The following is a 111,577-nucleotide window of genomic DNA, read 5'->3' as shown; positions in this document are numbered from 1 at the left end:
AGGCCGCTTTCAGGGCGGCGTCCACCGTCTCCTGCGCATGATGTCCGGAGAGCCGTTCGTGGCACCTGCCCAGAACCCCGGAGGGTTCCCGCTCCACCGTGATGCCCTCCGCCGCCAGGATCGAGGTCATCTCCGACACCACCGTTTCGCGAGGCAGCGGCGGACCCGAGAATCGCGGGGGGATCGGGCCGAGGTCCCGCAGCGGGAACGCGCAGGCGGTCGCCGTCGCCGCCGTCAATGCGGTCAGGGCCAGGGTCGCCAGGGCTGTGCGCGCCCGTATCCGTCGCACGATGATGTCCGTCCTCTCGGTTCGCGGTACGGCCCGTCAGTCTGCCATCCCGCCGATCTTGATGAACCACCGCCCGACGCGCCCCGCCCCGCCCCGCCGCATCGCGTCGTCAGGCGCCCGCCGCCAGGAACCGCTCCACGCGGGCCGCGAACCAGGCCGCGTCGTCCAGCCACGGGAAGTGGCCGGCCCGGGGCTGGACGTCGACCGAGCCCCGCGGGAACAGCGTGGCGAGCCGGGCCGCCAGGGCGGGGCGGGGGTTGCCGTCCAGTTCCGCGGCCAGCACCAGGACCTCGCCCGTGACCCGGCGGAGCGCCGCGCGCGTGGCGGGCGGGTCGAAGGCGCCGGGGCCCGCGTAGGCCCCGGCGGCCTTCTCGTTCTGCTGCCGCGCGTTCGCCGCCCAGTGCGCCCGGGCCGTCGCGTCCCAGTTCCCGTAGAACACCGGAGCGGCCAGCTCCCAGTCCTCCTCACCGTGGGCGGGGTCCGCGAGGATCCGCTCGTAGGCCGCGATGGCCGTGTCGTACGGCTCGCCGCCCGCCCGCAGCCGGGCCCCCTCCAGCCGGTCCTCCGCGGCGACCGGGAGATCCACCGCCCACGCGGTCGGGGTGACCAGGACGGTCCGGCGCAGCCGCTCGGGGTGCGCGGCCGCGTAGAGCTGGGCGAGGTTGCCGCCGGCGGAGTGGGCGAGGAGGTCCATGCGCTCCAGGCCCAGGTGCGCCCGCAGCGCCTCGACGTCGCCGACCTGGTGGTCGACGCGGTACGTCGACTCGTCCGCCGGTAGCGCGGAGTCGCCCGTGCCGCGCAGGTCGAGGAGGATCAGAAGGCGCCCGTCCGCCAGTCCGCCGAGGTCTCCCAGGTACGCGGAGGCCCGCATGGCGCCGCCCGGGATGCAGACCAGCGGCTCACCGTCGCCCTGGAGGTGGTAGGCGAGTTCGGTTCCGTCGTAGGTGGTGAAGGTTGGCATGCCGGCCAACATAAAAGACGATCACTCGTTCGAGTCATTGATTTAACCTGCGGATTCCTGGCAATCTACCGAATGATCGGTCGGTTTCTCATGGTGAGGTGACGGCATGGCGGTGTACACGGATCTCCACGACACGGGCGAGCGGCTGGGCCGCGACGAGCTGGCCGCCCTCCAGCTCACCCGGCTGCGCGCGACCCTGCACCGCGCCTACGAGAAGGTGCCGTTCTACCGGCAGGCCTTCGACAAGGCGGAGGTGCATCCCGACGACTGCCGCTCCCTCGCCGACCTCTCTCTGTTCCCCCTGACGACCAAGGCCGATCTGCGCGACCAGTACCCCTTCGGGATGTTCGCCGTGCCGCGCTCGCAGGTGCGCCGCATCCACGCCTCAAGCGGCACCACCGGGCGGCCGACCGTCGTCGGGTACACCGACGGGGACCTCTCCACCTGGGCGGACGTCGTCGCCCGGTCCATACGGGCGGCGGGCGGACGGCCCGGCCAGATCATCCACATCGCCTACGGGTACGGGCTGTTCACCGGCGGCCTGGGCGCGCACTACGGCGCCGAGCGCCTCGGCTGTACGGTCGTGCCCGCGTCGGGCGGGATGACGGACCGGCAGGTCCGGCTCATCGAGGACTTCCGGCCCGAGGTCATCATGGTGACCCCGTCCTACATGCTGACCCTGCTGGACGAGATGGAGCGCCAGGGAATCGACCCTCGCGCCACCTCGCTGCGGACGGGGATCTTCGGCGCCGAGCCGTGGACCGAGGAGATGCGCCGGGAGATCGAGGAACGGCTCGACATCGACGCGGTGGACATATACGGCCTGTCCGAGGTCATCGGACCGGGCGTGGCGCAGGAGTTCGCGGAAACCAAGGACGGCCTCCACATCTGGGAGGACCACTTCTATCCCGAGGTGGTCGATCCGCTGACCGGCGCGGTGCTGCCGGAGGGCGAGCCCGGCGAGCTGGTGTTCACCTCCCTCACCAAGGAGGCCATGCCCGTCATCCGCTACCGCACCCGGGACCTGACACGGCTGCTGCCCGGAACGGCCCGGCCGGCCTTCCGCCGGATGGAGAAGATCACGGGGCGCAGCGACGACATGATCATCCTGCGCGGGGTGAACGTGTACCCGACCCAGATCGAGGAGGTCCTGCTGCGGACTCCTGGCCTGGCTCCCCACTTCCAGCTGCGGCTGACCCGGGAGGGCCGGATGGACGCCCTGACGGTACGGGTGGAGGCGCGTCGGGAGACGGACGCCGAGCGGCGGCAGGACGCGGCCGCCGCCGTGGTCCGGGCCGTCAAGGAGGGGGTCGGGGTCTCCGTCCGGGTCGAGGTGGTCGACCCGGAGACGCTGGAGCGTTCGGTGGGGAAGATCAAGAGACTGGTCGACCTCCGCGGCGCCGGGGAGACAAGGGACACGCGTCCGGGCGGCTGAAACCACCCCTTCGGGCCCATTTGGGGGTGGCTGCCGGGAGCGGGCCGGCGCTCGGGGGTAGTGCATGAGGTGTGATCTCCACCCTCCGGCAGCTCTACGACCGGCTCCAGGGCTCCCAGATCGGGCTGGCCTGGAGCCGCGGCCGGGAGATGGAGCTGATGCACCGGGCGATGGGCTTCGCGGCTCTCGGCTTCCTCACCCTGGTGCCGCTGCTGGTGGTCGTGGCGGCCGCCGCACCCGGGAGCGGCTCGGGCTTCGGCCGCTGGCTCGGCCAGGCCCTCGGGGTGACGGAGGCCTCGCGGGTGCGGGTGGAGATGCTGTTCGGCGCCGCGGACCTGGCGCTGGAGCGGACCACCGCGTTCGGTCTGGCCGCGCTCGCGGTGTTCGGCCTGACCTTCGGTTCGGCCGTGCAGACCGGCTACGAGAAGGTCTGGGACCTGCCGACCGCGCGCTGGCACACCATGTGGCTGCACGTCGTCTGGCTCGCCCTGCTCGTCTGCTACCTCGGCCTGCTCGTGGGGATCCCCTCGCCGTCGAACGACGCCATCGGCACGGTCCTCGGCGCTCTGGGCGACCTCGTGGGCACCTGTCTGTTCTTCATCGCCTCGCAGCGCCTGCTGCTCGGCGGCCGGGTCCGCTGGCGCGCCCTGGTGCCGGGGGCGGTCGCGACCAGCCTCGGGCTGCTGGGGCTGCGGGTGTTCTCGCAGCTGGTGTTCTCCCCGCTCATCGCCTCCAACGCGGTGATCTACGGCCCCTTCGGCACCCTGCTCGTCGTCCAGTCCTGGCTGGTCGGCGTCGGCTTCGTGGTCTACGGCGGCGCGCTCGTCGGCCGGCTCGTGCACGAGCACCTGACCCTGCGGCGGCTGCGGCGCAGCGGGCGCTTACCTCCCGAGGATCCCGTCGCACCCCCTCCACACCCCGGCTGACCGGGCTCCCCGGCGGGCTCCCCCGTCCGGCCGTCAGCGTCCAGGCATCAGCGGACCGGCGTCAGCGGCCGGGCGTCAGCGGCCCGGCTCCGCGAAGCGGTCGCGCAGTTCCCGCTTGAGGATCTTGCCGCTGGCGTTGCGCGGGAGGGCGTCCACGAAGAGCACCCGCTTCGGAGCCTTGAAGTGGGCGAGCCTCTCCCTCGCGTAGGCCATCAGCTCCGCCTCCGTCACCTCCCCCGCCTCTTCGCGCGCTACCACCACCGCGGTGACCGCCTCGATCCATCGCTCGTCGGGCAGCCCCACCACCGCCGCCTCGGCCACGCCCGGGTGCGTGTAGAGCACGTCCTCCACCTGCCGTGAGGCGACCAGCACCCCGCCCGAGTTGATGACGTCCTTCACCCGGTCCACGACCGTGAAGTACCCCTGCGCGTCGCGCACCGCGAGGTCACCCGAGCGGAACCAGCCGTCCCGGAAGGCCTTCTCCGTGGCCACCGGGTCGTTCCAGTACCCCAGGCAGAGCTGGGGCGAGCGGTAGACCACCTCGCCCGCCGTTCCGTCCGGCACGTCCTTGCCGTCCTCGTCGACGACCTTCGCCTCCACGTGGCGCACCGGCCGCCCGCAGGAGTCCATCCGCCCCTCGTGCTCCAGCGGTCCGAGCACCGTGGCCAGCGGGCCGATCTCGCTCTGGCCGAAGCAGTTGTAGAAGCCGAGCCCCGGCAGCCGCTCGCGCAGGCGTTCCAGGACCGGGACCGGCATGATCGAGGCCCCGTAGTACGCCTTCCGCAGCCCGCCCAGCTCACGCACCGCGAAATCCGGGTGATGGGACAGGCCGATCCACACCGTCGGCGGGGCGAAGAGGCTGTCCGCCTCCCCGGCCTCGACCAGGTCGAAGATCCGCTCCGCGACCGGCGCGTCCACGATCGTGTTCCGCGCCCCCACCGCCAGGTACGGCAGCAGGAAGACGTGCATCTGCGCCGAGTGGTAGAGCGGCAGTGAGTGCACGGGCCGATCCTCCCCGTCCAGGTCCAGCGCCTCGATCGCGCTCTCGTACTCGTGGGCGAGGGCCCGGTGGGTCATCATCGCGCCCTTGGGCAGGGCGGTGGTCCCCGAGGTGTAGAGGAGCTGCGCCAGCGTGCCCGGATCCCGGTCGGCGTCGAAGGGCAGCGGCTCGGCCAGCTCTGCCAGGAAGGAGCCGGGGGCGTCGCGCAGCGCCCGTACCGGGTACGCCTCGGGGATCCGCCCGGCCAGGTCGGGATCGGCGAGGACCAGGGCGCTCGCGGAGTTGTCCAGGATGTACGCGAGGTCCTCGCCGGTGAGGTTCTGGTTGACCGGGACGTGGGTGAGCCCGGCGCGGGCGCAGGCGAGGAAGGCCAGGAGGTAGGCGTCGGAGTTGTGGGCGAAGGTGGCGACCCGGTCCCCGGCGGCCAGCCCGTACCGCTCCCGCAGCACGGCGGCGCCGGTGGTGACGGCCGCGTCGAGTTCCGCGTACGTCCAGCTGCGCTCGCGGTAGCGCACGGCCGGGCGGTCGGGGACCCGCAGCGCGCTGTCGTGCACCAGTCCGTCGACCGTGTTGTCCCGCACCGCTCGCATTGCCCGCACCGCCCGGTCTGCCGTCATGGCGCGATCCTCGTCCTCCCGTACGCCCAAGGTCAATAACCGGATACCAAACGGGATGTTGACAGATCGCCGGACGGGCTGAATGAGTGAGGGGGCACGGACGTACCGCCTGTCCAACGGGTAACCACGCCCATCCACGGGCTACTTGGGAGGACTGTTGCATCTCAGCACTCGTCCGATACTCCGCCGCGTCGCCCTCACCGGCGCCGCCCTGCTCGCCGCGACGGCCGCCGTACCCCCGGCGTCTGCCGCTGCGGCGCCCGAGGACCGGAGCGCCGGCGGCGGTCTGTCCGCCGTCATCCGGTACACCGAGAACGGCATCCCGCACATCCTCGCCCCCGATTACCCGCGGCTCGGCTTCGGCACCGGCTGGGCCCAGGCCGCCGACCAGGTCTGTGTCCTCGCGGACGGGTTCGTGACCGTCGCCGGTGAGCGTTCGCGCTGGTTCGGCCCGGACGCGGCGCCCGACTTCTCGCTCTCCTCGGCCACGAGGAACCTCTCCAGCGACCTGTACTTCAAGGGGGTGCGGGAGTCCGGCACGGTGGAGAAGCTGCTGGCGACCCCCGCCCCGGCCGGTCCCACCGAGGACCTCAAGGACCTGATGCGCGGCTGGGCCGCCGGGTACAACGCCTGGCTGGCCCAGAACAAGGTCACCGACCCGGCGTGCAAGGGCGCCGGCTGGGTCCGCCCGGTCACCACGGCCGATGTGGCCGCCCGCGCCTTCGCGGTCTCGGTCCTCGGCGGCCAGGGCCGCGGCATCGACGGCATCACGGCCGCGCAGCCCCCGGACGCCGCGGGCTCCCCGACCGGTCCCACGGCGCGCCCGCAGGCCGCCGACCCGGCGGCCGATCCGGCGGCCGATCCGGCGGCCGCCGCCGAGGCCGCGCGGAAGTTCTTCGACACCGGCCGCTACGACATGGGCTCCAACGCGGTGGCCTTCGCCGGCTCCACCACGGCGAGCGGCCGCGGCCTGCTCCTCGGGAACCCGCACTACCCGTGGCACGGCGGACGCCGCTTCTGGCAGTTCCAGCAGACCATCCCGGGCGAGCTGAACGTCTCGGGCGCCTCCCTGCTCGGCACCGCCGTGGTCAACATCGGCTTCAACGAGAAGGTGGCCTGGAGCCACACGGTCGCCACCGGCACCCCCGTGAACCTCCACCAGCTCGCCCTGGACCCGGCCGATCCGACCGCCTACCTCGTCGACGGCACGCCGGAGCGGATGACCCGACGGACCGTCACCGTCCCCGTGGCGGGCGGCACCCCGGTCACCCGCACCCAGTGGTGGACCCGCTACGGACCGGTGGTCTCGGACCTCGGCCCGGGCCTCCCCCTGCCGTGGACCGCACAGACGGCGTACGCGCTGAACGACCCGAACGCCGTGAACCTGCGCGGCTCCGACACCGCCCTCGCGATGGGCAGGGCCCGCTCGGTGGCCGGGATCCAGGACGCCCTCAAGCGCACCCAGGGCCTGCCCTGGGTCAACACCGTGGCCGCCGACTCCGCGGGCGGCACCCTCTTCACCCAGACCCAGGTGCTCCCCCGGATCACCGACGAGCTGGCGGCCCGCTGCTCCACCCCGCTGGGCCGGGCCACGTACCCGGCCTCGGGGCTGGCGGTGCTGGACGGTTCGCGCGGTGACTGCGCGATCGGCTCGGATCCGGACGCGGTGCAGCCGGGCGTCTTCGGCCCGGGGAAGGCACCGACGCTGCAGGGCGCCCCGTACGCCGAGAACTCCAACGACAGCGCCTGGCTGGCCAACGCCGACCGGCCGCTGACGGGCTACGAGCGGGTCTGGGGCAGCGTCGCCACCCCGCGCTCGCTGCGCACGCGCGGCGCGGTCGAGGACGTGGCCGCGATGGCCGCGAGGGGCCGGCTGACCGTGGCCGACCTGCAGAAGCAGCAGTTCGCGAACCGGGTGCCCGCCGGTGATCTGGCGGCTGCGGACGCGGCGAAGGCGTGCGCCGCCCTGCCGGGCGGGACGGCGACGGCGAGCGACGGCGGTGCGGTGGACGTCTCGGCGGCCTGCGAGGTGCTGGCGGGCTGGGACCGTACGGCCGACAGCACCAGCCGCGGCGCGCTGCTCTTCGACCGGTTCTGGCGCAGGCTGACGGCCTCGACCCCGGCGAAGGACCTGTGGCTGGTGCCGTTCTCGGCGGCCGACCCCGTACGCACGCCCCGGACGCTCAACCAGACGGCGCCCGGCATCGGGCGGGCGCTCGCGGACGCGGTGGCGGAGCTGAAGGCGGCCGGGATCGCGCTGGACGCCCCGCTGGGTGAGCACCAGTTCGTGGTCCGTGGCAGCCGCAAGCTGCCGGTGGGCGGCGGTACGGAGGCGCTCGGCGTCTGGAACAAGACCGAGGCGCCGTGGAACGCGGCGGCCGGCGGCTACCCGGAGATCACGCACGGGTCCAGCCACATCCAGGCGGTCGGCTGGGACGGCGGCCGCTGTCCCGTGGCGCGCACCCTGCTGACGTACAGCCAGTCCTCGAACCCGCTCTCGCCGTACTACGCCGACCAGACCCGGATGTACGCCGAGGAGCGGTGGGTCACGGCACGTTTCTGCGAGCGGGACATCCTCACGTCGCCGAAGCTGAAGGTGGTCCTGGTGCGCGAACGGCGGTGATCACTTCCTGCGTGCCCCAGCGTGCCCCTTCCCGGCCCCGGTCCCTCACGGGCTGACGGCCAGGAAGAGGTACGCGGCCAGCAGCACGATGTGCACCCCTCCCTGGAGCAGCGTGGCCCGCCCCGGGACGATGGTGAGGGCGCTGACCACGATGGTGAGGGCGAGCAGCACCATGTGGATCGGGCCGAGGCCGAGCAGGAGCGGGCCGGAGAGCCAGATCGAGGCGAGGGCGATCGCCGGGATGGTCAGGCCGATGCTGGCGATGGCGGATCCGTAGGCGAGGTTGAGACTGGTCTGCACGCGGTCGCGGCGGGCGGCCCGGACGGCGGCGAGGGTCTCGGGGAGCAGGACGAGCAGGGCGATGATCACACCGACGACCGCCTGGGGCAGGCCGGCGGCCGCGACGGCCCGCTCGATGGTCGGGGAGACGGCCTTGGCGTCGCCGACCACGGCGACGAGCGCGACCAGCAGCAGGGCGAGGCTGATGAGGGCGGCACGGGCGGTGGGCGGCTTCGCGTGGTCCTCGCCGGCGCCGGGGCCCTGTCCGGTGTCCACGGGCAGGAAGTAGCTGCGGTGACGGACCGTCTGGACGGCCACGAAGAGCCCGTACAGGGCGAGCGAGGCGACGGCGGCGAAGGTGAGCTGCGCGGTGGAGAACTCGGGGCCCGGCTTGCTGGTGGTGAAGGTCGGCAGGACCAGGCTGAGGGTGGCCAGGGTCGCGACGGTGGCGAGCGCCGCGCCGGATCCCTCGGGGTTGAACACGGCGACGCGGTTGCGCAGGGCGCCGACCAGCAGCGAGATGCCGACGATGCCGTTGCAGGTGATCATGACGGCGGCGAAGACGGTGTCCCGGGCCAGGGAGGCGGTCTTGTCGCCGCCGTCGGCCATCAGGGTGACGATGAGCGCCACTTCGATCACGGTGACCGCCACGGCGAGGACGAGGGAGCCGAAGGGCTCCCCGACCCGGTGGGCGACGACCTCGGCGTGGTGGACGGCCGCCAGCACCGCGCCCGCGAGGCAGAGCGCGACGAGCGCCACCGCGAAGCCGGGTAGGTCCCGCCCCCAGCTGAAGACGAGCGCGACCAGCGCCACCACGGGGACCACCACGGTCCAGTCGGTCAGGGGAGATCTGCGCGCAGTCGTACTCATATCAGCCAAGTTGCCAGAAGTGTCCCGCCAGTGCGGCGCAAGGCGCGCCTCCAGGGCCTTGACGTGGCTCTTCTCACGGCATCGCGCGGCGTGGCGGGCGCGGGGTGCGAGGCCGGAGCGGCGCGGCGCCGGACCATGTGACATGGAGCCATGGAGCCATGGCATCGGCGGACTCGGCGTCACCCTGGAACGAGGAAGAGCCGACCGGCCTGCACCGTGTGGTGCTGCGGGGGCTGCTGCGCCCGGTCTCGCCGCCTCCGGGCGCCGAGGACGGCGGCGCCGGACGGCCCGTGCGGGGTGTGGGACGGCCGCGACCCGGACACCTCGGTCGGGTACGGCCTGCCCCTGTTCGGCCGGCACGACGGCAACGCCCCGTGGAACGATCTCCTCGGGGCACTGCGACGACCGGCGTCCACCGGGCCGGACCGGACCGGACCGCCGCGAACTGCGAGGACGGGCCGGGCATCCCCGTCGCCGAAGTCCGCGCCGAGACCTTGCGCCGCGGGAGGACGACGGGCGCGGCCGAGGGGGGTCACCGACGCCGGCGGCCCTGCCCTCCCTCGTACGCCACGGGCTCGCCCGGCACCTCTCCGGGACCGAGGACCCGTACTGCGCGGCGGTGTACGACTTCACCCGGTGGTGAGGCCCGGCGGCCGGCGTCACAGCGGCCGGGCGTGCCCCTCCCAGTACGGGTCGCGCAGCCGCCGCTTGTAGAGCTTGCCGTTCGGGTCGCGGGGCATCGTCTCGATGAAGTCGACCGTCTTGGGGCGCTTGTAGCCGGCGAGCTGCCGCTCGCAGTGGTGCAGGATCTCCGCGGCCAGGGCGTCGCCCGCGACGAAGCCCTCGGCCGGTTCGACGACCGCCTTGACCTGCTCGCCCCAGTCGGCATGCGGGATGCCGAAGGCGGCGGCGTCCGCGACGGCCGGGTGGGTGAGCAGGGCGGATTCGATCTCGGCCGGGTAGATGTTGACCCCGCCCGAGATGATCATGTCGATCTTGCGGTCGCGGAGGAAGAGGTAGCCCTCCTCGTCCATCAGCCCCAGATCTCCGACGGTGAAGAAGTCGCCGATCCGGTTCTTCCTCGTCTTGCCCTCGTCCTTGTGGTAGCTGAAGCCGCCGGTGTTCATCTTGAGGTAGACGGTGCCCAGTTCCCCGGCGGGCAGCCGGTTGCCGTCGTCGTCGAAGATGGCGAGTTCGCTGATCGGCCAGGCCTTGCCGACGGTTCCCGGCTTCTTCAGCCAGTCCTCGGCGGTCGCGAAGGCGCCGCCGCCCTCGCTGGCCGCGTAGTACTCCTCCACGCAGCGGCCCCACCAGTCGATCATCGCCCGTTTGACGTGGTCGGGGCAGGGCGCGGCGCCGTGGATGGCGTGCCGCATCGAGGAGACGTCGTACGCGTCCTTCGTCTCCTGCGGGAGGGCGAGGAGCCGGTGGAACTGGGTCGGCACCATGTGGGTGTGCGTGCAGGCGTGGACGTCGATCAGGCGGAGCATCTCCTGTGGCGTCCACTTGTCCATCAGGACCAGCGGGTGCCCGATGTGCAGGGCGGCGCCCGCGAATTGGAGGACGGCGGTGTGGTAGAGCGGCGAGCAGACCAGGTGGACGTTGCCGTCGAAGGGCCGGATGCCGAAGATGCCGAGGAAGCCGCCCAGATACGTCTCCTCCGGGAGCTTGCCGGGCAGCGGGCGGCGGATGCCGCGCGGGCGGCCGGTGGTCCCGGAGGTGTAGTTCATGACCCAGCCCAGCGTGCGGCCCTCGGGGGCGGTCGCGGGCTGCCCGTCGAGGAGCTGCGCGTACGGCCGGAAGCCCGCGACCGCTCCGACGACGTAGCGGTGGCTCGCGGGCAGGCCGGCCTCGTCGGCGGCGGCGGTGGCGGCCTCGGCGAAGCGCTCGTGGGTGATGAGGACCTTGGCTCCGGAGTCGGAGACGATCCAGGCGATCTCGGGGCCGACGAGGTGGTGGTTGACGGGGACGAGGTAGAAGCCCGCCTGGGAGGCGGCCAGGTAGGCGGTGAGGAACTCGACGCCGTTGGGGAGGACGACGGCGAAGACGTCGCCCTTCTCCAGGCCGGCGGCGCGCAGGCCGTGGACGAGGCGGTTGACGTCGGCGTGCAGCCGGCCGGCGCTCCATTCCTCGCCCTCGGGGGTCACCAGGACGGCGCGCCCGGGGTCGGCGGCGGCCTGGGCCCAGAAGCCGTTGGGCGGCTGCCGGTCGGCGGTGGGGGTGGTGGACGTCGTCGCGGTCATGGCACTCACGCCTCTCGGACTCGGCCGGCGATGCGGTTGATGCGGTCGATCGCCCGCTCGAACCCGCTGGTGAGGTCGTCGAAGACGGCCTGGACGCTGCGTTCCTCGGTCATCCGGCCGACGATCTGGCCGACGGGGGTGCCGAGCAGTGGCTGGATCTCGTACTTCTGGATCCGGGAGACGGCTTCGGCGACGAGCAGGCCCTGGAGCGGCATGGGGAGCGCACCGGGGCCCGCCGGGTCGTCCCAGGCGTCGGTCCACTCGGTGCGCAGTTGGCGGGCGGGCTTGCCGGTGAGGGCGCGGGAGCGGACGGTGTCGCCGGAGCCGGCGGCGAGCAGTTTCCCGGTGAGGGCGCGCGAGTGGAGGTCGGCCTCGGTGGTGGTGAGCCAGAGCGAGCCGAGCCAGGCGCCCTGGGCGCCGAGGGCGAGGCCGGCGGCGATCTGCTCGCCGCTGCCGATGCCGCCGGCGGCGAGGACCGGGAGGGGGGCGACGGCCTCGACGACCTCGGGGACCAGGACCATGGTGGCGATGTCGCCGGTGTGGCCGCCGGCCTCGTAGCCCTGGGCGACGACGATGTCGATGCCGGCTTCGGCGTGGCGGCGGGCGTGCTTGGCGCTGCCGGCGAGGGCGGCGACGAGGACGCCGTGGTCGTGGGCGCGCGCGATGACGTCGGCGGGCGGGGAACCGAGGGCGTTCGCCAGGAGTTTGATGGGGTAGTCGAAGGCGACGTCGAGCTGGCTCCGGGCGACCTGCTCCATCCAGCCGGTGATCCGCCAGCCGGAGGCCTCGCCTTCGGCGAGCTCGGGCACGTGGTGCTTGGCGAGGGTGTCGCGGACGAAGGCGCGGTGCGCGGCCGGGATCATCGCCTCGATGTCGGCCTCGCCTATGCCGTCGACTGCCTTCTTGGCGGGCATGACGACGTCGAGGCCGTAGGGCTTGCCGTCAGTATGCGTCTGCATCCAGTCGAGGTCGCGTTTCAGGTCGTCGGGGGCCGTGTAGCGGACCGCGCCGAGTACCCCGAAACCACCCGCGCGGGTGATGGCCGCGGCGACCGCCGGGAAGGGCGTGAAGCCGAAGATGGCGTGCTCGACTCCCAGTTTCTTGCTCAGCTCCGTCTCCATGGGCGGCAGGATGCCGCAGCCCGGCGGTCGAGGGAAGAGGTTTTCTGATGCAGTGTCAGATTCTTTACGGGCCGGTCGGTGCGGAGGGTGCCCGGTGCGTGGGCAGATACCCACTACCGTGCGGATCGCCTGCGGCGCGCTCGGCGGATACGGGCTCCGGCCCGGGGTCCGCCTCCGGCGCGCTCGGCGGTTCCGGACCCCGGGCGGTGCCCGGGGCGGAGCGCCGGGAGACGGCACCGCAGGCCGGGGCCAACCCAGCCCGCCAGGGGCACCTCCCAGCGGTAGCCGGGGGAGTTTGAGTCGCGGGGTCCGGGGCGGAGCCCTGGGAGACGACGCCGCAGGTGGACGGCGGACAGGAGGGCGGACATGACAGTACGCACGGGGGCTTTCGGCGCGGCGGCGGAAGAAGCGCGGCCCGCACAGGCCGCAACGGGCGGGCCCGGGAAGACCGGCGGCGGGCCCGGGAAGACAAGCGGCCGGCCCGGCGCAGCCGGTGGAGGGCTGAACCGGCGGCGGCTGGGGGCGCGGCTGCTCGCGCTCGGCGGGGTGCTCGTCCTGCACGCCGCACTCCCGGGCTCCGCAGGCGCCGCGGGCGGCCCGGGCGGTCCGGGCGGCCCGGCCGAACGGCGCGCGCTCCAGGGCCTGCGGCTGCGGTACGGATCCGCCCGCCAGGCCGGGTTGCTGGAGAAGCACCTGGAGGGGGTGGCGGACGAGGCCCGGCGCTTCCTGGGCCCCTCCCCCGAACACCCCTACTACGCGGGGGCTGTGGTCCTCGCCGGCCGGGGCCGCACCATCGCCCTGCACCGCGCCATGGGGTACGCGGTGCGGTACGCGGACTACGACGGACGGACGGACCGGGTCCGGGAGTTCCCGGCGGCCGAACGGATCGCGATGGCCGAGGACACCGTCTTCGACCTGGCCTCGCTGACCAAGCTGTTCACCTCCGTCCTGGCGGTGCAGCAGATGGAGCGCGGGCGACTGGAGCTGGAGGCTCCGGTGTGCCGGTACCTGCCGGAGTTCACCGGCGGCGGCAAGGAGGTCGTCACGGTCCGTCAGCTGCTCACGCACACCTCGGGGTTGCGCTCCTGGGCGCCCTTCTACCAGGAGTCCACGCGGGAGGGGAGGCTGAGGCTGCTGTGGTCGGTGCGGCCGCAGGAGACCCCCGGGACCGTCTACCGGTATTCCGACCTCAACCTCATCGCGCTGCAACTGCTCCTGGAACGGATCACCGGTCGCACTCTGGATGTCCTGCTCCGCGACGAGATCACCGCTCCGCTCGGGATGCACCGCACTCGTTACAACCCACCGCTCTCCTGGCGCCGGGTCACCGCCGCCACCGAGGTGCAGCGCCCGCCCTGGTCCGGCCTGGACCGCGGGCTGGTGTGGGGCGAGGTCCACGACGAGAACGCCTACGCGCTCGGCGGCGTCGCGGGCCACGCAGGGGTCTTCGGCACCGCCTGGGATCTGGCCCTCCTCGCCCGTGCCCTCCTCGACGGCGGGGTCTACGCGGGCAGGCGTATCCTGCGCCCCGCCTCCGTCGAGCTGCTCTTCACCGACTACAACACGGCCTTCCCCGGCGACGACCACGGTCTCGGCTTCGAGCTCTACCAGCACTGGTACATGGGCGCCATGGCCACCCCGCACTCCGCCGGGCACACCGGCTTCACCGGCACCTCCCTGGTCCTCGACCCCTCCACCGACTCGTTCCTGATCCTGCTCGGCAACTCCGTCCACCCCGTGCGGACCTGGCGGGCCGGCAGCGCACCACGGGTCGCGGTCGGCAACCGCTTCGCCCGCGCCGTCCCGGTCCGCACCCGGCACGGCGGCGCGGCCTGGTTCTCCGGCATCCAGGCGGGCGCCTCGGGCACCCTCACGCTGCCGCCGCTCGGCCCGGCCACGGCCGCCGCCCGACTGCGCTGCGCCGTGTGGTGGGACACCGTGCCCGGCGAGGGTGCCCTGTATCTGGAGGCCTCCGCCGACGGGGAGCACTGGGAGGCGCTGCCCTTCAGCACGCTGCGGTCCACCGGCGGCGCCCCCGAGCAGTGGCCGCGGGGTTCCGTGAGCGGCTGGTCGGGCCGCGTCTGGCACCGCCTCGAAGCCCCTCTCACGGCCGCCTGGGCGGGACGCGAGGTACGACTGCGCTTCCGCCACACCGCGACCGGCCGCTACGCAGGACGCGGGGCCTACGTGGACGTGGTCCGCGTGGCGGAACCGGGCCGCCTGCTCTTCGCGGAGGACCGCCCCGCCGACGCCGACCGCATCGAGGCCATCGGCTGGACCCGGTCGGCCGACTGACCTCGGCCAGACACCCCCAAGGGGGTGTCTGGCCGATCAGGCCGGATCAGGGAGCGGCGGCCGGTGCCATGGGGTCTCCCAGGCCCGCCAGGGCCGAGGGGAAGCATCGCAAGGCGGACGAGGGAGGCGACGCGGAGCGTCGCCGACCGAGGACAACGCGGCGAGGCACCGGCCACCGCGAGCCCGGCCTGACCGGCCAGACACCCCCCTAGTGCCGGACGAGACAGAAGGGATGTCCCGCAGGGTCCGCGTAGACGCGCCAGCCGCGCCCGTCCGAGCCGTCGAGCAGCGTGCCGCCGGCCGCCAGCACTTCCTCCTGCGCCCGGTCCAGGTCCGGGACGCCGAGGTCCAGGTGGAACTGCTGCGGCCGGGTGGGGTCGGGCCAGCGCGGCGGCACGTGGTCCAGGGCCTGCTGGAAGGCGAGGACCGGACCGGACGGGGTGTGGAGCGTCGCCCAGCTCTCGTCGAGTGACCAGCGCCGGTCCGGCTGGTTGACGTTCCCGCCCAGCAGGGACCGGTAGAACTCGGCGAGCGACCGCGGGTCGGGACAGTCCAGGACCACGCATTGCAGTTCAGCGATCACGATCGAATCCTAAGGGCCGTCCCGCAGCCGGGCGCCCCTTCGACTCCGGCCTGATCAGGGGCTGCCGGGCGGCGCCGGCCGGCCAGACGACCTCCACCGGCATCCCTTGCGCGCGGGCCGTCGCCACGGCGTCGGCCGTCCCGCCCTGCCTGCCGCCCGGCCCTCCGTCCCAGACCGCGACCAGGAGCTCGGCCCGGCCGAGCAGCAGTCGGTTGGCGGCGGCGTAGGCGGGCGCACCCGCCCTCCGGTACGGCATGACCTTCACCTCGGCGGCTGCCCGCAGGAGGCGGTCGAACGCGACGGCGTGCGGCCCCTCCGGCATGCGCGCACGGTAGTCGGCCGAGGGGAGAACGGCCACCAGCCGCCCGCCCAGCGCGACAACGGCATCCGCGAAGACCGTGTCCGCACCGGCGGCCAGGCAGGACATTCCGGTGAGCTCCGCGGCCGGGAAGCGGGCGAGCAGCGGGACCAGCGCGCCGGCGACCAGGGGAAGGCTCGCCCCGGTGAGGTTCGCATGGCCCGTCACCGCGATGGTCGCCATGGCACCGCTGCTCCGCATCGAGGGATCGGCATCGAGGCCGCCGGGCGGCGACGTCCCCATCATGCAGAGCCGGGACGGCCCCGGCCACGGATTTCCGGCCCGCCCGGACCGCGGTGCGCGATCCACGACGGCCGCTCCCGCTCTCCGCGGGTGGAGTACCGGTCCGACGCGAGAGACGAGACCGACCCGACCGGCCGACGCGACCGACGCGACCGACAGGAGCAGACCGGTGCCCCGACAGCCCTTCTTCGACGCCCATTTCCACGTCGTCGATCCGCGCTTCCCGCTGTTCGAGAACGACGCAACGCCGTCGCGGTCTCCCGTGGGTGAGACCGCGGGGCCCTCCGTCAGCGGTCCAGGAGCGTCTTCTGGAGCCAGTCGAAGACGACCTCGCAGTGCAGTTGCGGGGCCATGGGGGAACAGTGCAGCTGTGCGCCCTGGGCCGCCGTCAGTTTCAGGTAGTCCTTGGGCGAGGTGAGCGCGTCGTACATGCGGCGTGGCTGGCCGGGGTAGAACTGCTCGCCCTCGTAGTCCAGCACCAGGGTGGGTGCCTTGATCCGGCCGACGACATCGGTGATGGTCAACGCCTGGATCCGGGTGGCGGGGGTGTAGAAGTCGGTGAACAGCTTTCCCTGACGGGCTTCGAGCATGGCGGGGATGGAGAACGGCTCGAAGCGCTTCTTCATCACGTCGGCGGCGTCCTGAGGCAGTTCGGGGACGACCTCCTTGTTCCAGATGTCGTTCGTCTCCTGCTTGTCGGGGGTGAGGATCTTCCGGATCTCGGGCGGGAACCCCAGCCACGGCTCCACGCAGCCCGGCATGGCCACCAGCGCGGCGATGCGGGTCTCGAACGCCGCCGCCCTCGGGGCGAGGTCCCCAGCCATGCTCAGACCCGTCAGGGCGATCTTGTCCGGATCGACGTCCGCGCGGGCCGACAGCCAGTCGACGAGGGGCGTGACGACCTTCTCCCAGGTGGGCGTGAAGACCACCTGGTCCACGAAGAGCAGCTGCCCCTGGCCCGGCCCGTCGTAGACGAGCGCGTTCCAGCCCCGGTCCAGCGCGGCGGGGACCCCGTAGGTCCACATGTCCACGTTCTGGCCGTCGCTGCCGTTGGTCAGGATCACCGTCGGGCGCGGGGTTCCGGAGGTGTCGGGGCGGAAGAACCACACCGGCAGCGGCGTGGCCCCGTAGGGCACGTTCGCTTTCACCGGGACGGGCTCGCACAGGCCGCAGAAGGTGTCCCAGGCCCCGCGCCCCGCCTTGTACAGCTGTTCCTCGCTCCCGGGGTCGTCCGAGCCGAGGACGAAGAACAGCGCCTGACCGTAGTACTGAGCGGCGCGCAGAGCGCGGAACCGCTTGGTCTGCGCGTCGGCCGGGGCACCCGGGGGTGCCTCCAGGAGCTGGTCGCCGAGTGCGCGGAAGGTCTGTACGTACGTCTGGGCGGTCAGACCGGCGCCGTTGATCGCGTTCACCGCCGTGAGGACCTCGCCGACCTCGGCGGCGCCGGCGCCCGAGGCACCGAGTGCGAGGAGTCCGTTGAAGTTGTACGCCGGGTCCTTGAACAGGGTCATCGCGCCCGGGGTGAGGCCGCCCGCTGCCGCGGTGGGTGGGGCGGAGCCGCTGCTGGTCGCTGCCGCCGGAGCGCCGGGGGCGCCGCCGCGGGTGCAGCCCGCCACGAGGGCGGCACCCGCCCCGGCGGTGAGCAGGGCACGACGGGTGGGGCCGGAGTGCTGATCACCGGATATGCGGTTCATGCCATCGGAACGTAGCCCCGCCGCGGCGCGGCGACCTCCCGTCCCGTCCGGCGCGGAGAGCGCCGGACGCCCGGCGCCGTCCCCCGACCGGTCCGCGAACCCGCAGGTCGCGGGCTTGCGTCCCGGCCTGTCGGCGCGGACGTCCGGACGCCGCCCGCCTTGCGCCGGCCGGGGGACGTGGGCCCCGACCGGCCGGGGGGAAGGCCGATCGGGGCGGGCCCCGGCAGGCCGGGGGGAGGCCGGCCGGGGCGTATCGGGAGGGGCGGGGACATCAGCCCCTTCACCGCACCCACGTAAAGATGAACGGTCAACCACCCCGGGAGGTTCCCGGACCCGGACCCGGACCCGGGTCCGGACCCGGCCCGGCCTGACCCCGGCACCGGGCTCGCCATCCCCTGTCTGCCCGGAACGTCCTACGCTGAAAAGCGGCGGCCGAACCGGCGAGCGGCCCGCGGCCGCCCCCGTGGGCACCTGCCCCTCCCCCACTGCGCAGGTGCCCACCACGGCTTCGTACGGCGGCGCGACGGCCCGAAGGATCCCCGGCGCCCTTCGGGTCAGGCCGGGTGGGCGAGGACCGCGTCGAGCATCCGCCGGGTGACAGAGGTCAGTTCGGCGAGGTCCGGGGCCGGGCGGGAGCGGGCGAGGGCGCCGGCCAGCCGGTCGTAGAGGAGCCCGTCCGTCCAGGCGACCAGCAGTTCGGCGGCCTCCTCGGGCCGCTGCGCGCCGAGGGCGGCGAGGATGCCCGAGGCGCGGGCCCGGGCCCCTTGACCCGCCCGGTGAAAGTCCGCCTCCAGTTCGGGATTGCGGGCCGCTTCGAGGCTGAGCTCGAAGCGGGCCAGCTGGCGCGCGCGGCCCACCGTCAGCCAGCGGTGCAGCAGCCCGGCCAGCGCGGCCGCGGCCGTCTCCCGGTCCGCCGTCGAGGGCGCGGGCGGCCCCTCGGACACGAGAGCGCCCCCGGCGCCGCCGAGGTCACCGAGGGCACCGAGGTCACCGACATCGCCCAGGTCCAGCTCGGCCAGCCGCTGGTAGCAGGCCCCGATCAGCGCCGTCCTCGTACGGAAGTAGTACGAGGTGCTCCCGGCCGGCAGCTCCGCCGCACCGTCGACCGCGCGGTGGGTCAGGCCCCGGAGCCCGGCGGCGGCGACGAGGTCGATCGCGGTGTCGGCGATCAGCGTTCTGCGGTCCGCCGCGGGCGGGCTCTTGCGAGGGGCGGGCATCGCCCCACTCTACAACTGTAGAGTGACCGCATCGGACTCTACATATGTAGAGGATCCGGCCGGAGGAGTACGAGGAAGAGGAAGCGGGGGACTCGTCATGTCGGCAGTTCAGCGTCACGCGGTCGTGGCAGGCGCGGGGATCGGCGGGCTCGCCGCGGCCGTGGCCCTGCACCGCCACGGCTGGCGGGTCACCGTGTGCGAGCGGGCGGCCGGGCCGACCGCGGTCGGCGCCGGGATCGTGCTCGCCCCCAACGCCCTGCGCGCCTTCGACACCATCGGCTTCGACGTCACCCGCGCTGCGGGCCGCGCCGCCCCCGCCGCGATGGGCCTGCGCCGCCCGGACGGCCGCTGGCTCAGCCGCGCCGACACCGCCGCGCTGGCCGCCCGCTTCGGCGGCCCGCCGCTCGCCCTGCACCGCTCGGCGCTGGCCGACGCCCTTGCCGACGCCCTCCCCGCCACGGCGATCCGCTACGGCGTCGCCGTCACCTCGGTGGACGACGCCGACGGCTCCCCTGTGGTCCGTACCGACGCCGGCGATCTCGACGGCGCCGACCTCGTCATCGCGGCCGACGGCATCCACAGCCCGCTGCGCCGCCAGTACTTCCCGGACCACCCCGGCCTCCACCACAGCGGGGAGACCGCCTGGCGCACGGTCCTGCCCACCGCCGCGAGCCCCGCCGGGACGGTGACCGCCGAGACCTGGGGCCGCGGCGAGCGCTTCGGTGTGGTCCCGCTCGCCGACGGCCGGATCTACCTCTACGCCACCGCCGTCGTCCCCGCCGGCCACCGTCCCGCCGACGTCCGCGCCGAACTCCTGCGCCGCTACGGCACCTGGCACGACCCGATCCCGGCCCTGCTGCGGCGGATCGACCCTGCGGCCGTGCTCCAGCACGACCTCTACGACCTGGCCGCCCCGCTCCCCCGCTTCCACCAGGGGCGCCTGGCCTGGCTCGGCGACGCCGCCCACGCCATGACGCCCAACCTGGGCCAGGGCGGCTGCCAGGCCGTCGAGGACGCCGCGGTCCTCGGCCATCTGCTGGCGGGCACCGGCACCGAGGGCGTCCCGGCCGCCCTCGCCGCCTACAGCGCGGCCCGCTGCGCGCGCACCGACGCCATCCGCGTCCGCGCCCGCCGGGCGGGCCGGGTCGCCGCCCTCACCCACCCCCTCGCCGTGGCCGTCCGCGACCTCGCCGTCCGCGCCACCCCCGCCCGGGCCACGAACCGGGCGATGACTGCGCTGTTCGACGGATTCGCGCTCCCGGACGGAATGGACACCGTGCCCGCGGGCGTTGCCGCTCGTTGGTGAGGTTCGCTGACTGTTTCGATAGCGAAGGCAGGCGGAGTCACATGACGACCGACATCGACTGGGACAACCCGACCGACCCCAGGGAGGGGACCTGGCAGCTGGACCACGTCAAGCAGTACGTGGGCTCGGGCGGCTCCGAGGGCCAGTACTGGAACGGCACCCAGACCCTGCTGCTGACCACCCTGGGCCGGGTGTCCGGCAAGCCCGTGCGGACCCCGCTCATCTACGGCGAGGTCGAAGGCGCCTACCTGGTCGTCGCGTCCAAGGGCGGCGAGCCCGCGCACCCGCTCTGGTACCGGAACCTCTCCGAACACCCCACGGTCCGCATCCAGGTCGGCCCGAAGATCATGCAGGGCACGGCCCGTACCGCCACCCCCGAGGAACGGGCCGCGTACTGGCCGGTGATGGTCGGGCACTGGCCCGCGTACGACGAGTACCAGACCAAGACGGACCGCGAGATCCCGATCGTCGTCATCGAACCCGCCGGATGACCACAGCGGACGACCACGGCGGCGGCCCGGGACGTGGCCGGACCGCGGCCGGGCCGCACGCCGTCGGGCCGGTGCGCACACCGCCGGACGGGCCGACGGGGTCCTCCTCCCGCCGGCCCGTCCGGAGTACGTCAGATCGAGCCGACGACCTTGCGCGGGGTGACGCGGACGACCACACGCTCGGCGTCGTCCTTCGAGGCCGGGTTGAAGTCCGCGTACTCCTTGCCCGTGTACTTGCGCGACAGCGCGTTGATCAGCTCTTGGCCGCCCTCCGTGGTCAGTGCGGCGGAGCCGCGGACCTCGGCGTAGGTGTAGGGCGCGTCCGCCGGGTTGATCATGACCGTGATCCGGGGGTCCGCGCGCAGGTTCTTCTCCTTGCGGCGGCCGACCGTCGTGGAGACGAGCAGGTCGTCTCCGTCCCGGGTGAGCCAGGTGATCGACAGCTGCGGGCTGCCGTCCGGCTGGATCGTGGCCACGGTCGCGAAGACCGGGTTGTCGTCGATGAGTTTCTTCAGGTCGTCGGAGAGCGCGGCGGACACGGGGCGGTTCCTTCCCTCGGCTGACTGCCGTCCCCGGGCCGACTGGCCTCGGAGGGGACCGGCAACGGACAGCCTGCAAAACCGCTGCCGTCCCGGGCAAGTTCTCCCGCCCCCGCGCCGCACCGCGCGCCGCGGCGCCGGACACCCCCGATTCCGGTTCGTGGCCGGGCCGGCGCGCCCGGCCCGGCGGGCGGACGGGGTCTGCACGATCCACCCGTCCGGCCGAGTCCGGATGTCCTCTACTGCCCGAGTACCGCCATCTAGTGCCCGAGTACCGCCATCGCCGCGTTGTGCCCGGGGACCCCGCTGACGCCGCCGCCGCGGACCGCTCCCGCCCCGCACAGCAGGACGTTGCGGTGGGCGGTCTCCACACCCCACCGGCCGCCCGGGTCGGCGTAGGGCCAGGACAGGTCCCGGTGGAAGATGTGACCGCCGGGGAGCCGCAGTTCGCGCTCCAGGTCCAGCGGGGTCTTCGCCTCGATGCACGGGCGGCCGTCCGCGTCGAAGGCGAGGCAGTCGGTCAGCGGTTCGGCCAGGTGTGCGTCGAGCTGCGCGAGGGTGGCCGTCAGCAGGACCTCGCGGGCCTGCTGGTTGTCGTGTACGAAAAGCCGGGCCGGGGCGTGCAGGCCGAAGAGGGTGAGGGTCTGGTAGCCCTGCTCCACCAGCTCCGGGCCGAGGATCGTCGGGTCGGTCAACGAGTGGCAGTAGATCTCCGAGGGCGGTACGGAGGGCAGTTCGCCGGAGGCGGCCTCCGCGTAGGCCCGGGCGAGCTCGGCATAGCCCTCGGCGATGTGGAAGGTGCCGCCGAAGGCCTCGTTCGGGTCCACCGAGGTGTCCCGGAGCCGGGGCAGTCGGCGCAGCAGCATGTTGACCTTGAGCTGGGCGCCCTCGGGTGCCGCGGCCGCGGCCGCGCCCTCTGGCGGGGTCTCGCCGAGGAGTTCGGCCAGGGCCCGCGGCGAGGCGTTCACCAGGACCGTGCGGCCGACGACGCGGCCCTCCCCGGTCGCCGTGCGGAACACCACCTCGGCCGGGGCGACCCCGTCCGTGTCGATCCGCAGCACCTCGTGGCCGGTCGCGATCTCGGCACCGGCCGCCCGGGCCGCCGCCGCGAGGGCGTCCGTCAGCGCGCCCATGCCGCCTACGGGCACGTCCCAGTCGCCGGTCCCGCCGCCGATGACGTGGTAGAGGAAGCAGCGGTTCTGCGCGAGGGAGGGGTCGTGCGCGTCCGCGAAGGTGCCGATCAGCCCGTCCGTGAGGACCACCCCGCGAACCAGGTCGTCGGCGAAGTTCCGCTCCACGGCCTGCCCGAGGGGCTCCTCGAAGAGCATCCGCCAGGCGTCCTCGTCGTCGATCCGGGCCCGCAGCTCCGCCCGTGTGGGCAGGGGCTCGGTCAGGGTCGGGAACACCTTCTCGGCGACCCGCCCGGTGGTCCCGTAGAAGGCGCGCCAGCTCTCGTACTCCCGCTCCGAGCCGGTCAGCCGCGCGAAGGACTCCCGGGTGCGCTGCTCTCCGCCGCCGACGAGCAGTCCGCCGGGCCGCCCGCCCCGCTCCGTGGGCGTGTACGAGGAGATCGTGCGGCGGCGTACCGCGAACCGCAGGTCCAGGTCGCGCACGATCTTCGACGGGAGCAGGGAGACGAGGTACGAGTAGCGCGAGAGTCTGGCGTCGACGCCCACGAAGGGACGGCTGGAGATCGCCGCCCCGCCCGTGTTCCCCAGCCGCTCCAGGACCAGCACCGAGCGGCCGGCCCGGGCCAGGTACGCGGCGGCCACCAGGCCGTTGTGCCCACCGCCCACGATCACGTCGTCGTACACGTCCCGCCCGAAGGTCGTCATGGCTCTTGGTAGCACACCTGGCCGAGCCGCTCCAGACAGTGTGCCTCGTCGGCGTGGGCCAGGACCGTGTCGGGATGGTCGTCGCCGAGGGCCCGTTCGCGGATGCCGGAGAGGTCCCGGTAGATGGGCAGCGCCTCGTCCCAGCGGCCCAGCCGGCCCAGTCCTCCGGCCAGTTCCCGGCGGCTGACCAGGGTGTCCGGGTGCTCGGGCCCCAGCACCTCGGCGCGCAGGGCGCCCACCTGGCGCGCCTCCGCCACCGCTTCCGCCCAGCGCTCCAGGCGGCCCAGGTTGACCCCGAGGACGTGCCGGGCGCGCAGCGTCTCCGGGTCGGTGACCCCGTAGGCGCGGGTGCGGTCGCGGACCAGGCCCCGGAACAGGTCGAGGGCCTGTTGGCTGTCGCCGGTGCGGCCGAGCGCGATGCCGACCTCGTAGCGGGCGGCCAGGGTGTCGGGGTGGTCGCGGCCGAGCACCCGCTCCCGTACGACGGCGACCTCGTGGAAGGCGACCAGGGCCTCCGTCCAACGCTCCAGGCGGCCGAGCGCGTACGCCGCCTCGTAGCGGGTCAGCAAGGTGTCCGCGTGCTCGGCGCCCAGGACGGCCGCCCGGTCGGCGGCGACCTCGGCGGCGGTGGCGTGGGCGTCGGCGTACCGGCCCAGCGCACCCAGCGCGCAGGCCAGGTTGTGCCGGCAGCGCAAGGTGTCGGGGTGGAGCGGGCCCGTGGTCCGCTCGCGGGCGACGAGCACCGCGTGGTAGACGTCGTGCGCCTCCTGGTGCCGCCCGAGCCGGCCCAGCTCGTAGGCGGTCTCCTGGCGCGCCGCGAGGGTGTCGGCGTGGTCCGCGCCGAGTACCCGCGTGCGCCCCTCGGCCACGGCCGCGTACCCGGCGAGCGCCTCGTCGGGCCGGCCCGCACGGCTGAGGGCGTACGCGCGCGCGTGACCGGCGGCGAGCGCGTCGGGACCGCTGCCCCGCGGGCCGGCGGGGCGCGGGAATCCGTACGCGGCGGTGAGCCGCGGGTCCTCGGCGGGCGCGGGGCGGACGATGGTGGTGGTGCCGGGGTGGACCGGGGGGTATGCGCCGCGCGGGCGCGGCACCGGCGGCCCGCCCGCGGGGCGGGCGGCCGTCCAGGCTCCGGTGAGCACGGCCCATTCGCCGCTCGCCGGCCGGGCGTCGATCCCGGCCTTGCGGCCGGCGGTCATGTCGCGCGCCCAGGGCGGGAGCGGGGCCTGGGCACCGGGCAGCCCGCCCGGTCCCAGCCGTGCCTCGACGAGCCGGCGGTGCACGTGGCGGGCGTCTCCCGGCCGGTCCTCGGGGCGCTTGGCGAGCAGGTCCAGGACCACCTCGTCGAAGTATCCGGGCAGCTCGGGGCGGTGCTCGCGCAGCGGTACGGGCGCGTTGTCGCGGTGGCCGACCAGCACCGACCAGGAGTCGCCGAGGTCGAAGGGCGGTGCGCCGGTGGCGATCTCGTACAGGACGCAGCCGAAGGAGTAGAGGTCGCTGCGGTGGTCGACCTCGCCGCCCGCGATCTGCTCGGGCGACATGTAGTGCGGGGTGCCCATGGCCATGCCGCCGCCGGTGAGCTTGGCGGTGAAGCCGATGTCGTGGGCGAGGCGGGCGATACCGAAGTCGCAGATCTTCACGGTGCCGTCGGTGAGCCGCATGATGTTGGCGGGCTTCAGGTCGCGGTGGACGACGCCCTGGTCATGCGTGTAGCCGAGGGCGGCGGCCATCTGCTCGGCGATGTCGACGACCACGTCGACGGGCAGCGGGCGCGCGTCGTTGTCCTCCAGGAGCTGGCTGAGGTTGCGGCCTTCGAGGAGTTCCATGACGAGGTAGAGCGGGCCGCCCGCGGCGCTGTCGTCGCCGAAGTCGTGGACGACGGTGACCCCGCGGTGCTGGAGGGACGCGGCCACGCGCGCCTCGCGCCGGAACCGCTCGCGGAGCACCTGGGTGAAGTGGGCGTCCTGCTCGGCGCCGATCGGCTTGAGGCACTTCACCGCGACCTGCCGGCCCAGCGATTCGTCCCGGGCGCGCCACACCTCGCCCATGCCGCCGCGCCCGATCAGATCGAGCGACCGGTAACGGCCCTGGATCAGTCTGGACTCCGCCATGTCTTAAAGCCGCCCCCGTTTTCGTGCTACGCCCTCCCCGGCCGGTCCAGTATGGCCGCTGATGTACGCAGTGTGTACGGCGAGGGGCGACTCCCGGGGCCCATGCGACGCATCGCTTTCAAGATGTGACCTGGAGGCAGCTGCCAGCGTAGACCTGCGGGAATGCTGCGCAGTGCGTGTCCGGTGAGGCGCATGCGCCGGGTGACGCTGCGCGGGGCCGGTGCAGGTCGCCCGTACAGCTGGTGCGCCCAGCCCGGGAGGGAACCGTACGCCAGGCCGGCGAGGGGCGGCCACAGCAGGTTTCGGCCACGTACGAGGAGGGCAGGGACGGGCGGGCCGCGCAGGAAGTCGTCCACGGCGAGGGCGTCGGGGCCGGCGGCGAGGGCGGGGCGGATCCGGTCGAAGTACGCGGCGAGCCCGGCGGTATCGGCGGGGACCCCGGCCGGGTCGAGCCCGACGAGCCGGGCGCCCACGCGGTTCTCGTCGACGTAGCGGTCGGCCTGGGCGGCGGTGAGGGGGACGCCGGAGCGGCGCAGTACGTGCAGGAAGCTGTCGATCTGCGCGCAGTGGATCCACAGCAGCAGCTCGGGGTCGTCGACGGGGAAGCGTTCGCCGGTGTCCGGATCGGTGGCGGAGAGTTTGCGGTGGATCGTGCGCACGCGGAGGCCGGCGCGCTCGGCGGCCTCGGTGGTGCCGTAGGTGACGGTGCCGACGAAGTCGGCGGTGCGCAGCAGCCGTCCCCAGGCATCCGACCGGAAGTCGGAGTTCTCCATGACCCCGCGGACGGCGCGCGGGTGGAGGGCCTGGAGGTAGAGGGCGCGGAGCCCGGCGATCCACATCATCGGGTCGCCGTGGCACTGCCAGGTGACGGACGACGGGCCGTACAGCCCCGGGTCGGCGCCGGGGCGCGGTCCGGTCGCGGTGGTCCCCATCCCGTACCTCCCCGTCGCAGACGCCCGGCGGCTCCAGCCTACCGATCCGGGGCGGCCGTCGGCGGCCGCCAGGAGGACGAACCCGTGCGACAACCCGCGGCCGGCGCCGTACGGGGTCCGCTGCGCGCCCCGGCTCATCGGCCGCCGGTGCCCCGAACGGGCTGCTCGACGGGCATCCGCCTCCGGACGGCCGGAGGATCGGGGCGGGAACAACATGACGGGAGCCGACCAAGGATGCCGAACACCGCCGGTTGCTCGAAGAGGGCGCGCGTCGTCCTGTCAGGCGTGCTGGTCCTCGCCGGGGTCGTCGTGACCGGGTGCGGCGGCACGGCCCGCGACGCCGGGCAGGGCCCCGGAGCAGGGCCTCGGCCCCAGGCGGTGCGCTCCGGCAGGGTCACCGTCGTCTACGAGGACCGAAGGGTCGCACCGGCGGACCGGGAGGCCGTGGCACTGATCCGGAAATCCCGTGTGCTGGAGCGGACGGCCGACTGGGTGAACAGAGCGCTCACCCTCCCGCACGACATGGTCGTGAAGGTCACCGCGGACGTGCCGCCCGGCGTCACCGACGCCGTCACCCAGCCCGACGGCAGGACGATCTTCATCCCGCCGTCGTTCCTGACCGAGATCGAGAAGGCCCTCGCCGAGGTCGTGAAGAGCGTCGAACGGCCCGCCCCGTTCCCCGCGTCCGAGTACAACACCGACGACCTGACCGTGCTGTCCACCGAGTTCGTCTTCGGCCACGAGATGGGCCACGCCCTGCAACGCCAGTTCCTCCTGGCCAACCTCGGCCTTGAGGAGGACGCGGCCGACGGCTTCGCGTCCTTCTACACCGTCAACGAGGTCGGGCCGGGCCCGTCGCTGGCCGCCGCGATCCTCTTCGACGAGATCGCCCGCAAGGAAGGCACGCCGACCCTGGAGGGCATGTCGAGCGACCATCCCGTCACGCAGCAGCGGGCCTTCAATTTCCTGTGCTACCTGGAGGGCAGCGACCCGAAGAAATACCAGCGGTCCCTGGTCGACAGCGGCTATCTCCCGAGGACCCGCGCCCCTCTGTGTCCGCAGGCGTGGGCGATGCTGGACTACGGCTGGTGGACCCAGCTCCAGCCCCACTTCAGCGGGGCGTTCAGGGCCGAGGGTGACGGGGAGCAGAAGAAGGCGCACGCGCGGCTGATCGCGGAGACGGAGGCACTGGCGAAGCGGATCGACGAGATCCGCACCGGCCAGTGAGCCCAGCCCGCCCGGCACAGGCCCGGCCCCCCTGTGCCCGGAAGATCGGAAGGAAGCGGCCGGGCGCGGGCCGGGGTACGGGCGGCATAGAGTTGCGGGGTGCAGCTCTACACGATCGGCGAGGCCGCCCAACTCCTCCGCGTCAGCACCGACACCGCCCGCCGCTGGGCGGACGCGGGCCGCTTCCCGACCCTGCGGGACGGCAACAAGCGGATGATCGAGGGCGTGCATCTGGCCGCCTTCTGCGTGGCGCTCGCCCAGGAGGCGGCCGAGGGCGACGGCGAGTCCGCCACCTCGGCGCGCAACGCGCTGCCCGGGATCGTGACGGCGGTGACGCTCGGCGAGGTGGCCGCCCAGGTCGAGATCCAGGCCGGCCCGCACCGCGTGGTCTCCCTGCTGACCCGCGAGGCGGTCGAGGAGCTCGGACTCGCGGTCGGTGTGCAGGCCGTCGCCCGAGTGAAGTCGACCAGCGTCCACATCGACCTCGACTGACCGCGGTGCGGCGGCCATCGGCCCTCGGGCCGCCGGCCCGGTCCGGTCCGGGCCGTGGCAGGGTGAAGGCATGACGACGCGCCGCGAACACCCATCCACTCCCCTCCCCCAGCCGTGGTCGGACACCGCAGCGGCCACGGCCCACGCGGACCTCGTCGCGGCGAAGGCGCTCGTCTACGACCCCTGCGGATTCATCTGCTCGCTGCCGGTCCCGGAGGCCGAGGGCGCCGACTACGCCGCCCACACCTTCACCCTGGACGGCCGCGCCGTCCGGTTCCGCGCGGCGAAGACCACGCCCACGAAGGTCGGCCAGTTCGTCACCGTCTGGAAGCGCTCCCCGGCCGGTCCCATCCAGCCGTTCGACGCCGCGGACCCGGTGGACCTCTTCGTCATCAGCACCCGTGACGGTCACCACTTCGGCCAGTTCGTCCTCCCTCTGGAGGCACTGCGCCGGCACGGCGTCGTATCGACGGACGGCTCCGGCGGGAAGCGTGCCTTCCGCGTCTACCCGCCCTGGGTGACCACCACCAACCGCCAGGCCGGCCGCGCACAGGAGTGGCAGCTGGACCACTTCCTGCCACTGTCCCCGCCCGAGGACGGACCCGTCGACCTGACCCGCGCCCGGGAGCTCTACACGTGAGCCGGCCGGTCAGCGGAACGCTGCATCACGTCGAACTGTGGGTGCCGGACCTCGACCGTGCGATCGCCTCGCTCGGCTGGCTCCTGGAGGCCCTGGGTCACACGCCCTATCAGCAGTGGGCCGACGGCCGCAGCTGGCGGCTCGGGCCGACGTACCTGGTCGTCGAACGGTCCCCGGCCCTCACCTCCGACCGGCACGACCGCTGCCGGCCGGGACTGAACCACCTGGCCTTCCATGTGGAGGACGAGGCCGCGGTCGAGCGCCTCGCCGAGGAGTCGGTCCGCCACGGCTGGCGCCTGATGTTCCCGGACCGGCATCCGCACGCCGGCGGCCCACAGCACTACGCCGCCTACCTGGAGAACGCCGACGGCTTCGAGGTCGAACTCGTCGCGATCACCGCCGCCGGCTGATCCGCTACGTTCCGGTGCCGGTCTGCTCGCGGCTGCTGTCGGAATCAAGGGCTACGACGGTGAAGCAGACGGCGGCGCCGAGGCCCAGGAAGAAGAAGACCGGGTTGACGTAGCCGGGGACGGAGGTGGTGTAGTCGCCGACGTCGTCGGTCTCGCACACGAACCGCAGAGGCACGTACTCCACCCGGTAGCCGGTGATCCCTTCCGCCCGGTACTCCCAACCCGGGGTACGGCAGGGCGGAAGGGGGGACGAGTTCGTCCCACCGTCCTCGGCCGACACGACCGCGCCGGTGACGTGCAGCAGGCCCCAGGCGTAGACGCCCACCGCAATCGCCGCCTGGACGAAGCCGGCGATCCGCAGCCAGGCCGCGCTGTCGGCACGCCGCGAACCCCCGGCCCGGGCCAGCACACCAAAGGCCCGGCCCGCGAAGACCAACGGAAGGATCAGACCTGCCGGAACGAGAACCAACAAGAGGTACGCCACCACCCGACCCCACCATCGCAGCACGGGCGAGCACTGTGCCGGACCCCACAATTCCTGCAACAACTCCGTAACCGCTCAGCAGGTTGGGGAGGCGGGCCGGACCGCACTCGAAGCCGAACGCCTGCACAAAGGGGGCCTGGGAGACCCAGGTTGATCTGGGCCTGGTTGGCCCGGAGGCTGGTGGCGAGGCTGTGACCATGACCGACAACAACAGTGATGTGACCGGCTTCCGCAACCGTGTCGTCCTGATCACCGGCGGAACCAGCGGAATGGGCCTGGCCACCGCGCGTCTGCTCCTGGAAGCCGGCGCCCATATCGTCATCACCGGCCGCGACGATGCCCGCCTCGACCGCGCAGCCGAACAACTGGACAAGGTCTCCGACCAGGGCGCCCGGCTGCTCACGGTCCGGGCCGACTCCGCCAGCCTTGCCGACCTCGACCGCTTGGCCGCCCTGATCCGTGAACGCCACGGACGTCTGGACGGGGTGTTCGCCAATGCCGGGGTCGGAGTGTTCCAGCGCAGTGGCGAGGTCACCGAGCAGGACTTCGATCTCACCGTCGACGTCAACTTCAAGGGGGTGTTCTTCACGGTCCAGAAGGTTCTGCCGCTGCTCGACGCGGCGGGTGGCGGCTCCATCGTGATCAACGCCTCGTGGACACTGCACCGGGGCCTGGCCGTCGCACCCGTGTACGCGGCCACCAAGGCCGCCGTCCACAATCTGGCCCGCACGCTGGGCAGTGATCTCGCCGAGCGGGGCATCCGGGTCAACTCGGTCAGCCCGGGCTACATCGTCACCGAGATGTTCGATGCCGCCAACCCGGACCCTGCCTCGCACGATGCCATCCGCTCCCAGGTGCCGCTGCGGCGGCTCGGCCAGGCCCAGGACATCGCCGAGACCGTCGCCTTCCTCCTCTCCCCCCGGTCGTCGTACATCACCGCCCAGGACATCGCCGTCGACGGTGGCCTGGTGAACGCGATCCCCGCCTCCTGACGGCAGGCGTGGCTGCCTGGCCCCGACAGGGCCAGGCAGCCACCCGTCACGACCGGGCACAATCGCCGTATGAGCACAGCGATCAACATGGGCGAATTCCTCCGAACCCGCCGCGCCCTCCTGCACCCTGAAGACGTCGCCCTGCCGGACTTCGGAGGCCGGCGCCGGGTCGCGGGCCTGCGCCGCGAGGAGATCGCACAGCTCGCCGGGGTGAGCGTCGACTACTACACACGGATGGAACAGGGCCGCGTGCCGAACCCCTCCGGCGCGGTACTCGACGCCCTCGCCCGCGCACTTCGGCTGGACGGCGATGCCACACGCCACCTGCACCGCCTCGCCCGACCGCAGTCCTCCGCCCGGAACGTTCCCCGGCGCCAGGCCCAGCCGCAACGCGTGCGCCCCATGCTTCAGAGGTTGCTGGACGATCTGGTGGACATACCGGCGATGGTGATGGGCCGGCGCATGGACGTGCTGGCCGGGAATGCGGCAGCGGTCGCCCTCTTCGGCGACTACGCGGCCCTGGACCGAGCGGAGCGCAACATCGCCCGGATCACCTTCCTCGACGAGACGTCCCGGGAACTGTATGCGGACTGGCCCTCCTGCGCCCGCGGGAATGTGGCCTACCTCCACCTGGACGCGGGACGGCACCCCGAGGACCCCCAGTTGGCGAGCCTGATCGGCGAACTGTCCATGAAGAGCGCGGACTTCCGCCGCTGGTGGGCTGAACACCCCGTACAGGACAAGACCTCGGGAACCAAGCGATTCCACCATCCCGTGGTAGGCGATCTGGAACTGGCCTACGAGACCCTGCGCGCAACGGACGACCCCGATCAGGCCTTGATCACATATGCCGCCGAGCCGGGCAGCCCCTCGCACGACGCCCTGCGGATGCTACTGGCCTGGGCCACTGAGGCCCAGGCTCCCTCCCCGATGCCGGCCGACGACCGCGCGCGCTGACCTTCCGGGCAGTCCGGCACATCGACGGACAACCCCTTCGCCGAACAGGCCGACAGCCCGCGTACGTCCAGTGCCGGGACTCCCGGCCGGACGACGACGATCGGGTGGGCAGTGCCTTCCGTGGCGGCGCGGATCCGGCTGCCGCAAGCCATGCGCCGCGCCCGACCCGCCAGTTCACGGCCTCATCCGGAGTGTGGTGCCGCTTGGCCGTGCCCGGAGGGTCACGCTCGTCTCCCGCAACAGCCCTGCAGGGAGCTGACGTTCCATCAATAGGTCATGTCAGGGAGGCCCCCGAGGTCGGCCGGCTCTGCCTTGCCCGTCGGGCCGAATCGACGCCAACCCGTCTCGCCTGTGGTCCTCAGCTGCGGCGACGTGAACACGCCGGAGTGCCGGCCGCACTTCCATTCCACCTGGAGGCGCCACGTGATGTCCCACGACCGGGTCCGCGCCACCATCGTGAACAGCCCCTTCTCGCCGCGCGGTAGCGTTTGAGGCGACCGGACGCCGGGAGCGGAGCCGTCGGCGCTCCGGACGACCGGCGGCTCCTCGTCGAGGTCGACGTCCACGTGCACATCAAGCGGGCCCGGCCGGCAGAGCATCGAGTCAGCGATCGTCATCGCATTCCGGGCCTCTACCACCGTCCGCAGCGCCACGATCACGACCTCGCCGTGCTGCGGCGCCTCGACGACCACTTCCACGGCGTGCGTGCGGGCCGGAATGACGTCAGGTGTCGGCCCCGTCCGGCTGCCGGGGGCGTTCATCAACGCGGATGCGAACACCGACGTCATCCGGCATGTGACCGGCGACGTGCCGGACGCCGTCCACTCTGCGACGGGCAGGCGTATCGGCCCACCGAAGGTGTGGACGTCTCCGACGGCAGCGATCACGTCTCGATCACCCAGTCCACCGCTCTTCATCCCGCGCTGGGTCTGCACCACCAGGGGCATACGCCCATCGGCCTTCTGATACTCCGGCGATCCCGGGGCAGCCAGTTCCAGGACCAGGCAACTCAACTCATGGGCCCGGTCGTACTCGGCCGACCGGCGCGAGTCTGCGTACCGGGCCCAGTGACAGCCCGCCAGGTCATTCATCAGCCCTGGCCGGGAGGGATGCGAGGCGGGAATCCGCTCCAGGCACCATGCGCCGAAGTCGATGGCCTCGTCGAAGTGGCGCATGTCCTGGTCTCGGCTGTACTCCCAGTGGAGGACCCGGGTGATCGTCCCTGCCGCAGCGCCCAGCCGCTCGTCCGCACCGCCCTCCTGCTCCTCAAGGGCACGAAGCTGACCGAGCCGCACGAGTGCTTCGCGCCGCAGGCTGTCGTCCGGGGCCTCGTAGTGGACTTGGAGCAGGCCCAGGGCGAGGTCGGCCAGGTCGCCGACGGAAGCGGCGCCGATCTGGTCGGCGAGCCTTCGCCGGCAAATGATCGCTTTGCGGACAAGGTCTGGATTCCTCTGCCGCGAACCGAGAAGGTGCCAGCCCTCCGCCGCAACCCGCAGCACGAACGCCGCTGCCGGACCTTCGTCGTACCAGAGGGCGGCCTGCTCAGCGGCCTCCGCCATGGCGAGGACATCCGGGTCGGCCTGGGTGATCTGCGACTTCCAGCTCAAGGCGACCAGCAGTTCCCGAAGGACGATGGCCTGGTCGCCCAGGCGGGCAAGAAGCTGCCGGTTCAGGGCGATGAACCAGTCTGCGTCTTCGAGCACGGCGGGATCCAGGACGCCGCGCACCGTCCGGAGGACCAGCTCTACGCGTTCCCGCAACGCCCCGGCTCCAGGAGTGGACCTGGACCGAAGGAACGCTTCGATGATCAGACAATAGGCGTCGGCCAGTGCCTCGCGGCCACCGAGCCTCTCATGGATGGCGAGATCGAAAGAGGCAATCTCGGACAAGCACGCGGGGACCGCCGAGGGGTCTTCCCGGGCAGCGAGGTCGAGTGCCAGGCGCAGGCAGCGATCCGCCGTGTCGCCGTCGACCTCCGCACCCTCCCGCCGGTACCGCTCAGCGGCCTGGATCCCCGCGTGGAGAAGCTCCGTGAGATCCGGCCCCTTCTCCCCTTCCCGCTCGGTGGCCAACGGAGTCACGCTCCCCTGGGAAGGCCGGCGGTCCGGAAGGGCTCACTGTCAACGCCGGCCGCGCCTATGACCATCTCGCCAGCGCTTCCGTCCGGCCCGATCCAGTGCAACGTGAGGCGCCATCGCACCTCATGCCCGGCAGTATGGGCGCGGATGGCCAGCACCTCGGGCTCGGTTGATGTGATCTTGAACGGGAAGTTCCAGGGTCCACCCGGTTTGAGCCTCGGCCGCCTCTTGTCCAGCCACAGGTCGAACGGGCGCACGTCGATCACGCCCTGACGCGGCATCCGCGCCGCACCGGGGACGAGCACCTGGCGGGACACTATCTCCGGGATCGTGCTTGACAACACCACCGCCCCGGTCGACGAGGTCTGCAAAGTGACCTGCACGACGTGGCCGCTCTCCGGAACCAGATCGGTTGTCCCCCGCTCAGGGTCGGGGATCACGATGTAGTCGGTCGCCACCGTCTCGACGGACGCGGTCAGCAGCGCAGGCGCGCCCCCCACGCGATCCGCGGCCTTCAGCAGCAGATTCGTCGCAAGCGTGGTCCCGGCGGCCACGACCACGCCACCCGCCCACACCGCGACGCTGCTCGTCGTCAGCACCGCTGTAGCGAGTACCGCCAAGCCGGCACCGATGCCCCCTGCGCGAACCAGATTCCGGCGCCGCATCGTCGGTAACCCCAACGCCGCCTCCCCTCAACGTATATGACGCATCATTACATCAGCCGCCGTAACGGGCCACTGCATGACAGGCCTTGCTTCGGGGACACGCGTCCGATCAGAGTCGGTACCCACGGAAACACCGGAGAACAAGGGCCGGTCGTGGTCGGGGCCCGGCCGACGGCGTCCGCGTCGGTCAGCTGGTGCGGAGACTGCCGGTGTACACGTCCGTACGGTTCTGTGGTGCGCCGGAGTTGGTCTCGGTGAGTACCGCCCGCACTCCCTTGCCGTCCGCCACCAGGCCCTGGTAGTCGCCGAGGAAGTAGCCCCCGGCGAACGGCGCCTGCAGCCAGTCGAAGATCCGCGAGATGCGTCGCTCGGTCGCGTGCCTCGGGTCCCCGTGCGGCAGGGTGGCCAGCTGGTAGGCGGTGGGCAGGGTGGTGGTGTCGCCCGGCTTGAGGAAGCGCAGGTCGTAGTAGGTGAGTGCGACCGTGCCCCGCTCGTCGACCGCGATCGACGGGGAGAAGGCCGGCACGTCCTTCGGGCTGATCAGCTCCGGGGCTTCCCAGGTGCGTCCGCCGTCGGTGGAGCGCACCAGCTGGACGGAGTCGAACCTGCCGCCGGAGAAGTCCGAGCCCTCGTACGCCATGTAGAGCGTGCCCGTCTTCGGGTCGACGGCCGGGCTGGGCAGGGTGGACGCGGCGCGCAGCAGCTTGGTGGGGTCGTTCGGGTCGACCTCCGGTACGGAGGTGTCCTTGGCCACGGTGACCGGGGCGCTCCAGGTCTCTCCGGCGTCGGTCGAGGTGACCACCTCGTAGCGGGCCTCGACGACGGTGCTCAGGTCCTCGGAGTGGGTGATCCGGTCGAAGAAGTCGTACAGGATACCGGTGTGCCGGTCGACGACGATCAGATGGCCGATGGTCTGGGTGTTGGGCACGGTGCTGGTGTCGACGAAGGGCCGGGCCTTGCTCCAGGTGCGGCCGCCGTCGCGGGTGAGGGAGATGTAGCCGGGACCGTCGAGGGAGCTGGGGCCGGGCGGGTCGTTGTCGAGGCGGTTCCAGACCTGGTAGGCGGTGCCCTTGCGGATCGGGTCGGCGGTGAGCGAGGGCTTGTCGTTGAAGAACGGCTGCTCGTCGACGTGCGTGGTGGTGACGTTGCGCCAGGTGCGGCCGCCGTCGCGGGACGTGGCGGCCAGGAGGCCGGTGCGCGTGCTCTTGATGAAGTCGACGCCCTCGCCGCTCGCGTAGACGGTGCCGTCCGGTCCGGTGCTCACCCAGGGGTCGGTGGCCCGTTCGAAGTCCGCGCCGTCCGGGGCGCAGAGGCTGAACGGCAGCGTGCTCCGGTGGAAGGTGTGGCCGTCCGTGGTCCAGCTTGCCGCCAGGCCACGGGCGCCGCCGTCACTCCAGCGGTCCTGCTGGAACACGGTGACCACGCGCCTCGAGTCGCGCGGATCGACGGACAGGTACGGCTCGACCTCGGTGCCCGGATAGACCACGCTGTCGGGAGAGATCGCGCCGATGGTGCAGTCCGCGTACGGGTCGCCGTGGGACACCTTGACCAGTGGTGTGCCGTCGGGGTTCCGGTCTGCTGCGGCGGGAGTCGCGCCGGTGACCGTGACGAGCAGGAGCGCGGCGGTGGTGACGGCGGTGAGGGGCAGGAAGACGCGCATGCGGGATCTCCTCCGGGCCTGTCGGTGGGGCACGGGACCGCCGTCATCGGGGCGGCCTGAGGCGCGGAGGCGTACCGGAACGCGAGGGTGGGCGACTCCGCTTGGTCCTTTTCGGCGTTGCGGCCGGTGCCCTTGATGGGCCGAACGATGGAGTCGTCCCCGGGACCGTCGAGGAGCACGGCGGAGCCGACCGGCGGGTGCACCGTGCCGGTCGGTCGGCTCCTTGGTCGTGCTGTTACGGCGCCGTCTCGCAGGTCGCCGGAGAGGGCCGTGGGCCGCATGCCGGTTGGCGATGCCGGCGGGGTCGCCCCCTCGCCCAGGTCGGACGGGAAGTGCTCAAGCTGGTTTTCGCCGCGCCGACCGTCGATGCGCATGTCGGCCCGCAGCCGGTCGAGGGCTTCGGGATGTGCCGCCAGCTCGGTGTACCCGACTTCGCCTGCGAAGGCGGCAGAGCCGCCTGTCCGGGAGCAGGTCCCTGAGCAGGCGCGGTGTCGGACTCCTCCTGGGCCTGTCCGACGGGTCGCGTCACCGACCCCGCACCCACAGCACTGCCACCCGCGTGGCCCAACATGACGTGCCACCCACATGGGTGAGAAGCTGAATAGTGCCCCGACGGACGCAATCCGTGAAAGGGGAACCACATGCGCATTCGACGCATCTTCGCCGCCGTGATCGCTACGGCAGCCCTCGCCGGACTCGGCCTCACAGGCGCCGCCACCGCCGCCACCGCCACCACACAGGGTGCCCCATCCGCCGTCACCCCTTCCGAGTGCAAGCAGGGTGGCGGAACGCCCGCGATCAATGAGGACGGCAACTACTGCAAGGGCGGTACGCAGAACGGGGAGCAGATCGACTGAACCCTGCAAGGCGCCACGCAGCCACGCGCCGCGGGGCGCTCCCGCGCGAGCGCGAGGTGTGCTCGGCGTTGTCGATGGGACCTGGCACAGGCTGCCCCTGGGGGTCGAACTCTTCGGCGTCCTTGGGCAGCCTGAAGTCGTCGGCCCTTGGCTTTGTAGGCGGCGGACACGGCTGAACGGGACAACGTAGGCCGCGATGTTCGTACCACGCAGATGGCGGATGTGGCGGCTGCTGACGCGGCGCAGCCTAGCGGCGGACGCGCGGCATGCCGAGGCCGATCCAGGAGATGATCTCGCGCTGGATCTCGTTGTTGCCCCCGCCAAAGGTGAAGATCACGGCGCTGCGGTAGCCGCGTTCGAGCTCGCCGTGCAGGACCGCGCCCGCCGAGCCGTCCTTGAGGGAGCCTGCCGCGCCGACGACCTCCATCAGCCAGGCGTACGCGTCCCGGCGGGCCTCCGAGCCGTACACCTTGACCGCGGAGGCGTCCTGCGGGGTGAGGGTGCCGGCCTCGACCGCGCCCACCATCTGCCAGTTGAGCAGCTTCATCGCGTCGAGCCGGGCGTGGGTACGGGCGAGGCGGCCGCGGACCCAGGAGAGGTCGATGACCCGGCGGCCGTCGGCGAGTTTCGTCGCGGCGGCCCAGCGCTGGACGTCGTGGAGGGCCCGGATGGCCATCGTGCCGTGTGCGGCGAGGGTGACGCGTTCGTGGTTGAGCTGGTTGGTGATCAGGCGCCAGCCCTTGTTCTCCTGGCCGACGCGGCGGCTCGCCGGGACGCGGATGTTCTCGTAGTAGCTGGCGGTGGTGTCGTGCGAGGCGAGGGTGTTGATGAGGGTGCACGAGTAGCCGGGGTCCGAGGTCGGGACCAGGAGCATGGTGATGCCCTTGTGGGCGGGGGCGTCCGGGTCGGTGCGTACGGCGAGCCAGACCCAGTCGGCGGTGTCTCCGTTGGTGGTCCAGATCTTCTGTCCGTCGACGACGTAGGTGCCGGTCTCCTCGTCGCCCTCGCGCACGGCCTTGCACTTGAGCGCGGCGAGGTCGGTGCCGGCGTCGGGCTCGCTGTAGCCGATCGCGAAGTCGATCTCCCCGGCGAGGATCTTCGGCAGGAAGTACGCCTTCTGCTCGTCGGTGCCGAACTGCATGATGGTCGGCCCGACCGTGTTGAGCGCCATCAGGGGCAGCGGTACGACGGCCTGCGCGGCCTCGTCGAAGAAGATGAACTGGTCCATCGGGGTCATCCCGCGGCCGCCGTACTCCTTGGGCCAGCCGACCCCGAGCCAGCCGTCGGCGCCGAGCCGGCGGATGGTGTCCCGGTAGAAGCGCTTCTGGGAGGCCGGGTCCTCGTAGCGGGCGTAGACGTCCTGCGGCACGAGCTCGGCGAAGTAGGCGCGCAGCTCGGTGCGCAACTGCTGCTGCTCAGGCGTGTATTCGAGGTGCACGGCCCCTCCGGGGTCTCGCGGTCCAGCCGGTCGCTGTGGTGGTGGCGGCGGTCAGAGTAGAACCTGTTACAAGAATTCGGAAGGACCCGGGTACCGGCCGATCAGAACCGGCGTCGATAATCGCGACCATGACGAGCCCACGCAGCAGAGCGGAATTCTTCGTCGAGCCCGAGCGGGACGGCCGCTTCAGCGGCCCCGCGACCGGTGACGAGCGGCGGATGCTGGTCGCCTTCCTGGCGGACCACCGCGCCACCTTGGAACTCAAGTGCGCTGGTCTCGGGACGGAGTTGGCGCGCCGCTCGGTGGAACCGTCCACGCTCTCCCTGCTCGGCCTGGTCCGGCACCTGGCCGATGTGGAGCGCCGCTGGTTCCGGCAGGTCCTGGCGGGCCGGGACGCGCCGCCCCTGTTCTCCTCGGCGGAGGATCCCGACGGGGACTTCGACGGAGTCCTCTCCGATCCCGCGGCGGTCGAAGCGGCCTGGGCGGCGTGGCGCGCCGAAGTGGCCTTCGCCGAAGGCTTCGTGGCCGAGGCACCCGATCTGGACGTCGAGGCCGTGGACGCGTGGCGCGGGAAGGTGTCGCTGCGCTGGGTGCTGATCCACATGATCGAGGAGTACGCGCGGCACAACGGGCACGCCGACCTCCTGCGCGAGCGGATCGACGGGGCCATAGGCATCTGAGAGCGCCCGGCCGTCGCCTGCCTCGCCCCCAACTCGCCTGAAACACAGACGCAGTTCGGCCGCCTGCCGCACAATGGACGGATATGGACATCGACGCATGGCGCCGCGAGGACCCCGAGTTCACGCGGGCGGTGACGCAGATCCACGAGCCGGGCGCCCTCCCCACCGACCCCGGGATCCCGGCCCGGCACGCGTACTGGGAGCTGCTTCCGGGGGACGTACGGGCCCGGCTGCTGGAGAAGGCCGGCCGGTGCCTGACCTGGTGGGCCGGGCCGGATGCCGACGGGCGCCCCGCCGCGCTGGTGGTGGGGGACCGCGGGCTGTGCCGGGTCGGCCAGGTGCTGCGGGACGGGGTGGCGGAGTTCCGCGGGCAGCGCGCCCGGGTGGAACCGGGCTCGCTGCACAGCCGGTCCTTCGACGGGCGGCCCGCGGCGGACGGGCGGGCCACCGCCCCGGGCCTGCCGGGGGCTCCGGTGCTGCGCCTGGAACTGGTCCCGGAGGCCCAGGGGGTGCTGGGCCATTTCCCGCTCCCCGTACAGGACTTCCTGCAGCGCCCCTTCCTCACCGGGGAGGCCCCTGTCACCGCCGACTGGTACTACGACGAGACCGTCGAGCCTGAGCGGACCACCTGGTTCGTCGCCCTCGTCCTGTCCACCGAGCGCGCCCTGACGCTCGCCGAGGGCACCCGGACCCTGGACCGGGGCGCCCGCCCGGACCAGGCCCGGTGGCACGGGATCCAGTACCACCAGGCCCGCCTCGCACCGCGCTGACGCCCGTCCCCGCCAGGCCCGGCCGGATCAGCACCTTGATGTGCTCCTCCGGCCGGTGCGGGGAGGCGAAGGCCCCGTACAGGCCGCCGAACCCGGCCTCGCCGGTGACCGGGGCGGCCGGGTCGATCCGCCCGTCGGCGAGCCGCGCCAGGGTGGCGCCGAACTGCTCGGCCGAGGGGTCGACCACCGCGTGCGCGCCCGGCCGGGCCGCCGCCGCGCGCCGCGGCGCCGAGGGGGGGGCGAGGCGAGCGCCAGGTCCAGGGTGTGGGCGACCGCGCTGAGGTACGGCGCGGCACGTCTGCCGTACGACGAAACACCGTGCGCGGCGCACCTTCACCGGCGCCGCGGGCATCCTCCCACCCAGTGGGATGTCCGCCGCCCTGGCCGCCGCCCGATGTCAGGTGAAGAAGTACAGGACGTCGAAGTGGACGAGGTCGCGGGCCGTGTCGAAGAGGTACCGGCCCGAGGGGATCCCGTCCGAAGCCTGGCTGCCGCCGCCCTGGCCGTTCGCGTACGCGTCGAACCCGGGGCTGTGCTGCCAGGCCGCGGCGGCGGGCAGGTGCTGCTTCAGCGCGGCGGGCAGGTCGGACGGCGCGCCGGTGGCCGCGAAGGTGTGGTCGGGCTTGCCGGTGATCGCGGCCGCGCCGCCGGCCGGCAGGTGGGCGACACCGACCACACGGATCCGGGAGTCGGGGCCCGGGATGCTCCGGTCGTCACCCGCGTCGTCGATGTCGTAGCCCAGCCAGTGCGCGTCGGTCAGCTCGCCCAGGAACGGCCCGAGCCGCCGGTTCAGCGGCTCCAGGTCGGTACGGACCTCGGGCCGGCGCGGCGGCTCCGGCCACAGGAGGTAGGTCATGCCCGCGCCCACCGTCAGCAGCGGGAGGCCGGCGATCAGCAGGAACCGGCGGCGATTCGTACGTCCCCGCTGTATGTCCATGATCGCCGCCCCCGCCGCCCGTCAGTTCAGGGCGCCGATCATAGCCGTCGCCGTCGCCGTCATCGCCGTACGGGCCGCCGTCAGGTACGGCCGGGGGTCCGCCGGGGTCAGGTGGGTACGGATGGCCTCGGTCATCGCCACGTTGAGGGCGGTGCCGATGTTGACCTTGCGGATGCCGCCCGCGACGGCCGCCGCGAGCTCGGCGTCCGGCAGCCCCGAGGAGCCGTGCAGGACGAGCGGTACGTCCACGGTCTTGGCCAGCCGGGCCAGCAGCACATGGTCCAGGGCCGCCGTCCGGCTGGTCATCGCATGGCTGCTGCCGATGGCGACGGCGAGGGCGTCGACCCCGGAGTCTGCGACGAACCGCCGGGCCTCGTCGGGGTCGGTACGGGCACCGGGCGCGTGCGGGTCGAGCGGCGCGGCGCCGTTCTTGCCGCCGACCTCGCCCAGCTCGGCCTCGATCCACAGCCCGTTGGCGTGTGCCCAGTCGGCCGCGGACCGGGTGGCCTCCAGGTTCTCGGCGTACGGGAGTTGCGCGGCGTCGTACATCACCGAGCTGTATCCGGCGTCGCAGGCCTGCCGGAGCAGCTCGGGGCTCTTGACGTGGTCGAGGTGCAGGCCGACGGGGACCCCGGCGGCCTCCGCGCACGCGCCTGCGGCCCGGGAGATGGGCAGCAGCTGCCCGCCGCGGAACTTCACGGCGTTCTCGCTCAGTTGGAGGATGACGGGCAGGCCGGCCGCCTCGGCCCCGGCCACGACGGCTTCGGCGTGCTCCAGGGTGATGATGTTGAAGGCGGCCACGGCCCGGCCCGCCGCAGCCGCCTCCAGGACCAGGTCTCCGGCCCGGACCAGGCTCATCGGACCGCCTCCTCGCCCGCGGTGAGGATCACCGAGCGCGTGAGGTTGCGCGGCGCGTCCGGATCCAGCTGCCGGTGGGCGGCGACGGCGAGGGCGAGGCGGTGTACGCGGACCAGTTCGGCGAGCGGGTCGAGCCGGCCGGGCACCCACTGGGAGCCGGTGGCGCGTACCTGTTCGGCGAGCCCGTCGGGGGCCTCGTCGAGCGACCAGGTGACGGTGCCTGGCCCGGAGACGCTGATGGGCCCGTGCCGGTACTCCATCGCCGGGTAGGACTCGGCCCAGGACAGCGAGGCCTCGCGCATCTTGAGTGCGGCCTCGTGGGCGAGTCCGACGCTCCAGCCCCGGCCGAGGAAGGTGAACTGGTCCCGGCCTGCGATGTCGGCGGGCAGCGGCTCGACGAGGGCGGTGCGGGCGTCGGCGGCCACGGAGGGGGTGTGCCGCCCGACGTGGGCGCGCAGCAGGGTGAGGGCGGTCGTCGCGAACCGGGTCTGCACGACGGACTGTTCGTCGGCGAAGTCGAGGACGACCAGCTCGTCCGCGGCGGTCATCACCGGGGTGGCCGGATCGCCGACGACCGCGGTCGTGGGCACGCCCGCGTCCCGCAGCCCGGCCAGCAGGTCCAGTACCTCGGTGGTGGTGCCGGACCGGGTCAGGGCGACGACCCGGTCGTAGCGGCGGTGGCGCGGGAACTCGGAGGCGGGGAAGGCGTCGGTCTCGCCCTGTCCGGACTCCTCGCGCAGCACGGCGGCCGCCTGGGCCATGTAGTACGAGGTCCCGCACCCGACGATCGCGGTACGCTCCCCCGGCTGCGGGAGCACCGCCCGCCGGGCCGGGGCCAGTTCTGCGGCCCGCTCCCAGCATGCGGGCTGCGTGCCCAACTCGTACGCGACGTGACTCATACAGGCTCCCTCGTGCGGCAGGCGGGTCTGAATGCGTGGGGTGTCTTGCGTTTTCCTGCAAGGTAGCCCGCACTTTCGCGCAACTTCAAGCAACCACGGGGTGATCTGCTGAGTTAGTGTCGCCGGGTGGCCCGACTGCGGCCATGGGGCGAGCACGGGACGAGCACGGGAGGGGGCGGCCGATGACCCGCAAGGAGCGCTGGCAGGCACTGCTGGACCTGCTGGTGGAACGGGGCGAGCTGGAGGTGGAACCGGCGGCCGAGGCCCTCGGGGTGTCCGCCGCGACCATCCGCCGCGACCTCGACCAGCTCGCCGAGCAGCAGCTGCTGGTCCGTACGCGCGGCGGGGCGGTGCTGCACGGGGTCTCGTACGAACTCCCGCTGCGCTACCGGACGTCACGCCGCGCCGCCGAGAAGCACCGGATCAGCGAGGCGGTGGCGGCCCTGATCACCCCGGGCGAGGTGATCGGCCTGACGGGCGGCACCACGACCACGGAGGTGGCGCGGGCCCTCGCCGGGCGTCCGGACCTGGCCCAGGGCTCGCCCGCGCTCACGGTGGTGACCAATGCCCTCAACATCGCGGGCGAGCTGGTGATCCGGCCGCAGTTCAAGATCGTACTGACCGGCGGGGTGGCCCGCCCCCAGTCGTACGAGCTGACGGGCCCGCTCGCCGAGCAGGTCCTCGGGCAGCTCGCGGTGGACACGGCGGTGCTCGGCGTGGACGGCTTCGACCCGCAGGACGGCGCGGCGACCCGGCACGAGGACGAGGCCTCGATCAACCGCCTGCTGTGCGAACGCGCCCGCCGGGTGGTCGTCGCGGCCGACTCCAGCAAACTGGGCGTTCGCGCCTTCGCCCGTATCTGCGCCACCTCGTCGGTGGACGTCCTGGTGACGGACACGGGCCTGGCCCCGGCGGTGGCCCGGGCCTTCACCGCGGCGGGGGTCGACGTGGTCACGGTGTGAGCTGCGGAGGGGCGGGCGGGGCGGGTGACCGGGCCGGGCCGGGCACCACCCGCCCTGCCCGCCCCACCCGCTCTGCGCCTACAGCGACATGGTGCGGCTGGCGACGAGCTCGCCCACGGCGTAGCCCTCGACCCGCATCGACCGGGCGGCCGTGGCACCCGTCACCGTGAGGTCGGCCTGGCCGTCGGGGACGTCCACGGAGGCGCCGGGACGGCGGTCGAGGTAGACGTCGACGCGGTCGATGTTGGAGGTCGTCAGTTTGAGGCGGAGCGATCCGTCGGCGCGCGCGACGTTGGCGATGTTCAGCTCCCGTACGGGCTGGCCCGCGAGCAGTTCACCGGCTTTCGCCAGGAGGTCGGCGTTGCCTTCCAGCAGGTCCCGGCGGGTCATCCGGTGGCGCACGTCCGGTACGACGCCCAGGTCCTCCAGGGGCGTGCCGGACCGGTCACCGACCCGCAGGGACCGGCGGATCGACACGCGCATGCCCGCTCCGTTGGGGAGCGGCCGGTAGGGCGAGGCGGTCAGCGGGAAGTCCCGCAGGAAGTCGCCCTGTTCCCAGACGTTGGCACCGCCGGCCCCGGTGTTGTCGTCGGTGCCGAGCACGATCCCGATCCGGTGGTCCTGGAAGCCTGCGGCGAACATGTCGGTGGCGGAGTAGCACCGGGCGTTGGTGATGAGGACGACCGGGCCGAAGTACTGCTGGCCGATCTGGTTGGCCAGCTCCTCCGGGGTGAGGGGCAGGGCGGCGGAGAACGTGGCCCCGGTCTCGACCGCCTGCTCCATCGACGCCACCCACGGGTCCAGGTCGCCACTGCTGCGGCAGATCAGCAGGTTGAGCGGGGTGTTGATGAACTGGAACGACTCCGGGGTGATGTGGCGTGGCGTCAGTGTCTGGAGGGTGCGCTCCGACGCCAGGACCGAGCCGCCGCCGTTGTCCCGCACGTCGACGATCAGGCCGTTCTGCGGAAGGGTGGCGACGAGCCGGACGAACTCCGCGACGAAGGGGCCGGATCTTTCGACCATGAAGGTGTGGATGCGGATGTGACCGAAGGTCCCCGAGGGGGTCTCGACGGAACGGGCCGTGAACACCTCCGGCATCGTGCTCGCGACCTCCCCCGCCGCGGACCGCGGAGACTCCCCCGCGGCCACCGCCTGCTGCTGCTCGATGACGTGGGGAACGTAGAGCATGACCTTGGCCCGGCTGATCTCCTCGGACTCGTAGTCCACCCCCAGGGCCAGCGACTCTTCACCGTCGGGGCCGGCCTGCTCCCCGAAGAGGTCCACGATCTGCCAGAGCACCCGCAGTTCGCGCGGGGCGCCGTCGCTACCGACGTAGCTGACGGTCACCCACTCCTCGAACGGGGGCAGGTGGGCGGAGAGCGAACGCACCGTCAGCGACTCGATGCCCCGGCTGCGGCGCGCCGCCTCGTTGCCGCCGGCGAACCGGCCGGCGTTGAGCTCGACGGCCTGCTCGATGGGGACGCCGCTCCAGTGGGTGACCTCGGCCCCCGGCTCGAAACCGGGCGCGGAGAAGCCCTGCATCACGAGGGTGACCAGGAAGCGCGGCTCCGGTCCGTCGGTGGTCTCCTCGACCAGGAAGGGCAGGAAGGCGATCTTCTTCGCGAACGGCTCGGGCAGCTGGTAGTTGGTGTGCAGGTCCCGCACCGAGTTGAACACCTTCGACATCTCCGAGTGGAAGATCCACTCGGGCGGCATGGTGGCCGGCGTCTGCTGCTCCAGCCGGCGGCGGATCAGGCGCAGCCGCTGTACGGGGTTGACCGCGTGCATCGCGATCTTCAGCGGCAGATGTACGTAGTTCTGCTCCAGCAGCACCAGCGCCTGGTCGACGAGGAGCTTGCGCTGCTCCAGGGTGAGGGTGCCCGCACCTTTCAGGAAGGTGGCGAGCTGGGTGGCGGCTGCCAGGTGCTCGCGGACCACTTCTGCCGTGTGCTTGAGGTAGTCGGGAGCGGTGTCGGGGGTGTCCGGGGTGTCGGCGGTGTCGGCGGTGGCGCGGCCCATGATGCCTCCGTGGTCGGGGTGGGGCTCCTACGGCTCGGGGCACAGTCTTCGACCGCGGGGGCCGCCCTTCACAGAGCGCGCGCCGGACTTCACCCGTACAGGCGCGTGACGAAACCATTCACCCTGCCGCCGGCTCCTTCAGTGGGCCGGGAGCCGCTCCGACTCGCGGACCAGGGCGGCCAGGACGGGGGCGATCAGCGGGTGGGTCTCGGCCCCGCGGCGGGTGGCGGCGAAGACCCGGCGGGTGGCGGCCGGCCCGGTGACCGGGCGGACCTGGACCTCCTTGAGGTCCATGCCGCGCAGGGCCGAGCGCGGTACGAGGGCCACTCCGGCCCCCGCGCCCACCAGCGCCGTCACGGCGCGGAAGTCGTCCGAGGAGTGCACGAGCCGGGGCTGGAAGCCGGCCAGTTCGCAGGCGAGCAGCGTCACGTCGTGGCACGGGTTGCCGGGGTACTGGCCCACCCAGTCCGAGTCAGCGAGGTCGGCCAGCGACACCGCGGGCAGGTCGGCCAGCGGATGCCCCGAGGGCAGGACCGCGTCGAAGGGTTCCGCGTACAGCGGGAGGACGGACAGCCGCGCGTCGTCGGCACCCGGGCCGCCCCGGTACTCGACGGCCAGCGCGAGGTCCGCCGCGCCGTCCAGCAGCAGCGGCAGGCTCTGGTCGCCCTCCGCGTCGCGGACGCGCAGCCGGATGCCCGGCCGTTCCAGCGCGAGCCGGGCGATGGCCGGTGCCAGTACTTCGGCGATGCCCGTGGCGAAGGCGGCGACGGTGACCTCGCCCGCCGCACCGCCCGCGTACGCCGCGAGTTCCGCCTCGGCCCGCTCCAGCTGCGCGAGCACCTCGTGTGCGTGGCCGAGCAGGATCTCACCGGCCGCCGTGAGCCGTACGCCCCGACCGCTGCGGGTGAGCAGCGCGTGGCCCGTCTCCTGCTCCAGCGCAGCGAGCTGCTGGGAGACGGCGGAGGGGGTGAGGTACAGGGCTGCGGCCGCGGCGGTCACCGTACGGTGATCCGCCACGGCCCGCAGGATGCGCAGCCGGCGGGGGTCGATCACCCCACCATTGTCTCAGGGTGCACAGCCCCCTCAGACCCCTCGTGCCCCTCAGACCCCAGCGGTGCCGAGGGCGTCTCGGGCGTCGATGAAGGCGGCCACCGCGCGCTCGACGTCGGCCGTCGAGTGGGCCGCGGAGAGCTGGACGCGGATGCGCGCCGCGCCCATCGGCACCACCGGGTAGGAGAAGCCGATCACGTACACGCCGCGCTCCAGGAGCAGCTCCGCCATCCTGGCCGCCTCGGCCGCGTCACCGATCATGACGGGGGCGATGGCGTGGTCGCCGGGCAGGACCTCGAAGCCGGCCTCGGTCATCTTCGTACGGAAGAGCGCGGTGTTGGCGGCGAGGTGTTCGCGCAGGTCACCGGCCGACTCCAGCAGGTCGAGGACCTTGAGCGAGGCTGCCGCGATGACCGGGGCGAGGGAGTTGGAGAAGAGGTACGGGCGCGAGCGCTGGCGCAGCAGCTCCACGATCTCGGCGCGGGCCGCGACGTAGCCGCCGGAAGCGCCGCCGAGGGCCTTGCCGAGGGTGCCGGTGATGATGTCGACGCGGTCCATGACGCCGTGCAGCTCGGGGGTGCCGCGGCCGCCGGGGCCGACGAAGCCGACGGCGTGCGAGTCGTCGACCATGACCATGGCGTCGTAGCGGTCGGCCAGGTCGCAGATCTCCGCGAGCGGGGCGACGTAACCGTCCATGGAGAAGACTCCGTCGGTGACGATCAGCTTGCGGCGGGCGCCGCCCTCGGTGGCTTCCTTCAGGCGGGCTTCGAGCTCGGCCAGGTCGCGGTTGGCGTAGCGGAAGCGGCGGGCCTTGGAGAGGCGGATGCCGTCGATGATCGAGGCGTGGTTGAGGGCGTCGGAGATGACCGCGTCCTCGGCGCCGAGCAGGGTCTCGAAGACGCCGCCGTTGGCGTCGAAGCAGGAGGAGTAGAGGATCGTGTCCTCCTGGCCGAGGAAGGCCGAGAGCCGCGCCTCCAGCTCCTTGTGCACCTCCTGGGTGCCGCAGATGAAGCGGACGGAGGCCATTCCGTAGCCCCAGCGGTCCAGCGCGTCCTTCGCGGCGGCCACGACCTCGGGGTGGTCGGCCAGCCCCAGGTAGTTGTTGGCGCAGAAGTTGAGCACCTCGCCGGCGGCACCGCCCGAGGTGACGGCGACGGCCGCGTTCTGCGGGGTGCCGATGACGCGCTCGGGCTTGTGCAGGCCGGCGGCGCGGATCTCGTCGAGAGTGGAGCGCAGGTCCTCGCGGACGGTCTCGAACATGGTGCGGTTCTCCTTGTGCGGCGGAGGGCGACGAGGGAGGGGCCGGGCCCCGCGGAGGGGGGAGGGTGTGCGGGGCCCGGCCCGGAGGGAGGTGGTTCGGTGGGTGGACGAGCGGGTGGTTACGCCGTCCAGTCCAGGATGATCTTGCCGCTGCGGGCGGTCGAGGCCTCGTCGAAGGCGGCCTCGAAGTCGCGGTGCGAGTAGCGGCCGGTGATGACCGGGCTCAGGTCGAGCCCGCCCTCCAGCAGCACGGTCATCGCGTACCAGGTCTCGAACATCTCACGGCCGTAGATGCCCTTGATCGTGATCATCGAGGTGACCACCTTCGCCCAGTTCACCGGGAACTCCTGCGCGGGCAGGCCCAGCATGGCGATCCGGCCGCCGTGCGTCATGTTGTCGATCATGTCGCGCATGGCCTCGGCGCGGCCGGACATCTCCAGGCCGATGTCGAAGCCCTCGCGCAGGCCGAGCTTGGTCTGCGCCTCGGCGATGGAGGACTCGGCGACGTTGACGGCGAGGGTGGCGCCCGCCTTGCGGGCGATCTCCAGGCGCTCGGGGCTGACGTCGGTGATGACCACGCTGCGCGCGCCGGCGTGCTTGGCCACGGCCGCCGCCATGATCCCGATCGGGCCGGCGCCGGTGATCAGTACGTCTTCGCCGACCAGCGGGAAGGACAGCGCCGTGTGCACGGCGTTGCCGAAGGGGTCGAAGATCGCGGCGACGTCCAGGTCCACGGCGGTGCGGTGCACCCACACGTTCTGGGCGGGCAGGACCACGTACTCGGCGAAGGCGCCGTCGCGGCCGACCCCGAGCCCGATCGTGCTGCGGCACAGGTGGCGGCGGCCGGCCAGGCAGTTGCGGCACTTGCCGCACACCAGGTGGCCCTCGCCGCTGACCAGCGCGCCGACCTCGATGTCCTGGACGTCCGCGCCGAGCGCCGCGACCTCGCCGACGAACTCGTGGCCGAGGACGAGGGGGGTCTTGACCGCGCCCTGCGCCCAGCCGTCCCAGGCGCGGATGTGCAGGTCGGTTCCGCAGATGCCGGTGCGCAGCACCTTGATCAGCACGTCGCCGGGGCCGTATTCGGGCTCGGGGACGTCCATGAGCCACAGGCCGGGTTCTGCCTTGTGCTTGACGAGTGCCTTCATGGGGTGGCTCCAGGCATGCGGAAGGGTACGCCGCGGGCGGATGGGCCCGAACGGCGGCGGTGACGTGCACCAATCTGCCGATCGGCGCGGTGATCAGTCCATCGAGACTTTCTTAAACGGGTCGACAGCGCAGCTTCACGCCTATGCTCCTCCCGTGACGGGGAAGGGGCTCGCGCTGGGGACGGCGCGGGAAAAAGGGGAGGTGAGGGGCGTGCCGAGTCTGCGCAGCAGGGCGCTGTCGGTGGCGCTGATCGCGGCGGGACGGCGAAGACGGTACGCGAGCGCGGAGGCCGTCCGGAGCCGGGTGGCCGAGTCCGCCCGCCGGCCCGCTTCCCATCTGCCGCCGCGGTCGCTGGGGCGGGTCGCCGACATCTCGCGGACCTTCGTCGGAGCCTGGCCGGTGTACGACGTCTCCCCGCTGGGGGCGGAGCCCACGGCCCATGTGCTGTACGTGCACGGCGGCGGCTACATCGACGAGCTGGTCCGCCCGCACTGGGCGCTGGTCCGGACCCTGGTCACCCAGGCGCGGGCGCGGGTGGTCGTACCCGCCTACATCCTCGCTCCGCGCGGTACCGCCGACCGGACCGTCCCGGTCGCCGCCGACCTGCTGAGCGGTCTGATCGCGAGCGGCGGCTCCGGCGGGACGGTGCTGATCGGGGACTCCGCCGGGGCCGGGCTGGCGCTGGCGGCCGCCCAGCGGCTGCGTGACCGCACCGGGGACCAGCCGTCCCGGATCGTGCTGATCTCGCCCTGGCTGGACGTGACCATGAGCCATCCGGACCAGGCGGCCATCGAGGCGGCCGATCCGATGCTGTCCCGCCCGGGGCTGCTGGAGGCCGGGCGGCTGTACGCCGGAACCCTGGACGCCGAGGACCCCCGGGTGAGCCCGCTGCACGGCGGCTTCGCCGGGCTGGCGCCGATGACGGTGTTCACCGGGACCCGGGACGTGCTGAGCACGGACAGCCGGGAGCTGCGGCGCCGGGCCCGCGCGGACGGGGCCGAGGTGGAGTTCCACGAGGCGGCGGGGATGCCGCACGGGTACCCGCTGATGCCCGTGCCGGAGGGGCGCGCGGCGCGCGAGCGGATCGTCGAGCTGATCAGGTCGACGGCGGGGCTGTGAGGGCACGGCGGTGACGGCGGATCGCTGACGGCCGGCTACGCCGTGCAGGTCATCAGCGAGCTGATCGGCCAGGCGCGGTACGCCGTCCAGTACGCCTCGTCGCGTACGGCGTCGGCGGGCGGGGTCCGGTTCGGCTGCCAGCCGACGGTGACGAAACCCGCCTCGACGGCGGCCTCGGCGAGGTCGGCGTGGGCCCATTCGCGGAATTCGAAGGGCACCGGCGGCTCGGTCAGGAAATGCGCCTTGAGCAGCGGCGCGTCGCCGTCCGGGACCCGGTCGAGGATGCGCACCCCGTACGGCGACCAGTCCACGCGCGGGAACGCCCCCGCGTTGGGGACGATGGCGAGCAGCCGCCCGCCCGCCCGCAGATTGACACGGACGGACCGGAACATCGCGTGCAGGGATCTGCGGTCCGGCGCGTAGCTGAAGACGTACGCGGCGGTCGCGAGGTCGAAGGGGCCCAGGTGCGGCAGGCCGGCGGCGTCGGCGACGTGGTACTCGACGTCCGGCCGGTCCTTGGTCGCCTCGTGCGCGCGGGCCAGCCGGATCATCTCCTCCGAGACGTCGACGCCGACGGTCCGCCGGGCTCCGCCGCGGGCCAGCAGCCGGGTGTTGTATCCGTATCCGCAGGCCAGGTCGAGGGCGTCGAGCCCGCGCACCCCGCCGAGGGCGTCGAGGGCTCCGTGCAGGGTGTAGGTGTCGGCCGCGGAGAAGGCCGCCGTGCTCGTGGACTCCGCGTAGCGCTCGCCGATGGTGTCGTACTGGAACCGCATGCTCTGCCTTCCGGGGGCCTGCCGGGGGTGGGACGCCTGCGTATCGTGCCCCGCGGCGCCGTCCGGGGGGTGGTCCGCACACCCGGGCGTCCCCCGGACGAGGGAAGCGGTCGGCCTATCGGCCGGGCACGGCCGCGACCAGCCAGGATGCAGGGGTCGCCGCCGAGGGCGCATCCTGGCTGTGTGATGGCGAGAGCGGACAGCGCCGGCGCCGCGCCCGACACCACGGATGCCCCTGATGCGACGGCCCAGGTGCTCGCACGGGCCGCCGTGAACGCGATGGAGGCCGTCGGTGGGTTCGCGGCCGGCGTCTACCTGCGCTCGCCCACCACCGGGCTGCTCCTGATGGCCGTGTTCACCGGGCTGCCGCTGCAGCTGTTCCGGCCCTGGTGGCGGATGCAGGTGAACCGTCCGTACCCGATCGCCGAGGCCTACCGTTCCGGGCGGGCCGTGCACCTGCCCGACGCGGAGTCGGCGATGAGCCGCTTCCCGCAGCTGATGGCCGGGCTGCCGTTCCCCTTCGGCTCGCTGTACGAGCCGGTGACCGCCGGGACGGAGCGGTTCGGCGTGCTGGTGGTGCTGCGCGAGGCGACCCCGGGGATCCCGGTCGGGACCGCGGACCGCGAACGGATGCGACAGGCCTCGGAACTGCTGGCCGCAGACCTTGCCGCGCTCGCGGCGGCCGGCGCGCGGACGCTGTGGGAGGGCGACCCGGTGGGCGTGCCGGCGCCACCGCCGGAGGCCGGGGCCGAGGGCGCCCGCAGGGCCGCGGACCGGCTCGCGCAGGCGGTGCTCTCCCTGGACCGGGAGGGCCGGATCGGCTACGTGAACACCGCGGCGGAGGAGCTGCTCGGCCTCGACGGGCCCCAGCTGCGGGGACGGCTGCTGTGGGAGGCCCTGCCGTGGCTCGGGCATCCGGCCTACGAGGACCACTTCCGGGCCGGCTTCATGTCCGGCGAGCCGGTGCACTTCCCCGCCCGGCGCGGCCGGCACGCGCCCGGGCAGTGGCTGTCGGTGGACCTGTACCCCGCGGCCGACGGCGTGACCCTGACGCTGGACACCTCCGCGAAACCGGCCTACGCGCCCGAGGCACGGGCCCGGCCGGACCCGGTCGCGGACCTGGACTCCGGCATGGACGCCGAGGTGGACGCGTACGCGGACCCCGACGTGTCCGCCGACGAGGCCTCGGCGCTGTACCGGCCGGTGGCCCTCGCCATCGCGCTGACCGAGGCGGTCACGGCCCGGCAGGTGTCGGCGGTGGTCACCGAGGAGCTGCTGCCGGCCTTCGGCGGCCGCCAGCTGGCGATCTACCTGCTGGACGAGCGCCATCTGTACCTGGCCTGGGAGACCGGTTTCCCGCAGGGCTTCCTCAACCGGTTCGACGGGGTCTCCCTCGACGTCCGGCTGCCGGGCGTGGAGACGCTGACCACGGGCCGGCCGCTGTTCTTCGAGTCGATGCAGCACCTGGCCACCGCCTATCCGGGCATTCCGCTGGACGCCGATGTCGGCGCCCGCGCCTTCCTGCCGCTGATCGCCTCCGGCCGGCCGGTCGGCTCGTGCATCCTCGGCTTCGACTCGCCCCGCGGCTTCAGCCCGGAGGAGCGTACGGTGCTCACGGCGCTGGCCGGTCTGATCGCGCAGGCGCTCGCGCGGGCCCGGCGCTACGACAGCGAGGTGGAGCTCGCCCGCGGTCTGCAGTCGGCCCTGCTGCCGCACCGGCTGCCGGTGCGCGAGCACGTGGACACCGTCGGCCGCTACCTCCCCGGCACCCTGGGCATGGACGTCGGCGGCGACTGGTACGACGTCGTCGAGACGGGCGCCGGCCTGCTGGCCCTGGTCATCGGCGACGTCCAGGGCCACGGCGTGGCGGCCGCGGCGACCATGGGCCAGCTGCGCAGCGCGGTACGGGCGTTCGCGCTCAGCGGCAGCACCCCGGAGCAGGTGGTGAGCGGCACCAACCAGCTGCTCATCGACCTGGATCCGGGCCAGTTCGCGAGCTGTTGCTACATGCTGCTCGACCCGGCGTCGGGCTCCGTGACGGCGGCCCGGGCCGGGCACCCGCAGCCGCTGCTGCGCCACCCGGACGGCCGGACCGAGGTGCTGGACCTGGCGGGCGGTGTGGTGCTCGGCATCGACCCGGAGGCCTCGTACCCGCTCACGGAGCTGCGCCTGACGACGGGCTCGGTCCTCGCCCTGTACACGGACGGGCTGGTGGAGAAACCGGGCCTCGACATCGACGTCGGGGTGGAACGGCTGCGGAAGTCCCTGGAGGCGGCCCGGCCGTCCCCGCTGACCGAGACCGCCGACCGGCTGATCAGCGAGGCGGGCAACACCGCCGACCGGCCGGACGACATCGCCCTGCTGCTGGCCTCCCGTACCGGCGGGGACCCGTAGGGCGTCGTGCGGTCAGGCCGGGCTCGCCAGGGTGAGCGCGGAGTTCACCAGGCCGACGTGGCTGAACGCCTGCGGGAAGTTGCCGAGTTGGCGTCCGGCGAGGGGGTCGTACTCCTCCGCGAGCAGGCCCACGTCGTTGCGTACGGACAGCAGCCGCTCGAACAGGGTGCGGGCCTCCTCCCGCCGGCCCGTCATGTGCAGGGCGTCGGTCAGCCAGAACGAGCAGGCCAGGAAGGCGCCTTCGTCCCCGGGCAGCCCGTCGACGGTGGAGCCCGCGGTGCTGTAGCGGCGGACCAGTCCGCTGCTGCCGAGTTCGGCGCGCACGGCGTCGACGGTGCCGACGACCCGCGGGTCGTCGGGCGGCAGGAATCCGACCCTGGGGATGAGCAGGGTCGCCGCGTCGAGTTCGGCGGAGCCGTAGTACTGGGTGAAGGTGCCCCGTTCGGGGTCGTAGCCGTTGGCGCACACGTCGCGGTGCACTTCGTCGCGCATGGCCCGCCAGCGTTCCACGTCGCCGTCCAGGGAGGGGTCGCCCTCCAGGGTGCGTACGGCCCGGTCGGCCGCGACCCATGCCATCACCTTGGAGTGCACGAAGTGGCGGCGGGGGCCGCGGACCTCCCACAGGCCCTCGTCGGGCCGGTGCCAGTTGTGTTCGAGGAAGTCGAGCAGCGCGAGCTGGATCCGCCAGGCGTGGCGTTCGGAGGGCAGGCCGGCGGACCGGGCCAGGTAGAGGGAGTCGATGACCTCCCCGTACACGTCCAGCTGGAGCTGGTCGACGGCGGCGTTGCCGACGCGGACCGGGGCGGAGGAGGCGTAGCCGCGCAGCCAGGGCAGTTCGGTCTCGGGGATCCGCCGCTCGCCGGCGATCCCGTACATGATCTGGAGGTCGGCGGGGTCTCCCGCGACCGCGCGCAGCAGCCACTCGCGCCAGGCGCGGGCCTCGTCGAGGAAGCCGGTGGACAGGAGTGAGCCGAGGGTGAGGGTGGAGTCCCGGAGCCAGCAGTAGCGGTAGTCCCAGTTGCGGACGCCGCCGAGCTCTTCGGGGAGGGAGGTGGTGGCCGCGGCGGCGATGCCGCCGGTCGGGGCGTAGGTGAGGGCCTTGAGGGTGATCAGGGAGCGGGTGACCGCCTCTTGGTAGGGGCCCTCGTAGCGGCATTGCGCGGTCCATTCCCGCCAGTCGGCGAGGCTCTGCTCCAGCGCGCCGAAGGGCTCGCAGGGCTCGGGGCGCGGCCGGTGCGAGGGGTGCCAGGTCAGGACGAAGGCGACGCGCCGGCCGGCGGTGACCGGGAACTGGGAGCGGGTGCTGTTCGCCTCGCCCCAGGTGCGGACCGGGGGTTCGCTGCGGAACCAGGCGGAGTCGGGCCCGGCGATGGCGACCCGGTCGCCGTTGCTGCGGCGCACCCAGGGCACGACGTGGCCGTAGTCGAAGCGCAGGCGCAGGGTGCTGCGCATCCTGACCGTGCCGCTGATGCCCTCGACGATGCGGATGACGTCGGGGGTGGCCTCGTGCTGGGGCATGAAGTCGGGGGCGACCTCGCGCTGGGGCATGAAGTCGGTGACCTTGACGGTCCCGGTTTCGGTCTCCCAGTACGATTCCAGGATCAGCGAGCCGTCGACGTAGGCGCGGCGGGTGCAGGGCTCGCCGACGGCGGCGTCGAGGGGCGCGATGCGCCAGTGGCCGTTCTCCTCGTCGCCGAGGAGTTTGGCGAAGCAGGCCGCCGAGTCGAAGCGCGGCAGGCACAGCCAGTCGATGGACCCGTCGCGGCCGACCAGTGCGCTGGTCATCAGGTCGCCGATGAGTGCGTAGTCTTCGATGGGTTGTGTCATTTGTGCGCTATTCCCCTGAATGTCCGGGGCCAATCAGCTCAGGCCCCGGACACCGCTCATGAGGTCGGGGTCAGGAGATCGTGACGAACTGACCGATGCTCGGTACGCCCTGGGCGTCGAGGGCGAAGAGCATGTAGGTCCCCGGCAGCACCACACCGGTGTCGGCGGGTATCGCCACCGTGTAGGTGCCGCCTCCCGCCGCGGTGGACACCACGGGAACCCGGCGCTGGTCGTTGTCGGTGGAGTGGGTCGCGGCGGCGGCCCGCATCAGGACGAAGGACGCCACCGAGCCCTGGGTGCTCACCGTGAGCGAGGCGCCGGGGGCCGCCCTGGGGGGCACGCCCGCGGTGATGGCGGGACGCGGCTTCGGGGTTCCGTCCGCGTTGAGCAGGTAGGGCGGGGTGAAGATCGCCCCGTCGGCGTGGTTGGTCGCGCAGTCGCCGCACAGACCGCCGCCGCCGGAGAAGATCCGTCCGTCGGGCAGCAGGTTGGCCACGCTGTGGTAGTTGCGCGGAACGGCCATGGTGGCGAGCGGGGTGAAGGCGCCGGTCGCCGGGTCCCACAGTTCGGGGGTCAGGACGGAGGTGGCGTCGCTGAAGGGCACCGGATAGGCCTGACCGCCGAAGACGGCCACCTTGCCGTCGGGCAGGACCACGCTGTTGCTGAAGGCGCGGGCATGTTCCATGTCACCCGTGCGGGCGGCCTGGACCTGGCTGCCCGAGATGCCCACGGTGTAGGCGCGCTGGGTGGCCGGGGTGTCCTGGTAGGCGGGCGAGCCGCCCAGGGTGAGCAGTTTGCCGATGTCGTAGGCGACGGCGTTGCCGGTCATGGCGTCCTGGCTGTCGGCCCGGGTGCCGGCGGATGTGATGCCGCCCTGCCCGCTGGTGGAGATCCAGTTCATCTGCTTGCTCGGGCCCAGTTGCAGTACCTTGCCGCCCGAAGTGGCGTGCAGCCACATGTGGTTGTCGGCGCGGTAGGGTCCGGCCGGGTCGGCCGTGAGCGCCGGGGCGGCGGGGACGCCGGGCAGGCTGCGCCAGGTGCTGGTGTCCGGGGACCAGACTTCTCCGGCCTTGTCGGTGCCCGTGGATCCGCTCCAGGATCCGCCGAGGACGAAGGCCTCGCCGGTGGAGAGCAGGGTCATGGCCTGGTAGCCGCGGGCGATGTTCATGCTCGTGGTGGCGGACCAGTTGTCGGTGGCCGGGTCGTAGATGCTCGCCTTCTCCGCGTTGCTGCCGCCGGTGACCAGCACCCGGCCGTCGGCGAGCATGGCTATGCCGGGACAGAACATGTCGTGTCCGGTGTTGTCGATGCGGCGCTGGGTGACCTTGCCCGTCTTCAGGTCCAGGATCGCGGTCTGCGTGTAGCCGTTGCTGCCGCCGAAGCGGTCGACGGCGTACGCGGACCAGGCCAGCAGCTTGTCGCCGGGCAGGGCGGCGGTGGCCACCGGCACCAGCGGGAAGCCGGTGATCCGGCCCCAGGAGCCGTGGACGGCCGGGCTTGACGGGCCGCTCAGGCGGATCTCACCGGCGGAGGTCCACACTCCGCGGCCGCCGGCCTCGCTGGTCGCGGTCAGCCGGACGAAGCGGGCCGATGCGGCGCGGGTGAAGGTGGCGGTCTTGACGGTGTCGTCGTCCCGCCAGGTGCCGGAGGCCACCGGTGTGCCGAAGGTGACGCCGTCGGTGCTGGTGGCGATGGAGTAGGCACCCACGCGCCCGTTGGGCCCGGTGGAGCGGGGATGGTAGACGAGGGCGGAGACGACCTCGGTGCGGTGCATGTCGATGGTGATGCTGTGCGGCAGCGGGGTGGGGGTGGGGGCGTACTTGCTGTGCCAGAGGGTGTTGTCCTTGCCGTCGAGGACGTTGGCCGCGCGGCCGTTCTCGGCGCCCGTCTCCTCGTCGCTCGCCGTGGCCGTCCATCCGGCGCGGGACAGGTCGATGGTGGCCGCAGGGGTGCCCGGGTCGCCCAGCAGGTCGATCTCGGCGGCGGAGGACCAGGGTCCGCGGCCGCCCGCCTCACTGAGCGCGGTGAGCCGGACGAACCGGGCGCCCTGGGGGGCGAATCCGAGGGTCTTGGGGCTGACGTCGTCCGCGAGCGTGCCGGTGGCGACCGGGGTCGCCCAGTTCAGTCCGTCGCTGCTGAGGCTGATGCTGTACTCACCGACGCGGCCGTTGGGCCCGTCGGTGCGGGGACGGTAGACGAGGGCGGAGACGACCGCCGTGCGGTGCATGTCGACCGTGATGACGTGCGGCAGCGGGGTGGGGGTGGGGGCGTACTTGCTGTGCCAGATGGTGGCGGTGTTCCCGTCGAGGACGTTGGCCGCGCGGCCGTTCTCGGCGCCCGTCTCCTGGTCGCTCGCCGTGGCCGTCCATCCGGTCCGGTCGAGGATCGGAGCCGTCGGCTCCATCGCGTTCGCGGGGACGATGCCGTGGTGCGGCGACTGTTTCGCCGTCTGCTGGTCGAAGGGCACGGGCGCGGGACGGGGCGCCGGTGCACGGCCGGCCGCTGCGGTGCTCGTGACCACGAACCACGGGGTCAGACCGATCAGCAGGGAGCCGAGGCCGAGAGCGATGAGCAGGTGGGAACGGCGTATCGCGCGGTGAAGGGCGAGGAAGCGCCTGGACTGCAATCTGACCTCCTGGGGCGAACTGATGTGCCCCGTAGAACATAGGTGAGCACAGCAATAACTTGCCTGAAGTCAAAGAGAGTTGGCGCAAATCCGTATGGCCGGTCGGAATACGCCGACGCCGGGCGGGCCATGGCGGCCCACCCGGCGTCCACCGGCTTGCGGGCCCTGCTAGTCGCGTACGAGGAGCAGGACGGCGGCGAGGACCACGCCGAGGGTGACGGCGAGGGCGCCGTGCGCGAGGCGGTGGTTCCGCAGGACGGGCAGGAAGCGGTCGGCGGCGTACCGTCCGGGACCGGTGAGGGCGAGGGCCGCGGCGCCCGCGGTCAGCAGCAGCTCGTACTCGATGCCCTTAGGGGCGAAGAAGGCGCCGGCGCCGTGGACCGCGATCGCGTTGATCAGGGTGCCGACGATGGCGGCCCCGGCGAGCGGGGTGAGCAGTCCGAGGGCGAGGCCGAGCCCGCCGAGGGTCTCGGTGAGGCCGGCGAGGACCGCCATGGCGTCGCCTGCGGGGTAGCCGCTGGCGGTGAAGAACTGGCCGGTGCCGCTGATGCCGCCGCCCCCGAACCAGCCGAAGAGCTTCTGCGAGCCGTGCGCCGCCATGGTCAGGCCGAGGACCAGGCGCAGGAGGAGCAGGCCGGTGTCGTGGCTCGGGATGGAGAGGGCGGAGGGCTCGGGGCGTGCGGCCGGTGCGGCGGCCTGCGGCTTCGTCGCGGTGACGGAGGGGCTGGTCATCGGGGGGGTCCTTCCGGTCGGGCGGCCCGGTGGGGAGGCAGGAGAGAGTTGTTCAAATTCGAACCGCTAGACCCCGACCCTAACCATTGATTCAAATTGGAACAACCCGTGTAGTCTGGAGCGATGGCTGAACCGAGATGGCTGGACGACCGCGAGATGCGCGCCTGGAGCGGGTTCCTCGCCGCATCGGCCCTGGTGAACCGCCGTCTCGACCAACAGCTCAAGGACGAGGCCGGGCTCTCGCACCCCCAGTACGAGATCCTCGTACGGCTCGCCGCGGCGCCGGGGCGCGAGCTGCGGATGACCGAGCTCGCCAACGGGCTGATCAACTCCAAGAGCGGGCTGACCTACCAGGTCACCCAGATGGAGAAGGCCGGCCTGGTCCGCCGCCGCAGCTGCCCCTCCGACGTGCGCGGCGTCTTCGCCGTCCTCACGGACGCCGGCAGCGCCAAGCTGGAGGAGGCCGCCCCCGGGCACGTGGCGACGGTCCGGGAAATCCTCGTCGACGTCCTCACCCCCGCCCAGCTCGACGCGCTCGCCGACGGGCTGGGCGAGGTCGGCCGCAGGCTGCGCGGAGAGGGCGCCTGAATGGATCCGGCCGCCCGCGGGGTATCGCGGCCCGATATCGGGGTATAGGGCCGCCATGGACGGAAAGGTCTGGCTCGCCCTGGGCACGGTGGTCGCGGTGGGGCTCGCGATCGCCGCGGCCGTGCTGCTCGTACGGGTCTTCGCGGCCCGGCGGCTGCTGGTCGACGCGGGGATCCCGCTGCACGACAAGGCCCTGTTCTGGGCCGCGGTGATCTACACCGTCTCACCCGTGGACCTGATTCCGGACCCGGTGTACCTGGACGACATCGGGATCCTGCTGCTGGCGCTGCGCTCGCTGCACGCGGCGGCCGGTGCCGTCCGCTCCCCGAAGGGGCCCGGCACCGCCGCCTGAGCCGTCCGGGTCAGACGTGCCGGCCAGACGTGCCCGTCAGACGTGCTGGTCGAAGAGGACCGGATTCCCGTCCGGGTCGACGACGAGGAAGCTGCCCGGGCCCGAGCCCGACTCGTCGACCTCTGTCAGGAACGCCACGCCCCGCGCCTTCAGCTGCCGCTGCGTGTCGCGGATGTCGGTGAACGAGTCGAGCGCGTTCGCGCTGCTGTCCCAGCCCGGATTGAAGGTCAGCATGTTCTTCTCGAACATGCCGACGAACAGCCCGATCACGACGTCGCCGTTCTTGAGGATCAGCCAGTTCTGGGCGGGGTCCCCGCCGAAGACGGCGAATCCGAGGTTCTCGTAGAACGCCTTGGAGGCGTCGAGGTCGCGCACGGACAGACTCACGGAGAATGCGCCCAGATCCATGCGCACCAGCGTGAACGCCCCCGTACCGGGCCGCAACCGCGGGCGGCGGCGGGCGGGAAGCGGGAGGTCAGCGGACGTCGTGGGGCCGGAACTGGACGCTGATGCGAGGGCCGACGGCCCGCGCCGACTTGGGTACGGCGTGCTCCATGGTCCGCTGGCAGGAGCCGCCCATGACCACGAGGTCGCCGTGCCCCAGGGGCAGTCGCAGCAGGGTGGCACCACCGTCGCGGGGGCGGAAGGCGAGATCGCGCGGGTCGCCTACGGAGACGATGGCCACCATGGTGTCCTCGGTCCGGGAGCGGCCGGTCCGGTCGCCGTGCCAGGCGACGCTGTCGCGGCCGTCGCGGTACAGGCAAAGGCCCGCGGTGGTGAAGGGCTCACCGAGCTCACCGGCGTAGTGGCCGGTCAGCACTTCGCGGGCCTCTGTGAGCGAGGCGTGGGGCAGGGGCTCGTCCGCGGCGTAGAAGGCGAGCAGCCGGGGCACGTCCACCTCCCGCTCGTACATCTGCCGCCGCTCGGCGTGCCACGGCACGTCGGCGGCCAGCCGCTCGAAGAGCGCGTCGGCGCCGCTCAGCCAGCCGGGCAGGTGATCGACCCAGGCCCCCGCCCCGAGGTCGGTCCGCCGCATGCCGCCGAGGGGCCCCAGCCGGATCTCGTCGCCCTGGTCGAAGAGGGAACCCTGAAGGCCCTGGACTGCGTGCATGGATCCACCCTAACCCCATTAACCGAACATGCGCTCGAATAACGCGCCTCGGCTCAGCCCTGCACCACGCCCGGCCCCGTACGGCGCGACGGCCGGCACAGCAGGGTGACGGTCACGGAGACCCCGGCGACGACGGCGATCGCGGTGCCCGGGGCGACGTACTGGGCCAGGCCCCCGGCGATGGCGGCGCCGATGCCCTGCCAGGTCATCCGGCCGGCCGACTCGACTCCCTGGACCTGGCCGCGGACGGCCTCGGGGGTCTGTTCGAGGAGCTGCTCCTGGAGGGGCAGGGTGGCCGCGAAGCCGATGCCGGCGAGGAACACCGCCACGGCCGCGACCGGGACGGGCGGGTGGACGGCGAACAGCAGGAAGGGGGCGGCGAGCAGCAGCCGCAGGGCGAAGGCGAGGCGGCGTCGCCGGTCGGCGGTGAGCAGCCGGCCGACGGTCAGGTCCCCGAGGAGCATGCCCGCCGAAGCGGCGGCGAGGAAGGTGCCCGCCCGGCCGGGATCGTAGGACAGGAACAGGGCTTCGCAGCCGACGATCAGGCCGTTCGGGACCCACAGGTTCAGCAGCAGCGTCCGGCGGCCGGGGTGGGCGAACAGCTCGGCGTTCGCCGTCCAGGTCCGGCGCAGCCCGGGCCGGCGGGTGAGCCGGATCGAGTGCTCCCGGACGGTGGCGGCCACCACGGCCGCCCCGAGGGCGGTCAGGGCCGCGGCGACGGCGAAGACCCCGTACGGGCCCAGGTGGCGCAGCAGTACGGCGCCGACGGCGTAGCCGGTGATCACCGTGCCGCCCGAGGTGATGTTCAGCAGCGAACGGGCGGGCGCGTAGGCGGAGGCGGGCACGACCTCGGCGAGCAGCCCCAGCCGGGTGCCGGTGCCGAGGGACTGGAAGAAGCCGAGCGTCAGCAGCAGGGCGAACCGGGCCGCGATCGGCAGCCCCGGGACCGCCTGGGCGGCGACGCCCACCAGCGAGACGAGTTGGAGCAGGAGGAGGGTCCGGCGGGGCCGTTTCCCGTCCGCGACGGACATCAGCGTCAGGGCGCCGAGCACCGTCGCGAACGTGGCGCCGTACATGCTCACGGCCGTCAGGAACGGGGAACCGGTCCGGTGGTTGACCAGTGTGCCGAGCGCGAAGCCGGACAAAGTGCTTGCGGCGGCGGTGAGGGTGAAGCCGATGTACAGGCCGCTGAACTCCTTGTTGCGGAGCAGGGCGCGGTAGCCGGTGGCGGCGGTGGCCGGAGGCAGGGCAGGGCTGGTGGTGGACCGGTGTGAAGGCATGAAAAAAGCCTCCGGACACATGCACGGGGCACGCACGCCGAAGGCCAACGCGGTCATTCTAGCAGTCTGCAGGCCCAGTTGATGGACTCTTCGGGTCCCGCGGGCCGCGCCGGATCCGCATTACCGCAGCGTAGGCGTGTGATCAGGGACTCACGGTCTTGGCCGCAGGCGCTGCGCACGGTACCGTCACGGCGACATTTCCACATAGCGACGACGGCGAGACGGAAGCCCGGTGTGAATCCGGCATGGTCGCGCCACTGTGTGCTGCGGCGGCATCCCCACGATGGCGTCGCGGCGAGTCAGACCCGAGGACCGTCGTCCTGCACCACCGTATGGGACGCGTTGTTCCCCGAGGAGGTTCCATCATGGCCGAGGCTGTCGCTTCCGCTGCCATATCCACCCCCGCCGGCTCCCTGTCGGCTCCGCTGCCTGTGCGCGCGGTGCTGCCCTGGGCGCTCTTCGTCGGTCTCCTGATGCTCGTCGCCCTGTACTTCGTCGGCGCCGAACAGGGCGCCACGGCCGTGTTCGCCGGTGAAGGCGTGCACGAGTGGGTGCACGACGGTCGTCATCTGCTCGGCTTCCCCTGCCACTGAGAGGCCACGCACATGTACGCCTCAACTGTCAGAGGACTGCTGGTCCGCGGCATGCTCGCGGGCCTGATCGCGGGGCTGTTCGCCTTCGCGGTCGCCTACGTGGTCGGTGAGCCGCCGGTACGGGGTTCCATCGCCGTGGAAGAGGCCCAGGCCGCCCAGGACGCCGCGAGCGCCCCGAGCGCGCACGCCGGGCACGGCGGTGACGCCGCGTCGGGCGAGGCCGCCGAGGAGGAGGAAGAGCTGGTCAGCCGACCGGTTCAGTCGACCTTCGGCCTGGCCACCGGGGTCCTGGTCTACGGGGTCGCGCTGGGCGGCATCGCCTCGCTCGCGTTCTCGTTCGCCCTCGGCCGCGTCGGCGGGTTCAGCCCGCGGGCCACGGCGGCACTCACCGCGGCGGGTGCCTTCGCCACGGTCTACCTGGTGCCGTTCCTGAAGTACCCGGCCACCCCGCCGGCGGTCGGCAACCCGGACACGATCGGTCAGCGCACCACGCTGTTCTTCCTGATGATCCTGCTCAGCGTGCTGCTGGGCATCGGCGCGATCATCCTCGGGCGGCGGCTGGCACCGCGCCTGGGCAACTGGAACGCGACGCTGACCGCGGGTGCCGGCTTCATCGTCGCCGCCGCCCTGGCGTTCGTGTTCCTGCCGGACAACAGCGACGCCGTCCAGCCCGGTTTCCCCGCGGCTCTGCTGTGGGAGTTCCGGGTCGCCTCGCTGGCCGTCCAGCTCGTCCTGTGGGCCGTGTTCGCCGTCGTCTTCGGCGTCCTCGCCCAGCGGCTCCTCGCCGCGCGCGCCGACGGCGCGGAAGTGACGGCTCCGGCTCAGCAGGAGGCGCCCGCGCTCGGCTGATACCGAGCGCGCCGCCTGTGCCCGGGCCCCGCCGACCCCTTGTGGGGGTGGCGGGGCCCGGGCACAGGCGCGCAGCGGCGCCCTACGATGTGCGCATGAGTGCAGGCAGACATCCGGCAGGTGCACACGGTGCGCAGATCGCGCCGGGCCCACCGGGCACGCCGGGCACGCCTGAGCGGGGCGACCGGCTGGAGGCCGCCGCGTCCGTGCTCGCCCTGCTCGCCGACCGGACCCGCTTGGCGCTCATGGAACGCCTCGGCCGGGGCGAGGCCGATGTCACCACCCTCACCGAGGCGTGCGGGGCCGCCCGACCCTCCGTCAGCCAGCACCTCGCCAAGCTCCGTCTGGCCGGGCTGGTCACCACCCGCAAGGACGGCCGCCGGGTCGTCTACGCGCTGGGTCACGGGCATCTGCGGCGGCTGGTGGACGAGGCCCTGAACGTCGCCGACCACCAGCTCGGTTCGCTCCCGCCGCACGACTGAACACCAGGCAGGCCGGGGTCGGCCGGGCGACCAGGCGGGCGGCCTGGCGGGCGGCCTGGCGGGCGGCCTGGCGCCGGAAGCTGTCCCGCCACGATCGCGGCGAGCGCGAGCCCGAACCCTCCGAGTTGGACCGGGCCGAGCGCCTGGCCGAGCAGGACGGTTCAGCGTGCCGCGCACCGCGACCCTCCCCCTTGCTCCCCTCCGCCTACGCGCCCCGGGTCACCCGCGTGGCGACCGTCGAGGTGACCGGCGCCCGGCCCGCGTCGAGTACGCCGTGTGGAGCCGGAGCGGCCGCACCCCGGCGGCGACCGCCTTCCTCACCGCCGGGCCCGGCCCGCGGCCCGCGACCCGCGGCCCGCCCGGAACGGCGCACAACAGGTGCACAGGTGCGCACATGTTGACTACGCTGGATCCGACCGAATCCGACGTGCCGTCATCGATCCGCCGACCGGGACGGGGACCGTGCTGTCCGTACTGCGCAACACCCGCTATCGCCGCCTGTTCACCGCCCAGGTCATCGCCCTGGCCGGAACCGGCCTGGCCACCGTCGCACTGAGCCTGCTCGCCTACGAACTCGCGGGCGAGCGCGCCTCGGCGGTCCTCGGCACCGCCCTCGCGATCAAGATGATCGCCTACGTCACCATCGCCCCGGTGATCGGCGCGATCGCCGACCGGATTCCCCGCCGGGCCCTGATGACCTCCATGGACCTGACCCGCGCCGGTGCGGCCGTGGCCCTTCCGTTCGTCACCGAGATCTGGCAGATCCACGTCCTGATCTTCCTGCTCCAAGCGGCGTCGGCGGCCTTCACCCCGACCTTCCAGGCCACCGTCCCCGCGATCCTGCCCGCCGAACGCGACTACACCCGGGCCCTGTCGCTGACCCGGCTCGCCTACGACCTGGAGAGCCTGTTCAGTCCGGTCCTGGCCACGGCACTGCTGAGCCTGGTCTCCTACGACTGGCTGTTCGCCGGCACGGCCGTCGGCTTCCTCGCCTCCGCCGCGCTCATCGTCGCCACGGCGCTGCCCGGACCCGCCCCGGTCGAGCGGACCGGCGGCGTCCGTACCCGGGCCGTCTTCGGCACCCACCTCTTCCGGGCCACGCCCCGGCTGCGGGCCCTGCTCGCACTCGACCTCGCGGTCGCCGCCGCCGGAGCCGTCGTCCTCGTCGACACCGTCTCCCTGGTGCGCGGCCACCTCGACCGCCCGGCGGGCGCCGTCCCGCTCGCCCTCGGGGCGTACGGCGCCGGGTCCATGCTGACCGCGCTGCTCCTGCCCCGGCTCCTGCAACGCTCCACCGACCGCGCGGTGATGCTCCGTGCCGCCTTCACCCTCCCGGTGGCCCTGGCGGCCGGGGCCGCGATCGGCGCGACCGGCCCGCACGCGTGGTCCTGGCCCGCGCTCCTGGCCGTCTGGGCCGCGATCGGCGCCGCCTGTTCCGCCGTCCTGACTCCGGGGGGCCGGGTGATCCGCCGCTCCACCGCCGACGCCGACCTGCCCGCCGCGTTCGCCGCCCGCTTCTCCCTCTCCCACGGCTGCTGGCTGCTCACCTACCCGCTGGCCGGGTGGCTCGCCGCGGTGACGGGACTGCCGCTGACCGTCCTGGTCCTGGGCGCCGTGGCGCTGAGCGCCGCTACGGCCGCGGCGGCGATCTGGCCGGCCCGGGACCCGTACCGGCTGGACCACGTGCACCCGGACCTCCCGCCCGGTCACCCGCACCTCGCCGACGCCCGCCCGGCCACGGGCGGTTGGCGGCACGGGCACCACTACGTCATCGACCGGCACCACCACCGCTGGCCCGGGAAAACACCTGGCCGGTCGTACTGAGCAGCGCTACGATCACCGCGATGACCACTCACTCCGTTCACAGATCGGGGGTCCCGTCCACGCAAGGTGAGCGCTGATGCCCACCGAGAACGTGCACGGGGATTCCCGCCTCTCCCTCTGGCTCCGCGTACGCGAGTACGCCGTGCCGGCGTCCATGATCGAGACTGCGACCGCCCGCCGCTCCGCCGGGGACTGGGCCGGGGCCTGCGCCGCCGCGGGCATCGACGTCGATCTCGATCTCCGTCTTCTGGCGCGCTCGCGCGGCCACGACCTCGCGGCCCGGATCCGGGCCGACCTCCGCCACCTGGCACCCGACCTGTTGCGCTGGCACATGCCGCGCATCGCTCCCGACGGGCTGCTGCGCCCCGGGCTGACCGTTTCCCTGGCCCGGTACGACACGGCCGCGCGCGGCGAACCGCATGCCGCGCACCCCGCAGACCCCGTACACCTCGTGGCCAGGACTCCGCCGGCCTGGGCGGACGGCGGTCAGCGGATCAGCCTCGCCCTGTGGGACGGATCCCGCTCCGGGCACGGCCCTTGGGGGGACCCGCGCCGCGGGCTCCGTCCCGACCGCCGGTTCCGCCTCGACCTGCACCGCCACCTGTGGGACGCCCGCAGGGCGGGCGAACTGCGGGTCCGGTCCGGGGCCGACCGGCCGCCCGCCGAGGGCCTTCCCGCACCGGACGCCGAGCTCCTGGCGGCGCTCCCGCACGGGCACCGGTGCGCCGTCGGCAGGTGGGCCGCCGAGGCCGGGATCCTGCTCCGCGCCGAGGGCCGGACCACCGGCGGCGTCGCCGTACGGCTGGGGGCCCGGCACCGGCTGGTGCTGGACCTGGCCGCGGACGGCCCGGGGCCGCCCGTCGCGCGGATCGGGGCGACGCCCGCCGACGGCAGCGCCTCGGCGCTGCCGATCCTGCCCGACGCGGCGGTCTGGACCCTGCCCGACCTGGACCTGATCCGCTCCGGGTCCATCGAGGCCGGGCGGCTGCACCCGCTGGTCGCCTCGGCACTGGTACCGGACCGTGGCCCGGCCGGACCGGCCCGGGCCACGGACGCCGACCGTGCGGGGCAGCCCCGCCTCGTCGAGTGCCGGGGCGCCCGGCACCGTATCGGCCTGGTCGACGGGGTGCTGGCCGCACTGGACCACGACCCGGCCGAGATCCGCCGGGAGGAGCTGCTGGCCGCACTGACCGGCACGCCGCTGCCCTGCCTGCAGGCCATCGACGCGGCGCACCGTCGGCCGGACTGCCTCACCGGGGTCCGCGAACGCCTCGACCACGGCGACATCGCCGGGGCTCTGGCCGTGGTGGAAGGGCTGCTCGGCCCCGACGCCCTGCTGCGCGCCGGGGCCCTGCGGGACGAACTGGAAGCGGCCGCGCTGCGGCGGCTCACCTACGGGCTGTTCCGGGCGGGCCTGGCCGGCCCCGGCCCCGGCCGGAACAGCCCGCGAGCATCCCGCCCACGCGAACACCGGCTCCACCCGCGCCAGGCACACGCCCGCTGACCCCGGGGCCCTCTGCCCCTCTCGCTCCTGCGTTCCCTCGCTCCCCCCGGTCCCCCGGTCCCCCGGTCCCCCGGACCACCCATTCCTCACGAACCCACAGGTGATCACTCATGCCCTCGCACACCCCGTTCACAGCCATCGGCGCCCCCTCCCCGCTCGGCCAACTCGACGTCGCCGAGCGGCTGCTGGCCCTGCTGCGCGACACCACCACCGAACCGCGCGCCGACGACCAGCTGGCGGCCCTGACCCTGGCCGTGGCCGCCGACCTGCCGGTGCTCCTGTGGGGTGAGCCCGGCATCGGCAAGACCGCGGCCCTGACACAGCTCGCCGAGACCCTGGACCTGCCCCTGACCACGGTGATCGCCAGCGTGCACGAGCCCTCCGACTTCTCCGGCCTGCCCATCGTGGGGGACGATCCCGCCGCACAGGGTGTCCCGATGGCCCCGCCGGACTGGGCCGTTCGCCTCGTACGGGCCGGGCGCGGGCTGCTGTTCCTGGACGAGCTGTCCACGGCTCCGCCCGCCGTCCAGGCCGCCCTGCTCCGCCTCGTGCTCGAACGCCGGATCGGCTCGCTCCAACTGCCGCCCGGCGTACGGATCGTGGCCGCCGCCAATCCGCGGGGCTCGGCGGCCGACGGCTGGGAGCTGAGCCCGCCCCTGGCCAACCGGTTCGTCCATCTCCAGTGGACCCACGACCACGACGTGGTGGTCCGCGGGCTCGGCGGAACCTGGCCCCGGGCGGCACTGCCGCACCTGGACTCCGGGAGACTGCCGGCGGCGGTGGACCACGCCCGCCGGGCGGTGTGCGGGCTCCTCACCGCCCGCCCCGCGCTCGTACACCGGCTGCCCACGACCGAGACCCGCCGGGGCGGTGCGTGGCCGTCGCCCCGCAGCTGGGACATGACGGTACGTCTGCTCGCCTTCGCGCACGCGGCCGACTCCTCCAGGGAAGTGCTCTCCATGCTGGTCAGAGGCACGGTGGGGGACGGTCCGGGGCTGGAGCTGCTGGCCGCTCTGGACCGGATGGACCTCCCGGACCCCGAGGAGCTGCTCGCCGACCCGGCGGGCGCCGACCTGCCCGAGCGGGGGGACCGGCGCCAGGCCACGCTCGACGGCGTGGTGGAGGCGGTCCGCAGGCGCCCGGACAGGTCCCGCTGGGACGCGGCGTGGGCGCTCCTGGTCCGGGCGCTGGAGACCGGGGCCCCCGACCTGGTGGTCGTCCCCGCGACGACCCTCGCCACGCTGCGCCAGGAGGACTGGGACGTGCCGGAGTCGATCGAGCGGCTCGCCGGAGTGGTGGCCCTGTCCCGGCGGGCGGACCTGTCGCAGGAGCGGGCGGCGGCCCGGACCGGGGAGCCCGTGGGGGTCGGCCGATGAACGCACCGGTGACAGGGACAGGGCGGGCGGTGGCGCACCCGGCGGGGACGGAGCGGGCCGGGGCGCTGGACGTCGACAAGCTCTTCGCGGCCCGGCTGCACGCCGCCCGGGTCCGGCCCTACCTGGCGACGGCGCTGTTCGCCCTGCACACCGTGGAATCACGGCAGGTGCCGACGATGGCCGTCGACCGCCACTGGCGGTGCTACGTCTCGCCGGGGTTCGTGGACCGGACACCGGTGGAGGAGCTCGCCGGGGTCTGGGTCCATGAGGTGTCCCACCTGCTGCGCGACCACCACGGGCGCGGTGACCGGGTCGCCCGGGAACGCGGACTGACCGGGCCGGGCGAACGGCTGCGGATGAACATCGCCGCAGACTGCGAGATCAACGACGACGCGTACGGCGAGGGACTGGTACGTCCCGAAGGGGCGCTGACGCCGGAGTACTTGGGGCTGCCCCCGGGCGAGCTCATGGAGGACTACCTGCGGCAGTTCAGGCTCGGAGCGCTGACGCAGGAGCTGGCCTGGCTGGACTGCGGCAGCGGCGCCGACGGCCTGGAACGCGCTTGGGACCTGGGGCCGGACGGCGCGCACGGCCTCAGCGCTCAGGAGCAGGACGCGGTGCGGTTCCGCGTGGCGCAGGGGATCACCGGCCGTCCCGGAAGCACGCCTGCGGGGTGGCGGCGGTGGGCGGAGGAGGCGTTCCACCCGCCGCAGCCCTGGCGGGAGTTGCTGGGGGCGGCGGTCCGGTCGGCGGCCTCCGGTGCGGGCGCGGGCGAGGACTACAGCTACGCCCGGCCCTCCCGGCGCTCGGCCGCGGTGCCCGGCGCCGTACTCCCGAGCCTGCGGCGCAGACCGCCCCGGGTCTGCGTGGTCATCGACACCTCGGGTTCGGTCAGCGACGCCGAACTGGGCAGTGCGCTGCTGGAGGTCGCCGCGATCGCCCGTGCCGTGGGCGGCCGTAGCGACATGGTCAGCGTGGTGCCGTGCGACGCGGCGGCCCGGATCGTGCACCCGCTGTGCAGCGGTGAGGGCATCCCGTTGCTGGGCGGCGGGGGTACGGACCTGCGCACGGGATTCGCCAAGGCCCTCGGCGCGGGACCCCGGCCCGACGTGATCGTGGTGCTGACGGACGGGCAGACGGCCTGGCCGGCCACGCGACCGCCCTGCCGCACGGTGGTGGGCCTCTTCCACCGGAATCGGCGGAGCCGTTGGCACGAGGACGACCCCGACCACGTGCCGGACTCCCCGCCCGCCTGGGCCCGTGTGGTGACCATCGGGTCCCCCGGCGCCCACTGACCTGCACCTGCGCCTGCACCCCGCCGGGCAGAAGATGACGGAACGTGCCCGAACAGGATACGAAGACCTCGTGAACGAAAAGACCCAGGCAGCGACCGTCCGCGTGTTCATAGCGCTGGCCCCGCCCGACGACGCGAAGGAAGAGCTGGAGCAGCGGCTGGGTCCGGCCTACGCCGCCTACCCGCGCATGCGCTGGAACCGCATCGAGGACTGGCACATCACCCTGGCCTTCCTCGGCGAGCTCCCGGTCACCGCCGTCGAACTGCTGCGGCCGCCGCTCGCGGAGCTCGCCGCGGCCCGGCGGCCCCTGCGGCTCGCGCTGCGCGGCGGCGGGCACTTCGACGAGCGGGTCCTGTGGACCGGGATCGACGGAGACCTCGATGGGCTGCACCTGCTCGCCGCCGAGGTGCGCGCCGTGGTCGCCGACTGCGGCATCCCGTTCCACGGGCGGCCCCTGCGCCCGCATCTGACGCTGGCGCGCTCCCGCCGCCACGACACCACCAGCGCGGTGGAGGCCGCCACCGGGCTCGACGCGTTCACCGGCCGCCCGTGGGAGGCCCGGCGCCTCCACCTCGTCGGGAGCAACACCGGCCGCGGCCCCGGCCCCATCCACTACCGCGACATCCGGTCCTGGCCTTTCGAAGGCGACGGCTGACCCCGGCACAGGCTGCGCCCAAGCCCTGGGGCGGCGGTACGTGTTCCTACGTGCCCGGCAGCAGTTTGTGCCCTGCCGTGCGGATGGACGCGGTGCCGTCCTCACCGATGCGGCGGAGTTTGCCGACGCCGTCGTACTTGCGGGCGTTGATGAGGTAGCCCAGGCCGAAGATGGGGAGGAGGACGCCGGCTATGCCGGTGTATCCGTACCAGGAAGCGATGTCCGGGTCCGCGCCGCGGTCCGGGCCGTCCGGCTGCATGCCGACGTCGAAGGTCAGCCAGAGCAGCAAGGCGGCGAGGGCCAGGCCGATGAGGCCGAGGACGAAGTAGCGGACTCGCCTGGCGGTGGTGCGGGCGCGGCTGTGGACGGTCACCAGGAACTGCTCGCCGCATGCCGCGCAGACGATTCCGCCCGTGCCGCTGCCTTCCCGGGGCCGCATGGGAAGCGGCTGGACCCGGTGATGGGTGACCGTCACCGCGACCCCCTGCACACTCAGCACGTGGGCGAACATCGTTCTCGGCTGGTCCATGACGATGCTGCTTCCGAACGCCATCCGGCGCCCCCCTCTGGACAGTCGGCCCCCGAACAGACGGCAATCATGCCCGCAGGACGTACGACCGAACCGTGCGGACGAACACCTGTGCGGCACGAGTCCCCTGGAGAGCCCCTCGTCACCACCTCGCCCGGACCGTCAATCGATCACGACCCCATGCGCGCCTCAGGACGAAGCCGAGCTCACCGGGCCGAGACGGGCAGCCGTCGCGCACACCCGCCGGAGCAGGTAGTGCAGCTGGGTGCGCTCACCCTTCGTGAGGGAACCCAGCAGGACGTCCTGCACCGCGTTCATGTCGTCCTGCATGGCGGTCAGCGCCGCCGTACCGCTCGGGGTGAGCGTCACCACCTCGTGGCGACCACCGATGTTGACGACCATGTCCTGCACCAGGCCCTGCGCCAGGAGATCGCGGATCACCCGCGAGACGCCTGCCAGTGGCACGTCCATCTGCGCGGCAAGGTCGCGCCGGGCGTGCGGCCCCCATTCGGCCAGTGTCGTGAGAACCGACCGGTGCAAGGGGCTCGACCCGCCCGCACGCAATCGCTCGGTCATCAAGGCGTCCACGGCCTTGCCCGCCGCCGCCAGGAGATGGACGGTCTGCTCGGAGGGACTCGACGACCCGCTCCCCCTGTCGTACACGTCGCATCCAATCGCCGGGGAGGGGGATGTCACCTCCGGCCCGGGACACGCGGACGACGTCGCCCACGGCACGCCGCGCGCCGGGTACGGAGCACTTTCGGCTCCGGGACCGCACGGCGCTCCGGGCTCGAAGAGGTAGGTGAAGCAAACCTGGGCTGAGCTTACTTGCACCCGAGGCGATTGGTCTACATCGACGTCGTCACTCGGCGGTTCAGCGGCCTCGCACGTCTTCGGCGGCGAGTTCCACGTACTCGTGGAGTCCGTACGCCAGCGCCAGTCCCAGCAGGGCGGAGACCACCACCGCCGTCATCAGGCCCGCTGCGGCCGCCTGCGTCCGGCGCGCCTGTGGCCGGACCGGCACCGGTCGCAGCAGGGCTTCGACCCGCTGCGGGACCGGCCCCGTACTCACCGACAGCAAGGGGCCACGGTCCTTGCCCGCCTTCTGGGCGGACGCGGCGGCCAGTGCCGCGCGTGCGATCGCGGTCGCCGCCAGCCGCCGGTCGCCCACCGAGGAGGCCGCGGACTCGTCCGCCCACCGCTCCAGATGGAAGTCGAGCGCCGGGCGCAGGGGCCGCAGGGCGGGGTGCACCGCGGCCGCCAGGCAGGCGGTGACGGACCACAGATGGTGGCGGCCCGTCAGATGGGCCCGCTCGTGGCCGAGCAGCACCTCGCGCTCCGCCGGACCGAGCGTCTTGAGCATGCCCGTCGTCACCACGACCCGGCCTCCGCGCTTGCGCCATACCGGCAGCGCGAACGCCTGCGGCTCGGCGTCCGGCACGACCAGAAGATCGCCATCGGGCACCGCGCCGCCGGTGGACGCCCAGGCACGGGCGAGCAGCGAGCGGCGCTCGTACCAGCGGCGCACCAGCAGCACCGCCTGGAAGGCGAGTACCGCACCGGCGGCCGCGGCCACCGGCACGGTGGCAGGCCACTCGGCGGCCGCCTGCGACAGCGGAATCTGCTCCAGGGAGGCGAGGAACGGCACGTGGAACAGGCCGATGAGCGCTGCCACGGTGCCGCCGGCCAGCAGAAGAGCGGCTCCGGTCAGCGCCGCGCACGCCTCCTTCGGCGGCATGAGATCGGCCAGTCGGCGCGTCGCCGGCACCGCTGCCCAGGGAAGCAGCAGGGTCAGCACGACCACGGCCAGAGCCAGGGTCATTCGCCTTCCCCGGACTCCAGGAGCAGACGTCTCAGCGCTTCCTCGTCGTCCCCGGACAGCGAGGAGACGAACCGCTTCAGCACCAGGTCGCGTTGCGGCTCCCGCTCCAGCTCGCGGCGCATGCGCCCGGCCGCCAGCCCGGCGGCGTCGTCCGCCGCGGCGTAGGCGAAGCCCCTGCCCTCGCGGGTCCGCACGACCGTCCCCTTCTCGTAGAGGCGGGTGAGGATCGTCGTCACCGTCGTCCTGGCCAGGTCCCGGCCGAGCGCGGCGTTGATCTGCTGCGGGGTCAGCGGCTGCTCCGCCGCCCACAGGACCGCCAGCACGTCCGCGACGAGTTCACCGTGCGGACGCCTCGCGTCCCCGCCGTCCTCCGCCATCCCGCTACCGCCCTGTTGCCGCCCCGGGCCATGCACCCGGTCATCGATAAATAGGTTTGCCTTATCTAACTCTACGGGCCGGAATCGAGCCCCTCGGTGGGAGGCTCGTGACCGGCGCGCGGCACACCGGTCGGCTCACGCGGCATCCCCGGCGCCGTCGCCCTCCAGCAGAGCACGCAGCAGTGCCTCGTCCTCGTCGCCGAGCTGGGAGACGAAGCGGCTCAGCACGGTCACGCGGTCCTCGGTCCTGGCCAGTTCCGCGTGCATACGGCGCGCGGTCAGCCCCGACGCGTCCTCGGTCGGCAGGTAGGCGAACCCGCGACCGGACCGGGTGCGGGTCACCACGCCCTTTTCGTACAGACGGGACAGGATCGTCGTCACCGTCGTGCGGGCATGGGAGGAGCCGAGCGCCTCCTGGACCTGCCCCGGCGTCAGCGGAGTTCCGGCCGCCCACAGCGCCGCCAGGACACTCGCCCCCAACTCACCGGCGGGCCGCCGTTCCGCATGCGCGTGCCCCATGGGAATCTCCTCACCACAACAATCGTCTACAGTGACGTAGACCGTCTACACGACTGTAGTCGATGGTGTGGTCACCGCCCCGGTCCACTCACCTCAGGGGGAGCCGTCCACCATGGCCCTATCCGCCCACATGGCTGTGCCACAGGCCGTGAACCTGCTCGACGCCGGATCCCTGTTGTCCGCATTCGGCGCACTCGGCATCGCCGTCGTCCTCTTCGCCGAGACCGGCCTCCTGGTCGGCTTCTTCCTGCCCGGCGACTCCCTCCTGTTCACCGCGGGCCTGCTCTGCGTGCCGGGCGGGAACCGCCCCGTCCACCTCTCACTGCCTCAGGTACTGGCCTTCGCCGTCATCGGCGCGCTCCTGGGAGCGCAAGTGGGCTACCTGATCGGCCGACGCGGCGGCCGCGCCCTGCTCGCCCGTAGCCGGAGTCGCAAGCTCCACGACGGAGCCGAGCGCGCCGAGGAACTGCTCCACCGCTACGGGCACGCCAAGGCTGTCGTACTGGCCCGCTTCGTACCGGTGGTGCGCACCGTGCTCAATCCCCTGGCCGGAGCCCTGGGCGTGCCCGCCCGTGTCTTCACCCTCTGGCAGGTCGTGGGCGGGCTCCTCTGGACCGTGGGCCTCGTCCTCGCCGGATACGCCCTCGGCTCCTCCGTACCCGACGTCGACCGTTACCTCCTGCCGATCGTGGCCCTCGTCGTCCTCGTCTCCCTCACGCCGGTGGCCGTCGAAATGATCCGCCGGCGGGGGTCCCGCACCCCGAACGGAAGTGCGCGGTGAGCCTGGCCGCCCTGGACGGGCCGGCCGGGAAGGCGCCGCAGCCCCTGCCGATGGCGGCGGTCGCCCGACCCCGCCACCTCCGCTCACCGGCCGGCTCACCCCGGCCCCTGACCCCTGCGGACGGGAGATGACCCAGCACCCCGGTCACGCGGTGATCGTCGCCGCAGCGCTGCCCCTGGTCGTGCGGCACGGCATGTCGGTCACCACCTCGATGGTCGCCCGGGCCGCGGGGGTTCCGGCAGCGGCGGTCTTCACCGCGTTCCCCGAGAAGACAGCCCTGCTCGAAGCCTGCGCGGCCGAGGCACTCAGGGCGGACGAAGCAGTGGCGGCCATCACCGCGATCGACCTGACCCGGCCCCTCGAAGCCCGACTGGCCTCGGCCGCCGTACATCTGCGCAGCTACGCAACCCGCGTACTCCTGCTCGCCGATGCCATACCCCTGAACCGGACCCGGCTCCCCGGGCCCAGGGAGGGCACTGACGGGCACGCCCGGCACGAAGTGGAGCTCGCGTCGCTCCGACAAGCGCTGACGGCCCTGTTCGAACCGGAGCGTGGGCTTCTCAGAATGCCCCCGGAGCACCTCGCGCGGGTGTTCCAGTCGATGGTCCTGTCGGGCGCGCCGTCCGCCCCTGCGGAAACCCTGCCCGCCCACGAGCTGGTGTCGCTGTTCCTGTGGGGCGCGCTCACCCCTCCCTGACCAAAAACAGTGCCCCTCCCGAGCCCCATGCCCCATGCCCCCATGCCCCCGACCGTGCCGCCCGTGGCGGTCTGTCCGGACAGGACGCCCGATGAGCTCCCTCCCCGCCGCCGCACCCGGCGCCGTCAGCAAGCCGTGGTGGTGACCCGCCCTACCGGTGCCGGTGTGCTCGATGCTGCCGGCGGCGCTGATCTCGTCGGCCTGCGCGGCGCACGGCACGCCGTTCGGGGTCGACGAGGCCCTGGTGGTGCCGGCGCTGTGGGCGGCGGCCGTGGGCGGCGGCCGCGTGTACCTCGGCATGCACTGGCCACCGATGTCCTGGCGGGGTGGCTCCTGACCGCCCTGTGGGCCGGGCTGCCCGGGATGTTCCTCGTTTTCCTCCGGCGCCGGAAGTCCGGCGCCGTCCCGTCGAACGAAGGTGAAGGCACGTGAGCGCGATCAGTGTGGGGCAGGCCGTGGTCCTGGGCATCGTGGAAGGGGTGACGGAGTTCCTGCCGGTCTCGTCCACCGGCTACCTCAAGATCACCGAAGGGCTGATGGGCATCCCCGTCGACGACAAGTCCGTCGTGGCCTTCACCGCCGTCATCCAGGTCGGCGCGATCGCGGCGGTCCTCGTCTACTTCTTCCGCGACATCGTGCGCATCGTCTCCGCCTGGGGCCGCGGGCTGGCCGACCGCGAGGAGCGCTACCACCACGACTACAAGTTCGCCTGGTGGGTCATCTACGCCACCATCCCCATCGTGGTCGTGGGGCTCGCGGCGAAGCCGCTGATCGAAGGACCTCTCGCCTCCCTGTGGGTGGTGGCCGGATCACTGATCGTCGGCAGCGGCCTGATGTGGGCGGCCGACCGGATGGGCCGCCACAAGCGCGGCGAGGACGACACCGACCTCAGGGACGCCATGCTGGTCGGCTCCTCCCAGATCCTCGCCCTGCTCTTCCCCGGCTTCTCCCGCTCCGGCGCCACCATGTCCACCGGCCTCATCCTCGACCTCGAACGCGTCGCAGCCACCCGCCTGTCCTTCTTCCTCGGCATCCCCGCCCTGACCGGCGCGGGCCTCTACGAACTGGGGGACGCCCTCGGCGCCGGCGTCGACGCCCTCCCCCTGGTCACCGGCACCGCCGTGTCCTTCGCCGTCGCCTACGCCTCGATCGCCTGGCTCCTGAAGTTCGTCGCCAAGCACTCGTTCAACGCCTTCGTCGTCTACCGGATCGTCATCGGCGTACTCCTCTTCGGGCTGCTGGGCACCGGCGTCCTGCACGCCTGACCGGCCGGCCGAGCGTGACCGCCGCGAGCAGCACCGCCGTCCGGCAGCGCCGTGGCCCGGCCCGGTCGCGGCGGCCGCCGCTCTCGCCCTGCCAGGCGATCCACGAGGTCAGGCGCCGGTCAGCGCTGCCGGTGCGTCGTCCGTCTCCCTGAAGGAGGCCGACAGGGCGCGGGCCTCGTGTTCGGTCATCCGGGGAGTGTCGTACGGCACGGCGTTGACCCAGCGCTGAGTCAGCCGGGCGATCCGCTCGCCGTACCGCTCCGCGGTGATCAGGTCGCCGCGCGATCCGGCCTGCTCCGGCCCCTGGTCGGCGTGGCTCTGGCTCATCAGGCCCAGCCACGAGCCCAGCCGGTTCACATCGTCGCGGGTGCCACCGCTCCAGTTGTTGCCCGGCATGTCACCCACGCCGATCCACTGCATGCCCATCTGCGCGCCGAAGACCGCCAGTTGCTCCAGGACCGCGAGCTTGTCGCCGCTCTGCGAGGCGGACATGGTGAACGCTCCGGCCAGCTTGTCCTTCCACGCCTGCGTCGTGAACGGCGTGAACGCCGCTTCCATGAACGCCTTGAACACCGCCGATACGCTGCCCATCAGCGTCGGGCAGCCGAAGACGATCGCATCGGAACGGTCGAGCAGTGCCAGTACCTCCGCATCGTGCCAACGGCCCGCGATGACGTCCTCCGGCCGGATCTCGACGAGATGCACCCGGGCTCCGGGTACCAGCCGCGCCCCGTCGGCGAGGTGCTCGGCCAGGACCCGGGTGTGCCCGTGCACCGAGTGGTGGACCACCGTCACCGTAACTGTCGGCGCATCGTACTCACGGGCAACTTCATTGGCTGTCATGTGCTCTTCGCTGCTTCCGGTCGTGGGGCAATCCCTGCTTGCCCACCCATCACAGCCTCCGTACGCCACGGCATCAACGCCGAACTTCGGCACGCAGCGATCGGTCGCACCGATCGATCGCGTTAGTCTGCCCTCGTGGACAGAATCGAACTGGAAGCATTCGTCGCGGTCGCGGAAGAGCTCCACTTCGGCCGCGCCGCCGCGCGCCTGCACCGGGGGCAGCCCACCGTCAGCGACGCCGTCAGGCGGCTGGAAAGCACCCTGGGCGGGCGGCTGTTCCACCGCACCAGCCGCCGCGTGTCACTGACCGGTCTCGGCGAAGCGCTGCTGCCCGACGCCCATGCCGCCCTGGCCCAGCTGCGCCGCTTCCAGCAGCGCGGACGCTCCCTGGCCGCGGGCGACCGCAGCGGCACCACCCTCGTCGTCGCCCACGCCGAATACACCGGCCATCAGCTGCTGTTGCGCTGTCTGCCGCAGCTGCGCGACCGTTTCCCCGACGTGACGATCGTGCCGGAGACCATGCCGACCACGGCCCAGCTCACGGCTCTGCGGGCGGAGACGATCGGCCTGGGCATCGGCTGGGCGACCGGCGACGTCACCGGGGTGCGCGCGAGGGTGCTGTCCACCGAGCGCTTCATGGCGCTCGTACCCGAGGCCCACCCCCTCGCCGGGCACGCCGAGCTGAACGCGGCCGAACTGTCCACCACCGGCCTGCTCACCTGGCCCCACCAGATCAACAGCGGTCTCTGCGACCGCCTCCTGTCCGCCTTCCACATCGGCGGAGCCGACCTGCGCATCATCAGGACCGCCGACAGCGTGCACGCCATCGCCGCTCATGTCGCCGCCGGTACGGGCATCGGCATCACCGTCGAATCCGCCCTCGACCACCAGCCACCCGGCCTGCGGATCATCCCCCTCACCGGTCCTTCGACCACCGCCGACCAGGTCGTCCTCACCCCCACCGAACCGTCGGACACCGCCACGGCGCTGCGCGACCTGCTGCTGCAGGCCTCGGCAGCGTCTGCCTCCACCGATCGCCTCGCGGCCCGAGAGGACTCCTGCGACCCGCGATGACCCTGCCCGTCCCGGCCGGCCCTGAGGACCTGGCTGTACCGCATCGCCACCAACGTCTGCCTGGACGCCGTCGCCTCGGGCAAGCGGCGGGCGCTGCCGATGGATCTGTCCGGCCCGAGCGAGGGCAGCCTGCCGCCGGCACCACCGGAGGCCGCCGCCCTGTGGGTGGAACCCTGCCCTGGCGACGACGGGCGAGTCCGTGCGACTGGCGTTCGTCGCCACGCTGCGGCATCTGCCGCCCAGGCAGCGGGCCACGCTGATCCTGCGGGACGTCCTGGGCTTTTCGGCTCGTGAGGTTGCCGACCTGCACGGCTCCACCATCGCCTCGGCCAACAGTGCCCTGCAGCGGGCCCGCGCCACGCTGTGTCTGCCCCCGTACGCGAAATGGATGCGCGGTGCACCGGACATCCAGGCATGGCTCAACGGCCCCGCGATCGGCTGCCGCGGCTCACGTCTGATCCCGACCGCGGCGAACGGCTCCCCTGCCTTCGGCCAGTACCGACCCCACCCGGACGGCCTCGGCTACCTTCCCTGGGCGCTGCAGGTCGTCGAGTTCTCCGGCGACCGGATCACCGGCATCACGGCCTTCCGTGACACCGAGCGCCTGTTCCCGCTCTTCGGCTTGCCGGACCGCTTGGACGAGGATTTCCGACGCAGGCGACGGATCCCGGCGAGGGAGCCGCACCCGGCACGTGGTGCAGCAGGCGCACCGGCCCGGAACCGCGCGGCTCCTTCCGTCGACGGCTCCGGGATGGAGCCGGTCAGGTGTTCAGGAGGCGGTTGAAGAACGACCGGTAGTGCTGCAGTGCCAGCCGCAGCTCTTCCGTTGCGACCTGCTCACCCTGGCCCCACTGTGCCTCCAGCCCCTGCTTGTGGTCGGAGAAGGTACGGGCGAGGCTCTGCATCACTTCCGCGACGAGGGCGTCCGCCGACCTGACCGCCTCCTGCGGGTCGTCGACGAACCGGCCCTGAATCTCGCTCCATGTCTTGTGGTACTCCGCGGTGTCCTCGGCACCCAGCAGCGGTTCGTCAGTGCCCGCCTGAGCCGGGCCGGTCCCCGCTTCGCGATCCGTCGGGAGTTCGTCGCCGCCCTCGTCGCGGGTCCCGTCCTCGTCGGCGTCGGCGGTGTCCATGGTGGCCTCCCCCGGGTACACGGGCGGCTGCCCGCCGTCGGCCGCCGCTGCGCGGGTGCCCGTACCGTCGTCCCGGGCCGGCACGGGACGAGCTATGTCCTCCGTCGTGATGGCGGTGTCGCCGGCCCGCTCGTCGCTGCTCGCGTGGTTGCGCATGTCACCGGCTCCTTTCACTCAGTAGGTCGTCGAACAGGGCGCGGTAGTGCACCATCGCCCCTCGGAGTTCCTCGGTGGTCGTCCTCTGATCGGTGCTGCGCACCTTGACGTCGTGGGCAGCCCGGTAGTGCTCCAGGGTCCGGCCGTGTTCGACCGAGAGGTCACGCAGCTGACCCCGGTAGTCGTCCGTCGGATACCCTCGCTCGCGCATCAGCCGCGACACCAGTTCGTCAGCCTCGTCCACGGAGCCTTCCGGTCGGTCCACGAAATGTTCCTGAACGCTGCTCCATTCACCGGCGTACCGTTCTCGCCGTTCGGCAGGCAGTTCCTTGATCTCAAGCTTGTCGTGGCGTTCCTCGCGGGCTCGCAGCTCGCGCTCGGCGGCCATGCGGCCGCCCTCCGCCTCGACCGTGCGGTTGTACTCGGGGCCGAACTTGTTCTGGAGACGACGTCGGCGGGCCGCCATCCACAAGCCGACCGCGAGCGCGATCACGATGACCGCTGCGATGGCAATGACGGCTATAAGCGTGCTGGTTGACATGGTTGGCCTCCAGCCTGGAGCCTCACTGGGTTTCACTCACGCGGCTGCCCAGTCCCCTGATGGACAAACCCCGACCGGCCCCTCCCTCGACGACTGCGGATGCAGCCGGATTTCACGCGAGCTCAGTCGGGAGGTTCCGGCACCGCCGGCCGTTCGGTGGGAGAAGGCTGCTCCGGGGGATCGGTCGGCGGCGGCTTGTCTCCAGGGCCGGCGGGGTGCGGGTCGCGGGGGACCGCATCCGGCCCATCCGGAGTGGGCCCGGGGCCCTCGGGTTCCGGCTCGGTGGATCGTTCCATGGAGATCACCTCGTGGTACGGGTCCGTCTCGTACGCACGGCGCCTACCCTGCGGGTCGTCGCTCAAGCGGCGAACGGACTGTTGTCGATGTGCGCGAGCAGGTCGGCGGGGTGCCGGTAGACGGCCCGAGCGCCGGCCTCTTCGAGGTCACTCCGTGGGATGCCGCCGCAGAGCAGGCCCACACACACCACGTCGGCCCGGGAGCCCGCCTGCATGTCCCAGACGGTGTCGCCGACGAGTACGGCGCCCTGCGCGGGGGCGTCGGCGAGGCCGAGGGCGTGGTGCACCGGATCCGGTGCGGGCTTGCCCCGGCTCACGTCGTCGGAGCTCGCCGTCGCGGTGATGGCGTCGTCGGCGTCCAGGGCCCGTCTGAGCGCGTCGAGCTCGGCGTCCTTCGCGGAGGTCACGAGCACGACCCGCCAACCCCGTCGGTCCAGCTCGCGCAGCAGATCCGCTGCCGAGTCCAACGGGGGCAGCCGGTCGAAGTACGTGCCGTAGAGGGTGCGGTGCGCGGCGCTGAGCGTGTCGTCCTCGCTCGTATCCCGGTCCTCGCCCAGCACATGGGCAAGGAGGTCCTCACCGGGCAGTCCGACGGCGCGGTGGATGTCGTGCATCGCAATGTCGTGGCCCGCCTGCCGCAGGGCCTCCCACCAGCAGACCACATGCAGGTGATTGGTATCGGCGAGGGTGCCGTCGACATCGAACAACGCGGCGCGGTTCATGTCCGCCTCCCGCAAGGCTCAGCGACCGAGTGCCTGAACTCGGTCTCGTTCCCGGAGGAGGCCGTTGTCACAGCTCCCCCAGAGCCGGCAGCAGCTTCGTCTCGGACCAGTCCAGGAAGGGCTCCTGCCGGCCGCCGCCGATCTGGATCAGGGCGACCTCGGTGAATCCTGCGTCGACGTAGGGGCGTACGGCATCGACGAAGGCGTCCACGTCATCGCCGCAGGGGATGGCCTCGGCGACGTCCTCGGGCCCGGTGTGCCGCGAGGCCTGGGCGAAAGCCGCGGGGCCGGGGAGTTCCGCGTTGACCTTCCAGCCGCCGAGCGCCCAGCGGAACTGGTCGTGCGCTCGGGCCACCGCCGCGGCGCGGTCGGGGTCGTAGGAGACCGGGAGCTGGGCCACACACGGTTTGCCGGAGCCTCCGTACGCGCCGAACGCGGTCAGCAGTTCCTGCTTCGGCTCGGTGGCGATGAGCAGATCGCCGTAGCGGCCGGCGATCTCGCAGGAACGGTCTCCGGAGACGGCGATCCCGATGGGGGGCGGGTCGTCGGGGAGGTCCCAGAGCCTGGCGTTGTCGACGTCGAAGTGGCTGCCGTGATGGCTGACGTACCCGCCCGCGAACAGGGAGCGGATGATCGTCACGGCTTCCTGGAGCATGTCCAGGCGGACCTGGGCGGCGGGCCAGCCCGCGCCGACGATGTGCTCGTTGAGGTTCTCTCCCGAGCCCAGACCCAGCCGGAAGCGTCCCTGCGACAGGAGCTGCATCGTGGCCGCCTTCTGGGCGATCACGGCGGGGTGGTAGCGGAACGTCGGGCAGGTCACGTACGTCATGAGCGGGATCCGGGAGGTGGCCTGCGCGGCGGCGCCCAGGACGCTCCACGCGTAGGGCGCGTGCCCTTGGGCCTCCAGCCAGGGGAAGGAGTGGTCGGAGATGACGGAGAAGCCGAACCCTGCCCGCTCCGCTGCCACCACGTGGTCGACCAGTTCCCGGGGCCCGGCCTGCTCGGTCATCATCGTGTACCCGATTCGCACCATATCTGGCGCCTTACCACTTCGGGCCCGTTGAAACGCGCCCCGGGCCTCAGGCCGGGTGGCCGGGCTCCAGGTCGCGCAGCTCCCGGTACCGGAGCAGTGGGGGCGGCGGGCCCTCGATCGGCGCGCACACCGCTGCGGGAGCCAGGAGGAAGCCCACGTGGTCGCCGCCCTCGATCCGCCCTTCGATCCGCCCGGTGAACCAGATGCGCACCTGCTCCAGGACCGGACTGCCGGCTTCTCCCGGCCTCCAGGCGACCCGCGCGAACTTGTCCACCTCGTCGCCCGTCTCCCCTCCGAAGAGCTCCGCCAGCGCCCGGTCGTCGCGGTGGAGCAGGTGCACGGTGAGGCACTCGGCCTCGCGCGCGACGCGGTAGGTGCGGTTGGCGATCGACAGCCAGACGGTGAACCTCGGCGGGTCGATGGAGCACTGCGAGGCGAAACCCACCAGGCAGCCGTCCCGCTCGCCGCCGGACGCGGCCGTGACCACGTACACCGGGCCGTCGAGCACGTCCGTCATGGGATCCAGCTCCGTCACGGTGCGCCTCCTCGTGTTCCGAATGCCCCAGTGGCCCTCACGGCGGCTACCCCGGACGGTGGTCCGCAACCCGCCGGCGCTGCTCGACCCCGGCCGGGCCGGGCAGGCTGTGCCCGGTCAACGGCTGACGTCGCTCGGCGGCGGGGCTCACAGGCCGAGGTCGAGGAGGGCGTTCTCCACGACCTCGGTGAGCGCGGGGTGGATCCAGTACGGGGACTTGGTGAGGGTCGTGGCATCGATGCCCAGTGTCGCCGCGAGGACGAGGGGCTGGATGAGGGTGGGGGCCTGCGGGCCCATGAGGTGGGCGCCGAGGAGACGGCCGGTGCCGGGCTCGGCGAGCACCTTGCAGAATCCGGTGGTGTCCTCCATCGCCCACCCGTAGGCGACGTCGCCGTACTTGGCCGTGCCCACCAGGTAGTCCAGCCCTCTGTCGCGACACTCCTGCTCGGTGGCACCGACCGAGGCGATTTCCGGCCGGGTGAAGACCGCCGCGGGCACGAGTTCGTGGTCGGCCGCGATCAGGTCGTCCGGGTGCCGGAGATTGTGGGCCACGACCTCCGCCTCGCGGTTGGCCACGTGCTTGAGAGGCACCGGGGAACAGACGTCCCCGAGTGCGAAGACGCCCTCCGCTGTGGTGCGCTGATGCCGGTCGACGATCACTCGGCCGTCGTCGTGGGTGGTGATGCCGGCCGCTTCGAGGTCCAGCCGGTCGCTGTTCGGGACGCGGCCCACCGCGACGAGCAGCATGTCCGCCTCGACCGTCGATCCGTCGTCCAGGGTCAGCCGTAGCGCGCCCGGCCGACCGCCGACCGCCGTGACCTCCCGGCCGAGCCGGAGGTCGTAGCGGGAGCGGACCAGGTCGGTGAACCGCTCCCGGACCGTCTCGTCCTGCGGGCCGAGCAGATGCTCTTCCTTCTCGACGATGGTGACGGAGCTCCCGGTCTCGGCGAACACGTCGGCCAGTTCCGCGGCGATGTAGCCACCGCCGAGGATCACCAGGTGCCGGGGCGGAGCGTCGATGCGCATGACGGTGTCGGACGTCTCGTACGGCAGGCCCGCGTCCGCGACGGGCCCGGGGACCAGGGGCCGACCGCCCGCCGCGACGACGATCTGCCCGGCGCTGACGTCGACGGACCCGTCCACCCGGTCGATGCGCAGGGTCCTGGGGCCGGTGAACCGTGCCCTGCCCTCGTACACGGTGACCGAGTCCTGCTGCTCTCGGCCCGTGCGGCCTTCGTCCCGCTCGGCGTCCAGCCGCGCGAAGACCCGGTCGCGCGCCTCGCGCCAGCGCACCGCTCGCAGCTCGGCGTCCACGTCGTACTCCCCCGCTTCCCGGACGGTGCGGGCGACGTGCGCGGTGTAGGCGAGCATCTTGCTCGGGATGCATCCGGCGTTCAGGCAGGTTCCGCCGAACCAGCGCTCCTCGACGATGGCCACGTCCAGATCGGCGAACGAGTCGTCGACGACGGCGTTGCCGGATCCTGCACCGATGACGACAAGATCGTGGTGACGCATCGGGCCAGCCTACGAGGCCTCTGCCAAGCCGGTGCGCGGGCGCGCTGGTTCGTCGGCCTCTGTCCGGCGCGTGCCGCGCACCGGTGGCCGGCCTACGGTTCCTGACCGGCGAGCACGCCCGGCGGAACCGGCAGGGGGGAACGCAAGGCGCTCCGTCCTTCGTCCCAGGCCTCGCGGATGTGGGTCGCGAGGCGGTCCTCCAGCAGGACGGTCGCCGCGCACCCGAACGCGATGTCCGCCTCCAGGTCCGGCTCGTCGGCCAGCAGGCCTCCGATCACCTCGTGGCGCACGACCTGTTCGTGGACGGCGTCGGCTTCGACGTGCTCCGCGTAGAAGTGCACGGCCGAAGGTCCCGCTCCGCAGCGCCTCATGGCTTTGGCCAGCCGTCTGGACCCGGGCGACGACGTGACCTCGACGCATGCGAAGTGACCTACGAGCGCGCCCCGCAGTGCGCGGTGGAGCCCGAAGAGGGACATCACGTTCACGGTCGCGAGCAGCGGTGCCGGCGCGCGGTCCACGTAACGGCCGTAGGCGGGATCCAGCTCCAGGTCGGCCATGAGGTCCGCGAAGAGCCGTGCGTGGATGCGGTCGGCGCGGCCGGCGCCGAACTCGTCGTACTCGATGGCGACCATGGCGGCCTTGGCCCGTCCGGTGAGCCGGGGGATCACCCACGCGTGCGGGTCCGCCTCCTTGAGGTGGTAGAGGGAGCGAAGGGCCGCGTACTCGCGCAACTGCCAGAGCTCACCCCCGGTTTCGAGACGGTGGCTGAGGCTGCCGGAGGGGTCGACGGGCTCGACGAGCAGCGGCGCGAAGGCCTCCTCGACCGACCGTGATCGGGAGGTGTCGGACAGCTCGGTGCGCAAGGCGTGGAGGAAGCGGGTTTCGAGGGCTTGGCGCAGGCGGAGCAGGTCCGGGTCCCATTCGCGTTCGTCGTCCACGCCGTCGAAGCCGCGGTAGTGCAGTTCGTAGAGGAGGTAGAGCGCGAGCTGGAGGTCCTCACCCCACGGGTCGGCCTTCAGTACGGTCCCGGTGGCGTACGCGGGCGGGCCGCCGGACCGCAGTGCCGCGGCCACGGCCGAGGACAGCGGGCCGCGCCCCTCGGCCAGGCGGGGGCCGGCGACGGTCGCCGCCGTGCCGGGGCTGGGAGGGGTCATCACGGCGTCCTGTCCTCGGGCGGCGGCGGGTCGGCTCGCTCACGACGGCGGTGGCTGGTGTCGCACCAGGGGTATGTACGGCTGCGGCGGCAGGTGCACACCGCGACCATGAAACGGTCCGAGCGGGCGACCGTCCCGTCGTCCAGGACGATCTCGACCGGCCCCTCCACCAGGACCGGGCCCTGGGGGTCCACGGACACCCGGCGCGCGGGCGTGGCCGCGAGAACCGGGCACGGGCCGCGGTCAGACGTATTCGGCACGGATGACCACCAGTTCTTCCCACTCCTCGGCCGCTGCCGCCAGACCCCGCTGCTCCAGCCAGGACCGCCGCGAACGCAGTACGGGGCCCCACGGCACCGAGGCCCTCACCGTGACTTCTGCGGCGATCCCCGCTCCGGTCAGACGGTCGAGCGTCTTCTCGGCCCCGCACAGAGCCGAGTGCACCATGAGCAGCACACCCCCGGGCCGCAGCAGCGCCGGGGCACTCGTACAGATCCGGTCGATGACCTCGCGCCCGTCGGGGCCGGCGTCCCAGGCCCGCTCGGGCCCACGCGACGGCAGCCGGACCCCCGGGGCGGGGACGTACGGCGGGTTGGCGACCACCAGGTCGAAGCGACGCCCTGCGGTGCGCGCCGCGAAGTCGCCGTGCATGACGCGCAAGGGAAGTCGCCGACGCAACGCGTTCAGGCGCGCCGTGACCACGGCGGGCCAGGAGACATCGACCGCCGTGACCCGGGCTCCCCTGCCGGCGGCGTGCAGGGCCAGTGCACCGGTGCCCGTCCCGATCTCCAGCGCGTCCGTCCAGCGCCCGAGATCCTCCAGGGCAAGCGCCTCCGCGAGGAGAAGGGTGTCCGCCTGCGGCTGGTAGACGCCCGGCAGGGCCATCAGGGCGACTGGCAGCGGGGGCGGGGACAGAGCCGTGCTGGGCACCGCGTACCTCCAGGTTGCAATGCGGCCCTCAGAGCGGACCGCGACCATGACCCGACACCCTGCGGCTGCCCTCGACGATGTGGTCCATCCGGAACTGCGCGCTCTTCAGAGGATCAGACGAACACCGGACTTCATCCCCGTGCGCGGTAGCCCGGGAAGGGGCCGGTACAGCGGCGGGTCATCCCGGCCAGGTGCCCGTCATACGACGGGTGGCGACGGCGCCCGAGCGGTCGACCGCCGCCTTGACCACGGCGAAGATCGCGCCCTGGAGGGCGGCGGCGATCAGGATCTGCCGCCACGAGCGGTCTTCGTCCGTGGCGCTGGGGGCGTCGCCTTCTCCTTCGACGATCTTCCAGACCTGCTTGAACGCGGCCCCCGCGATCATGCCGCTGGCGGCGCCGAGAGCCAGCCCGACCGGCTTGTAGGCGACCGTGGACGCTTTCATCGTCGTCCGCGGCCGCGCCGCACCAGCAGGAGGACGACCAGGAGGGCGCCGACGGCGAGCAGCGGCTTGCGGTTGGCGCGTACGACCGTCGCGACCTGGCCTGCCTTGTGAAGAACCGGATCGGGTGTCGTGTCCTTCACCAACTGCGCGGCATGCTGGGTCTGCACGCGGATCTGGTCGGCGACCAGGGCGGTCTTCTCGGCGGCCTGTTCCTTCACAGCGGCTGTCTTCTCCTTCGCCTGCGCCTTGATGTCGGCCTTGGCGGCCAGTGCCTCGACGGTCCGCCCGAGCTCGTCACGGGTGTGTTCGACCTGTTCCCGCAGCTCGTCGGGGGTGGGCGCGCCGATATGGGTTCGGGGGTCGTTGCTCATCGCTGTGCCTTCTCCTTGATCTCGGTCAGGTCGGCCTTGACGCTGCCGATGGTCTTCTCCGGGAGCGGGGCGCCGGCCTGGGAGATCTGTTTCTTCCCGGCCAAGGCGGTCACTGCGGCGACCGCCGCGAGCACCGCCGTGAGGATCAGGGCCGACGCCCACACCGGGAGTATCAGCGCGAGGGCCGCGATGCAGGTTGCGACCAGGGCCTGGGCTGCCAGAATTCCGATCAGGCCCGCCGCGCCGTACAGGCCGCCGCCTTTCCCGAAGCGTTTCCCTTTCTGAGCCATTTCTGCCCGAGCCAGCTGCATCTCCTCACGGACCAGCTCCGAAATCTGCTGGGAAGCACGTGAAACCAGCACGCTCACGGATTCGTCGGAGGTGTGTGTCTGCCGCTCTGCCACGCTCATGCGGACTCTCCCCTTTCCGGTGCGCACGCCGCTGTCATGGCGCGCCTACCCAATAAAGGACCGAGCACCCACGTCACATGCGGATGCTCGATCCGTCCCTCGCGCGAGGAGCAGCGACCGGATCCCGCCCGACCGACAAGACACCCCCCAGAGCGAGCCGTTGCGGCGGAAGGCGCGAGTACGTCCCCGAAGAGCTCCCGCTTCGGCCGCCGACGCTCCTGAACCGAGCCAAAGGGGAGGAAACGCAGCGCTCGCGACATCAAAGAGGGGTGCACGGGTAGCCGGACACCATGGACCCCAACCAGCACACCCCGCTCCGCGCTGTCGCGCTCGTCTGCACCCTGTCCCCCTCCCCCGCCCCGTCCAGCTCCGAATTGCTGGCCGAGCAGACCATGACCGCCCTCGGCGGGCACGGCGTCACAGGGAAGACCATCCGGATCGCGGACCACGATGTGAAGCCCGGTGTGAAGACCGACATGGGCGACGGGGACGCCTGGCCGGAGATCCGGGACACCATCCTGGGCTGCGACATCCTGATCCTCTCCACGCCCGTCTGGCTCGGCCATCCGTCCAGCATCGCCCAGCGGGTTCTGGAGCGTCTGGACGCGGAGATCTCCGAGACCGATGACGAGGGCCGCATGCTCACCTACGGCAAGGCCGCCGCGGTGTGTGTCGTCGGCAACGAGGACGGCGCGCACAAGGTCAGCGCCGACCTCTTCCAGGGCCTGAGCGACGTCGGCTTCTCCCTCGCACCGAACGCCGTCACCTACTGGGTCGGCGAAGCCATGCAGGGCACCGACTACCAGGGCCTCGACAAGACCCCCGAGAAGACGGCCGCCACCACGGCCACGCTCGCCGCGAACACCGCCCACCTCGCCCGCCGTCTCAAGGCCGCGCCGTACCCGGCGAGCTGACCCAGCGGGGAGATCGTCAACGCCACTGGAGGTACGCCCCTGCCGTGACCTGCCGCGATCGGATGCTTCATCCGATCTTCATCCGATCCAAAGCCCAGCAGCACCCATCGCACGGGGCGGGAGCGAGGGGTCAACGGGCCTCATCGAGGCACCGCTCTCCCCTGTCCACCGCGTCGGCGGCTCCGAGGAGAGCGATCATGACTGAGCAACCGACATCAACCGGCAACGCCGGGAACGCCGGGAACGAGCTGCCGGGCAAGCCCGGCCCGGAGTCTCCGCTTCTGATCGAGCCGACGGAGCCCACGCAACCCCTTCCCCCGAAACCCGACCAGGACGGCCCCGAGACGGTGGGTCCTACCGGGCAGGCAACGGGGGCGGACCAGGCGCGCATGGCGCAGAGCGGCGCGTACCTCACCACTGCCCAGGGCACGCGTCTGCCGGACACCGATCACTCCCTCAAGGCCGGGGCACGTGGTCCGGTCCTGCTCCAGGACCACCATCTGCGCGAGAAGATCACGCACTTCGACCACGAGCGGATCCCGGAGCGGGTCGTCCACGCCCGGGGCGCTGCCGCTCACGGCGTGTTCCAGGGATACGGCACGGCCGGTGAGGTGTCGAAGGCGGCGTTCCTGGCCAAGGATGTGGAGACGCCGGTGTTCGTGCGGTTCTCCACGGTCCTGGGCTCGCGCGGATCCGCGGACACCGTGCGCGACACGCGTGGTTTCGCGACGAAGTTCTACACCGACGAGGGCACCTTCGACCTGGTCGGGAACAACATCCCGGTGTTCTTCATCCAGGACGCGGTCAAGTTCCCCGACGTGATCCACGCCGGCAAGCCGCATCCGGACCGTGAGATCCCGCAGGCGCAGAGCGCGCACGACACGTTCTGGGACTTCGTGTCCCTGCACACGGAGGCCACCCACCACACCCTCTGGAACATGTCCGACCGCGGGATCCCGCGGTCCTTCCGGATGATGGAGGGCTTCGGGGTCCACACGTTCCGCCTGGTCAACGCTGCCGACGAGAGCGTGCTCGTGAAGTTCCACTGGAAGCCGAAGCTGGGCGTGCACTCCCTGGTCTGGGAGGAAGCACAGATGATCAGCGGGATGGACCCCGACTTCCACCGCCGGGACCTCTTCGACGCCATCGAATCGGGCGCCTTCCCGCAGTGGGAACTGGGCATCCAGGTCTTCCCCGACACCGACGACCAGACCTTCGAGGGCATCGACCTCCTCGACCCCACCAAGATCGTGCCGGAGGAGCGCTCGCCGGTGCAGCCCATCGGGCTGATGACCCTGAACGGCAACACCAAGAACTACTTCGCCGAGACCGAACAGGTCGCCTTCCACCCCGGCCACCTCGTCCCCGGCATCGACGTCACCGACGACCCGCTGCTCGCCGGCCGGCTCTTCTCCTACCTCGACACACAGATCAGCCGACTCGGCGGCCCCAACTTCGGCCAGATCCCGGTCAACAGGCCGCACGCCCCCGTCAACGACATGCTGCGCGACGGCATGCACCAGAGCGCCGTCCACACCGGCGTCGCCCCCTACCGGCCCAACAGCCTCGACGGGGGCTGCCCCTTCCTCGCCGGAGCCGATACGGCCGCCTTCATCGAGACACCCGTGAAGGTACCGGCGGCAAGCAAGGTCCGCGAGGCACCCGCCTCGTTCTCGGACCACTTCACCCAGCCGCGCCTCTTCTGGCTCAGCATGACCCCGCCCGAGCGCGAACACATCATCGCCGCCTACACCTTCGAACTGAGCAAGTGCTACGAGCAGGCCATCAAGGAACGCACCCTGAAGGTGCTCGCGAACATCGATCCGCAGCTGTGCGAGCAGGTCGCCACGGGCCTCGGCCTGCCGGCCCCCGCGGCCACCGTGCCACTCGTCGCAGCCGACCCCAGCCCCGCACTCTCCCAACTGGGCGGGACCTGGCCGACCGACGGACGGGTGATCGGCATCATCGCCGACACCGCGGCCGACCTGAACGGCGTACGGACCGCCCGGCAGGCCGTCCTGGACGCCGGCATGGTGCCCCTCGTCATCGCCCCGACCGGCGGCGCCCTCGGTGACGACGGCGACCCGATCGCCGTCCAGCGCACCTTCGCCACCGCCCGCTCCGTCGAATTCGACGCCCTCCTGCTGGCCGGCGTACCCCAGGCCGGCGCGGACGCGTACGGCGCCCGCGACGCCAAGGCCGGCACGGCCCAGCCCCCCGAAGCCCCCGACCCGCGCGTCTTGCTGCTCCTCACCGAGGCGTACCGGCACGGCAAGGCGATCGGCGGCTGGAACGGCGCGGAGGGGCTCCTCGAAACCGCCGGCATCACGGCAGACGAACCCGGCGTCGCCGTCGCCGACAGCGGTACCGCGGTCGTCGGCGCACTCACGACGGCGCTGGCCGGGCACCGAGCCTGGGACCGGTTCCCCGCCGCCCTCTGATCAGCGTTCGGCGTAGGGAGGGTCGCCCGCACCGGCCCCACGGAGGTGTCCGAGGTACCGTCACGGACTTGCCGGAGTGCGTGAAGCACTGAAAGCGGGGCAGGCGAAGTCCAGGCGGAACGCAGCACATCTGCCGACACGACGTACGGAACAAGGAGGTTCGGCGGAGAAGCATTTCCCCGCCGTCCTCCATTGACCGGAGGAGTTGTTTTCGCGTGACTGAGCATGTGTGGAGTTACCAGCCGACCGCGGGCCACCTGGCCGGTACGGACCTGACCGGCTACAAGGTCGAGGCGACCGACGGGAGCATCGGCAAGGTCGACAAGCACTCCGACGAGGTCGGTGACGCCTACCTGGTCGTGGACACCGGCGTATGGATCTTCGGCAAGGAGGTCCTGCTGCCGGCCAGCACCGTCATCAGGATCGACCCCGAGGACAAGAAGGTCCTCGTCGCCCGCACCAAGGAACAGATCAAGAACGCCCCCGAGTTCCACCGCGACAAGCACCTCGGCGACGCCGGGTACCGGGAAGAGCTGGGCACCTACTACGGCACCGGCGCCCCCTTCGGCGGCCGACCCGCCTGATCCCGATCCCGCACCACGACGCCGGTCCCGGCACCCTCCCTGGGTGCCGGGACCGGCGTCGGCTTGCGCGCGACGACGTCGACGGAGTTCACGGGGGCGGGACGTCGACGGAGTTCACCGGGGCGGCATCCTCCGCCGCGGGTGCGGCAGGACCTCTTTCGGACATCTTGCGCTCGATGTGCGTGCAGAGGGGGGCATGTGCGGCTTTGCGGGCAGGCGAGGGCTGACCACATCCATGCACCGCCTCCGGGTCCGGCTCCGGCCGGCCGACCGACCGACCAGGCGGTGTTCTCTTCAAGGAGGTCTCACCATGTTGATCACCGTCACACGCACCGGCGGGTTCGCGGGCGGGGAGCGGACTGCGTCCCTCGAAACGGAGTGCCGCGCGGACGGGCCCGCACTGGAACGGCTGGCCGAGCTCGCGCTCAGTGGTGAGGGCCCCGCGGGGCAGGACCCCGTTCCGGACGGCTTCAGCTACGTCATAGGCGTCGACGGCAAGCTGGTGGAATTACAGGATCCGTACCTCACCGAGGACCAGCGGCAGCTGATCGACACTGTTCTGGCCACTGCCGCCTGAGCGGCCCGCCCACCCGGCCGCCGGTCGGGCGTTGCCGTACCGGCCCGACCGGGCTCGGTACGGCACCGGCGGACTATCCCGCCGTACCGCTCAAGGTCCGACCGTCCTGGGCCCCCGCCTCCGCTTCATCCACGTCACCGAGCCATACGGTGCGCAGCCGCTCCCGAGCCACGGCCAGCGCGGCATCGATGTCACGCGTTCCGGTCGACACGCACAGCGTGTAGACCACGTCTTCCATCTGCTGCCGCACCGGTTCGTGACGGCCTGCGGCCTGGAGCTCCGACTCCATCTCGTACTCCTCCACCAGACGTGCCAGCACCGTGGGGTGAGTCATCATCACGATCTCGCTCCTTCGCACACGTCACGGTCACGGCCGACCGGCCGCCACCGACGCGTCGCCTGCCCCGGCCCGGGAGTCCCATGCACCACAGGCGTCGTACGTGTGTCTCCTCTGCGCGCAGGGGTCAGGGCCGCTGCACCTGGACCGCCCACCCGCCCGCCGTCTTCCTTCAGCTCAGGCCGTGGGGTGCAAAGACCCTCGCCGTCTGCGACGAACACCCGTTGCGCGGCATCGGCGGAGGCGGCGGGGAAGGCGCGGGCGGCTTTCGCCGGAGCCGGGCACCCCGTTCAGTGCGGTGACGGTTTCGGGTCCAGGGCGTTGCCGACGGTGCAGCCGCCCTCCCCGGGCATCCGCTGGATCCGGGGCGGCACCCATACCTCGGTGGCTCCGGGGCCCACGCGGGCAAGAAGGCAGTCCTGCGCGTCGAAGCCGTTGCCCTTCACCGACAGGAGAACGCCGACCCGGCCGCCGTCCGCCTTCACCTCGGTACGGACCGCCGGATCCAGGTCCAGGGCGGCGAGCGTACGGTGCACCTCCGCCTCGTCCACCCGGCCGCCCTCCGGCAGCCGGGGAAGCTTCGCGCGGAGCTCCTCGTACGGCAGCCGGGGCGGTTCGGGTGCCGGGGCGAAGGTGAGCGGAGAGCCGTCCGGGCAATCCACGTCACGGGGATCCTCACGCCACTGCGACTTGGGCGACACCCGCACCGCGAAACAGCGCCGCACGACGACCTCCTCAGGGTCGAACCACGTGTTGTACGCCGAGCCGGACGTGCGGACGACCACGTCGACGCCGTCCCCATCGTGTGTCGAGGTCCCCGTCACCCTCAGTACTTCCACCGCGTCGGTGCCGGAAGCGGAGCGTCCCACCTCCTCCGCCGTGCGCGGACGCTGGCCGTAGAGCCGCTCGCCCGCCTTCCTGGCCACCTCCCGTGCGGCGTCCGTCGCCTCGCCCTCGGAGGACTGCACCATTCCGCAGCCGACGGTGAACAGCAACAGGGGGGCGAGGAGCAGCAGTCGGCGCATGCGTCCACCTTTCCGGCGCCGCGCGCGGCGGGCAACCGCTCGCGTACTCATACCGGCATGGGCGATCGTACGCGGGCGCACCCCGTGAGGTTCCGGCGGCGGGCCGGACGTCGCACCTTCTCCGCCCCGTCGGTACCGGGCAGTCCGGGCACACGGGCACTTCCGGGACCGGGCCGGATCAGGGCTCGTCGGGTACGTGGACCTCCAGGACACAGATGTCGTCCCGGTTCCCCGGCCGCAGGCCGGCCAGGGTCTTGGCGAGCATGCCGCTTCGGCCTTCCCGCACGAGCCGTACGACCGTGTCGGCAAGGTGAGCGAGCCCGGCCTCGATGTCTTCGCCCGGCTCCTCCACGAGGCCGTCCGTATAGAAGAGCAGGTGGTCCCCGGGCCGCATGTCGGTCACCGCCTGCCCGTACGTGGAGTCGAACGCGGCGCCGAGGAGGGTGCCCTCGGGCTGCCGGAGGAAGCTCGCCTCACCCCCGCGGATCAGCAGCGGCGGGAGGTGGCCCGCCCGCACCCAGGTCAGCCGCTGGTTCCAGGGCTCGTAGCGCCCCATGACCATGGTGGCGGTGGCCCTGTGGGTGCCCGAAGCGGTGTGGAGCAGAAGGGCGTTGAGCCGGCCGAGTACGTCGGGCAGCGGTGAGCCGGTGATGGTCATGCCCTTGGCGGTGAACCGCAGCTGGGCCATCGTGCCCACAGCCGCCAGGCCGTGGCCGGCGACGTCTCCGACGACGAACAGTGCGCTCTTGTCGGGGAGTTCGATCGCGGAGTACCAGTCGCCTCCGACGTTCAACCCGCTGTCGGCGGGGAGGTAGGCGACGTCGACGCAGAGACCGGCGAGCTCCAGCGACTGCTCGGGGACCGGCAGCAGGGTGTCCTGGAGCGCGGCGCCGAGAGCGCGTTCGGCCTTCAGCATTCCGCGCTGGACGAGATTGGCGCGCTCGCTCTCCCGCAGGGCCAGCTCGGCACCCCGCAGCGCGGTCAGGTCCTGGAAGAAGCCGTGTACCTCCAGCGGGCTGCCGTCCGCGTCCCGCTGCGCCTCGGCGACGATCCTCAGGTGCCGCACGCCGTGTGCGGAGGTGATCCGGAAGTGCTGGTCGATGGCCGCACCGTCATCCAGCAGCCGCTGAACGGCCGCGCCCAGCCTGGGCAGGTCCTCCGCGAGAAGCTGTCCCGGCAGCTCCTCCAACCGCATGGGCCCCAGGGTGGGGTCTCGGTCAAAGATCGCGTAGACCTGGTCGGACCACGTGATGGTGTCCGTCGCCAGGTTCCAGCTCGCCCAACCGAGGTTGCCCAGCCGCTGCAGGTCGTCCAGCCTGCGGGTCTCGCGTTCGCTGGTGTCGTGGCGGATCCAGGTCACGATCAGGCGCTCGCGCAGTCTGCTGGCGCGGACCGAGTACACGGACTGGTGCGGGACTCCGGCGGTCACTTCCTCGTAGACGAAAGGCTCGCCCTCGTAGACCGTCCCCATGGTCAGCGCGTCCAGGTAACCCTCCCAGAGTGCCGTGCCCGCCACGGTCGGGTAGTTCTCCAGTACCCGCCGGCCGACCAGTTCCTTGCCGTGACGCCCGGCCAGGTCCAGCGACTCGGGCGACGCCGCATCGATCCGGTAGTCCTCCACCTCACCCGTCCGCGAACGCAGCGGGGTCAGCAGGACCGCCGGTCCGGACAAGGCGTTGAAGATCGTCTGGATGGCGTCGACGTCCGCATGGAGCGGGACGTGACCGTGAGGGCCCCGGTCCTCGCGCAGGGGCCCGCCGCACAGTCTGACGGACCGCCTGAGCAGGGTCCGGGTACGGGCGTCGAAGGGGCCCCGCCGGGTGCGGAAGAAGCCGACGACCGCGGTCACCGCACCGTTGCCGGGTGCGGGCAGCCAGGCGCGCGAGGGCCACCGCTCGGGCGGATCGCCGATCAGAAGGTACCGGGCGGCGTCCAGCTCCGGGTCTTCGAGCCACACCGCCTCCCGGGCCGCGATGGCTTCCATGGCGGCGACGCCGCTGAGCGGGGGGATGTGGCTCCACTGCCCGGCCATCGCTTCGCCGATACCGGCGTGGCCGACCAGCTTCAGGTTTCCGGCGGTGGCCACGGTGTAGATCATGACCGCGTCGACGTCCTCGGCGTCGGCCAGCACCGAATGGAGCAGCTGGGCGATCTCGTTCGGGGTACGGGTGCCGGCCAGGCCTTGGCCCAGCCGGGCGAGCAGCGTCCGGTGCCCCGTCGGGCGGCCGCCGTCGGCGACGACGTAGCGGCTCGTACTGAAGGGTGAGGAGTGCTGCTCCGGCGGCGTGACGGGCACCGTCCGGAAGGGCGGCTGCGGTGGCGGCGGCGTCGCCGGGCGGTCGCGGGTCCGGCCCAGGGTGATCCAGCACTCCTCCAGAAGGGTGCGGCGGTGCTGTGCGGCACGGTCGAGCAACTGCTGGTAGGCGGCGTCCGGCGTGACGCCCTCCCGGGTCATCAATACGCCCTTGGCGCGTTCCAGGACGGCTGTCATCGAGACCAGACCCTCCAGGTCCACGACCTCGGCACGCAGCCTGGCCACGACCCTGGCCAGTGCCAGCACCTCGGGTGCCGCGCTCACCCCGTCTTCGGGAAGCACGAAATCGCCCTCCATGGATCGAGCATGACACGCCCCGGGGCCGATGGATCCGGCTCTCATCGGGCGGTTTGCAGCCATCGGATCGGCGCAGGCCACTTTCAGACCGGCTGCGAGACCGGCTGCGGGCCGTCCTTCATCCCCGTACGCAAGGCCTGGCCGATGACACCCCGGCCGCTGTCGTCACGCGGAGTCACGCCCCCGGGCGCCGGCGGCCCTGAACCGGAGCGCGGCAGATCCGTACGCGTCCGAGCGCCGGCGACAGCCGGCCGGTCCGTCGGATGAGCAGGTGCGGGTGCCGAGTGACGGAGCGCCGTCCTCGGGGCAGGCCGGTCGTACGTGACCACACGGGGGGCACGGTCCTGTGCCGGTGCCAGGCCCCTTCCGTACGCTGGCTGCATGCGTACGCGCCCCACTCTGAGCTGGACCCCCACCGAGGACCTGCGGCCGGGCACCACGGATCCCGAGCCGGTCGCCGACGCGCTGAGGACCGGCGGCGTGCTGGTGCTCAGCGGGGCGGGCCTTTCCACGGAGTCGGGCATCCCCGACTACCGGGGCGAGGGCGGAAGCCTGCGCCGGCACACCCCGATGACCTACCAGGAATTCACCAGGAGCATCGACGCCCGGCGCCGCTACTGGGCACGCAGTCACCTGGGCTGGCGCACCTTCGGCCGCGCCCGGCCCAACGCCGGGCACCGGGCCGTGACCGCGTTCGAGCGGCACGGCCTGCTCTCGGCGGTGATCACCCAGAACGTCGACGGCCTGCACCAGGCCGCCGGGAGCAAGGACGTGGTGGAACTCCATGGAAGTCTGAACCGGGTCGTCTGCCTTACCTGCGGCGCCTCCGGCACGCGCGGGGAACTCGCCCGGCGGCTGGAAGAGGCCAATGCGGGATTCGAGCCCGTGGCCGCCCGGCTGAATCCGGACGGTGACGCCGACCTCACCGACGAACAGGTCGGAGACTTCACCGTCATGCCCTGCTCGGAGTGCGGCGGCATCCTCAAACCCGACGTGGTGTTCTTCGGTGAAAGCGTTCCCCCGAACCGGGTCGAGCGCTGCCGCGAACTGGTCGATGCGGCGACCTCACTCCTGGTCCTCGGATCCTCGCTGACGGTGATGTCCGGCCTCCGGTTCGTCCGCCAGGGAGCCCAGGCGGGAAAACCCGTACTGATCGTCAACAGGGACCCGACCCGGGGCGACCGGCACGCCGCCACCCGCGTCGCACTTCCCCTGGGGGCGACCCTCAGCGCCCTCGCCGACGGACTGAACATCCCCGTCGACGGCCGGACGGCGGACTGAACCAGGGACCTGCCGTGCCCGAGCACCAGCGTCGTACGGGGGCCGTCAGCTCTCGCGGCCCGGCAGGAGCTCCTTGGCCTTGGCCACGGCGAATCCCCAGCCCTGGGCCACAGTCGGTTTGCCGGGCACGGCCACTTCCTCCGGGTTGGTGAGCACGTCCAGCAGGACCGGCCCCGGCGTCTCGAAGGCGCGGCGCACGCTTGCGTGGAGCTCGGCCGGGTCGGTGACCCGGATCCCCGTCAGGCCGAGGGCCGTGGCAACCGCGGCGAAATCGGGGTTGTCGAGCTCCGTGCCGAATTCGGGCAGGCCCGCCTGCTCCTGTTCCAGCTTGACCATGCCCAGGCGGCGGTTGTCGAAGACGACGAGCTTCACCGGCAGCCTGTACGTCTTGATGGTCATGAGGTCGCCGAGCAGCATGCTCAGCCCGCCGTCCCCGCACAGCGCGACGATCTGCCGGTCGGGCGCCCACAGCTGGGCGCCGAGGGCCTGGGGCATGGCGTTGGCCATCGAGCCGAGGTTGTACGAGCCGATCAGGCGGCGGTCGCCGCGCATGGTGACGAAGCGGGAGAGCCAGACCGTGGCCATGCCGGTGTCGGAGGTGAAGACGGCGTCGGCGTCGGCGTGGGCGTCCACCGCCGCGGCCAGCGCCTCCGGACGGATGGCGTGCTCGGGGTTGTCCAGGACGGCCCGCAGCTTCCCGGTCCAGCGGTGCTCGTGCGCGGGGTCGGCCAGCCGCTGCTGTCCCTCCTGCCAGCGGAGGAAACGCGTCCGGGCGTCGTCGAGGTGCGCACGGTCCGGTACCGCCTTCAACAGCGGCAGCAGGGCCCGCAGCGTGGCGCCGACGTCACCGGCCAGGCCCACGTCCACGGGGGTCCGGCGTCCCAGGTGGTCCTCACGGGAGTCGACCTGGATCACCTTGACGTCCTTCGGGTACCACTCCCGGTAGGGGAAGTCGGTCCCCAGCATGAAGAGCACGTCCCCGCTGTCGAGCGCGTGGGCGGCGGCGGGGTTGCCGATGAGACCGGTCTGGCCCACCTGGAAGGCGTTGTCGTCCTCGAAGCCTTCCTTCGCCTTCAGCGTGAGCACCATGGGCGCCGCCAGCAGTTCGGCGGTCCGCAGGACCTCGGTACGGGCCTCGCGGGCCCCCTGGCCGACGAGGAGGGTCACCCGGGACGCGGCGTTCAGCAGCTCGGCGGCCCTGGCGAGGGCCGGGTCGTCGGGCCGGGTGACGGCGCGGTCGAGGGCGAACCGCGTGGGCCTGTCGTCGCTCAGCTCCCGATCGCCCAGGTCGCCGGGGACGGTCAGGACGGCCACTCCGCCCTGGGTCACGGCGGCGCGTACGGCCGATTCGAGCAGGCGCGGCATCTGGTCCGGGGAGGTGACGGTGGCCCGGTGGACGGCGACGTCGCGGAAGAGCAGGTCGTTGTCGACCTCCTGGAAGTAGTCGCTGCCGATCTCGGCGAGAGGGACCTGGCCGCAGATGGCCAGGACGGGCGTGCGGCTCTTGGCGGCGTCGTACAAGCCGTTGAGCAGGTGCACGGATCCGGGTCCCACCGTGCCCATGCACACCCCGAGGGTCCCGGAGAGCTGGGACTGCGCCGAGGCGGCGAAGGCCGCGGCCTCCTCGTGCCGGCAGCCGACCCAGTTCAGGCCGGCGGATGTGCGGATGGCGTCGGTCAGCGGGTTCAGGGCGTCTCCGACGACGCCGAAGACGTGCTGGACGCCGAGTTCCTCTAGTGCGTCGATGATGACGTGGGCGACGGTGCGTGCCACGGGACTGCCCTTCGTTTGCCGGTTCAGCGGCCGGTTCAGCGGGTGGAGTGGGTGAAGCGGTCGGGGTCGGCCGCCTTCCAGTCGGCTGCCCAGCTTTCGGGCGGCGATGCCAGCAGTTCCCCGGGGGCGAGCCATGCGTGGAGTTCGGCGTACGAGCGGACGGTGTGCGGGTCCACCCGCTGGAGCAGCATGTGGGGGCGTAGCCCGCGCGCGTCGTCGACACCCATGGCCGCCATGATCTGCAGCGCGCTCTTGACGGTCGCCTCCTGGTAGCGCCGTACGCGCTGCGCCTTGTCATCGACGTCCAGGGCCCGGGCGCGCCGCTCGTCCTGGGTGGCGACCCCGACGGGGCAGGTGTTGGTGTGGCAGCGCTGGGCCTGGATGCAGCCGATCGCGAACATCATGGCGCGGGCCGAGTTGGTGTAGTCGGCGCCTTGGACCAGGCGTTTGACGAGGTCGCTGCCGGTGGCGACCTTTCCGGAGGCTCCGATCCGGATGCGGTCGCGCAGGCCGGAGCCGACGAGGGCGTTGTGGACGGTCATCAATCCGTCGCCGAGCGGCAGGCCGACGTGGTCGGCGAACTCCAGGGGCGCCGCGCCCGTGCCGCCCTCCGCCCCGTCGACGACGATGAAGTCGGGGGTGACGTCCGCCTGCCGCATGGCCTTGCACACGGCGAGGAACTCACGGCGCGAGCCGACGCACAGCTTGAACCCCACGGGCTTGCCGCCGGTGAGTTCCCGCATGCGGGCCAGGAAGCGCACCAGCTCGCGCGGGGTGGAGTACACGCGGTGGAAGGGCGGCGACACGACGGTCTCCCCCTGCGGCACACCGCGCACCTGCGCGATCTCCGCGTTCACCTTGGCACCGGGCAGGACGCCGCCGATGCCCGGCTTGGCGCCCTGACTGATCTTCAGCGACACGCACTTGACCTGCGGGTGTGCGGCCCTGTCGGCGAACCGCCGCTCGTCGAAGCCGCCGGCTTCGGTACGGCACCCGAAGTATCCGGTGCCGATCTCCCACACGAGGTCCCCGCCGGGGCGCAGGTGGTACTCGGACACGCCGCCCTCTCCGGTGTCGTGGGCGAAACCGCCCAGCCGCGCCCCGGTGTTGAGGGCGAGGACGGCGTTGGCGGACAGGGAGCCGAAGCTCATCGCCGAGACGTTGAGCAGGGACATGTCGTACGGCTCGGCGCAGTCGGGTCCGCCGACCCGGACCCGGGGCGGATCGGCCCGTACCGGGTGCGGGGCCATGGACGGGGTGAGGTATTCGCTGCCGGGCCGGTGGAGGTCGCGCTCGGTGCCGAACGGCTCCTCTGCGTCGGTGCCCTTGGCCCGCTCGTAGACGATGCTGCGGGTGTCGCGGTCGAAGGGGCTGCCGTCGATGTTCCGCTCGATGAAGTACTGCTGGATCTCCGGCCGCAGTGCCTCCAGAGCGAACCGGAGGTGACCGAGCAGGGGGTAGTTCCGCAGGATGGAATGCCGGCGTTGCAGGAGGTCGTACGAGGCAACCAGGAGGAGCAGCAGCAACGGAACGGCCACGGCCCACCACCAGGGCGAGAGGAGGACGGCGGCGACCGCGGCAAGCGCCGCTGCGGCGCCGGGCAGGATCAGGGCAAGTGTCTTCAGCACATCCCGCTTGTGTCCCGACGGCCGCGCGCCAAGCGTTCCCGGGGGGCGGCAGGGCATCCGGGGGCTTCTTTCTCCGCGAGCCGGGCGGGCAGTTGCTCCCGTACGGCGCAGCGCGATCCTGCCGGAGCAGCCACTCATGATCCGGCCCGCACGGGGAACACGGCCGTCACCGACCGAAAGGGGCACGGACATGCTCGGCATCACCGCCGCAGTGCTGTTCTTCATCGCCTTCCTGATCAATGCCGCCACCATCAGCACCAACGAAGTGTTCAGCTCCACCAACTTCATGCTGATCGGTCTCGCCGCGCTCGCGCTCCACATCGCCGGCATCGGCCACGGGTGGGCGGCCCGCGGCCGAAGCCGTAGGCGCTGACCCATGGCATAGGGGAAAGCCGGAGCGGGGTCCCGCGGCGCGGCGCTCGGGCGCGATCTGGTGCTCGCCGCGGATGCCGGTCCTGCCGGTGGCCACCGCGGTGGTGTTGCTGATCGGCGTGGCTTCCCCGGAGTCTCGGTGCAGTGAGCACGGCACCGGCGGCGGGACGTGAGCCCGGTGCCACGCCCGGGACCACCGGCTGCCTGTCGCCGCGGGGTGGGCTGCCCTACCGTCGGAGCAAGCGGTGTGAAGGCGGCATCGCACCTGACGGGTCATCGCAGAAGCCGGTCAGAGGTCGGCATCGGTACCGCCGGAACCCGCTGCCAGGCGCCGGGTACCGCCAGGATCAATACTGAGACCTACGCACTCTGACCTGCGAAGACACCGCTCAGAGAGTCACCTGTCAGCCGCACCGGGAGATACCCATGAGAATGCTGATCAACAGTCCGCAGACCGTGGTCACCGACGCCCTGCGCGGGATGGCGGCCGCCCATCCCGAGCTGGACGTCGACGTGGAGCGGCGGGTCGTCGTACGGCGGGACGCGCGGGCCGGCGGGCGGGTCGGGGTGGTGTCCGGGGGCGGGTCCGGGCACGAGCCGCTGCACGCCGGGTTCGTGGGGTACGGGATGCTGTCGGCCGCGTGTCCCGGGGAGGTGTTCACCTCGCCGGTGCCCGACCAGATGGTGCGGGCGGCCGCGGCGGTCGACTCCGGCCAGGGGGTGCTGTTCGTCGTCAAGAACTACACCGGGGACGTGCTGAACTTCGAGATGGCCGCCGAGCTCGCCGAGGAGGACGGCCTGCGGATCGAGCGCGTCCTGGTCGACGACGATGTCGCGGTGACCGACAGCCTGTTCACCGCCGGGCGCCGCGGCACCGGGGCCACCCTGTTCGTCGAGAAGATCGCCGGGGCGGCCGCCGAGGAGGGGGCGCCGCTGGAGCGGGTCGCCGCGCTCGCCCGGCGGGTCGACGAGTGCTCCCGGAGCTTCGGGGTGGCGCTGAGCGCGTGCACCACCCCCGCGAAGGGCAGCCCGACCTTCGACCTGCCGGACGGGGAGCTGGAGTTGGGCATCGGCATCCACGGCGAACCGGGCCGGGAGCGGCGCCCGATGATGTCGGCACGGGAGATCGCGGAGGTCGCGGTGGGCGCCGTGCTGGAGGAGCTGGCGCAGATCGGTCCGGCCGACGGGCCGGTGCTGGCACTGGTCAACGGGATGGGGGCGACACCCCTGCTGGAGCTGTACGGGTTCCACGCGGAGGTGGCGCGGGTGCTGGCCGAGCGCGGTGTGCCGGTGGCGCGGGCGCTCGTCGGCAACTACGTCACGTCGCTGGACATGGCGGGGTGTTCGGTGACGCTGTGCCGGGCCGACGAGGAGGTGCTGCGGCTGTGGGACGCGCCCGTCCGGACCGCGGCGCTGCGCTGGGGTCTGTGAACGTATGGTGTCGGTGGGACTGGCCAGACGGGTGCGAGGCGAGGAGATCCGGTGCGTGACGCAGAGTTCTTCCGGCGCTGGATGGCGGCCGCCGCGGCCGCGGTGGAGCGGGAGGCGGACCGGCTGACCGAGCTCGACTCCCCCATCGGCGACGCCGACCACGGGAGCAATCTGCTGCGGGGGTTCACGGCCGTGCTCGCCGCCCTGGAGGCGGAGCCGACGGCGGCGGCGCCCGGCGCGGTCCTCCAGCTGGCCGGCAGGACGCTGATCTCGACGGTCGGCGGGGCGTCGGGGCCGCTGTACGGGACGCTGCTGCGGCGCACGGGCAAGGCGCTCGGCGAGTCGGCCGAGGTGTCCGACGCGGAGCTGCGTGAGGCGCTGTCCGAGGGGGTCGGGGCGGTGGCGCAGCTGGGCGGGGCGGCGCCGGGGGACAAGACGATGCTGGACGCGCTGGTGCCGGGGGTGGCCGCGCTGGGTACGTCGTACCGGGCGGCCGGGAGCGCGGCGGAGAACGGGGCGCTGGCGACGGTGCCGATGCAGGCGCGCAAGGGGCGGGCCAGCTATCTGGGCGAGCGGAGCATCGGCCACCAGGATCCGGGGGCGACCTCATCCGCGCTGTTGCTGGGGGCGCTGGCGGACGTGGCGGAATCGGCGGGTGCGCGGTGACGGCCGAGCACCCGGTGCCCGGCGCCGACTCCGGCTCCGACTCCGGCTCCGGCCCGGCCCTGGTCGGCATCGTGCTGGTGTCGCACAGCGCACGGGTCGCGGAGGCGGTGGCGGAGCTGGCGCGCGAGCTGGCGGCCGGCGGACCCGTGGCCCCGGTGGCCGCGGCGGGCGGCACGGCCGTCGGCGGGCTCGGTACGAGCACGGAGCGGATCCTCGCGGCCGCCCGGGAGGTGGACCGGGGGGCCGGGGTGGCCCTGCTGGCCGACCTGGGGAGCTCGGTGCTGACGGTGAAGGCCCTGCTGCTGGAGGACGAACTCCCGCCGGGGTCGGAGCTGTTGGACGCGCCGTTCGTCGAGGGCGCGGTGGCGGCGGTGGTGACCGCCTCCACCGGAGCGCCCCTGACGGCGGTCGCGGCGTCCGCCGCCGACGCGTACACGTACCGCAAGGCCTGACCGCAAGGCCTGGCCCCGCAAGGCCTGCCCGCAAAGCTTGGACCGGAAGGCCTGGACCGGAGGAAGGCCTGACCGCGGGCGCCGCGGGCGGGCCGACCGGCCGGGACCTTGCGGGGTGACCTCTACGGACGTCCGCGGAGGACTTCGATCTCGCGGCGCTCGCGCTTCGTCGGGCGGCCCGCTCCCCTGTCGCGGATGCCGACCACGGCGGCCTCCACGGGCGTCGGCGGCGGCGGGCTGTTGTCGATCAGGCATTCGGCGGCGGCCGGTGCGCCGACCCGCTTGGACACGGGCCGCTTGACGACGACGATCCGCTCGCGCCCCGCGTGGAAGAGCCGTACCTCGTCCCCCGCGCGCACGGGCTGCGCCGGCTTGGCACGCTCCCCGTTGACCTTCACGTGGCCCGCCCGGCAGGCGGTCGCCGCGATCGAGCGGGTCTTGGTCAGGCGCACGGACCAGATCCACGCGTCGACCCGCGCCGTGCCCGTCCCTGCGCCCGCTCCCGCGCCCGTTCCCTCATCAGCCATGCCCCCGACTTTAGCGAGCCGGGCACGGCGGAACGGAATGAGTTTTGGCGGATGAGCCAAGAAGTATGGCATCTGCCATGGAGATCAGGCCAAGAGAATTGCAAATGCGCCACAAGTGGCCCTACGTTGTCGCCCATGCAGTCCTACACCATCGGACAGGCGGCGCGTCTGCTGGGCGTCAGCCCGGACACCGCCCGCCGCTGGGCCGACGCCGGCCGGGTCGTGACCCATCGCGACGAAGGCGGCCGACGCCTGATCGACGGACGCGACCTGGCCGCGTTCTCCGTCGAGGTGGGCCAGGGGGCCCACCTCGACGACGGGGAACCGTACACCTCGGCGCGCAATGCCTTTCCCGGCATCGTCACGGCCGTCAAACTCGGCGACGTGGCCGCCCAGGTCGAGATCCAGGCAGGTCCCCACCGCCTGGTCTCCCTGCTCACCCGTGAGGCCGTCGAGGAGCTCGGGCTGGAGGTCGGCATGCAGGCCACCGCCCGCGTGAAGTCCACCAGCGTGCACATCGACCGCACCTGATCCGGACGGCGCCGCCCGCCGTCCACCCCCACGGTCCCCCGCACCACCCGCTCGGCATGACCGAACGTCCCCACCCGCTCCGCCCGTCACCGGCGCGGGTCACCACCGCGCGGCCCCGGCACCAGGCCGGCCGCCGACCCGACCGAGGAGCATCTGCTCATGTCCCCGATCACGATCCGCCGTCGTACCGCCGCCGCCGCGCTGACCGCCGCCCTGCTCGTACCGCTGGCCGCGTGCGGCAAGAGCGACGACAAGAAGTCCGCTGCCGACACGACCCCCGAGCCGAAGGCCGTGAACCTCACGGTGCTGGCCGCCTCCTCCCTCACCGACGTCTTCAAGACCGCGGGTGCGGAGTACGAGAAGGCCCACCCCGGCACGAAGATCACCTTCTCCTTCGCCGGCTCGCAGGAGCTCGCGGCCCAGGTCAAGCAGGGCGCCCCGGCCGACGCGCTGGTCACCGCCGACACCAAGACCATGGACGGGCTGAAGACCGAGACCGGCGACGCCACCGTCATCGCCAAGAACCGCCTGGTCATCGCGGCCGGCAAGGCCAACCCGTTCAAGATCGACGAGCTCAGGGACCTCGCCGACACCAAGATCAAGGTCGTGCTCGCCGCGCCCGAGGTCCCGGTCGGCCGCTACAGCAAGCAGATCCTCGACGCCCAGAAGATCGAGGTGAAGCCGGTCTCCCAGGAGCCCAACGTCCGGGCCGTGCTGAGCAAGGTCGAGCTCGGTGAGGCGGACGCCGGTCTCGTCTACAAGACCGACTCCGCCAAGTCCGGCGACAAGGTCGTCACCGTGGAGATCCCGGACGACCAGAACGCCGTGGCCTCCTACCCGGCCGCCACGCTGAAGCAGTCCAAGAACGCCACGGAGGCGGCCGCCTTCGTGGCCTGGCTGAGCACCCCCGAGGCGCAGAAGATCCTCCAGGACGCGGGCTTCCAGAAGGCGTAACCGCCCTACGCCCCACGCCCCCTGAGGGGCTGCCTGGACCGGGGGGACAGGCAGCCCCTCTCGGCGTTCGCGCGGCAGGGTCCCCGGACCCGCCGCCGGCCGCCTACGCTTCCCCCGCAGCCGACACCCCAGCCAGGAACAGCCAGGAACCCCCCATGAGCAGACTCCGCAGCCGAACCGGCACGCGCAGCGGCATGCGCGTCCGCACCCGGCCCCCGTTGGCCCTGGCGCTCCCCGCGCTGCTCGCCGTCGCGTTCCTGTTGCTGCCGCTCATCGGCATCCTCGTCCGCACGCAGTGGGGCGAGCTCGGCGCCCACCTCACCAGCCCCGGCGTGGTCGAGGCCCTGAAGCTCTCGCTCGTGGTGTCCCTGTGGGCCCTGGTCCTCTCGCTGCTCCTCGGCGTACCGCTCGCCTGGCTGCTGGCTCGCGTCGAGTTCAAGGGCAAGGCCCTGGTCCGCTCGCTCGTCCTGCTCCCGATGGTGTTGCCGCCGACCGTAGGCGGTGTCGCCCTGCTCCTCGGCTTCGGCCGGCGCGGGCTGCTCGGGCCCTGGCTGGAAGGCACCTTCGGGATCACCCTGCCGTTCCACACCTCGGGCGCCGTCGTCGCGGCCACGTTCGTCGCCATGCCCTTCCTGGTGATCAGCCTCGAAGGCGCCCTCGGCGGTCTCAGGCAGAGCTACGAGGAGACCGCCGCCTCGCTCGGCGCCTCGCCGGTCCGGGTGTTCTTCACCGTGACCCTGCCCATGGTCGCGCCCGGCCTGATCGCCGGCGCGGCGCTGACGTGGGCCCGCGCGCTGGGCGAGTTCGGGGCGACCATCACCTTCGCCGGCAATCTGCCCGGCACCACCCAGACCCTGCCGCTCCAGGTGTACCTGCTGCTGCAGGACAAGCCCGAGGCCGCCACCTCCGTCTCGCTGCTGCTGCTCGCGATCGCCATGGGCGTACTGATCGCCCTGCGCGGACGCTGGACGGGCACCCCGGTGGCCCGCGAGGCCGCTGCGGCGCCGGTCCCCGAGGAGCCGCCCACCTCGTCCGACGCCCGCACCGCCGCCGCCACCACCACCGACGGCACCACCACCACCGGCGGCGACGACACCACGGCGCCCCGCGGCAGCGGCCGCTGGCCCCTGCACGCCACCGTCACCGGCTTCAACGAGCTCACCCTGGACGCCGAACCCGGCACCACCATCGCCGTGGTCGGCGAGAACGGCGCCGGCAAGACCACCCTGCTGCGCGCCCTGCTCGGCCTCACCCCGCGCGCCCACGCCGCACTGCGGCTCGGCGACACCGACGTCACCGCCCTGCCCCCGCACAAGCGCCAGGTGGCCTGGGTCCCGCAGGACGGGGCGCTGTTCCCGCACCTGACGGCCGTGGCCAACACCGCGTACGGGCTGCGCGCCCGCGGGGTGCCGCGCGCGGAGGCCCGCCGCGAAGCCCGGGCCTGGCTGAACCGGCTCGGCGTCCTGCACCTCGCCGACCGCAGGCCCGCCCAGCTCTCCGGCGGCCAGGCCCAACGGGTGGCGCTGGCCCGGGCGCTGGCCGCCCGCCCCCGGCTCCTCCTCCTGGACGAACCGCTGGCCGCACTCGACCAGACCACCCGGGCCCGCGTCCGGCACACCCTGCGCACCCACCTGGCCGGCTTCGGCGGGGTCTGCCTCATCGTCACCCACGATCCCGTCGAGGCCGTCTCCCTCGCCGACCGCGTCCTCGTACTGGCCGACGGCCGGGCCCTCCAGGACGCGCCGCCCACCGAGGTGACCCGGCACCCGCGCTCCCCGTGGGTGGCCCGCATGCTGGGGCGCAATGCCTGGCCGGGCACCGCGTCGGCCGACGGGCTCACTCTCGCGGCGGGCGGCCGGCTGGTGGTCGCCGAGACGCTGCCCGAGGGGGCGAAGGCCCTGGCGATCATCGCTCCGGAGGCGGTCTCGGTGCACCGGGACCGCCCGGGCGGCAGCCCGCGCAACGTCTGGCCGGGCACCGTACGGGAGATCACCGCGGTCGGCAGCAGGCTGCGCGTGCTGATCGCCTCGGCCGCCGCGCCCGACCTGGTCGCCGAGATCACCCCCGACGCGGCGGCCGAACTGGGCATCGTGGAGGGCGCCGATGTGTGGACGAGCGTGAAGGCCACCGAGGTCACCCTGGTACGCCTCTGACGGCACGGGTCCCGGGCTTCCGATCCCAAGGCATCCGATCCCAAGGCTCCGGATCCCCGGGCCGCAGGGTCCCCGAGGCGCGCGTCCCGGAGGCGCGCGTCCCGGAGGCGCGGGTACCCGAGGCGCGCGTCCCGGAGGCGCGGGTCCCGGAGGCGCGGTACCCGAGGCGCGGTACCCGAGGCGCGCGTCCCGGAGGCGCGGGTACCCGAGGCGCGGGTACCCGAGGCGCGGGTACCCGAGGCGCGCGTCCCGGGCCACGGTTCCCGGGGGCGTGCCTGCCCGGTCCGGACCGGTGCGCCCGGCCCTCAGCCGGCGTCCTCCGGGGCGGCGAGGGCGAACTCGCACCACACGCACTTCCCGCCGCCCCGGGGCTCCACGCCCCACTCGTCCGCGAGGCGGTCCACCAGCATCAGCCCGCGCCCCGAGACCGCCCAGTCGCCCGCCTCGCGCCGCCTCGGCAGGGCACTGCTGCTGTCCTCGACCTCGATCCGGATCCGGCCCTGCGCCGTGAGCCGCATGCTGACGTGGCCGCCGCCGTCCGTGTGGACCAGGGCATTGGTCATCAGCTCGTCCGCCGCCAGTTCGATCTCGTCGGCCCGGTGCCGCGCACCCCAGGCGGCCACCGCCGCCCGGATCAGGTGCCGGGCCAGCGCCGGGGCCTTCGTGTCACCCGGTTCCAGCCGCTGCTGCAGCGGCCCTCCTCCGCGCGGGGTGGGAGTGCCGCGGCGGCGCAGGACGAGCATGGCCATGTCGTCCCCGCCGCCCGAGTCGCCGACCAGGTCGCACAGCACGTCGGCGAGTTCTTCCACGTCGATCGGGCCGCTGTGGACCGCCGCCAGGAGTTCCCGCATGCCGGAGTCCGGCTCCGCGCCGGGGCGTTCGATCAGGCCGTCGGTGCACAGCAGCAGGGTGTCCCCGGGGTGCAGTTCGAGGCTGGTGACGGGGTAGCCGGAGCCGGTGCCCGGCTGGTCGCGGGCCGGCAGGCCGAGCGGCAGCCCGCCGGCCACCTGGACCCGGTGGACGCTGCCGTCGCCGCGCCGCACGACGGGGTCGAGGTGCCCGGCGCGGACCAGGCGGGCCATTCCGGTGGTGAGGTCCACCTCGGCGTAGGTGCAGGTGGCGAATCGTTCCGTCTCCAGGTCGCGCAGGAAGGCCGAGGCCCGGGCCATCGCCGCGCCCGGCGTGTGTCCCTCGACGATGTAGGCGCGCATCACGATGCGCAGCTGCCCCATGACGGCGGCCGCGTCCGTGTCGTGCCCCTCGACGTCGCCGATCATCACCCCGACCCGGCCCTCGCCGAGCGGGACCACGTCGTACCAGTCGCCGCCGATGTCCCGGCCCATCCGCGCGGACCGGTACCGTACGGCGATCCGCGCGCCCGGCACGTCGGGGATCCGGCGGGGCAGCATGGCCCGCTGGAGTCCCTCGGCCAGGTCGTGCTCCTGCTCGTAGAGGATGGCCCGCTGGAGGCTCTGCGCGACCCCGCTGCCGAGCGCCATCAGCAGGTTCCGCTCCTCGGTGGTGAATTCGCCGTCCCGCGTGTAGAGCAGCCCGAGCGCCCCGACGGGGCGTCCCTGGGCGATCAGCGGGAGATAGACACCGCTGCGGACGGACAGCGGCTCGATGTACGGCCACAGGTCCGGGTAGCGGTGCTGGAACTCCTCCCGGGAGACGAGGAAGACCGACTGCATGGTGCGTACGGCCTCGCTCATCGGGAGCTGTGCGTCGATCCGCGTGTACTCGATCTCGGGCACGTACGAGCCGAGCTGGCCCTCCGCGACCAGGTGGATGCGGCCGCCGTCGACGACGCCCAGCATCACGCTGACGGCGCCGAGGTGGCCGAGGGCCTGCGGGTCCTTGAGGATGTCGGTCACGTCGTTGACGGTGCGGGCGTGGGCGAGGATGGCGGTGGTGCGCTCCACGACGCCGGTCATCCGGCGCCGGCCCTCGATCTCCTCGCCGGCGGCGCCGGGCTCCCCGGGGTCGTGGGCGGCGTCGCGGAGGATCCCGATGACGCGGTACGGGCGGCCGGACGGGTCCCGCAGGATGTGCCCCTGGATGTGGGTCCAGGACGGCGAACCGTCGCGCCGGCGGCTGCGGACGTAGGCCCCGTAGTGGCTTCGGCCGTCCTTGATCGCCTGCGCGACCCGGGTGTCGAGCCGCGCCTCCTCACCGGGCGCGAGACGGCTCCGGAGCCCGCCGGGGCTTCCGTCGTACTCGTCCGGGCGCAGGTCCAGTACCTCGAGGGCGGTGGGATCGAGATGCATCCGACCGTTGTCGAGGTCCCAGTCGAATGTGCCCATGCGATTGAGCGCGAGGCTTGTGTCCGGCCGCGCGGGCCAGCCGACGTCGGGGTTCTCTGCCCTACGGGCCATGCAGCCAGGGTCTCACTCCCGCCCGCCGGTGTCCCTGCGGGAGGTCCGGCCACCCTCCGTGCCCGGCCCGACACGTCGGCGGGAGCCCCCCGAAGCGGCACGGTCGGCGCCGGTACGGTCGCGGAAGCGGCGGAACCGGCGGCCGGACGGTTCAGCCCTGTCCGCTGTCCGGCAGGGTCGCGTCATGGACCAACAAAGCGATCTGGACCCGGTTGTTGAGGTCGAGCCGGGTCAGGATCCGGGACACGTGGGTCTTCACCGTGGGCAGCGCCAGGTGGAGCTCCCGTCCGATCTCCGCGTTGGACAGGCCCCGCCCGACCGCCAGGGCCACCTCCCGCTCGCGCCCGGCCAGCAGCGCCAGCCGGGCACGGGCGGCATTCGCCCGGGCGTCCTGGCCGAAGTCGCCGGCCACTTGGTCGATGAGCCGGCGGGTGACGGCCGGGGAGAGCACCGGATCCCCGGCGGCCACCGTGCGGATGGCCGTCACGATCTCCTGCGGCGGGGTGTCCTTGAGGAGGAACCCGGCCGCTCCGGCCCGCAGCGCCCGCAGGACGTGCGCGTCGGTGTGGAAGGTGGTCAGGACCAGCACCTCCGGGGCCCCCGGCCGCGCCCGGAGCCGCTCGGTGGCGGTCAGCCCGTCGACGCCGGGCATCCGGATGTCCATCAGCACCAGGTGCGGTCCGTGCGCGTCGACCAGGGCGGGCACCTCCGCCCCGTCCGCGGCCTCCGCGACCAGCTCGATGTCCGGGGCGCCGCCCAGCATCAGGCGCAGCCCGGCCCGGACGATCGCGTCGTCGTCGACCAGCAGTACGCGGATCACCGGCGCCTCGTCTTTCGTGTCTCGTGGTCTCGTCGTCTGGTGTGCCGTGGGTCTGGTGCGTCGTGGTCTGGTGTGCCGTGGGTCTCGTGTGTCGTGGTCTCGTGTCCTGCCCGACGGTCAGCCCTGCCAGGGTAGCCAGGCCCTTACCCGGAACCCGCCGCCGGCGGGGAGGGCGGTCAGCTCCCCACCGGCCAGCCGGGCACGTTCGGCCAGCCCGATCAGCCCCTGCCCGCCGCCCTCGGCCGGCTCCGGGACCGCCCCCCGGGCCGGATCCGGCCCGGGGGGCGGGGTGTTGCGGACCTCCACCGTCAGCCCGTCGCCCGGGCCCCCGGTGACCCGCACGTCGGCGGCCGCGCCGGGCGCGTGCTTGCGTACGTTGGTCAGCGCCTCCTGCACGATCCGGTACGCCGTACGCCCCACCAGGGGCGGCGGCGCGGCCCCTTCGGGCGGTCCGGCCAGCTCGATCCGTCCGCCTGCGGCCCTCGCCTCCGCCACCAGCCGGGGGAGGTCCGCCAGTTCCGGCTGCGGGCGCTCGCCGCCCTCCGCAGACCCCGTACCCGTACCCGTGTCCGTGTCCGTACCCGGTCCCGCCCGGAGTACGCCGATCACCTCGCGCAGGTCGTGCAGCGCCAGGTGGGCGCTCTCGCGGATCACCCCGGCGGCCCGCTCGATCTCCGCCCGCGGGGCACCGGGATTGAACTCCAGGGCACCCGCGTGCACGCTGAGCAGCGACAGCCGGTGGCCGAGTACGTCGTGCATCTCGCGGGCGATCTCCTCCCTGGCCTCCATCCGGGCCCGCTCGGCCCGCGACTCCGCGTCCGCCTCGGCCAGCTCGGCGCGCTCGCGCAGCGAGGCGATGAGCTGTTGCCGGGACCGCCGGAACAGCCCCCAGCCGATGGCCCCGGCGATCAGGGCGAAGTACGTCACGGCGGAACCGGCCCGCTCCTCCGGCATGTCCGGCAGCTGCCACAGGAAGAGGGGAAGCGGTCCGAAGGCCAGGGCCGCCACCCATGCCGTGGCCTTCCAGGGCCGGGTCGCGGCCACCGTGTACACCGCCACCATCGCCGGCCCGGTCAGGTAGTGCGCCACGCTGCCGGCCAGGAGCAGCACCACGGCCAGCTGGACCGGCGCGCGCCGCCGCAGCAGGA

The 111,577-nt window shown here is 72.7% G+C and carries 105 protein-coding genes and 1 pseudogene (2 of these 106 only partly in view); 46 read left to right on the top strand and 60 right to left on the bottom strand.

The genetic code is table 11. The features are described from left to right. Positions 1-289, bottom strand: the 5' portion of a protein-coding gene (locus ACFY0D_RS04200) for a hypothetical protein (RefSeq protein ID WP_390796855.1). It extends 239 nt beyond the left edge of the window; the window shows 289 of its 528 coding nt (coding positions 1-289); its start codon is at positions 287-289; its stop codon lies beyond the left edge, outside the window. A 109-nt stretch (positions 290-398) separates the two neighbouring features. After that, positions 399-1,250, bottom strand: a complete 852-nt coding sequence (locus ACFY0D_RS04195; protein WP_390796854.1) for an alpha/beta fold hydrolase — start codon at positions 1,248-1,250, stop codon at positions 399-401. A gap of 106 nt (positions 1,251-1,356) precedes the next feature. Here ACFY0D_RS04195 and paaK point away from each other — a divergent pair, with 106 nt between their 5' ends. Together paaK and ACFY0D_RS04185 are read left to right on the top strand one after the other, a co-directional pair. Next, positions 1,357-2,685 (top strand): phenylacetate--CoA ligase PaaK, encoded by a 1,329-nt coding sequence (gene paaK, locus ACFY0D_RS04190; RefSeq protein ID WP_390796853.1) that lies wholly within the window; start codon positions 1,357-1,359, stop codon positions 2,683-2,685. 71 nt (positions 2,686-2,756) lie between these two features. Further along, on the top strand, positions 2,757-3,611 hold the full coding sequence (locus ACFY0D_RS04185; protein WP_390796852.1) for a YhjD/YihY/BrkB family envelope integrity protein: 855 nt from the start codon (positions 2,757-2,759) through the stop codon (positions 3,609-3,611). A 75-nt stretch (positions 3,612-3,686) separates the two neighbouring features. On the opposite strand, the gene ACFY0D_RS04180 is transcribed toward ACFY0D_RS04185, so the two are convergent. Continuing rightward, entirely contained in the window at positions 3,687-5,201 is a 1,515-nt protein-coding gene (locus ACFY0D_RS04180; RefSeq protein ID WP_390796991.1) for a fatty acyl-CoA synthetase, read from the bottom strand. A 184-nt stretch (positions 5,202-5,385) separates the two neighbouring features. Between ACFY0D_RS04180 and ACFY0D_RS04175 the strand changes: the two genes are divergently transcribed. Beyond that, positions 5,386-7,851 (top strand): penicillin acylase family protein, encoded by a 2,466-nt coding sequence (locus ACFY0D_RS04175; RefSeq protein WP_390796851.1) that lies wholly within the window; start codon positions 5,386-5,388, stop codon positions 7,849-7,851. Between the two features lie 45 nt (positions 7,852-7,896). Here ACFY0D_RS04175 and ACFY0D_RS04170 read toward each other — a convergent pair whose 3' ends face one another. The 3 genes from ACFY0D_RS04170 to ACFY0D_RS04160 form a co-directional block, all read right to left on the bottom strand. After that, on the bottom strand, positions 7,897-9,000 hold the full coding sequence (locus ACFY0D_RS04170; RefSeq protein ID WP_390796850.1) for a calcium:proton antiporter: 1,104 nt from the start codon (positions 8,998-9,000) through the stop codon (positions 7,897-7,899). Between the two features lie 659 nt (positions 9,001-9,659). Then, positions 9,660-11,243 carry an acyl-CoA synthetase gene (locus ACFY0D_RS04165; protein ID WP_390796849.1) on the bottom strand — a complete coding sequence of 528 codons (1,584 nt, stop codon included), beginning with the start codon at positions 11,241-11,243 and terminating at the stop codon, positions 9,660-9,662. Between the two features lie 5 nt (positions 11,244-11,248). After that, on the bottom strand, positions 11,249-12,364 hold the full coding sequence (locus tag ACFY0D_RS04160) for a nitronate monooxygenase (protein ID WP_390796848.1): 1,116 nt from the start codon (positions 12,362-12,364) through the stop codon (positions 11,249-11,251). A gap of 366 nt (positions 12,365-12,730) precedes the next feature. Between ACFY0D_RS04160 and ACFY0D_RS04155 the strand changes: the two genes are divergently transcribed. Beyond that, positions 12,731-14,659, top strand: a complete 1,929-nt coding sequence (locus ACFY0D_RS04155; protein WP_390796847.1) for a serine hydrolase — start codon at positions 12,731-12,733, stop codon at positions 14,657-14,659. 208 nt (positions 14,660-14,867) lie between these two features. On the opposite strand, the gene ACFY0D_RS04150 is transcribed toward ACFY0D_RS04155, so the two are convergent. The 4 genes from ACFY0D_RS04150 to ACFY0D_RS04135 all read right to left on the bottom strand — a co-directional run bounded on the left by ACFY0D_RS04150 (position 14,868) and on the right by ACFY0D_RS04135 (position 18,754). Continuing rightward, positions 14,868-15,242, bottom strand: a complete 375-nt coding sequence (locus tag ACFY0D_RS04150; RefSeq protein WP_390796846.1) for a VOC family protein — start codon at positions 15,240-15,242, stop codon at positions 14,868-14,870. Beyond that, complete coding sequence (locus ACFY0D_RS04145) at positions 15,232-15,783, bottom strand: hypothetical protein (RefSeq protein ID WP_390796845.1); 552 nt, start codon at positions 15,781-15,783, stop codon at positions 15,232-15,234. The genes ACFY0D_RS04150 and ACFY0D_RS04145 overlap by 11 nt, the downstream gene beginning before the upstream one ends. A 347-nt stretch (positions 15,784-16,130) precedes the next feature. Next, complete coding sequence (locus ACFY0D_RS04140; protein ID WP_390796844.1) at positions 16,131-17,537, bottom strand: alpha/beta hydrolase family protein; 1,407 nt, start codon at positions 17,535-17,537, stop codon at positions 16,131-16,133. 554 nt (positions 17,538-18,091) lie between these two features. Further along, positions 18,092-18,754 carry a TetR/AcrR family transcriptional regulator gene (locus ACFY0D_RS04135; RefSeq protein WP_390796843.1) on the bottom strand — a complete coding sequence of 221 codons (663 nt, stop codon included), beginning with the start codon at positions 18,752-18,754 and terminating at the stop codon, positions 18,092-18,094. 97 nt (positions 18,755-18,851) lie between these two features. Here ACFY0D_RS04135 and ACFY0D_RS04130 point away from each other — a divergent pair, with 97 nt between their 5' ends. Together ACFY0D_RS04130 and ACFY0D_RS04125 are read left to right on the top strand one after the other, a co-directional pair. Next, positions 18,852-20,060: an FAD-dependent monooxygenase gene (locus tag ACFY0D_RS04130; protein ID WP_390796842.1), complete on the top strand. Its 1,209-nt coding sequence runs from the start codon at positions 18,852-18,854 to the stop codon at positions 20,058-20,060. Positions 20,061-20,101: 41 nt separating this feature from the next. Beyond that, the gene (locus ACFY0D_RS04125) at positions 20,102-20,551 is read left to right on the top strand and encodes a nitroreductase family deazaflavin-dependent oxidoreductase (protein ID WP_390796841.1); all 450 of its coding nucleotides are present in this window, start codon (positions 20,102-20,104) and stop codon (positions 20,549-20,551) included. Positions 20,552-20,682: 131 nt separating this feature from the next. Here the strand turns inward: ACFY0D_RS04125 and ACFY0D_RS04120 are convergent, their stop codons facing one another. The 4 genes from ACFY0D_RS04120 to ACFY0D_RS04105 all read right to left on the bottom strand — a co-directional run bounded on the left by ACFY0D_RS04120 (position 20,683) and on the right by ACFY0D_RS04105 (position 25,965). Beyond that, positions 20,683-21,090 carry a PPOX class F420-dependent oxidoreductase gene (locus ACFY0D_RS04120; protein WP_390796840.1) on the bottom strand — a complete coding sequence of 136 codons (408 nt, stop codon included), beginning with the start codon at positions 21,088-21,090 and terminating at the stop codon, positions 20,683-20,685. A gap of 260 nt (positions 21,091-21,350) precedes the next feature. Then, positions 21,351-22,925 carry a phytoene desaturase family protein gene (locus ACFY0D_RS04115; protein WP_390796839.1) on the bottom strand — a complete coding sequence of 525 codons (1,575 nt, stop codon included), beginning with the start codon at positions 22,923-22,925 and terminating at the stop codon, positions 21,351-21,353. Further along, positions 22,922-25,033, bottom strand: a complete 2,112-nt coding sequence (locus tag ACFY0D_RS04110; protein ID WP_390796838.1) for a tetratricopeptide repeat protein — start codon at positions 25,031-25,033, stop codon at positions 22,922-22,924. The genes ACFY0D_RS04115 and ACFY0D_RS04110 overlap by 4 nt, the downstream gene beginning before the upstream one ends. Before the next feature lie 26 nt (positions 25,034-25,059). After that, positions 25,060-25,965 carry an oxygenase MpaB family protein gene (locus ACFY0D_RS04105; RefSeq protein ID WP_390796837.1) on the bottom strand — a complete coding sequence of 302 codons (906 nt, stop codon included), beginning with the start codon at positions 25,963-25,965 and terminating at the stop codon, positions 25,060-25,062. A gap of 234 nt (positions 25,966-26,199) precedes the next feature. On the opposite strand from ACFY0D_RS04105, the gene ACFY0D_RS04100 reads away from it, so the two are divergent. The 4 genes from ACFY0D_RS04100 (at position 26,200) to ACFY0D_RS04085 (ending at position 28,734) form a co-directional block, all read left to right on the top strand. Continuing rightward, entirely contained in the window at positions 26,200-27,192 is a 993-nt protein-coding gene (locus ACFY0D_RS04100) for a DUF4344 domain-containing metallopeptidase (RefSeq protein WP_390796836.1), read from the top strand. 99 nt (positions 27,193-27,291) lie between these two features. After that, positions 27,292-27,684 (top strand): molybdopterin-binding protein, encoded by a 393-nt coding sequence (locus ACFY0D_RS04095; protein WP_373042422.1) that lies wholly within the window; start codon positions 27,292-27,294, stop codon positions 27,682-27,684. A gap of 70 nt (positions 27,685-27,754) precedes the next feature. Beyond that, positions 27,755-28,324: a MepB family protein gene (locus tag ACFY0D_RS04090; protein WP_390796835.1), complete on the top strand. Its 570-nt coding sequence runs from the start codon at positions 27,755-27,757 to the stop codon at positions 28,322-28,324. Next, positions 28,321-28,734, top strand: coding sequence for a VOC family protein (locus tag ACFY0D_RS04085; protein WP_390796834.1), 414 nt, complete (start codon positions 28,321-28,323; stop codon positions 28,732-28,734). The genes ACFY0D_RS04090 and ACFY0D_RS04085 overlap by 4 nt, the downstream gene beginning before the upstream one ends. 4 nt (positions 28,735-28,738) lie before the next feature. Here ACFY0D_RS04085 and ACFY0D_RS04080 read toward each other — a convergent pair whose 3' ends face one another. Then, entirely contained in the window at positions 28,739-29,218 is a 480-nt protein-coding gene (locus ACFY0D_RS04080; RefSeq protein ID WP_390796833.1) for a hypothetical protein, read from the bottom strand. Positions 29,219-29,415: 197 nt separating this feature from the next. Here ACFY0D_RS04080 and ACFY0D_RS04075 point away from each other — a divergent pair, with 197 nt between their 5' ends. Next, positions 29,416-30,210 (top strand): SDR family NAD(P)-dependent oxidoreductase, encoded by a 795-nt coding sequence (locus ACFY0D_RS04075; protein ID WP_390796832.1) that lies wholly within the window; start codon positions 29,416-29,418, stop codon positions 30,208-30,210. A 69-nt stretch (positions 30,211-30,279) separates the two neighbouring features. Beyond that, on the top strand, positions 30,280-31,167 hold the full coding sequence (locus ACFY0D_RS04070; protein WP_390796831.1) for a helix-turn-helix transcriptional regulator: 888 nt from the start codon (positions 30,280-30,282) through the stop codon (positions 31,165-31,167). Positions 31,168-31,433: 266 nt separating this feature from the next. On the opposite strand, the gene ACFY0D_RS04065 is transcribed toward ACFY0D_RS04070, so the two are convergent. The 3 genes from ACFY0D_RS04065 to ACFY0D_RS04055 form a co-directional block, all read right to left on the bottom strand. Beyond that, entirely contained in the window at positions 31,434-33,239 is a 1,806-nt protein-coding gene (locus ACFY0D_RS04065; RefSeq protein WP_390796830.1) for a hypothetical protein, read from the bottom strand. 5 nt (positions 33,240-33,244) lie between these two features. Next, complete coding sequence (locus ACFY0D_RS04060) at positions 33,245-33,844, bottom strand: hypothetical protein (RefSeq protein WP_390796829.1); 600 nt, start codon at positions 33,842-33,844, stop codon at positions 33,245-33,247. Between the two features lie 253 nt (positions 33,845-34,097). Continuing rightward, the gene (locus ACFY0D_RS04055) at positions 34,098-35,570 is read right to left on the bottom strand and encodes a sialidase family protein (RefSeq protein ID WP_390796828.1); all 1,473 of its coding nucleotides are present in this window, start codon (positions 35,568-35,570) and stop codon (positions 34,098-34,100) included. A gap of 641 nt (positions 35,571-36,211) precedes the next feature. Here ACFY0D_RS04055 and ACFY0D_RS04050 point away from each other — a divergent pair. Continuing rightward, positions 36,212-36,427, top strand: coding sequence for a hypothetical protein (locus tag ACFY0D_RS04050; protein WP_390796827.1), 216 nt, complete (start codon positions 36,212-36,214; stop codon positions 36,425-36,427). Positions 36,428-36,674: 247 nt separating this feature from the next. On the opposite strand, the gene ACFY0D_RS04045 is transcribed toward ACFY0D_RS04050, so the two are convergent. Continuing rightward, on the bottom strand, positions 36,675-37,865 hold the full coding sequence (locus tag ACFY0D_RS04045; protein WP_390796826.1) for an acyl-CoA dehydrogenase family protein: 1,191 nt from the start codon (positions 37,863-37,865) through the stop codon (positions 36,675-36,677). A gap of 128 nt (positions 37,866-37,993) precedes the next feature. Here ACFY0D_RS04045 and ACFY0D_RS04040 point away from each other — a divergent pair, with 128 nt between their 5' ends. Continuing rightward, a complete protein-coding gene (locus ACFY0D_RS04040; RefSeq protein ID WP_390796825.1) occupies positions 37,994-38,545 on the top strand; it encodes a DinB family protein in 552 nt (183 codons plus the stop codon). 83 nt (positions 38,546-38,628) lie between these two features. Next, complete coding sequence (locus ACFY0D_RS04035) at positions 38,629-39,315, top strand: hypothetical protein (RefSeq protein ID WP_390796824.1); 687 nt, start codon at positions 38,629-38,631, stop codon at positions 39,313-39,315. A gap of 397 nt (positions 39,316-39,712) precedes the next feature. Here ACFY0D_RS04035 and ACFY0D_RS04030 read toward each other — a convergent pair whose 3' ends face one another. The 3 genes from ACFY0D_RS04030 to ACFY0D_RS04020 are packed head-to-tail and all read right to left on the bottom strand — an operon-like array spanning position 39,713 to position 42,009. Further along, positions 39,713-40,252: a hypothetical protein gene (locus ACFY0D_RS04030; protein ID WP_390796823.1), complete on the bottom strand. Its 540-nt coding sequence runs from the start codon at positions 40,250-40,252 to the stop codon at positions 39,713-39,715. Between the two features lie 21 nt (positions 40,253-40,273). After that, entirely contained in the window at positions 40,274-41,110 is an 837-nt protein-coding gene (locus ACFY0D_RS04025) for a class II fructose-bisphosphate aldolase (RefSeq protein ID WP_390796822.1), read from the bottom strand. Then, entirely contained in the window at positions 41,107-42,009 is a 903-nt protein-coding gene (locus ACFY0D_RS04020) for an SIS domain-containing protein (protein ID WP_390796821.1), read from the bottom strand. The genes ACFY0D_RS04025 and ACFY0D_RS04020 overlap by 4 nt, the downstream gene beginning before the upstream one ends. Positions 42,010-42,191: 182 nt before the next feature. On the opposite strand from ACFY0D_RS04020, the gene ACFY0D_RS04015 reads away from it, so the two are divergent. Continuing rightward, entirely contained in the window at positions 42,192-42,971 is a 780-nt protein-coding gene (locus tag ACFY0D_RS04015; protein ID WP_382535170.1) for a DeoR/GlpR family DNA-binding transcription regulator, read from the top strand. Between the two features lie 78 nt (positions 42,972-43,049). Here the strand turns inward: ACFY0D_RS04015 and ACFY0D_RS04010 are convergent, their stop codons facing one another. The 4 genes from ACFY0D_RS04010 to tdh form a co-directional block, all read right to left on the bottom strand. Further along, positions 43,050-44,990, bottom strand: a complete 1,941-nt coding sequence (locus tag ACFY0D_RS04010; protein ID WP_390796820.1) for a S41 family peptidase — start codon at positions 44,988-44,990, stop codon at positions 43,050-43,052. A 138-nt stretch (positions 44,991-45,128) separates the two neighbouring features. Beyond that, positions 45,129-46,043 (bottom strand): LysR substrate-binding domain-containing protein, encoded by a 915-nt coding sequence (locus tag ACFY0D_RS04005; protein ID WP_390796819.1) that lies wholly within the window; start codon positions 46,041-46,043, stop codon positions 45,129-45,131. A gap of 48 nt (positions 46,044-46,091) precedes the next feature. Next, entirely contained in the window at positions 46,092-47,300 is a 1,209-nt protein-coding gene (locus ACFY0D_RS04000) for a glycine C-acetyltransferase (RefSeq protein ID WP_390796818.1), read from the bottom strand. Positions 47,301-47,419: 119 nt separating this feature from the next. Continuing rightward, the gene (gene tdh, locus ACFY0D_RS03995) at positions 47,420-48,448 is read right to left on the bottom strand and encodes an L-threonine 3-dehydrogenase (protein ID WP_301373107.1); all 1,029 of its coding nucleotides are present in this window, start codon (positions 48,446-48,448) and stop codon (positions 47,420-47,422) included. A 211-nt stretch (positions 48,449-48,659) separates the two neighbouring features. Between tdh and ACFY0D_RS03990 the strand changes: the two genes are divergently transcribed. Next, the gene (locus ACFY0D_RS03990; protein WP_390796817.1) at positions 48,660-49,568 is read left to right on the top strand and encodes an alpha/beta hydrolase fold domain-containing protein; all 909 of its coding nucleotides are present in this window, start codon (positions 48,660-48,662) and stop codon (positions 49,566-49,568) included. 35 nt (positions 49,569-49,603) lie between these two features. On the opposite strand, the gene ACFY0D_RS03985 is transcribed toward ACFY0D_RS03990, so the two are convergent. Beyond that, a complete protein-coding gene (locus ACFY0D_RS03985; protein ID WP_390796816.1) occupies positions 49,604-50,341 on the bottom strand; it encodes a class I SAM-dependent methyltransferase in 738 nt (245 codons plus the stop codon). A 186-nt stretch (positions 50,342-50,527) separates the two neighbouring features. On the opposite strand from ACFY0D_RS03985, the gene ACFY0D_RS03980 reads away from it, so the two are divergent. Beyond that, positions 50,528-52,735 carry a SpoIIE family protein phosphatase gene (locus ACFY0D_RS03980; RefSeq protein ID WP_390796990.1) on the top strand — a complete coding sequence of 736 codons (2,208 nt, stop codon included), beginning with the start codon at positions 50,528-50,530 and terminating at the stop codon, positions 52,733-52,735. A 12-nt stretch (positions 52,736-52,747) separates the two neighbouring features. Here the strand turns inward: ACFY0D_RS03980 and ACFY0D_RS03975 are convergent, their stop codons facing one another. The 3 genes from ACFY0D_RS03975 to ACFY0D_RS03965 form a co-directional block, all read right to left on the bottom strand. Next, positions 52,748-54,562, bottom strand: a complete 1,815-nt coding sequence (locus ACFY0D_RS03975) for a glycoside hydrolase family 15 protein (protein ID WP_390796815.1) — start codon at positions 54,560-54,562, stop codon at positions 52,748-52,750. Between the two features lie 70 nt (positions 54,563-54,632). Continuing rightward, positions 54,633-57,188 (bottom strand): discoidin domain-containing protein, encoded by a 2,556-nt coding sequence (locus ACFY0D_RS03970; RefSeq protein WP_390796814.1) that lies wholly within the window; start codon positions 57,186-57,188, stop codon positions 54,633-54,635. A 168-nt stretch (positions 57,189-57,356) separates the two neighbouring features. Further along, positions 57,357-57,920 (bottom strand): DoxX family membrane protein, encoded by a 564-nt coding sequence (locus ACFY0D_RS03965; protein ID WP_390796813.1) that lies wholly within the window; start codon positions 57,918-57,920, stop codon positions 57,357-57,359. 123 nt (positions 57,921-58,043) lie between these two features. Here ACFY0D_RS03965 and ACFY0D_RS03960 point away from each other — a divergent pair, with 123 nt between their 5' ends. Beyond that, positions 58,044-58,508, top strand: a complete 465-nt coding sequence (locus ACFY0D_RS03960) for a MarR family transcriptional regulator (protein WP_351161226.1) — start codon at positions 58,044-58,046, stop codon at positions 58,506-58,508. 55 nt (positions 58,509-58,563) lie between these two features. Continuing rightward, positions 58,564-58,860: a YkvA family protein gene (locus tag ACFY0D_RS03955; protein WP_390796812.1), complete on the top strand. Its 297-nt coding sequence runs from the start codon at positions 58,564-58,566 to the stop codon at positions 58,858-58,860. Positions 58,861-58,896: 36 nt separating this feature from the next. Here ACFY0D_RS03955 and ACFY0D_RS03950 read toward each other — a convergent pair whose 3' ends face one another. The 3 genes from ACFY0D_RS03950 to ACFY0D_RS03940 all read right to left on the bottom strand — a co-directional run bounded on the left by ACFY0D_RS03950 (position 58,897) and on the right by ACFY0D_RS03940 (position 61,251). Then, positions 58,897-59,268 (bottom strand): VOC family protein, encoded by a 372-nt coding sequence (locus tag ACFY0D_RS03950; protein WP_390796811.1) that lies wholly within the window; start codon positions 59,266-59,268, stop codon positions 58,897-58,899. A 67-nt stretch (positions 59,269-59,335) separates the two neighbouring features. Next, positions 59,336-59,971, bottom strand: coding sequence for an alpha-ketoglutarate-dependent dioxygenase AlkB (locus ACFY0D_RS03945; protein WP_390796810.1), 636 nt, complete (start codon positions 59,969-59,971; stop codon positions 59,336-59,338). A gap of 53 nt (positions 59,972-60,024) precedes the next feature. Further along, positions 60,025-61,251: an MFS transporter gene (locus ACFY0D_RS03940; RefSeq protein WP_390796809.1), complete on the bottom strand. Its 1,227-nt coding sequence runs from the start codon at positions 61,249-61,251 to the stop codon at positions 60,025-60,027. Between the two features lie 365 nt (positions 61,252-61,616). Between ACFY0D_RS03940 and ACFY0D_RS03935 the strand changes: the two genes are divergently transcribed. The 8 genes from ACFY0D_RS03935 (at position 61,617) to thpR (ending at position 69,829) form a co-directional block, all read left to right on the top strand. Next, positions 61,617-61,844 (top strand): CbtB-domain containing protein, encoded by a 228-nt coding sequence (locus tag ACFY0D_RS03935; RefSeq protein ID WP_030384356.1) that lies wholly within the window; start codon positions 61,617-61,619, stop codon positions 61,842-61,844. Between the two features lie 12 nt (positions 61,845-61,856). Further along, positions 61,857-62,693: a CbtA family protein gene (locus tag ACFY0D_RS03930; RefSeq protein WP_382535205.1), complete on the top strand. Its 837-nt coding sequence runs from the start codon at positions 61,857-61,859 to the stop codon at positions 62,691-62,693. A 95-nt stretch (positions 62,694-62,788) separates the two neighbouring features. After that, complete coding sequence (locus ACFY0D_RS03925; protein ID WP_390796808.1) at positions 62,789-63,175, top strand: ArsR/SmtB family transcription factor; 387 nt, start codon at positions 62,789-62,791, stop codon at positions 63,173-63,175. Positions 63,176-63,637: 462 nt separating this feature from the next. Next, positions 63,638-64,999 (top strand): MFS transporter, encoded by a 1,362-nt coding sequence (locus ACFY0D_RS03920; protein WP_390796807.1) that lies wholly within the window; start codon positions 63,638-63,640, stop codon positions 64,997-64,999. A gap of 76 nt (positions 65,000-65,075) precedes the next feature. Then, positions 65,076-66,503 carry a hypothetical protein gene (locus tag ACFY0D_RS03915; RefSeq protein ID WP_390796806.1) on the top strand — a complete coding sequence of 476 codons (1,428 nt, stop codon included), beginning with the start codon at positions 65,076-65,078 and terminating at the stop codon, positions 66,501-66,503. A gap of 110 nt (positions 66,504-66,613) precedes the next feature. Continuing rightward, positions 66,614-67,879, top strand: a complete 1,266-nt coding sequence (locus ACFY0D_RS03910; protein ID WP_390796805.1) for an AAA family ATPase — start codon at positions 66,614-66,616, stop codon at positions 67,877-67,879. Further along, a complete protein-coding gene (locus ACFY0D_RS03905) occupies positions 67,876-69,174 on the top strand; it encodes a VWA-like domain-containing protein (protein ID WP_390796804.1) in 1,299 nt (432 codons plus the stop codon). The genes ACFY0D_RS03910 and ACFY0D_RS03905 overlap by 4 nt, the downstream gene beginning before the upstream one ends. 70 nt (positions 69,175-69,244) lie before the next feature. After that, the gene (gene thpR / locus ACFY0D_RS03900) at positions 69,245-69,829 is read left to right on the top strand and encodes an RNA 2',3'-cyclic phosphodiesterase (protein WP_390796803.1); all 585 of its coding nucleotides are present in this window, start codon (positions 69,245-69,247) and stop codon (positions 69,827-69,829) included. Between the two features lie 46 nt (positions 69,830-69,875). Here the strand turns inward: thpR and ACFY0D_RS03895 are convergent, their stop codons facing one another. From ACFY0D_RS03895 to ACFY0D_RS03875, 5 genes are all read right to left on the bottom strand, one after another. After that, positions 69,876-70,358 carry a hypothetical protein gene (locus tag ACFY0D_RS03895; protein WP_390796802.1) on the bottom strand — a complete coding sequence of 161 codons (483 nt, stop codon included), beginning with the start codon at positions 70,356-70,358 and terminating at the stop codon, positions 69,876-69,878. A 189-nt stretch (positions 70,359-70,547) separates the two neighbouring features. Next, on the bottom strand, positions 70,548-71,021 hold the full coding sequence (locus tag ACFY0D_RS03890; RefSeq protein ID WP_390796801.1) for a MarR family winged helix-turn-helix transcriptional regulator: 474 nt from the start codon (positions 71,019-71,021) through the stop codon (positions 70,548-70,550). Positions 71,022-71,232: 211 nt separating this feature from the next. Beyond that, a complete protein-coding gene (locus ACFY0D_RS03885; RefSeq protein ID WP_390796800.1) occupies positions 71,233-72,180 on the bottom strand; it encodes a M56 family metallopeptidase in 948 nt (315 codons plus the stop codon). Further along, positions 72,177-72,557 carry a BlaI/MecI/CopY family transcriptional regulator gene (locus ACFY0D_RS03880; RefSeq protein WP_390796799.1) on the bottom strand — a complete coding sequence of 127 codons (381 nt, stop codon included), beginning with the start codon at positions 72,555-72,557 and terminating at the stop codon, positions 72,177-72,179. Before ACFY0D_RS03880 ends, ACFY0D_RS03885 begins: the two co-directional genes overlap by 4 nt. A gap of 135 nt (positions 72,558-72,692) precedes the next feature. Then, complete coding sequence (locus tag ACFY0D_RS03875) at positions 72,693-73,076, bottom strand: BlaI/MecI/CopY family transcriptional regulator (RefSeq protein ID WP_390796798.1); 384 nt, start codon at positions 73,074-73,076, stop codon at positions 72,693-72,695. A 130-nt stretch (positions 73,077-73,206) separates the two neighbouring features. Here ACFY0D_RS03875 and ACFY0D_RS03870 point away from each other — a divergent pair, with 130 nt between their 5' ends. From ACFY0D_RS03870 to ACFY0D_RS03855, 4 genes are all read left to right on the top strand, one after another. Next, positions 73,207-73,857, top strand: a complete 651-nt coding sequence (locus ACFY0D_RS03870) for a DedA family protein (protein WP_390796797.1) — start codon at positions 73,207-73,209, stop codon at positions 73,855-73,857. A gap of 127 nt (positions 73,858-73,984) precedes the next feature. Beyond that, the gene (locus ACFY0D_RS03865) at positions 73,985-74,554 is read left to right on the top strand and encodes a TetR family transcriptional regulator (protein ID WP_390796796.1); all 570 of its coding nucleotides are present in this window, start codon (positions 73,985-73,987) and stop codon (positions 74,552-74,554) included. A 163-nt stretch (positions 74,555-74,717) separates the two neighbouring features. After that, positions 74,718-74,891 (top strand): hypothetical protein, encoded by a 174-nt coding sequence (locus ACFY0D_RS03860; protein WP_390796795.1) that lies wholly within the window; start codon positions 74,718-74,720, stop codon positions 74,889-74,891. A gap of 91 nt (positions 74,892-74,982) precedes the next feature. Next, complete coding sequence (locus ACFY0D_RS03855; RefSeq protein ID WP_390796794.1) at positions 74,983-75,819, top strand: undecaprenyl-diphosphate phosphatase; 837 nt, start codon at positions 74,983-74,985, stop codon at positions 75,817-75,819. A 108-nt stretch (positions 75,820-75,927) separates the two neighbouring features. Here the strand turns inward: ACFY0D_RS03855 and ACFY0D_RS03850 are convergent, their stop codons facing one another. Beyond that, a complete protein-coding gene (locus tag ACFY0D_RS03850) occupies positions 75,928-76,662 on the bottom strand; it encodes a flavodoxin family protein (protein WP_390796793.1) in 735 nt (244 codons plus the stop codon). A gap of 135 nt (positions 76,663-76,797) precedes the next feature. Between ACFY0D_RS03850 and ACFY0D_RS03845 the strand changes: the two genes are divergently transcribed. Further along, on the top strand, positions 76,798-77,736 hold the full coding sequence (locus ACFY0D_RS03845) for a LysR substrate-binding domain-containing protein (protein ID WP_390796792.1): 939 nt from the start codon (positions 76,798-76,800) through the stop codon (positions 77,734-77,736). A gap of 12 nt (positions 77,737-77,748) precedes the next feature. Further along, positions 77,749-78,376: pseudogene (locus ACFY0D_RS03840) on the top strand (sigma factor-like helix-turn-helix DNA-binding protein); the annotation flags it as partial. A 121-nt stretch (positions 78,377-78,497) separates the two neighbouring features. Here ACFY0D_RS03840 and ACFY0D_RS03835 read toward each other — a convergent pair. From ACFY0D_RS03835 to ACFY0D_RS03780, 12 genes are all read right to left on the bottom strand, one after another. Then, the gene (locus tag ACFY0D_RS03835; protein ID WP_390796791.1) at positions 78,498-79,025 is read right to left on the bottom strand and encodes a hypothetical protein; all 528 of its coding nucleotides are present in this window, start codon (positions 79,023-79,025) and stop codon (positions 78,498-78,500) included. Position 79,026: 1 nt separating this feature from the next. After that, positions 79,027-79,566 carry a hypothetical protein gene (locus tag ACFY0D_RS03830; RefSeq protein WP_390796790.1) on the bottom strand — a complete coding sequence of 180 codons (540 nt, stop codon included), beginning with the start codon at positions 79,564-79,566 and terminating at the stop codon, positions 79,027-79,029. A gap of 358 nt (positions 79,567-79,924) precedes the next feature. After that, positions 79,925-80,584, bottom strand: coding sequence for an HAD family hydrolase (locus tag ACFY0D_RS03825; protein ID WP_390796789.1), 660 nt, complete (start codon positions 80,582-80,584; stop codon positions 79,925-79,927). 67 nt (positions 80,585-80,651) lie between these two features. Further along, complete coding sequence (locus ACFY0D_RS03820; RefSeq protein ID WP_390796788.1) at positions 80,652-81,617, bottom strand: LLM class F420-dependent oxidoreductase; 966 nt, start codon at positions 81,615-81,617, stop codon at positions 80,652-80,654. A gap of 46 nt (positions 81,618-81,663) precedes the next feature. Beyond that, a complete protein-coding gene (locus tag ACFY0D_RS03815) occupies positions 81,664-82,152 on the bottom strand; it encodes a flavin reductase family protein (RefSeq protein ID WP_390796787.1) in 489 nt (162 codons plus the stop codon). Between the two features lie 147 nt (positions 82,153-82,299). Then, a complete protein-coding gene (locus ACFY0D_RS03810) occupies positions 82,300-83,667 on the bottom strand; it encodes a mycothione reductase (protein WP_390796786.1) in 1,368 nt (455 codons plus the stop codon). Between the two features lie 92 nt (positions 83,668-83,759). Continuing rightward, on the bottom strand, positions 83,760-84,821 hold the full coding sequence (locus ACFY0D_RS03805; protein ID WP_390796785.1) for an iron-containing redox enzyme family protein: 1,062 nt from the start codon (positions 84,819-84,821) through the stop codon (positions 83,760-83,762). Then, positions 84,821-85,081, bottom strand: coding sequence for a CDGSH iron-sulfur domain-containing protein (locus ACFY0D_RS03800; protein ID WP_390796784.1), 261 nt, complete (start codon positions 85,079-85,081; stop codon positions 84,821-84,823). Before ACFY0D_RS03800 ends, ACFY0D_RS03805 begins: the two co-directional genes overlap by 1 nt. Beyond that, complete coding sequence (locus ACFY0D_RS03795) at positions 85,065-85,706, bottom strand: HemK2/MTQ2 family protein methyltransferase (RefSeq protein ID WP_390796989.1); 642 nt, start codon at positions 85,704-85,706, stop codon at positions 85,065-85,067. The genes ACFY0D_RS03800 and ACFY0D_RS03795 overlap by 17 nt, the downstream gene beginning before the upstream one ends. A 223-nt stretch (positions 85,707-85,929) precedes the next feature. Next, on the bottom strand, positions 85,930-86,196 hold the full coding sequence (locus tag ACFY0D_RS03790) for a DUF4235 domain-containing protein (protein WP_390796783.1): 267 nt from the start codon (positions 86,194-86,196) through the stop codon (positions 85,930-85,932). Beyond that, the gene (locus ACFY0D_RS03785) at positions 86,193-86,567 is read right to left on the bottom strand and encodes a DUF3618 domain-containing protein (RefSeq protein WP_390796782.1); all 375 of its coding nucleotides are present in this window, start codon (positions 86,565-86,567) and stop codon (positions 86,193-86,195) included. The genes ACFY0D_RS03790 and ACFY0D_RS03785 overlap by 4 nt, the downstream gene beginning before the upstream one ends. Continuing rightward, positions 86,564-86,977, bottom strand: a complete 414-nt coding sequence (locus tag ACFY0D_RS03780; RefSeq protein WP_390796781.1) for a phage holin family protein — start codon at positions 86,975-86,977, stop codon at positions 86,564-86,566. The genes ACFY0D_RS03785 and ACFY0D_RS03780 overlap by 4 nt, the downstream gene beginning before the upstream one ends. Positions 86,978-87,267: 290 nt before the next feature. Between ACFY0D_RS03780 and ACFY0D_RS03775 the strand changes: the two genes are divergently transcribed. The 4 genes from ACFY0D_RS03775 (at position 87,268) to ACFY0D_RS03760 (ending at position 91,493) form a co-directional block, all read left to right on the top strand. Further along, positions 87,268-87,891 carry a flavodoxin family protein gene (locus ACFY0D_RS03775; RefSeq protein ID WP_390796780.1) on the top strand — a complete coding sequence of 208 codons (624 nt, stop codon included), beginning with the start codon at positions 87,268-87,270 and terminating at the stop codon, positions 87,889-87,891. Positions 87,892-88,088: 197 nt separating this feature from the next. After that, complete coding sequence (locus ACFY0D_RS03770) at positions 88,089-90,332, top strand: catalase (RefSeq protein ID WP_390796779.1); 2,244 nt, start codon at positions 88,089-88,091, stop codon at positions 90,330-90,332. A gap of 215 nt (positions 90,333-90,547) precedes the next feature. Next, positions 90,548-90,916, top strand: coding sequence for a PRC-barrel domain-containing protein (locus ACFY0D_RS03765; protein WP_390796778.1), 369 nt, complete (start codon positions 90,548-90,550; stop codon positions 90,914-90,916). A 310-nt stretch (positions 90,917-91,226) separates the two neighbouring features. Next, positions 91,227-91,493 (top strand): protealysin inhibitor emfourin, encoded by a 267-nt coding sequence (locus ACFY0D_RS03760; protein ID WP_390796777.1) that lies wholly within the window; start codon positions 91,227-91,229, stop codon positions 91,491-91,493. Positions 91,494-91,566: 73 nt separating this feature from the next. Here ACFY0D_RS03760 and ACFY0D_RS03755 read toward each other — a convergent pair whose 3' ends face one another. From ACFY0D_RS03755 to ACFY0D_RS03745, 3 genes are all read right to left on the bottom strand, one after another. Beyond that, complete coding sequence (locus tag ACFY0D_RS03755; protein WP_390796776.1) at positions 91,567-91,833, bottom strand: DUF5133 domain-containing protein; 267 nt, start codon at positions 91,831-91,833, stop codon at positions 91,567-91,569. Positions 91,834-92,120: 287 nt separating this feature from the next. After that, the gene (locus tag ACFY0D_RS03750; RefSeq protein WP_390796775.1) at positions 92,121-92,855 is read right to left on the bottom strand and encodes a translation initiation factor IF-2; all 735 of its coding nucleotides are present in this window, start codon (positions 92,853-92,855) and stop codon (positions 92,121-92,123) included. A 178-nt stretch (positions 92,856-93,033) separates the two neighbouring features. Then, a complete protein-coding gene (locus ACFY0D_RS03745) occupies positions 93,034-95,466 on the bottom strand; it encodes a SpoIIE family protein phosphatase (protein ID WP_390796774.1) in 2,433 nt (810 codons plus the stop codon). A 381-nt stretch (positions 95,467-95,847) separates the two neighbouring features. On the opposite strand from ACFY0D_RS03745, the gene ACFY0D_RS03740 reads away from it, so the two are divergent. After that, entirely contained in the window at positions 95,848-96,747 is a 900-nt protein-coding gene (locus tag ACFY0D_RS03740; protein ID WP_390796773.1) for an NAD-dependent protein deacetylase, read from the top strand. Positions 96,748-96,792: 45 nt separating this feature from the next. On the opposite strand, the gene ACFY0D_RS03735 is transcribed toward ACFY0D_RS03740, so the two are convergent. After that, a complete protein-coding gene (locus ACFY0D_RS03735; protein WP_390796772.1) occupies positions 96,793-98,520 on the bottom strand; it encodes a thiamine pyrophosphate-dependent enzyme in 1,728 nt (575 codons plus the stop codon). Between the two features lie 35 nt (positions 98,521-98,555). After that, complete coding sequence (locus ACFY0D_RS03730; protein ID WP_390796771.1) at positions 98,556-100,148, bottom strand: FMN-binding glutamate synthase family protein; 1,593 nt, start codon at positions 100,146-100,148, stop codon at positions 98,556-98,558. 190 nt (positions 100,149-100,338) lie between these two features. Between ACFY0D_RS03730 and ACFY0D_RS03725 the strand changes: the two genes are divergently transcribed. The 4 genes from ACFY0D_RS03725 to ACFY0D_RS03710 all read left to right on the top strand — a co-directional run bounded on the left by ACFY0D_RS03725 (position 100,339) and on the right by ACFY0D_RS03710 (position 103,069). Continuing rightward, positions 100,339-100,521 (top strand): hypothetical protein, encoded by a 183-nt coding sequence (locus ACFY0D_RS03725; protein ID WP_390796770.1) that lies wholly within the window; start codon positions 100,339-100,341, stop codon positions 100,519-100,521. A gap of 425 nt (positions 100,522-100,946) precedes the next feature. Next, positions 100,947-101,951 (top strand): dihydroxyacetone kinase subunit DhaK, encoded by a 1,005-nt coding sequence (gene dhaK, locus ACFY0D_RS03720; RefSeq protein WP_390796769.1) that lies wholly within the window; start codon positions 100,947-100,949, stop codon positions 101,949-101,951. Between the two features lie 51 nt (positions 101,952-102,002). Beyond that, positions 102,003-102,617, top strand: coding sequence for a dihydroxyacetone kinase subunit DhaL (gene dhaL / locus ACFY0D_RS03715; protein WP_382535298.1), 615 nt, complete (start codon positions 102,003-102,005; stop codon positions 102,615-102,617). Continuing rightward, positions 102,614-103,069: a PTS-dependent dihydroxyacetone kinase phosphotransferase subunit DhaM gene (locus ACFY0D_RS03710; RefSeq protein WP_390796768.1), complete on the top strand. Its 456-nt coding sequence runs from the start codon at positions 102,614-102,616 to the stop codon at positions 103,067-103,069. The genes dhaL and ACFY0D_RS03710 overlap by 4 nt, the downstream gene beginning before the upstream one ends. A gap of 122 nt (positions 103,070-103,191) precedes the next feature. Here the strand turns inward: ACFY0D_RS03710 and ACFY0D_RS03705 are convergent, their stop codons facing one another. Beyond that, positions 103,192-103,596 (bottom strand): RNA-binding S4 domain-containing protein, encoded by a 405-nt coding sequence (locus tag ACFY0D_RS03705; protein WP_390796767.1) that lies wholly within the window; start codon positions 103,594-103,596, stop codon positions 103,192-103,194. A 135-nt stretch (positions 103,597-103,731) separates the two neighbouring features. On the opposite strand from ACFY0D_RS03705, the gene ACFY0D_RS03700 reads away from it, so the two are divergent. From ACFY0D_RS03700 to ACFY0D_RS03690, 3 genes are all read left to right on the top strand, one after another. After that, positions 103,732-104,127, top strand: a complete 396-nt coding sequence (locus ACFY0D_RS03700; protein ID WP_375941978.1) for a molybdopterin-binding protein — start codon at positions 103,732-103,734, stop codon at positions 104,125-104,127. A gap of 159 nt (positions 104,128-104,286) precedes the next feature. Beyond that, positions 104,287-105,081 carry a molybdate ABC transporter substrate-binding protein gene (gene modA / locus ACFY0D_RS03695; protein WP_390796766.1) on the top strand — a complete coding sequence of 265 codons (795 nt, stop codon included), beginning with the start codon at positions 104,287-104,289 and terminating at the stop codon, positions 105,079-105,081. A gap of 194 nt (positions 105,082-105,275) precedes the next feature. Continuing rightward, positions 105,276-107,234, top strand: a complete 1,959-nt coding sequence (locus tag ACFY0D_RS03690; protein WP_390796988.1) for an ABC transporter permease — start codon at positions 105,276-105,278, stop codon at positions 107,232-107,234. A 305-nt stretch (positions 107,235-107,539) separates the two neighbouring features. On the opposite strand, the gene ACFY0D_RS03685 is transcribed toward ACFY0D_RS03690, so the two are convergent. From ACFY0D_RS03685 to ACFY0D_RS03675, 3 genes are all read right to left on the bottom strand, one after another. Continuing rightward, the gene (locus ACFY0D_RS03685) at positions 107,540-109,609 is read right to left on the bottom strand and encodes a SpoIIE family protein phosphatase (RefSeq protein WP_390796765.1); all 2,070 of its coding nucleotides are present in this window, start codon (positions 109,607-109,609) and stop codon (positions 107,540-107,542) included. Positions 109,610-109,760: 151 nt separating this feature from the next. After that, positions 109,761-110,429 carry a response regulator gene (locus tag ACFY0D_RS03680; RefSeq protein WP_390796764.1) on the bottom strand — a complete coding sequence of 223 codons (669 nt, stop codon included), beginning with the start codon at positions 110,427-110,429 and terminating at the stop codon, positions 109,761-109,763. A 117-nt stretch (positions 110,430-110,546) separates the two neighbouring features. After that, on the bottom strand, positions 110,547-111,577 hold the 3' portion of the coding sequence (locus tag ACFY0D_RS03675) for a sensor histidine kinase (RefSeq protein WP_390796763.1). Its footprint extends 169 nt past the window's final position; the window shows 1,031 of its 1,200 coding nt (coding positions 170-1,200); its start codon lies beyond the right edge, outside the window — the gene reads right to left on this strand; the stop codon is at positions 110,547-110,549.

The organism is Streptomyces sp. NPDC001502, from assembly GCF_042894785.1.
Classification (GTDB): Bacteria; Actinomycetota; Actinomycetes; order Streptomycetales; family Streptomycetaceae; genus Streptomyces; species Streptomyces kutzneri.
This window is presented reverse-complemented; position numbering and strand designations above follow the sequence as displayed.

Coding starts and splice junctions, on each gene's coding strand:
- ACFY0D_RS04195 (WP_390796854.1), bottom strand. CDS start 1,250: ATGCCAACCTTCACCACCTACGACGGAACCGAACTCGCCTACCACCTC.
- paaK (WP_390796853.1), top strand. CDS start 1,357: ATGGCGGTGTACACGGATCTCCACGACACGGGCGAGCGGCTGGGCCGC.
- ACFY0D_RS04180 (WP_390796991.1), bottom strand. CDS start 5,201: ATGCGAGCGGTGCGGGACAACACGGTCGACGGACTGGTGCACGACAGC.
- ACFY0D_RS04170 (WP_390796850.1), bottom strand. CDS start 9,000: ATGAGTACGACTGCGCGCAGATCTCCCCTGACCGACTGGACCGTGGTG.
- ACFY0D_RS04165 (WP_390796849.1), bottom strand. CDS start 11,243: ATGACCGCGACGACGTCCACCACCCCCACCGCCGACCGGCAGCCGCCC.
- ACFY0D_RS04160 (WP_390796848.1), bottom strand. CDS start 12,364: ATGGAGACGGAGCTGAGCAAGAAACTGGGAGTCGAGCACGCCATCTTC.
- ACFY0D_RS04155 (WP_390796847.1), top strand. CDS start 12,731: ATGACAGTACGCACGGGGGCTTTCGGCGCGGCGGCGGAAGAAGCGCGG.
- ACFY0D_RS04145 (WP_390796845.1), bottom strand. CDS start 15,783: ATGGCGACCATCGCGGTGACGGGCCATGCGAACCTCACCGGGGCGAGC.
- ACFY0D_RS04140 (WP_390796844.1), bottom strand. CDS start 17,537: ATGAACCGCATATCCGGTGATCAGCACTCCGGCCCCACCCGTCGTGCC.
- ACFY0D_RS04135 (WP_390796843.1), bottom strand. CDS start 18,754: ATGCCCGCCCCTCGCAAGAGCCCGCCCGCGGCGGACCGCAGAACGCTG.
- ACFY0D_RS04130 (WP_390796842.1), top strand. CDS start 18,852: ATGTCGGCAGTTCAGCGTCACGCGGTCGTGGCAGGCGCGGGGATCGGC.
- ACFY0D_RS04125 (WP_390796841.1), top strand. CDS start 20,102: ATGACGACCGACATCGACTGGGACAACCCGACCGACCCCAGGGAGGGG.
- ACFY0D_RS04115 (WP_390796839.1), bottom strand. CDS start 22,925: ATGACGACCTTCGGGCGGGACGTGTACGACGACGTGATCGTGGGCGGT.
- ACFY0D_RS04110 (WP_390796838.1), bottom strand. CDS start 25,033: ATGGCGGAGTCCAGACTGATCCAGGGCCGTTACCGGTCGCTCGATCTG.
- ACFY0D_RS04105 (WP_390796837.1), bottom strand. CDS start 25,965: ATGGGGACCACCGCGACCGGACCGCGCCCCGGCGCCGACCCGGGGCTG.
- ACFY0D_RS04100 (WP_390796836.1), top strand. CDS start 26,200: ATGCCGAACACCGCCGGTTGCTCGAAGAGGGCGCGCGTCGTCCTGTCA.
- ACFY0D_RS04090 (WP_390796835.1), top strand. CDS start 27,755: ATGACGACGCGCCGCGAACACCCATCCACTCCCCTCCCCCAGCCGTGG.
- ACFY0D_RS04075 (WP_390796832.1), top strand. CDS start 29,416: ATGACCGACAACAACAGTGATGTGACCGGCTTCCGCAACCGTGTCGTC.
- ACFY0D_RS04070 (WP_390796831.1), top strand. CDS start 30,280: ATGAGCACAGCGATCAACATGGGCGAATTCCTCCGAACCCGCCGCGCC.
- ACFY0D_RS04055 (WP_390796828.1), bottom strand. CDS start 35,570: ATGCGCGTCTTCCTGCCCCTCACCGCCGTCACCACCGCCGCGCTCCTG.
- ACFY0D_RS04050 (WP_390796827.1), top strand. CDS start 36,212: ATGCGCATTCGACGCATCTTCGCCGCCGTGATCGCTACGGCAGCCCTC.
- ACFY0D_RS04040 (WP_390796825.1), top strand. CDS start 37,994: ATGACGAGCCCACGCAGCAGAGCGGAATTCTTCGTCGAGCCCGAGCGG.
- ACFY0D_RS04035 (WP_390796824.1), top strand. CDS start 38,629: ATGGACATCGACGCATGGCGCCGCGAGGACCCCGAGTTCACGCGGGCG.
- ACFY0D_RS04030 (WP_390796823.1), bottom strand. CDS start 40,252: ATGGACATACAGCGGGGACGTACGAATCGCCGCCGGTTCCTGCTGATC.
- ACFY0D_RS04025 (WP_390796822.1), bottom strand. CDS start 41,110: ATGAGCCTGGTCCGGGCCGGAGACCTGGTCCTGGAGGCGGCTGCGGCG.
- ACFY0D_RS04020 (WP_390796821.1), bottom strand. CDS start 42,009: ATGAGTCACGTCGCGTACGAGTTGGGCACGCAGCCCGCATGCTGGGAG.
- ACFY0D_RS04015 (WP_382535170.1), top strand. CDS start 42,192: ATGACCCGCAAGGAGCGCTGGCAGGCACTGCTGGACCTGCTGGTGGAA.
- ACFY0D_RS04010 (WP_390796820.1), bottom strand. CDS start 44,990: ATGGGCCGCGCCACCGCCGACACCGCCGACACCCCGGACACCCCCGAC.
- ACFY0D_RS04000 (WP_390796818.1), bottom strand. CDS start 47,300: ATGTTCGAGACCGTCCGCGAGGACCTGCGCTCCACTCTCGACGAGATC.
- tdh (WP_301373107.1), bottom strand. CDS start 48,448: ATGAAGGCACTCGTCAAGCACAAGGCAGAACCCGGCCTGTGGCTCATG.
- ACFY0D_RS03985 (WP_390796816.1), bottom strand. CDS start 50,341: ATGCGGTTCCAGTACGACACCATCGGCGAGCGCTACGCGGAGTCCACG.
- ACFY0D_RS03980 (WP_390796990.1), top strand. CDS start 50,528: ATGGCGAGAGCGGACAGCGCCGGCGCCGCGCCCGACACCACGGATGCC.
- ACFY0D_RS03975 (WP_390796815.1), bottom strand. CDS start 54,562: ATGACACAACCCATCGAAGACTACGCACTCATCGGCGACCTGATGACC.
- ACFY0D_RS03965 (WP_390796813.1), bottom strand. CDS start 57,920: ATGACCAGCCCCTCCGTCACCGCGACGAAGCCGCAGGCCGCCGCACCG.
- ACFY0D_RS03960 (WP_351161226.1), top strand. CDS start 58,044: ATGGCTGAACCGAGATGGCTGGACGACCGCGAGATGCGCGCCTGGAGC.
- ACFY0D_RS03955 (WP_390796812.1), top strand. CDS start 58,564: ATGGACGGAAAGGTCTGGCTCGCCCTGGGCACGGTGGTCGCGGTGGGG.
- ACFY0D_RS03950 (WP_390796811.1), bottom strand. CDS start 59,268: ATGGATCTGGGCGCATTCTCCGTGAGTCTGTCCGTGCGCGACCTCGAC.
- ACFY0D_RS03945 (WP_390796810.1), bottom strand. CDS start 59,971: ATGCACGCAGTCCAGGGCCTTCAGGGTTCCCTCTTCGACCAGGGCGAC.
- ACFY0D_RS03940 (WP_390796809.1), bottom strand. CDS start 61,251: ATGCCTTCACACCGGTCCACCACCAGCCCTGCCCTGCCTCCGGCCACC.
- ACFY0D_RS03935 (WP_030384356.1), top strand. CDS start 61,617: ATGGCCGAGGCTGTCGCTTCCGCTGCCATATCCACCCCCGCCGGCTCC.
- ACFY0D_RS03930 (WP_382535205.1), top strand. CDS start 61,857: ATGTACGCCTCAACTGTCAGAGGACTGCTGGTCCGCGGCATGCTCGCG.
- ACFY0D_RS03925 (WP_390796808.1), top strand. CDS start 62,789: ATGAGTGCAGGCAGACATCCGGCAGGTGCACACGGTGCGCAGATCGCG.
- ACFY0D_RS03915 (WP_390796806.1), top strand. CDS start 65,076: ATGCCCACCGAGAACGTGCACGGGGATTCCCGCCTCTCCCTCTGGCTC.
- ACFY0D_RS03910 (WP_390796805.1), top strand. CDS start 66,614: ATGCCCTCGCACACCCCGTTCACAGCCATCGGCGCCCCCTCCCCGCTC.
- ACFY0D_RS03905 (WP_390796804.1), top strand. CDS start 67,876: ATGAACGCACCGGTGACAGGGACAGGGCGGGCGGTGGCGCACCCGGCG.
- ACFY0D_RS03895 (WP_390796802.1), bottom strand. CDS start 70,358: ATGGACCAGCCGAGAACGATGTTCGCCCACGTGCTGAGTGTGCAGGGG.
- ACFY0D_RS03885 (WP_390796800.1), bottom strand. CDS start 72,180: ATGACCCTGGCTCTGGCCGTGGTCGTGCTGACCCTGCTGCTTCCCTGG.
- ACFY0D_RS03880 (WP_390796799.1), bottom strand. CDS start 72,557: ATGGCGGAGGACGGCGGGGACGCGAGGCGTCCGCACGGTGAACTCGTC.
- ACFY0D_RS03875 (WP_390796798.1), bottom strand. CDS start 73,076: ATGGGGCACGCGCATGCGGAACGGCGGCCCGCCGGTGAGTTGGGGGCG.
- ACFY0D_RS03870 (WP_390796797.1), top strand. CDS start 73,207: ATGGCTGTGCCACAGGCCGTGAACCTGCTCGACGCCGGATCCCTGTTG.
- ACFY0D_RS03865 (WP_390796796.1), top strand. CDS start 73,985: ATGACCCAGCACCCCGGTCACGCGGTGATCGTCGCCGCAGCGCTGCCC.
- ACFY0D_RS03850 (WP_390796793.1), bottom strand. CDS start 76,662: ATGACAGCCAATGAAGTTGCCCGTGAGTACGATGCGCCGACAGTTACG.
- ACFY0D_RS03835 (WP_390796791.1), bottom strand. CDS start 79,025: ATGCGCAACCACGCGAGCAGCGACGAGCGGGCCGGCGACACCGCCATC.
- ACFY0D_RS03830 (WP_390796790.1), bottom strand. CDS start 79,566: ATGTCAACCAGCACGCTTATAGCCGTCATTGCCATCGCAGCGGTCATC.
- ACFY0D_RS03825 (WP_390796789.1), bottom strand. CDS start 80,584: ATGAACCGCGCCGCGTTGTTCGATGTCGACGGCACCCTCGCCGATACC.
- ACFY0D_RS03820 (WP_390796788.1), bottom strand. CDS start 81,617: ATGGTGCGAATCGGGTACACGATGATGACCGAGCAGGCCGGGCCCCGG.
- ACFY0D_RS03810 (WP_390796786.1), bottom strand. CDS start 83,667: ATGCGTCACCACGATCTTGTCGTCATCGGTGCAGGATCCGGCAACGCC.
- ACFY0D_RS03805 (WP_390796785.1), bottom strand. CDS start 84,821: ATGACCCCTCCCAGCCCCGGCACGGCGGCGACCGTCGCCGGCCCCCGC.
- ACFY0D_RS03795 (WP_390796989.1), bottom strand. CDS start 85,706: ATGGCCCTGCCGGGCGTCTACCAGCCGCAGGCGGACACCCTTCTCCTC.
- ACFY0D_RS03790 (WP_390796783.1), bottom strand. CDS start 86,196: ATGAAAGCGTCCACGGTCGCCTACAAGCCGGTCGGGCTGGCTCTCGGC.
- ACFY0D_RS03785 (WP_390796782.1), bottom strand. CDS start 86,567: ATGAGCAACGACCCCCGAACCCATATCGGCGCGCCCACCCCCGACGAG.
- ACFY0D_RS03780 (WP_390796781.1), bottom strand. CDS start 86,977: ATGAGCGTGGCAGAGCGGCAGACACACACCTCCGACGAATCCGTGAGC.
- ACFY0D_RS03775 (WP_390796780.1), top strand. CDS start 87,268: ATGGACCCCAACCAGCACACCCCGCTCCGCGCTGTCGCGCTCGTCTGC.
- ACFY0D_RS03770 (WP_390796779.1), top strand. CDS start 88,089: ATGACTGAGCAACCGACATCAACCGGCAACGCCGGGAACGCCGGGAAC.
- ACFY0D_RS03760 (WP_390796777.1), top strand. CDS start 91,227: ATGTTGATCACCGTCACACGCACCGGCGGGTTCGCGGGCGGGGAGCGG.
- ACFY0D_RS03750 (WP_390796775.1), bottom strand. CDS start 92,855: ATGCGCCGACTGCTGCTCCTCGCCCCCCTGTTGCTGTTCACCGTCGGC.
- ACFY0D_RS03745 (WP_390796774.1), bottom strand. CDS start 95,466: ATGGAGGGCGATTTCGTGCTTCCCGAAGACGGGGTGAGCGCGGCACCC.
- ACFY0D_RS03740 (WP_390796773.1), top strand. CDS start 95,848: ATGCGTACGCGCCCCACTCTGAGCTGGACCCCCACCGAGGACCTGCGG.
- ACFY0D_RS03725 (WP_390796770.1), top strand. CDS start 100,339: ATGCTCGGCATCACCGCCGCAGTGCTGTTCTTCATCGCCTTCCTGATC.
- dhaK (WP_390796769.1), top strand. CDS start 100,947: ATGAGAATGCTGATCAACAGTCCGCAGACCGTGGTCACCGACGCCCTG.
- ACFY0D_RS03705 (WP_390796767.1), bottom strand. CDS start 103,596: ATGGCTGATGAGGGAACGGGCGCGGGAGCGGGCGCAGGGACGGGCACG.
- ACFY0D_RS03700 (WP_375941978.1), top strand. CDS start 103,732: ATGCAGTCCTACACCATCGGACAGGCGGCGCGTCTGCTGGGCGTCAGC.
- modA (WP_390796766.1), top strand. CDS start 104,287: ATGTCCCCGATCACGATCCGCCGTCGTACCGCCGCCGCCGCGCTGACC.
- ACFY0D_RS03690 (WP_390796988.1), top strand. CDS start 105,276: ATGCGCGTCCGCACCCGGCCCCCGTTGGCCCTGGCGCTCCCCGCGCTG.
- ACFY0D_RS03685 (WP_390796765.1), bottom strand. CDS start 109,609: ATGGCCCGTAGGGCAGAGAACCCCGACGTCGGCTGGCCCGCGCGGCCG.